Below are 113,245 nucleotides of genomic sequence, written 5' to 3' on the forward strand. Positions count from 1 at the left end.
CGAGCGAGGCGCTGGGCACTGCGGCGTGCCCCTTCTTCTCGAAGAAGTCGAGGAATCGTCTCTGGATCTCGGCGGTGCGCATGGGGGTGGGTGTCCTTCCTGGACGGGTCGTACGGAGGGGAAAGCGAAAGCCCCGGTCAGCGTACCGGAGTACGGCTGCCGGGGCTGTTCGGCTGAGCGGGTGCGGTCAGCGGGCGTAGTACTCCACGACCAGGGCGACGTCGACGGTCACGGGGACCTCGGCGCGCTTGGGGCGGGAGACCAGCTTGGCCTTGAGCTCGGGAAGCTCCACCGACAGGTAGGCCGGCGTGGACGCCAGCACGTCGGCGTTGCCGCCCTCGGCAGCGATCTGGAAGGGCTCCATGGCCTGGGACTTCGGCTTGATCTGGATGGTCTGGCCCGGCTTCACGCGGAAGGAGGGACGGTCCACCAGCTTGCCGTCGACCAGCACGTGACGGTGCACGACGGCCTGGCGGGCCTGCAGGGTGGTGCGGGCGAAGCCGGCGCGCAGCACCAGCGCGTCCAGGCGGCTCTCCAGCAGCTCCACCATCGACTCACCGGTCAGGCCCGGCTGCTTCTTGGCATCGAGGTAGGCGCGGTGCATCTGCTTCTCGCGCAGGGCGTACTGCGCGCGCAGACGCTGCTTCTCGCGGAGACGGACCGCGTAGTCCGACTCGGTGCGACGACGGGCGCGGCCGTGCTCGCCCGGGGGGTAGGGGCGCTTCTCGAAGTACTTCACGGACTTCGGGGTCAGCGGGAGCCCGAGGGCTCGAGAGAGGCGCGCCTGGCGGCGCGCACGGGTGACGTTGGTCACGAGGTATACCTCTTGTTCGCGTGGTGTGAATCCAGAAAGGCAGCCGCGGATTCAGGCTACGACTCTAATCGAGGCGGTCGCCCTGCTCAACCGGGCACGGCGTGATCCGCGTCGTGTCCCCCTGTGCCGTCCATCACCCGCGCCCTCATCCCTGGCCGCGGATGATCCGCCGCAGCGCCGGCACCCGGCGGGCGAGGTCGGCCTCCGCGCCGTGGGAGGTCGGCTCGTAGTAGTCCGTGCCGACCAGGTCGTCCGGCGGGTACTGCTGGGTCGCCACGCCGTGCGGGGCGTCGTGGGCGTACTGGTATCCCTCGCCGTGGCCGAGCTTCTTCGCCCCCGCGTAGTGCGCGTCGCGCAGCCCCGCGGGCACGGTCGTCCCGCGCCCGGCCCGGACATCGGCGATCGCGGCATCCAGCGCCGTGTAGGCGGCGTTGGACTTGGGAGCGGTGGCGATGTGGACGACCGCCTGCGCCAGCGGGATGCGCCCCTCGGGCATGCCGAGCATCTGCACGGCCTGCATGGCGGCCACGGCGACCTGCAGCGCCGTCGGATCCGCCATGCCGACCTCCTCGCTGGCGGCGATCACCACGCGCCGGGCGATGAACCGGGGGTCCTCCCCCGCCTCGATCATCCGGGCGAGGTAGTGCAGCGCGGCGTCCACGTCCGAGCCGCGCATGGACTTGATGAACGCGCTGGTGACGTCGTAGTGCTGGTCGCCGGCGCGGTCGTAGCGCAGGGCGGCGCGGTTGACGGCCTGCGAGAGCGTCGCCGCATCGATCTCCCGGGCCTCCGTCTGGAGCGCCGCCGCGGCGGCGGCCTCGAGGGACGTGAGGATCTTGCGGGCGTCCCCGCCGCCCAGGCGCAGCAGCGCCTCGCGCGCCTCCTCGGTGAGGGTGACCGCGCCGCCCAGACCGCGCTCGTCGGCCAGGGCCCGGTCCACCAGGGTGTCCAGGTCGCTGCGCTCGAGGGATTCGAGGGTGAGCACGATCGACCGGGACAGCAGCGGGGAGATCACCGAGAAGTACGGGTTCTCGGTGGTGGCGGCGATGAGGGTCACCCACCGGTTCTCGACGCTGGGCAGCAGGGCGTCCTGCTGGGACTTGGAGAAGCGGTGCACCTCGTCGACGAACAGGACCGTCTCGCGGCCCACGGTGCGCAGCCGGGAGCGGGCCTGGTCCACCACGTCACGGATGTCCTTGACCCCTGCGAGAACCGCGCTGACCTCGACGAACTCTCGGTCGCCGGACTGTGCGACGACGTAGGCGAGGGTGGTCTTGCCGGTGCCGGGCGGGCCCCAGAGGATCACGGAGCTGGGCGCGGTGCGGGAGTCGTCGGCCGCGACCAGGCGTCGCAGTGGGCTGCCGGGCTCGAGCGCGGCGCGCTGGCCGACGATCTCCTCGAGGCTGCGCGGGCGCATCCGCACCGCGAGCGGCGCGCGGTGGTCGCGGTTGCGGTCCGAGAGCGTGCGGGGCGCCGGGGCGTCGCCGGACAGCGAGAACAGGTCCTCCTCCATCCCTCCAGCCTAGGCGCCCGCGGGGACCCTCAGAGACCTCGCGCGATCCGCCCCGGCCAGCCGGGCCCCTCGTAGATGAGCGCGGTGTACCCCTGGACGAGATCGGCGCCGGCATCGAGGCGCTCGCGGACATCGGCCGCGGTAACCACGCCTCCGCAGCTGATGACGACCGCCTCGGCCGGCAGCGCCCCGCGCAGCAGGCGCAGCACGGCGAGGGAGCGCTCGGCCAGGACGGGGCCGGACAGGCCGCCGGCCCCGATCTCCTCGATGCGCGCGCGGTCCTCGCGCAGGGACTCGGGCCGGGTGATGGTGGTGTTCGTCGCGATCACCCCGGCGATGCCGACCTCCTGGCTCAGCCGGGCCACGTCGAGGATGTCCGCATCGTGCAGGTCGGGGGCGATCTTCACGAGCACCGGGATCTCGCGGCCCAGGTCCCGGCCGGCCTTCCCGGCCTCCTCGAGCACGGCCTCGAGGATCGGGCGCAGGGAGTCGGCGGACTGCAGGTCCCGCAGACCGGGCGTGTTGGGGCTGGAGACGTTGATCGCGAGGTAGCTCGCGTAGGGGGCGAGCAGCTGGGCGGAGAAGCGGTAGTCCTCGGCGGCGTCCTCGAGGGCGGTGACCTTGGACTTGCCGATGTTCACGCCGATCACGGCGCGCTGGCCGCGCTCGCTCGCGCGGGCCCGGGCGAGGTTCCGCGCCACCGCGGCGGCCCCGGGGTTGTTGAAGCCCATCCGGTTGATCAGCGCGCGGTCCTCGATCAGCCGGAAGGAGCGCGGGCGCGGGTTGCCCGGCTGCGGCTTCGCGGTGACGGTGCCGATCTCCACGTGCCCGAACCCGAGGTCCAGCAGCGCGAGCGGCGCCTCGCCCTGCTTGTCGAAGCCCGCGGCCAGGCCGAAGGGGCTGCGGTGCGGGGCTCCGAGGACGGTGCGCGCCGGGCGCCGGTCGCGCCCCGGGGCCGGGGTGCGGAAGAGGGCGCGCAGCACGGCGGGTCCGCCGGGGAGGCTGTGCGCGCGGTGCAGGGCGGTCATGGTCAGCCGATGCGCCTGCTCGGCATCCAGGCGGCGCAGGAGGTGGCGGAAGACCAGGGGATAGATCGAGGAGGACACGCTCAGACCGTACCGTCCCCGGCGCGGCGGCGAGCGGCCGTCCGGCGCCGGGCGAGGTAGGCGATCGCCACCACCGGCAGCAGCAGCGGGATGAAGGCGTAGCCGATCCCGTAGTAGGACCACACGCTCGCCTCGGGGAACAGCTGCGGGTCCAGCACGGTCAGGGTGCCGACGCAGAGCACCCCGACCAGCTCGGCGACCACGACGACCAGGGCGGCGCGGGAGTCCCCGCCGCGCCGCGCCAGCAGCACGGTCGCGACGATGTAGGTGAGCGCGGACAGCAGCGAGAACGCGTACGCGACCGGGGCCCTCTCGAAGCCGGTGAGCACCTGGTAGCCGGCGCGGGCCGAGGCCGAGAGCGCGAAGACGGCGTAGACGATCACGAGCAGGGTCGCGAAGCCGCGTCGCCGCGAGGCGGGGACGGCCGCGGGGCGGGGCTCTCCGGCGGCCGCGCCGGCATCGGCGGAGCTCCCCTCGACCGGGCGGGCGGTCCTGCTCATGCGAATCCTCCTGGCCACAGCTGCTCCACCCGGACCTGCAGCACGATCGAGGTCAGCGCCACCACGAGGATCGCCGCGCTGCCGTACCGGCTGCGCTCCCACACGCCGAGCCACAGGCCGCCCAGCGGCAGCAGCACGGCGGTCAGCAGGTATCCGTACAGCAGCACCGGGTCCCCCACCTCGCCGCCGGCGAGATCGCGGGCCCCCAGGGCGACGGATTCGCCCAGCCACACGAGCAGCAGCAGGGCGCAGGCCCCCAGCAGCACGAGATCCGCGGCGAGATCCTTGACCACGTAGTACAGCGCGAGGAGGGCGGCGACGGCGCTGATCACGTGCAGCGCGATGACCACGATCGCCATGTCCTTCTCTCCGAGCTCTCCGAGCTGCGCGCAGGTCCCGGACCTGGGATGCCGGTCTCCGGGCGGGCCCGGCAGGAGCGCCGGGCGACTCCCCTACGATAGAGGAATGCCGACAATCTCCGTCACCTCCCAGCCCGTGGGGGACGTCACTGCCGATGTGCTCGTCCTCCCCGTCCTCACCGGCGCCGAGGGCGCCGACGCCTCCGTCCCCGGCTCCGCCGAGCTGAGCGCCGCCGCCGTCAGCGTGGGGGCCACCGGAGCCCGCGAGCAGCTGCACCGCCTGCCGGCCCTCAGCGGCTTCGCCGCCGGCAGCATCCTGCTGGTGGGCATCGGTGCCGGCTCCTTCGACGATGCCTCCGCGGAGGAGCTGCGCCGCGCATACGGCGCCGCCACCCGCAGCCTCGCCGGGGTCGCCACCGCGGCGATCGCCGCCCCGGGCGCCGATGCGGCCGCTCTGGCCGCGGCGATCGAGGGCGCGGCGCTGGGCGCCTACGCCTTCGTCGCCCACAAGTCCGAGTCCTCCTCCCCCAAGCCCGCCCTGTCGGCGATCGAGGTCGTCGCCGGCGATGCCGCGCCCGAGGACGTCGAGGCGGCGATCTCCCGGGCCGATGTCCTCGCCCATGCCGTGGAGATCACCCGCGACCTGGTGAACACGCCCCCGAACCTGCTCTACCCGGAGAGCTTCGCCGCCCGGACCGCCGAGCTCGTGGCCGATCTGCCCATCGAGATCACGGTGCTGGACGAGACCCAGCTGGCCGAGGGCGGCTACGGCGGCATCGTGGGCGTCGGCCAGGGCTCCGCCCGCCCGCCGCGCCTGGTGCGGCTGGACTACGCCCCCGCCGGCGCCGCCCAGCACGTGGCGCTCGTGGGCAAGGGCATCACCTTCGACACCGGCGGCATCTCCATCAAGCCCGCCGCCGGGATGGACGAGATGACCTCGGACATGACCGGCGCCGCCACCGTGCTCTCGGCGACGGTCGCCGCCGCGCGCCTGGAGCTGCCGGTGCGCGTCACCACCTTCCTCGCGATCGCGGAGAACATGCCCGGCGGCGGCGCCCAGCGCCCCGGCGACGTGGTGACCATGCGCAACGGCATGACCGTGGAGGTGCTCAACACCGACGCCGAGGGCCGGATGGTCATGGCCGACGCGCTCGTGGACGCCGTGGCCGAGCAGCCCGACCTCGTGATGGACGTCGCCACCCTCACCGGAGCGGCCATGGTCGCCCTCGGCAAGCGCACCGCCGGGGTCCTCGGCACCGAGGGCGCCCGCGCGGCGGTCGTCGAGGCCGCCCGGCGCACGGGCGAGCCGTTCTGGCCGCTGCCCTTCCCCGAGGAGCTGCGGGCGGACCTCACCGGCCGGGTCGCGGATCTGCGCAACATCGGCGAGCGGTGGGGCGGCGCCCTCACCGCCGGGATCTTCCTGCAGGAGTTCGTGGGCGAGGCCGAGTGGGCCCATCTGGACATCGCCGGGCCCGCCTTCTCCTCCTCGCCCGCCGGGTACACCGGCAAGGGCGCCACGGGGATGAGCGTGCGCACCGTCCTGCAGGTGATCGAGGACCGCGCCGCCTGAGCCGCGCTCCCGGCTGCGACCTGCACAGGTCCCCTGAGCCCCGACCCCGCCGCCGCGCGGGGTCGGGGCTCTCACATTCCCGGCGTCGGCCCCGCGGACCTGCCCTCGCCGGGGCTCGCGGTGGCCTAGCATGGAGCGCGTAGCGTGCGCGAAGACGGCTCCACAGAGCGTCCCGCGCCTTCACCGATATTCCGAGGGAGCTCACAAGGTGGCGGATACATCCACTGACCAGTCGTACGACGTCGTGATCCTGGGAGGTGGCAGCGGTGGCTACGCCGCAGCGCTGCGCGGCGCCCAGCTCGGCCTGAAGATCGCCCTCGTGGAGAAGGACAAGCTCGGCGGCACCTGCCTGCACCGCGGCTGCGTGCCCACCAAGGCCCTGCTGCACGTCGGCGAGGTCGCCGACTCCGCCGCCGAGGGCGCGGAGATGGGCGTGAAGATGTCCCTCGAGGGCATCGACATCGCCACCACGCTCGAGTTCAAGGACAAGATCATCGGGCGGCTCTACAAGGGCCTCCAGGGCCTGGTGAAGTCCCGCAAGGTCGAGTACGTCGAGGGCTTCGGCCGCCTGACCGGCAAGAACACGGTCAGCGTCGAGACCTCCGAGGGCGTGCGCGAGCTGACCGGCAAGAACGTCGTGCTCGCCTCCGGCTCCTACTCCAAGACGCTCCCCGGCCTCGAGCTGGGCGGGCGCATCCTCGACTCCGAGGCCGCGCTGCAGCTGCCCGAGGTCCCCAAGAACCCGATCATCCTGGGCGGCGGCGTGATCGGCGTCGAGTTCGCCTCGGTGTGGAAGTCCTTCGGCGCGGAGTCCGTGACCATCGTCGAGGGCCTGCCCCACCTGGCCGCCAACGAGGACGAGTCCCTCTCCAAGGCCCTCGAGCGCTCCTTCAAGAAGCGCGGCATCAAGTTCTCCCTGGGCACCTTCTTCGAGAAGGCCGTGCAGACCGACACCGGCGTCACCGTGACCCTGGTGGACGGCACCACCTTCGAGGGCGACTACCTGCTGGTGGCCGTGGGCCGCGGCCCGGCGACGGCGGGCCTGGGCTACGAGGAGCAGGGCATCACGATGGACCGCGGCTTCGTGCTCGCGGACAAGAACACCCTCGAGACGAACGTCCCCGGCATCTACGCCGTCGGCGACATCGTCCCGGGCCTGCAGCTCGCCCACCGCGGCTTCCAGCAGGGCATCCTCGTCGCCGAGCGGATCGCCGGGCAGGACCCCGCCCCGATCGTCGAGTCCGGCATCCCGCGCGTGACCTACTGCGACCCGCAGCTCGGCTCCGTCGGCATCACCGAGAAGCAGGCCAAGGAGCAGTTCGGGGAGGACGGCGTCGAGACCTACGAGTACAACCTCGGCGGCAACGGCAAGTCCCAGATCCTCGGCACCACCGGCTTCATCAAGCTGGTCCGCGAGAAGAACGGCCCGATCGTCGGCGTGCACATGATCGGCCGCAACCTCGCCGAGCAGATCGGCGAGGCGCAGCTCATCGTGAACTGGGAGGCCTACCCCGAGGACGTCGCCTCCCTCGTCCACGCCCACCCGACGCAGAACGAGGCCATCGGCGAGGCCGCCCTCGCCCTCGCCGGCAAGCCGCTGCACGCCCACGCCTGAGACGCCCCCACAAAGGAGAACACCATGTCCGAAACCGTGAAGATGCCGGCTCTCGGCGAGTCCGTCACCGAGGGCACCGTCACGCGCTGGCTGAAGTCCGTGGGCGACACCATCGAGGTCGACGAGCCCCTGCTCGAGGTCTCCACCGACAAGGTCGACACCGAGATCCCCTCCCCGGTGGCGGGCGTCATCGAGAAGATCCTGGTCGAGGAGGACGAGGACGCCGAGGTCGGCGCCGACCTCGTCGTCATCGGCGACGGCTCGGGCTCCGACTCCGAGGGCTCCGCGGCCCCTGCCGCCGAGGCCGAGGCCGAGGAGCCCACCCCGGCGCAGGCCGCCGAGGAGACCGGCTCGGAGGAGACCGAGGAGGTCGCTCCCTCCGCCGCCTCCGACGAGGCTCCCGCTCCCGCCCCGGAGTCCGCTCCCGCCTCCGGCGGTTCGGGCACCGATGTGACCATGCCGGCTCTCGGCGAGTCCGTCACCGAGGGCACCGTCACCCGCTGGCTCAAGGCCGTCGGCGAGAGCGTCGAGGTCGACGAGCCCCTGCTCGAGGTCTCCACCGACAAGGTCGACACCGAGATCCCCTCCCCGGTCGCCGGCACCCTGCTGGAGATCAAGGTCCAGGAGGACGAGGACGCCGAGGTCGGCGCCGTCGTGGCCGTGATCGGCGACTCCTCGGGCGCGGCCGCTGAGGCCCCGGCCGATGCCCCCGCCCCCGAGAAGGAGGCTCCGGCCGAGGAGAAGGCCCCCGCCGCGGAGGAGAAGGCCCCCGCCGCCGAGGCCCCCGCCGAGGAGAAGGCTCCGGCCCCGGAGAAGGCCCCGGCCGAGGAGAAGGCCGCACCGGCCCCTGCTCCTGCCGCGCAGGCCTCCGAGGCGGTCTCGGGATCCGATTCCGGGTCGGGCTACGTGACGCCGCTGGTGCGCAAGCTCGCCGCGGACAACGGCATCGACCTGTCCTCCGTGAAGGGGACCGGACTGGGCAACCGGATCCGCAAGCAGGACGTGCAGGCCGCGATCGACGCCAAGAAGGCCGCCGAGGCGGCTCCGGCTCCTGCCGCGGCCCCTGCGGCGGCCTCCGCCGCCCCGACGAAGGTCGAGGTCTCCCCGCTGCGGGGCACCGAGGAGAAGATGTCCCGCCTGCGCAAGATCGTCGCCAGCCGCATGATCGAGTCGCTGCACACGCAGGCGCAGCTCACCACGGCCGTCGAGGTCGACATGACCGCGATCGCCAAGCTGCGCAGCAAGGCCAAGGACTCCTTCGCCCAGCGCGAGGGTGCCAAGCTGACGTTCCTGCCGTTCATCATGCAGGCGGCCGTCGAGGCGCTGAAGACCTTCCCGAAGCTCAACGCCGAGATCGCCGGCGACGTGGTCAAGTACCACGGCTCCGAGAACATCGGCATGGCGGCGGACACCGAGCGCGGCCTGGTCGTGCCGGTGATCAAGAACGCCGGCGACCTGAACCTCGCGGGACTGGCCCGTCAGATCGGCGAGCTGGGCGCCAAGGCCAAGGGCAACAAGCTGGGCCCGGACGATCTGCAGGGCGCGACGTTCACCATCACGAACACCGGCTCGGGCGGGGCCCTGTTCGACACGCCGATCGTGCCCAACCCCCAGGTGGGCATCCTCGGCTGCGGCACCATCGTCAAGCGCCCGGCGGTCATCACGACCCCGGACGGGGACGAGGTCATCGCGATCCGGTCGATGATGTACCTGTTCCTCTCCTACGACCACCGCCTGGTCGACGGCGGCGACGCCGCCCGCTTCCTCACCTTCATGAAGAAGCGTCTGGAGGAGGGCAGCTTCCAGGCCGACCTCGGTCTGTGATCTGCTCCGCCGCGGCTCGGCGTCCCTGAGCCGGGAGCATCGCAGGGCCCGCACCCCCGTCCGGGGTGCGGGCCCTGCGTCCTGCCCGGCGCGTCAGAGCGGGGTGACCTCACGGATGCGCCACGCGCCGTGCACGGGCTGGAGCTCGACCCGCACGGGCACGATCCCGCTGCCGGGGACGTCCCGCCGGGCGCCGTCCGCGCCGAGCACGGTGTGGGCGCTCTCCTCGATCGTGGCCTCCAGCACGACGGTCCCGGTGTCCGGGTCCTCGCTCCGGACGCTCGCCCCGTGGATCACCGTCCTCCAGCCCTGGACGCTGGAGCCGCGATAGCCCTCGCGGACCTCCTCGTCCTCCGCTTCCGCCGGGCTCCCGGGGGCCGCCGCGGAGTCGTCCTCGACGCCCAGCACATAGTCGTGCCGCTGCTGCGCCAGCCCGGTCAGCACGCTGCGCGGGTCCTCGAGGGAGGGGACGGGGACGGCGGCCTCGGACGGCGCTGCGGCGGCCGAGGGCCCGTCGGCCTCGGACGGTGCCGCGTCCGGTGCCGGCACGTCGACCGAGGCGGCCGGCGGCTGCCCCTGCGTCCCCGGGTCCGTGCCTCCCGGCGGAGCGCCGAGCAGGACCAGCGCCGGCACGAGGAAGGCGACGAGCGCGCCCGCCCCGGCGAGGATCGCCGCGACACGACGCCGCCCGCCGCGACCCCGCCCGCCGCGGCGGCGCACGCCGTTACGAGCGCCCCGGCGCCGCCCGTCGGGCAGCGCGCTCCGCCCGTCCGCTCGCCCGCCGGGGACCGCAGCCGACGCCGGCGCCTCCGCAGCCCGCGGCCGCGCTGCGGATCGGGCCTCCTGCAGCCAGGGCGAGCTGTCCGCGGCGGGACCGCCCGGCGACTCGGGGGCGACGGCAGGGGCCGCCTCGTCGATGCGCCGTCGCAGCGTGCGTCCCTGGTCATCGAGCACGGAATCCAGCCAGCGCTGGTCGGCCAGCCGATCCGCGATCGCCGCGCTCCGGCGCAGCCCGCGGAGATCGTCCACGAGCACGCTCCCGTCGCCGCGGGCCGCGAGCCCGGCGGCTCCCTCCAGGCCCAGCACGTGACCGACCTCGTGGAGCGCCTCGAGCAGCGCGTCCATGTCCTCCCGCGCCCGTGCCCGGGCGGCGCGCTCCTCCGGCGCCGGGGCGCCGTCACGGTCGATCCTGCGGCCCGAGCCGCCGCACAGCGGCCGACCGGTCTCGCGCAGGTACCCGTCGGCCTGCACGTCGATCAGCCGCGGCGCGGCCCGCACCCGCCGCTCCGCCAGCAGGGCGAGCACCTCCGCCTCCTGCCGCAGGGTCTCGCGACCGGCCGCGCTGCGGGCGCTGACCTCGAGGCAGATCCCTGCCCCGCCGCCCGCCCGCAGCAGGGACTCGCACCGGTCCCCGTCCTCGTACCGGATGCGACGGCCGCGGGCCATCGCCGCCGCGAGCGGATCCACCACCCGCAGGCGCGCGCCCTCCGCCGCGTCCTCACCCGCGTCTCGGTCCCTGGCCTCGCCCATGCCCTCGTCCATGGGGCCAGTGAACATCACAGGCTCCGGCGTGGACTCGGTTCATCCACAACGTGCAGGTGGGAGTATCCTCGGCGGGATGTTGGACGTGATTCGGCTCGGCTTCGGCGAACCCCTCCCCGGGGGCGACGCGCATGAGGACTTCGGCCTGCCCCCCGGTCCCGTCGAGTACCGGCGCGCCTGGGAGATCCAGCGCGAGATCCATGCGGAGGTCGTCGCCGGGACCCGGCCTCCCACGCTGCTCCTCCTGGAGCACCAGCCCGTCTACACGGCGGGCAAGCTCACCGCGGAGCGGGAGCGCCCGCGCGACGGCGCCCCGGTGGTGGACATCGACCGCGGCGGGAAGATCACCTGGCACGGCCCCCAGCAGCTGGTGGGGTACCCCATCGTCCCCCTGCCCGTGCCGATCGACGTGGTGGGCTTCGTGCGCGCTCTCGAGCACGCCCTGATCGCGGTGTGCGCGAGCGCGGGCGTGCGGACCGAGCCCGTCGAGGGACGCAGCGGAGTGTGGGTCGTGCGCGAGGGGATGCCGGACCGGAAGGTCGCGGCCATCGGCATGCGCGTCTCCAAGCGCGCCACGATGCACGGCTTCGCGCTGAACTGCGACAACGATCTGTCCTGGGCCCGCAACGTGATCCCGTGCGGTATCGAGGACGCCGAGGTCACCACCCTGACCGAGCAGGCGGGCCATCGGGTGGCCGTGGCCGACGTGATCGACGCGGCGGAGGAGCACCTGCGCGAGCTCGTGGCCAACCGCACGCGGCCCCGCCCGCTGTGACACACCGGCCCTGCCGCAGGGCCGATAGACTGGCCGGCATACCCGACCGCGAGGAGGCACGAGCGTGACCATCGCTCCCGAGGGACGCCGCATGCTCCGGGTGGAGGCGCGCAACGCGCAGACCCCCATCGAACGCAAGCCCGAGTGGATCAAGACCCGCGCCGTGATGGGCCCGGAATACTCCGCGATGAAGCAGCGGGTGCACGGCCAGGGCCTGCACACGGTGTGCGAGGAGGCCGGCTGTCCGAACATCTTCGAATGCTGGGAGGACCGCGAGGCCACCTTCCTCATCGGCGGGGACACCTGCACCCGGCGCTGCGACTTCTGCGACATCGCCACCGGCAAGCCGCTGGCCATCGATCCGATGGAGCCGTTCAAGGTGGCCAGGTCCGTCCAGGAGATGGGCCTGCGCTACTCGACGATCACGGGCGTGGCCCGCGACGACCTCCCCGACGGCGCGGCGGGTCTGTTCGCGCAGACGTGCCAGCAGATCCACGCCATGAACCCCGGCACCGGCGTCGAGCTGCTGATCGATGACATCAAGGGCAGCGCCGAGGCCCTCGAGCAGGTCTTCGCCTCGCAGCCGGAGGTGTTCGCCCACAACCTCGAGACCGTCCCGCGGATCTTCAAGCAGATCCGGCCGGCGTTCCGCTACGACCGCAGCCTCGACGTGATCCGCCTCGGCAAGGACGCCGGCATGATCACCAAGTCGAACCTCATCCTGGGGATGGGCGAGACCAGCGAGGAGATCCTCGACTCGCTGCAGGCCCTGCGGGACGCGGGCTGCGACATCATCACCATCACCCAGTACCTGCGGCCCTCGAAGCTGCACCACCCGATCGACCGCTGGGTCAAGCCCCAGGAGTTCCTGGACCTGTCCACGGCCGCCGAGGAGATGGGCTTCCTGGCCGTCATGGCCGGCCCCATGGTCCGCTCCTCGTACCGCGCGGGCCGCCTGTGGGCCCAGGCGATGAAGAAGCTGGGGCGCGAGATCCCGGAGAACCTGCGCCACCTCGACCAGAACACCCCCGCCCGACAGGAGGCCGCGAGCGTCGTCGCCCGTCACGCGGCCCGTGTCGGCTGACGCCCCGAAAGCAGACGATGGCACGAAAGAAGAACGACTCGCCCGCGGCCGACGCGAAGAAGCCCAAGCAGCCCGGCCGCTTCAAGCAGATGCTCCAGGTCTTCGACATGACCCGGAAGGTCGACCGCACGCTGGTGCCGTACATGGTGCTCGCCCTGGTGGCCTCCCTCGTGGTGGCGATCCTGCTGAGCTGGTTGATCCTGAACAGCCCCTGGTACGGCATCTTCCTGGGCCTGGCGTTCGGTCTGCTCGCGGCGATGTTCATCCTCGCCCGCAAGGCGGAGGCCGCGGCCTTCAACCGCATCCGCGGCCAGCAGGGCGCCTCGCTCGCGGCCCTGCAGTCGATCCGCCGCGGCTGGAACGTGGAGGACGAGCCGGTGCAGCTGGACCCCCGCACCCAGACGATGATCTTCCGCGCCTCCGGCCGCGCCGGCATCGCCCTGATCGCGGAGAACGGCTCGAACGTCTCGCTCAAGCTCCTGGAGAAGGAGCGTCGCAGCGTGCGGCGCGTCCTCAACCACGAGAACGTGCCGGTGCACCAGATCATCGTCGGCGACGGAGAGGGAGAGGTCCCGCTGCACAAGCTGCCCTCCCACATGACGCGGATGAAGAAGGTCCTCACCCGCGACGAGTCCGCCGAGGTCTCCCGTCGCCTGGCCGCGCTCAAGCGCTCGCTGCGCCAGTCCGTGCCCAAGGGCGTGGACCCGATGCGAGCGCGCCCCAACCACAAGGCGCTGCGCGGCCGCTGACCCGGCCCACCCCCCCCTACGGGCACGCCCCGCATCGCGGACGCCCCCGGACCCGCCGATCCTTCGGCCGGTCCGGGGGCGTTCCTCTGTCCGGGGTCGCGCCCGGGGCCCTCCAGTCCACACCCGAGAACCCTGCGATCACGGCATCGTGACCTCACCGTTACATTCGTAACCTGATCGTGACATTCCGTCCCAGCGTGATCAGGACCGCACGACGGCGGTCCCGGCGATGACGTCATGCAGGGGCTGGCGGTCGCGGTTCCAGATCGCGGCCGGCAGGACGAGGAGCATCACGGCGGTGCGCAGGACCGCCCGCAGGAGCATCGGGGTGCGGCGCGCGACGGGCTGGGTGCGCAGGCCCATCAGGAGCTGTCCCGGGGTCGCGCCCCAGAGCGTCAGCATCACCAGGTTCATGGCTGCGAACAGGGACAACGTCGCCAGAGGGTCGTAGGAGAACACCAGCGCACTGACCCCCGAGCTCACAGCCCAGTCGATCAGCAGCGTCACGACGCGGCAGCCGAACGGCGCCACCGATCCGGGGCCGTCGGGCGGGAGGCCGAGGGCCGATCCGCGGACGTAGTCGGCGTCCTGCGGCGCGCCCTCCAGCCAGGAGGCGAGATCCTTGCGTTCCATCACCGGCACAGCGTAGGGCCGCGCGCTGGGAGCCGCGGCGTCCGTCCTGGCGATGTGCGCGGCGCGGCGGCCCCACCGCACCTAGACTGTCCGGCATCGAGCCCCGTCCCGACGGGCGCCCGGCGGTGCTCCGCTCGGGCTGCCGGGGGCTCGGCCCGGCCGACGGGTACACCCGACAGAGCGCCGCATCCGGCGGCGCCCAGATGGAGGATACGTGTTCAGCAATCCCAGTGAGCTCGTGAAGTACGTGCAGGAGGAGGACGTCGAGTTCGTCGACATCCGCTTCTGCGACCTTCCCGGAGTGATGCAGCACTTCAACGTCCCCGCCGCCAGCTTCGACGAGGAGGCCATCGCCACCGGTCAGCTGTTCGACGGCTCCTCGATCCGTGGATTCCAGGCGATCCACGAGTCGGACATGAAGCTGATCCCGGACCTCGAGACCGCGTACCTCGATCCCTTCCGCGAGCGGAAGACCCTGGTCATCAACTTCTCGATCGTCGATCCGTTCACCGACGAGCCGTACTCCCGCGACCCGCGCACCGTGGCCGCCAAGGCCGAGGAGTACCTGCGCTCCACCGGCATCGCCGACACCGCGAACTTCGCCGCCGAGGCCGAGTTCTACATCTTCGACGACATCCGCTACAAGACGGACATCAACGGCTCCTTCTTCCAGATCGACTCCGACGAGGCGATCTGGAACTCGGGCCGCGACGAGTCCGAGTTCGGCGGGAACCAGGGCTACAAGACGCGCGTCAAGGGCGGCTACTTCCCGACCTCCCCCAACGACCAGATGGCGGATCTGCGCGACGACATCTGCGCCGTGCTGTCCGAGGTCGGCCTCGAGGTCGAGCGTGCGCACCACGAGGTGGGCACCGCCGGCCAGCAGGAGATCAACTACCGCTTCAACACGCTGCTGCAGGCGGCGGACGACGTCATGAAGTTCAAGTACGTCGTGAAGAACGCGGTGTGGAACGCCGGCAAGACCGTGACGTTCATGCCCAAGCCCCTCTTCGGCGACAACGGCTCGGGCATGCACACCCACCAGTCCCTGTGGAAGGACGGCGAGCCGCTCTTCTACGACGAGCGCGGCTACGGCGGTCTCTCGGACATCGCCCGCTGGTACATCGGCGGCATCATCGAGCACGCCTCGGCCCTGGTGGCGTTCACCAACCCGACGGTGAACTCCTTCAAGCGCCTGGTGCCCGGCTTCGAGGCCCCCGTGAACATGGTGTACTCGGCGCGCAACCGCTCCGCCTGCATCCGCATCCCCGTCACGGGCACCTCGGCCAAGGCCAAGCGCATCGAGTTCCGCGCTCCCGACCCGTCGGCGAACCCGTACCTGTCCTTCGCCGCGCAGCTCATGGCCGGCATCGACGGCATCCGCAACCGCATCGAGCCGCCGGAGCCGATCGACAAGGACCTCTACGAGCTGCCCCCGGAGGAGCACGCGCAGATCAAGCAGCTGCCCTCCTCCCTCGAGGAGGCGCTGGACGCGCTCGAGGCGGATTACGAGTTCCTCACCGAGGGCGATGTCTTCCCCGAGGACCTGATCAGCACGTGGATCGACTACAAGCGCACCCACGAGGTGGACCCGTTCCGGTTCCGCCCGCACCCCTACGAGTTCGAGCTCTACTACGACCTGTGAGCTGACTCCCCCGGGATCCCCTGCCGCCCGATCCGTCGCAGCATCGCTGCGCACGGGTCGGGCGGTTCGGCGTCAGGGCCCGGGTCCGTCGCGGGGTCAGCGCTCCTGCCGGCGCGCCGCATCGATCCCGCCTCCGGATCGCGGACGCGGGAGCCGATGCGGGCCGTCAGAAGCGCGGCTGGAGCGCTGAGGTGTCCCGGGGTGCCGGATCGGCAGCGCGGGAGAGATCAGGGCCGGGGGCTGTCGCGGCGCCCTCGGCCGCCGGGGCCGCGCCATCGGGCGCCGCCGCGGGCTGCGCGGCGCCGGCCGGGATCTCCTGCGGCGAGAGCGGCGCCGGGCCGGAGGCGGGCTGGTCGCCGAGCGGCGCGACCTCCTCGAGCGGCGCTGCGGTCCGGTCGGGCGAGGCCGATCGTCCGCTCGGCGCTGCGAGGGATCCCAGGGCGTCCAGGCCGCCCTTGGCACGCAGCAGGCTCAGCAGCAGCTGCTGCGGGGTGGTGCTGGGGGCGCTGATGCACTCCTCGGCCTCGAACAGCCAGGCCTGCTTCAGGGCGCGGAAGACGGCGAACTCCGCGTCGCCGGTGCGCAGGGGGACGACGCTGTAGCCGCCGGCCTCGGGCAGGTGGATCACGCACGCCCCCACCAGGTCCGGCATGGGGCGCACGGTGCCGTCGTCGTCCAGCAGCTGCTCGGCGTTGACCACGGCGACGCCCTGCAGCGCGTAGTCCCCGCGGACCTTCTTGGAGGTCTTGATGTCGGCGCTGAGCAGGGAGTTGCCGATCTTCACGATCGCGTCGGTGGTGCCGGCGTAGCCGACCTCGTGGTTGACCACGGTCTGCTCGACCTCGACGAACTCCGGCTGGAAGTCCTCGAGGAAGGAGCCGAAGCCGTCCAGGCGCTGGTCGGCGCGGGCCAGCAGGTCCTCCAGGCTGCGCTCCTGGGCGAGGGCGCCGGCATCGGCGCGGAGCTGGGCGGCCTTGTCGGACATGTCCTGGCGGGAGGGCCGGGAGCCGCTGCGCTCCCAGTCCTCGCAGAGGGCATGGACGTAGGTGCCGAAGTCGGAGGCGCGGCGGGTGTAGTCCTCCGCGGCGGCGGCGATCTTCTTCTGCGTGCCCCACTTGGAGGAAGTCACGCGACGGATCTCCTCGCTCGCCCGATCGGGGTTGCGCCGCAGGTAGTCGAACATCTCCAGCGCACGCTTCGACGCCATGGTGGCGTACCAGCCCTGCAGGTGGTCCTTGGCCCGCATCCCGGCGACGGTGGTGATGGAGGGGTACAGCGGTGCACCGCCCGGCTCGAGCGCGTACATGCGGCCGCGCGGGGTGTCGATGCTCAGTCTCGGAGAGGTCATGGTGATCCCAGCCTACGCAGTGCCCGGGCCGATGCACGGCAGGGACGCGGGGGTGGGTGGCGTCTCACGGATGGGTCTCCCCGGGCAGCCGATGCATCACCTCGCCGAAGATCTCCCGTTCCGCGATCGCGCGGGCTCGGCGGGTGACGCGCAGATAGTGCTCCTCGAGGGAGCGGGCGCTGGCATCGGACCCCTCGACCAGCAGGGCCAGGGCGCGGCGGTCGGTGCGGTCGGCCGGCAGCGCATCGGTCTCGCGCCCCTTCCACAGGAACAGCGCCCGGCGCAGCCGCCAGGCCAGCAGCCAGGCCTCGGCCAGCTCCTCCGCCTCGTCGGCGGGCAGGATCCCCGCCGCCGCGAGGGCGTCCAGGGCCGGCAGCGTGCCGACGATCCGCAGGGACGGATCCGCGCCGGCGTGCGCGAGCTGGAGCTTCTGGACGACCCACTCGACATCGGTCATCGCGCCGCGCCCCAGCTTGAGGTGCCGTTCGGGGGTGACCCCGCGGGGAAGGCGCTCGGACTCGATCCGTGCCTTCATCCGGGACAGGTCCCGTTCCCGCGCCGGGGTGAGGCCCTCGGCCGGGTAGCGCAGGGCGTCCAGGCTCTCCTCGAGGCGCGCGGCGAGGTCCGCGTCGCCGGCGCAGACCCGGGCCCGCAGCAGCGCCTGCAGCTCCCAGTGCTCGGCGTGGCGGCGGTAGTACCCCTCCCAGGAGTCGGCGGACCGCGCCAGCGCCCCGGCCCGCCCCTCGGGCCGCAGATCCGCGCTGACCTTCATGTCCATCCCCGCGCTGGGGGCGTTGAGGATCTTCTGGACGGCGGTGGCGACACGGATCCCCTGGGACACGGCGTCCTCGCCGGCGCCCGCGTCCTCGACGACGAACTGCACGTCCGCATCGGAGGCGTAGCCCATCTCCCGGGCGCCGAAGCTGCCCAGGGCGATCACCGCCATGCGGATCCCCCGGGCGTTCTCCTCGGTCATGGCCAGGTCCAGGGCGGCGGCGAGCTCGGCGTCGGCGAGATCGCTCAGCGCCCCGCCCACCTCGATCGGGCCGATGCGCTCGGACAGGCGCGACAGCGCGATGCGCGTGATCTCGCGACGGCGCACGTCGCGCACGACGGTGACCGCATCGGCGACGCTGGAGGCCCGGCGCATGGAGGCGGTGAGCTCCTCCCCCAGCTCGGCGGCGCGCAGCGGCCGCAGCTCCTCGTCGCGGCTGAGCCAGCGCGTCGCGTACGGCATCGCCACCAGCTGGTCCCCGACGTACCGGGAGGAGCTGAGCACCCGGGTCAGGCGCTTGGCCGCCACGCCGCTGTCGCGCAGCATGCCGAGGAACCAGTGCGTGGACCCGGCCTCCTCGCTGAGGCGGCGGAAGGCCAGCAGCCCCATGTCCGGGTCGATGCCGTCGGCGAACCATTCCAGCAGCGCCGGCAGCAGCTGCCGCTGGATCGCCGCGGAGCGGGAGACGCCGCCGGTGAGGGCGGCGATGTGCCGGGTCGCCCTGACGGGGTCGCGGTAGCCGATGGCCGCGAGCCGCGCCTGGGCGGAGGCCGGGGTGAGGCGGACCTCCCCGTCGCTGAGCCCGGCCGCGGTCTGCAGCAGGGGGCGGTAGAAGATCTCCTCGTGCAGCTGGCGGACCCGGCGGCGCACCGAGCCGATGCGGCGGGCGAAGTCCTCCGTGCCCAGGCCGACGGTCCGTGCCAGGCGGCGTAGGTCCGCCGGCGCGTCGGGGATGACCTGGCTGCGGCGCAGACGATGCAGCTGGATGCGGTGCTCGACCACGCGCAGGAAGCGGTACGCCTCGTCCATCTCGTCGGCCTGCGCGCGCGAGACGTAGCCGCCGTCGCGCAGCAGGGAGAGCGCCTCGAGGGTGCCGCGGGTGCGCAGGGTCTCGTCGCCGCGGCCGTGGACCATCTGCAGCAGCTGGACCGTGAACTCGACGTCGCGCAGGCCGCCGGGGCCCAGCTTGACGTTGCGCTCGGTCTCCGCATGCGGGATGAGGTCCACCACCCGCCGGCGCATGGCGCGGGTGTCGTCCACGAAGCCCTCGCGGGTGGAGGCCTGCCACACCATCGGCTGGACGAGGTCCACGAACGCGGCGCCGAGGCCGGGGTCGCCGGCGACGGGGCGGGCCTTCAGCAGCGCCTGGAACTCCCATGAGTCCGCCCAGCGCTCGTAGTAGCGGCGGTAGGAGTCGATGGTCCGCACCAGCTCGCCGTCCTTGCCCTCGGGCCGGAGGTTGGCGTCGACCTGCCACAGCGAGCCCTCGGCGGTCCGCTCGGAGCACACCCGGGCCACATGCCGGGCCAGGGCCCCGCCCACGGCGGTGAGCGTCTCCCCCGAGACCTCCGCGCCCCCGGCCGGGGCGACGACGTACAGCACGTCGACGTCGGAGATGTAGTTGAGCTCCCGGGCGCCCGTCTTGCCCATCGCCAGGATGGACAGCAGCACCTGCTCATGGTCCTCGGTGAGGGCGCGGGCCAGGGCCAGGGCGCCCTCGAGGGCGGCCGCCGCGAGATCCGCGAGGGCCTGGGAGACGCGCACCTGCAGCGCGACGGGATCCGCGGCGGTGAGATCGGCCAGGGCGATCCCGGCGAGGCTCGTGAAGTAGGCGATGCGCAGCTCGTCCCCGGTGCCGGAGGCCACCGGGATCGCCGAACCGGGATCGGCGCCGACCGCCTCGAGGATCCGGGTCCGATAGGCCTCCGCGGAGGCCAGCGGCTCGTCCTGCCCGCCCAGCAGCGCGGACAGCGTCTCGGGGTGGCGGGTGAGGTGGTCGCCGAGGGCGACGCTGGCCCCGAGCACCCGCACGAGGTCCCGGCCAGACTCCCCGGCGAGGATCGCGCGGCCCTGCTCCCGCAGGCCGGCCCGATCCATCGACTCCATCAGTCGCAGCAGGCCGATGGTCGCCTCGTCCGGGTCGGCGGAGGCGGCGATGGCCTCGATCAGCTCGCGGGACATCGGCGAGAGCAGCGGATCGGCGAGGAAGCGCTCGGCCCGATCGGCGCGGGCGAAGCCGAGCCGGACGAGCTCGGCGCGGGAGGGGACGGGCACGGCTCAGATCCTGCCGAAGGTGGTCTCGAGCTCCACTCCCGTGACCTGGGAGCGGTAGGTGTGCCACTCGTCGTGCTTGTTGCGCAGGATGTGCTCGAAGACCTGCTCCCCGAGGATCTCGGCCATCAGCTCGGACTCCTCGAAGGCCTCCAGGGCGCGGTACAGGTCGGTGGGCAGCGGGTCGATGCCCAGCGCGCGGCGCTCGCGGTCGGTGAGCTGCCAGACGGTGTCCTCCGCCCCCTCGGGCAGCTCGTACTCCTCCTCGATGCCCTTCATGCCCGCGCCGAGCAGAGCGGCGAAGGCCAGGTACGGGTTGGCGGCGGAGTCCAGGCCCCGGAACTCGACGCGGGAGCTGGTGCCCTTGGTGGGCTTGTGGAAGGGCACGCGCACGAGCGCGGAGCGGTTGTTGTGGCCCCAGCAGATGAAGCTCGGCGCCTCCTGCGCGCCCCACAGCCGCTTGTACGAGTTCACGAACTGGTTGGTGAGCACCGCGTACTCGCTCGCATGGCGCAGCAGCCCGGCGATGAACTGGCGGGCGGTGCGGGAGAGCCCGAACTCCGCGCCCGGTTCATGGAAGACGTTCTTGCCGTTGCTGAACAGCGACAGGTGGGTGTGCATGCCGTTGCCGGGGCGGTCGAACATCGGCTTGGGCATGAAGGAGGCCACCTGCCCCATGGACAGGGCGACCTCCTTGACCACGGTCCGGAAGGTGAGGATGTTGTCGGCGGTGGTCAGCGCGTCCGCATAGCGCAGATCGATCTCGTTCTGCCCGGGGCCGTTCTCGTGGTGGGAGTACTCCACCTGGATGTTCATGGCCTCGAGGTAGGAGATGACCGTGCGGCGGAAGTCCTGCCCGCCGGCGTGGTGGACGTGGTCGAAGTAGCCGGCGTTGTCGATGGGCCGCAGCGGCTGCCCGTCCCGCCACTGCTCCTGGAACAGGTAGAACTCGATCTCCGGGTGCGTGAAGTACTCCAGGCCCTTCGCCTCGGCGCGGTCCATCACGTCCTTGAGCACCCGCCGCGGGTCCGAGGCGGCCGCCTCACCGTCCGGGGTGAGCACGTCGCACATCATGCGGGCGGTGCCGGAGACCTCGCCGCGCCACGGCAGCGTCTGGAAGGTGCCGGGGTCGGGCCGCAGCAGCATGTCGGACTCGTAGGCGCGGGTCAGGCCCTCGATCGTGGACCCGTCGATCCCGATGCCCTCGGTGAACGCGGTCTCGAGGTCCGCCGGGGAGATCGCCACGGATTTGAGCGTCCCGACCACGTCGCAGAACCAGAGGCGGATGAAGCGGACGTCGCGGTCCTGCACGGTGCGGATGACATCGTCGTGGTGGCGTTCCATGGGCACAGTCTGCCTCACCGCCACCTCCCGAGCCCAGGACGCAGAGCCTCCGGACACCGATGACGTGCCATGGCGTTCTCTCGCAGCCCCTGCAGGACATGCACCCCGGATCCGGCCCGAGCGTGGACCGCTCCAGCACGATGCTGAGGGACGGGACCTGTCGGGAGCGCGGGAGGTCCCCCGCCCGCTGGCCGGACCCCTCGGTGGAGATCAGATTCCGTCGTACTGGAGGAGGATCTGCACGGCGAAGATCCTCCTGTCGCCCTCGAGATCCTTCCCTCGTCCGTCGAGGACGAACCGCTCCCACTGCGCACCGTCTCCACCGAAGATCGTCCCCCAGTGCTCAGCTTCAGCACGGGAATCGAACTCCATGTACACCCCGAGATCGGTGGACCACGCTTCGACGCACCCGATCTCCGCGGCGCAGTAGGTGTCCGTGACCTCGAGGGGCGTTCCGAGATTGGGATTGTCGGAGACGAGATCGGCAAGCCGCGGCGAAGAGGTCAGACTTCCACCGGACAGCCATATCCATGCACCGAGCAGACACACCAGGGCCCCCACCGCACCCGCGATCACGAGGTGCGTCCCCCGCCTGGGGCCGATGCTGCTGTCTGCCATGCCGCCTCCTCGTGCTGCGGTGACTGCACCGCGCCGCATCCATGCGCCACGATACCGATGGGAAGAACCCTCCGAACAGAGCGACGGATGGCAGCTCATCGCTGCCATCCGTCGCGCGCGTATTCGGCTGACCCTGAGGTCAGACGGAGAAGTACCACTTGCCGTCGGAGGCCTTCGCCATGTTCACCTTCGAGCCCGACATGTCCAGGGTGATGGTCCCGTCAGGATTCCCGGTGGCGTTGATCATGTCCGTGGTGATCATGCTCGCGACCTCGGGAGTGAAGGTGTCCATCATCCCCGTGCTCTCGAGCTGCGACGTGCAGGTCTCGAGGTTCGCATCGCTCACGGGCTCACCGGTGGACGGGTCCAGCATGAACCCACAGGCCTTCGCCGCGTCCTGCTCGCCCAGGGCTCCGACGAACGCGACGAACTGCTCCTTGGCGGCAGTGAGATCCTCGTCGGTGACCTCGCCCCCGGCGGCCGGGTCCTCGGCGCCCTCCTCGGTGGTCTCCTCGGTCGCCTCCTCCGCAGCCTCCTCGGTGGTCTCCTCGGCAGCGGTGTCCTCGGTGGTCTCCTCGGCAGCGGTCTCCTCGGCGGTGGGCTCGGCCGGGTCCTCGGACCCGCCGCCGCAGGCGGCGAGCGAGAAGGCGAGGGCGACGGAGCCGACGAGCAGCGTCGAGCCGCGACCGGCCCTGCGAACGATGGAATTCATGATGATGGTCCCTTCACGATGTCTCCGGCGGAGCTGACGGTCCGACAATGCTCACATGGCACCGACGGCGGGCGCGATGGGGAGAACTCCCCATCGGGCACGGCCCCGGAACGGGACGTGCGGGTGGGCCGATGGGGCGACTGCTCGCGCCCTCGCCGGAGAGGATACGCTGGTCACCCCATCCCCGTCCTCTCGGCGCGCCCCGCGCGGAGGATCCGGGGAACGGTCCGAGAACCCTCAGGAGCACATCGTGAACAGCAGCGCCGGCGCCTCCGGCCCCGCGAAGATCCGGATCCGCCACCTCCAGGACGCCATGCGCGCAGGACGCCCGTTCTCGATGCTGACCTCCTACGACCAGTACTCCGCGCAGGCCTTCGAGCGCGCGGGCATCGAGGTCCTCCTGGTCGGCGACTCCGCAGGCACCACGGTTCTGGGCCACGACTCCACCGTGCACACCACCCACGAGGACATCCGCGTGTTCACCGCGGCCGTCGCCCGGTCCGTGACGCGCCCGCTGATCGTCGCCGACCTCGCCTTCGGCACCTATCAGGCCGGCCCCTCCGACGCGATCCGGCACGGCGTGGACCTCGTGCGCGCGGGCGCGGAGGCGGTCAAGCTCGAGGGCGGCCACGAGATCGTCCCGCAGGTCACCGCCCTGGTGCAGGCGGGGATCCCGGTGATGGGGCACCTGGGATTCACCCCGCAGTCCGTCAACGCGCTCTCGGGCCATCGGGTCCAGGGCCGCGACCACCAGGCCGCGGACCGCCTCGCCGACGATGCCCTCGCCCTGCAGGAGGCGGGCGCCTTCGCCCTCGTCCTCGAGCTGGTGCCGAGCTCGCTCGCGCAGCGCATCACCGAGGTGCTGTCGATCCCCACCATCGGCATCGGCGCCGGCCCGCACTGCGACGGCCAGGTGCTGGTGTGGCAGGACATGGCCGGGCTCTCCGGCTTCGAGGGGAAGTTCGTGCGCCGCTTCGCGCACCTGCGCGAGGAGCTCGAGCGCGCCGCCCGCGAGTACCGCGGCGCCGTCGAGGGCCGCGAGTACCCCGGGCCGGAGCACTCCTTCGACTGATCAGGAGGGCGAGTCCTCGCCCTCCCAGTCGGCGTCCTCCTCGTCCCAGGCCTTGTTGCGCTCGGCGGCGGTCTCAAGCGCCTTCCGGGCCGCCTCCGCTGTGGGGTACGGACCCATCAGCTCGGTGCCCGGGGACTGGCGCCCCTCCTCGACCTGGCCGGTGGAGACATTGTAGTAGAACTCGGACATGCTGGCCCTCCGTCGTCGCGGTGAGAGACTGGACATCATGACTGTAGAGCAGAAGCCGTGGCTGCGGCCCGAAGGCCGCGCCCCGCTGACCCCCGGAGAGATCGGCCCGGCCCGCAGCGTCCCCGACCGCATCGAGCGGCCCGAGTACGTCGGCAAGGACGAGGCGGTCTCCGACTCCGGTCCCCGCGTCCAGACCCCCGAGATCATCGACCGGGTGCGGGAGGCCTCCCGCATCGCGGCCCTGGGCCTCGCCGCCGCCGGGGAGGCGGCCCGCCCCGGCGTGACCACCGATCAGATCGACGCCGTCGTGCACGAGGTGCTGGTCTCCCACGGCGCCTATCCCTCCACGCTGGGATACCTGGGCTTCCCCAAGTCGTGCTGCACGAGCCTGAACGAGGTGGTCTGCCACGGCATCCCCGATTCCACGGTGATGCAGGAGGGCGACATCCTCAACGTGGACGTCACGGCGTTCCTCGGCGGCGTCCACGGGGACTGCAACGCCACCTTCCGCATCGGCGAGGTCGACCCGCGGGTGGACGCGCTGATCGAGCGCACCGAGGAGGCGATGATGCGCGGGATCCGCGCCGGGAAGCCGGGGCGGCAGGTCAACGTCATCGGCCGCGTGATCGAGAAGTTCGTGGGCCGCTTCGGCTACGAGTCGGTGCGGGACTTCACCGGGCACGGCGTGGCCGAGGGCTTCCACAACGGACTGGTCATCCCCCACTACGACTCCGCGCCGATGTTCGACGACGTGATCGAGCCCGGCATGACCTACACCGTCGAGCCGATGATCACCCTCGGCAGCCAGGCCTGGGAGATGTGGGACGACGGCTGGACGGTCGTCACCCGGGACCGCTCGTTCACCGCCCAGTTCGAGCACACGCTGCTCGTCACGGCCGACGGATACGAGCTCCTCACCGTGGCGTGATCTGAGAGACTGTCCCCCGTCCCCGTCCCGGCGCTCTGCCGGGCCCCTCGCCGGCGCGGGCCGGTCCCTAGGAGCGATCGATGAGCAAGACAGCATTCGGTATCGACATCGGCGGCAGCGGCATCAAGGGCGCCCCCGTGAACCTCTCCCGGGGCGAGCTCGCCGGGGACCGCCTGCGCATCCCCACCCCCCAGCCCTCGCTGCCCGAGGCCGTGGCCGACACGGTCGCGGAGCTGCTGTCGACCTTCGAGATCGAGGACGACATGCCGGTGGGCGTCACCTTCCCGGCGGTCATCCAGCACGGCGTCGCCAAGACCGCCGCCAACGTCCACGACTCGTGGATCGGCACGGACGTGGACGCGCTGCTGACCGAGCGCACCGGCCACGACGTCTTCGTGGTCAACGACGCGGACGCGGCCGGCATCGCCGAGGTCGAGTTCGGCGCGGGGCGCGACGTCCCGGGCGTCGTCCTCGTGACGACCCTGGGCACCGGCGTGGGGACCGCCATGTTCATCGACGGCGAGCTGGTGCCCAACACCGAGCTGGGCCATCTCCTCCTGCACGGGACGGACGCGGAGAAGTACATGGCCGAGTCCGTGCGCGAGCGCGAGGGCCTGGACTGGGAGACCTGGGCGGGACGCCTCCAGGAGTACTACGCGCACCTGGAGTTCCTGTTCTCCCCCGACCTGTTCATCGTCGGCGGCGGCGTGTCCAAGAAGCACAAGCAGTTCCTGCCGCTGCTGGACCTGGAGACCCCGATCGTCCCGGCGGGGCTGCGCAACGAGGCCGGGATCATCGGCGCCGCGGCCCTGGCGCGGGCGGCCGGCAAGAAGAGCGCCAAGGCCCGCAAGAAGGCGAAGAAGGCCGAGCGCGCCGCACAGGAGGCACAGCGCTGAGCCCGTCCCCGGCGGGCCCGGCCCGTGACATGCCGACGGCGGCGCAGGAGATCTCCTGCGCCGCCGTCGTGCGGGGCCAGCCGGCCTGTAAGCCGGGTTCTGTGATCGGCAGTCATCCCTCTCGGATCGCCGTTGCCGACGACCTCCAGCGGTCCACCCGGGAACTCGGGCCGGCACCCTCGGCGTTCCCTGTCTGACCTTGCTCCCGGTGGGGTTTACCATGCCGGTCCCGTCACCGGGACCGCGGTGGTCTCTTACACCACCCTTTCACCCTTACCGGCCCTCGCGGGCCGGCGGTCTGCTCTCTGTGGCACTGTCCCGCGGATCGCTCCGGGTGGGCGTTACCCACCACCGTGCCGGATGGAGCCCGGACTTTCCTCGGCGCCGCCCGAAGGCGACGACGCGACTGCCCGGCCGACTGGCCTGATAGATCCTACCCCTCTGCACCCCTGAGAAAGACCTGCCTGCATGATCATCGTCCTGCCCCCGTCCGAGACCAAGACCCGCCCCGCTGCCGGCCCCGCCCTGGATCTGGACGCGCTGTCCTCCCCGGCCCTGCACCCGCACCGGCGGACCATGGTGCGCGCGGCCCAGCGCACCGCCGCCGGGCGCGAGGGCGCCACGGCCCTGGGCGTCCCGGCCGGCTCCCCCGAGCTCGTGGATCGGATGGCGCGCCTGGTCGAGGAGCCGGCCGCCCCGGCGCTCGAGGTGTACTCCGGCGTCCTCTACGACGCGCTGGGCCCCGCCCGGCCCCGCCGCGCGGGACAGGTGCTCATCACCTCGGCGCTGCTGGGCGTGGTCGACGCGGCGACCGACCGGATCCCCGCCTACCGCCTCTCCGCCTCCTCGGCGCTGTCGCGCCTGGGCCGGGCCGGATCCTGGTGGCGCAAGCACCTCGCCTCCCACGGCGCGGCGCTGGCCGCGCAGGACGAGCTGGTGATCGACTGCCGATCCGGGGCCTACCGCACGATGATGCCGGTGCCCGGCGCGGTGCAGGTCTCCGCGGTGCGCGAGGCGGGCGGCCGGCGCACCGTCATCTCCCACGACGCGAAGCGCTACCGCGGCCTGCTGGCCGGGCTGATGCTGGAGGACGGGGCACGGGCCCGCAGCATCGAGGAGGTCGCCGGTCTGGCCCGGGAGGGGCTGCCGGGCGGGCTCGGCATCGAGATCCAGGGCGACACGCTCGTGGTCGTCGACCGCGCCTGATCCCGCGCTCCTTGTCGGCGGCGGCCGCGACGCGCCGCCGCCGTCTCCGTGCCGCCGCCGTCTCCGTCTCTGCGGGGAGCTCAGCCCGGGACGACGCCCGTCCACGGGTCGGTGCGGCGGGCGGAGATCTCCACCTGGAGCGACCATCCGTTCTCGGCGGCGATCCTCAGCAGCTCCTCGCGCAGCATCGGCAGCCACAGGGACTCGGCCGCCCAGTGCGGGATGTCGATCAGGGCCGGGACCTGCGCCGGGTCGGCGCCGGCCTCGAGATGCTCCAGAGCGGTGTGATGGCGCAGGTCGGAGGTCACGTAGACATCGGCCGGGGTGCTCCGCACCCGTTCGAGCAGCGAGTCCCCGGCGCCCGGGCACAGGGCGACGGTGCGCACCGTGCGCTCCGCATCGCCCGTGAAGCGTGCGCCCTGCACCGTCGCCGGGAGGGCACCGGCGAGGGTCCGGGCGAGCTGCGCCACGGTGGTGGGCTCGGCCAGGGAGCCGAGCAGGCCCAGGCCGATCAGCCCCTCCTCCGGCCCGGCGGGGGCGACCAGCGGCTCCGGGTCCGTCAGGTCGAGGGCGGCCGCGAGGGCCGTCGCGGTCCCGGTCGCGGAGCGGTCGACGTTGGTGTGCCCGCTCCACAGGGCGGTGCCCGAGCGCAGCAGCGTCGTGACCACGGAGCCCTTGCCGGTGCCGGCCGGCAGCAGGCTCGCCCCGCGCAGCAGCAGCGGATGGTGCGTGATCAGCAGGTCGTGCGCGGCGGCCTCCTGCGCGACGGCGACGGTCGGGTCCACGGCCAGCAGCACGCGGGAGACCTTCTCCTCCGCGACGCCGAGCACGAGACCCACCCGGTCCCAGTCCTCGGCGCGGTGCAGGGGGTAGAGGTCCTGCAGGGCCCGCACCAGCGCGCCCAGGCTCGGGGAGGCGGCGGCATCGGCCGCGCGGGAGGAGCGGCGGCGGCCGGCCCCGGCGGCGCCCGCGCGGCTCATCCGGCGCTCCCGTCGAGCGCATCGGCCTCGACGAGCGCGGCCCGATAGGCCTTCCATGCCATGAGCACGCACTTCACACGGCCCGGGAACTTCGCGGCGCCCAGCAGCGCGACCGCGTCGCCGAGGACCTCCGGGTCCCCGGCATCGCGGCCGCGGGAGGACATCGCGGCCTCGAAGGCGACGGTGATCTCCTCGGCCTCGGCGAGGCTGCGGCCGATGAGCAGCTCGCTCATCATCGAGGCGGAGGCCCGCGACATGGCGCAGCCCAACGCCTCGTAGCTGATGTCCTCGACGGCGCCGCCGGGCTGCCGCCGCAGGCGCAGGGTGATCTCGTCGCCGCAGGTCGGGTTCACGTGGTGGACCTCGGCGTGGAACGGCTCGCGCAGCCCGGCGTTCTGGGGGCGCTTGTCGTGCTCGAAGATGATGTCGGTGTAGAGGACATCCAGACCGCTGCTCACGCGAACCTCCCGAAGTAGTCGAGGGCGTAGGAGACGGAGTCGACGAGGGCGTCGACCTCCTCCGCGGTGGTATGGACGGAGAACGTGGCCCGGGTGGTGCCGGGGATCCCGTACCGGCGGTGCAGGGGCCAGGCGCAGTGGTGGCCCACCCGCACCGCGATCCCGCGGGAGTCGAGCACCTGGCCGATGTCATGCGGATGGCGGCCCTCGACGGCGAAGGACACCGCCCCGGTGCGGTCCGGTCCGGGGGCAGGCCCGATGATCCGCACCCCGGGCAGCTCGCGCAGACCCCGCAGCGCGCGGTCGGTGAGGGCGCCGCCGTGCTCGGCCACCGCCTCCATCCCCAGGGCGGAGAGATAGTCGGCGGCCGCGGCGAGGCCGATGGCCTGCGAGATCATCGGGGTGCCGGCCTCGAAGCGGGCCGGCGGCTCGGCATAGGTGGTGCGGTCCATGTGCACGACCTCGATCATCGACCCGCCGGTGAGGAACGGCGGCATCGCCGCGAGGTGCTCGTAGCGGCCCCACAGCACGCCGATCCCCGTCGGTCCGAGCATCTTGTGCCCGGACAGGGCCACGAAGTCCGCGCCGAGCTCGCGCACGTCCAGCGGCATGTGCGGGGCGGACTGGCAGGCGTCCAGCACGGTCAGCGCGCCGACCGCCCGCGCGGCCTCGACGAGCGTCCCGATCGGGTTCACGGTGCCCAGAACGTTGGACTGGTGGGCGAGCGCGAGCACGCGGGTGCGCTCGGTGAGCAGGGAGCCCAGGTCCGTGAGGTCGAGGGTGAAGTCGTCCGTGAGCGGGATCCACCGCAGTCGCGCGCCGGTGCGGCGGGCGAGCTCCTGCCAGGGCACGAGGTTGGCGTGGTGCTCCATCTCGGTCACGAGGATCTCGTCGCCCTCGCGGACCCGCAGATGATCGGGCGTGCTCGCATCGCCGTCGCCCAGGGAGCGGGCCACGAGGTTCAGCGCCTCGGTGGCGTTGCGGGTGAAGACGATCTCCTCCGGGCGCGGGGCGCCGAGGAACTCCCCCATCCGGGCACGGGCACCCTCGTAGGCGTCGGTGGCCTCCTCGGCGAGCTGGTGGGCGCCGCGCTTGACCGCGGCGTTGCTGCGCGTGAGGAAGGCGACCTCCGCGTCGATCACCGGCTGGGGCCGCTGGCTGGTCGCGCCGGCGTCGAGGTACACCAGCGGCTCGCCGCCGGCGAGGGTGCGCTGCAGGATCGGGAAGTCTGCCCGGACGCGCTGGACGTCGAACGAGGTCATGCGGGTGGGCCTCCGTCTGGCGGACGATCGGTCGCCGGCCTCGGGGCCGGCCGGACATCCCAGTATAGGAACGCCGGCCTCTCCTGCGGCTCCCAGGAGGACTGCGGACGGCGTGGGTACAGTGTCGCCGTCGAGCACGAGGAGGAAGGACACCGGAATGGACACGCTGATCCTCTCCCTGTTCGGCCTCTCCGCCGCCGTGGTGCTCGGGGTCTCCGTCGCCCGGATGCTGCGTGCGCGGGCGCAGCGCAGCGACCGCAGCGCCGCCGCGCACGGCACCGGCACCGGCCTGGATCCGCAGCCGCAGCCGCGGTCGGAGCGCGAGATCGAGCGGGACCGCCAGACGGCCCTGGTCTGGCTGTGCGCCCTCGCGGTCGTGGTCGGGATGCTCGTGCTGGCCTACCTGCTCACCCGATGAGACGGGGCTCACCGAGGGTGCTGGACCGTCTTTGCGCTCCCCGCGCCGATCTGTGACCATGTAGCGCCGGAGCGCCTCCCGGACTGTCCGGGACGCCGCGATCGGGGTCGTTAGCTCAGCTGGTAGAGCATCACGTTTACACCGTGCCGGTCGGGGGTTCGAGTCCCTCACGACCCACTGCGCGCCGCGCATGGCGAAGGCCGCCGCATCCCCTCCGGGGTGCGGCGGCCTTCTGCGTGCGCGGGCGGCCCCGCTGCGGGGACGCGCGGGCGCTCAGGCGGTGCGGGTGGCCAGCCGGGTGCCGAGCCAGTCGGTGGCGAGCGACACGGTGCTCATCACGCGCAGGCCCGCGGTGCTCGCGGCCTCGAGCACATCGGCCGGGTCGACGGCGCCGTCGCGGCCGGGCTTGGGGGTGAGCAGCCAGATGGGGCCGCCGGCGACGAGGGTGGTGAGCGCGTCGACGAGGGCGTCGGTGAGATCGCCGTCGTCCTTGCGCCACCACACGATGACGGCGTCGACGATCTCCTGGCAGTCCTCGTACTCGAGCTCGCCGTCGACGAGATCCTCGATGGCGTCGCGGAGCTCGAGGTCCACGTCGTCGTCGTACCCGAACTCCTGCACCAGCTGTCCGGTCGTGAAACCGAGCACCTCCGCAGGTGTGCGGGACGATGTGGCGTCTGCGGACGGTGACAAGAAGAGCTCCTCGAGGTGAGACGACGATGGGTGCGGGCGGGGCCTGAGGTGCTCTGCGAGCACGGACGGGATCCGGCGCGTAGGAATCGTACGACACCGGGGTTCGCTGGGTCACGTCCGGGGCGCGCGGGCTCTGCGCCGACGGTAGTCTTGACCGGGATCGACGCCCGGAGCGCACTGGTGCGACCTCGAATCGCGCTCGTGATGAGATGGCCCACGGCTCCGCTCAAGCACAGAGAGAAGGACAGCGTGACTGCACACGAGACCCCGAGTCCGATCGGCATCAATCTGCCCAGCCATGCGCAGGATCCCGATCCCGAGGAGACCCGGGAATGGCTCGACTCCCTCGACCAGCTCGTCGATGAGCGGGGCGATGAGCGGGCCACGGCGATCGTGCAGAACGTCATCCAGCGCGCGCGCGACAAGAAGCTGCACCTGCCGGACTCGCTGACCACGGACTACGTCAACACGATCGACGTCGAGTCCCAGCCCGAGTACCCCGGGGACCTCGAGCTCGAGAAGGAGATCCGCAACGCCCTGCGATGGAATGCGGCGATGGTCGTGCACCGCGCGCAGCGTCCCGGCGTGGGCGTCGGCGGCCACCTGTCCTCCTACGCCTCGATCTCCACCATGTACGAGGTGGGCTTCAACCACTTCTTCCGCGGCCGCGAGCACCCCGGCGGCGGCGACCACGTCTTCTTCCAGGGCCACGCCTCCCCCGGCATCTATGCCCGGGCCTTCATGCAGGGCCGCCTCTCCCAGGAGGACCTCGACGGCTTCCGCCAGGAGTTCTCCTCGGAGCACGGGATGCCGTCCTACCCGCACCCCCGCGCCATGCCGGACTTCTGGGAGTTCCCGACGGTGTCGATGGGCATCGGCCCGGTCAACGCCATCGAGCAGGCGTCCTTCGACAAGTACCTCCACAACCGCGGCATCAAGGACACCTCCGACCAGCACACCTGGGCGTTCCTCGGCGACGGCGAGATGGACGAGGTCGAGTCCCGCGGCGCGCTGCACATCGCGGCCAAGGAGCACCTGGACAACCTCACCTTCGTCGTCAACTGCAACCTGCAGCGCCTGGACGGGCCCGTCCGCGGCAACGGCAAGATCGTCCAGGAGCTGGAGAGCCAGTTCCGCGGCGCCGGCTGGAACGTCATCAAGGTGATCTGGGGCAGCGGCTGGGATCCGCTGTTCGCGGCCGATTCCGACGGCGCGCTCATCGATCTCATGAACGCCACCCCCGACGGCGACTTCCAGACCTACCGCACCGAGAACGGCGGGTTCATCCGCGACAACTTCTTCGGCCGCGACCCGCGCACCAAGGCCCTCGTCGAGGACATGTCCGACGACGACATCTGGTGGAAGCTCAACCGCGGCGGCCACGACACGAAGAAGATCTACGCCGCCTTCAAGGCCGCGATGGAGCACAAGGGCCAGCCCACCGTGATCCTCGCGCACACCATCAAGGGCTACCGCCTGGGCAAGAACTTCGCGGGCCGCAACGCGACCCACCAGATGAAGAAGTTCACCCCGGAGGACCTCAAGGCCCTCCGCGACACCCTGCAGATCCCGATCTCCGACGAGGTCCTCGAGTCCAGCAGCGTGTACGACGCCCCGTTCTACGTGCCGGACGCCGACTCCCCCGCGATGCGCTACTTCCATGAGCGCCGCAGCGAGCTCGGCGGCCAGGTGCCCTCGCGCTCGCGGGAGCACAAGCCCCTCAACCTCCCCGGCGAGGAGGCCTACAAGGTCGTCAAGAAGGGCTCGGGCAAGCAGGAGATCGCCACCACCATGGCGCTCGTCCGGCTGCTCAAGGACCTCATGCGCGACAAGGAGACCGGCAAGCTCTGGGTGCCGATCATCCCCGACGAGGCGCGGACCTTCGGCATGGACTCGCTGTTCCCGACGGCGAAGATCTACAACCCCGACGGCCAGAACTACATCTCCGTGGACCGCGACCTGCTGCTGGCCTACAAGGAGTCGACCTCCGGCCAGATCAAGCACATGGGCATCAACGAGATCAGCTCGACCTCGGCGTTCACCGCCGCGGGCACCTCGTACGCCACCCACGGCCAGCCGATGATCCCGCTGTACATCTTCTACTCGATGTTCGGCTTCCAGCGCACCGGCGACTTCTTCTGGGCCGCCGGGGACCAGCTGGCCAAGGGCTTCGTCATCGGCGCCACCGCCGGCAAGACGACCCTGGCCGGCGAGGGCCTCCAGCACATGGACGGCCACTCCCCGATCCTCGCGTACACCAACCCCGGGGCCGTGATCTACGACCCGGCGTACGGCTACGAGATCGGCCACATCATGCGCGACGGCCTCCAGCGCATGTACGGCGCGGACGAGAAGCGCCTGCAGGAGGTCTTCTACTACATCACGGTCTACAACGAGCCGATGGTGCAGCCGGCCGAGCCCGAGAACCTGGACGTCGAGGGCCTGCTCAAGGGCATGTACCTCCTCGCCCCCGCCCCCGAGGGCGAGGGCCCCGAGGTGCAGCTGATGGCCTCCGGCGTCGGCGTGCCGTGGGCGCTGCACGCCCAGAAGCTCCTCGCGGAGGACTGGGGCGTGCGCGGCGCGGTGTGGTCGGTGACCTCCTGGACCGAGATGCGCAAGGACGCCCTCGAGGCGGAGAAGGACGCCTTCCTGCACCCCGAGCAGGAGGCCCGCGTCCCCTTCATCTCCGAGCGCCTGCAGGGCGTGGAGGGTCCGTTCATCGCGACCAGCGACTACGACTTCCTGGTCCCGGACCTCATCCGTCCCTGGATCCCCGGGCCCTACGGCGTCCTCGGCGCGGACGGCTGGGGCTTCTCGGACACCCGCCCCGCGGCCCGTCGCCACCTGCACATCGACGCCCACTCGATGGCCGTCAAGGCGCTGCAGATGCTCGCCCGGGACGGACGCGTGGACGCCTCGCTGCCGGCCCAGGCGGTGAAGAAGTACGACCTCCTGAACCCCAACGCGGGCCAGTCCGGCTCCTTCGGAGGGGACTCCTGAGCGCCCTGCCCGTGAGCGAGCAGACCGCCCCGGCCACCGTGACGACCGCCCTGGACGGGCTCGTCGCGGTGGATCGGGGCGTCGCCTCGCCCCCCGTGCGCCAGATCCAGGTGTGCCTGTCCCGCGCCATCCAGGCCGGGACGCTGCCGCCCGGGACCCGGCTGCCCACGGTCCGCGCGCTGGCCGCGGACCTCGGCGTCGCCGTGAACACCGTCGCCAAGGCCTTCCGCCGCCTCGAGGAGGCGGGCCTGGTGATGACCCGCGGCCGCGCCGGCACGGTCGTCTCCCCGCTGGACGACGTGTCCGGCCGCATCGAGTCCGCCGCGCGCGAGTACGCTGTGCTCGCGACCGAGCTGGGCCTCTCGCACGAGGACGCCCTGGCCCAGGTCCACGCCGAGCTGCGCACGCTCTCCGCCGTCGGCGGCTGAGCCTGCACCCCCGGGCGCGGCCCCCGCCGCGCCCTCCCCCGTCCCCCATCACCCGAACCGTGGGAGGTTCCCGTGCTCGCCATCGTCTGTCCCGGCCAGGGCGCCCAGAAGCCCGGCTTCCTCGCTCCGTGGCTGGAGCTCCCGGGCGTCCGGGAATCCCTCGCCGCCTACTCCGAGGCCGCCGGCATCGACCTGATCGCCCACGGCACGCAGTCCGATGCCGACACGATCCGGGACACCGCCGTGGCCCAGCCGCTGCTGGTCGCCGCCGGCGTGATCGCCGCCGATGCCCTCGGCACGCAGTACCGGGCCGGCTCCTTCGCGAGCTCGAGCGCCCCGGCGCTGCTGGCCGGGCACAGCGTCGGCGAGGTCACCGCCAGCGCGCTGGCGGGGGTGCTCTCCCCCGAGGACGCGCTGCGCCTGGTCGCGGTGCGCTCGCGTGCCATGGCCGAGGCCGCGGCCGCGGAGCCCACCTCCATGGCCGCCGTCGTCGGCGGGGTGCGCGAGGAGGTCCTCGCCGCGATCGAGGCGCAGGGGCTGGCCCCGGCGAACCTCAACTCCTCCGGCCAGGTCGTCGCCGCCGGCGCCGCCGCAGCGATCTCCGCCCTGGCCGAGAACGCCCCGGCGCGCGCCCGCGTGATCCCGCTGCAGGTCGCCGGCGCCTTCCACACCCGGTACATGGAGCCGGCCCGCTCGACCCTCGCGGAGTTCGCCCCCTCCCTGTCCCCGGCCGACGCCCGCGAGGACCGCCCGCTGGTCTCCAACGCCGGCGGCGAGGTCCTCACCGACGGCTCCCGCTACCTCGACCTGATCGTCCAGCAGGTCGCCGCCCCCGTGGACTGGGAGGCGTGCATGCGCGTCTTCGCCGAGCGCGGCGTGACGGCGATCCTCGAGGTGAACCCCGCCGGCACGCTCACCGGTCTGGCCAAGCGCGAGCTGAAGGGCACGGCGCTGGCGAACCTCAGCACCCCGGACGACCTCGAGGCCGCCCGGGCGCTCGTCGCCGAGCATGCCGCCGCCGAGGCGTCCTCCGCATCGGACGAGGAGGCCTGAGCATGGCCCCGAGCCTGCGCCCCCGCGCCACCGTCCCCGGCTCCCGCGTCCTCGCCTACGGCGCAGCCCGCGGCGACCTCAGCGTCCCCAACGACGACCTCGTCGGCCCCATCGACTCCTCCGACGAGTGGATCCGCCAGCGCACCGGCATCGTCACCCGCACCCGGGCGAGCGCCGAGGTGGGCGTGAAGGACCTCGCCGAGCAGGCCGGCCGCGAGGCGATCGAGAAGTCCGGGATCGACATCGAGCAGCTCGATGCGATCATCGTCTCCACGATCAGCTTCCCGTACGCGACGCCGTCGCTGGCGACCCTGCTGGCCGGGAAGCTGGGCCGGCCCGACCTCATCGCCTACGACATCTCCGCCGCCTGCGCGGGGTTCTGCTACGGCATCGGCCAGGCCGATGCCCTGATCCGCTCGGGCAGCGCGCGCCACGTCCTCGTCATCGGCGCGGAGAAGCTCTCCGACTTCGTCTCCCCCACCGACCGGTCGATCTCCTTCCTGCTGGGCGACGGCGCCGGCGCCGCGGTGGTGGGCGCAAGTGACGAGCCCCTCATCGGGCCCACCGTCTGGGGCAGCGGCAGCGAGAACTGGGACACGATCCGGATGACGGGGTCCCTCATCGACTACCGCGACGGGAAGACCCCCTGGCCCACCCTCGAGCAGGACGGCCGCACCGTCTTCCGGTGGGCCGTCTGGCACACCGCCCAGAAGATCCGCGAGGCGCTCGAGCAGTCCGGCCTCACCACCGAGGACATCGACGTGTTCGTCCCCCACCAGGCGAACATGCGCATCATCGACGAGCTGGTCAAACAGCTGAAGCTGCCGGACTCGGTCGTCGTCGGCCGGGACATCGCCGAGACGGGGAACACCTCCGCGGCGTCGATCCCGCTGGCCACCCATCGCCTGCTCGAGGAGGGCTCCGCCAGAAGCGGCGACGTCCTCGTGCAGTTCGGCTTCGGAGCCGGCCTGGCCTACGCGGGCCAGGTGGTGATCCTGCCCTGACCGACAGGGCGCAGATCACCTCCCGTTCCCACGACGCGCGGCGCGGAGCCCTTCCCCGCCCGCCGTCGCGGGTACTCTTTCCTTGCCAACACAGTCCACAGAAATAAGGAGACCCCATGGCACACACGGAAGACGAGATCCTCGCCGGACTCGCTGAGATCGTCAACGAGGAGACCGGTGTCGCCACGGAGGACGTCCTCCTGGAGAAGTCCTTCACCGATGACCTCGACATCGACTCCATCTCCATGATGACCATCGTCGTCAACGCGGAGGAGAAGTTCGAGGTGCGCATCCCCGACGAAGAGGTCAAGAACCTCGCCACCGTCGGCGACGCCGTCAAGTACATCGCGGGCGCGCAGGCCTGAACCCGGCAGCGCCCGGGGCACCCCAGCGGGTGCATCCCGGGCGCTCCCTGCATTCCCCCGCTGTTCCTGCGCAGCGACCGCCCGCCCATCCCGCCACACCGTCGACCCGGAGGTCCTCGATGTCCGCTTCCACCACCCGTGTCGCCGTCACCGGCCTCGGGACCGTCAATCCGCTCGGCGCCGATGTGGCGTCGACCTGGGACGCCGCCCTCGCCGGCACGTCGACGGCCCGCACGCTCGACAACGACTGGAAGGAGCGGTACGGCCTCTCCGTCGACTTCGCCTGCTCCGTCTCCCTGGACCCCTTCGACGTGCTCTCCCGCCCCGAGGCGAAGAAGCTCGACCCCAGCGGCCAGTTCGCCATGATCGCGGCCCGGGAGGCCTGGGCCGACGCCGGCACCCCGGAGATGGACCCGACCCGCCTCGGTGTGGTCGTGGGCACCGGGATCGGCGGGGTCTGGACGATCCTGGACCAGTGGGACGTGGTCAAGGAGCGCGGCGCACGCCGCGTGAACCCCTTCACCGTGCCCATGCTGATGGCCAACTCCTCGGCCGCGCACATCGAGCTGGACCTGGGCGCGCAGGCGGGCGCGCACACCCCCGTCTCGGCCTGCGCCTCGGGCGCCGAGGCCGTCGCGGGCGCGCTGGACATGATCCGCAGCGGCCGCGCCGACGTCGTGGTCGCCGGCGGCACCGAGTCCTGCATCCATCCGCTGCCGCTGGCCGGCTTCGCGAACATCCGCGCGCTGTCCACCCGCACGGACGATCCGGAGCACGCCTCCCGGCCCTACGACAAGGACCGCGACGGCTTCGTCCTCGGCGAGGGCGCGGCGATCCTGGTCCTCGAGTCGGAGGAGCACGCCAAGGCCCGCGGTGCGCGCATCTACGGGTACGTCGCCGGCCGCGGCATGGCCTCGGACGCCCACCACATCTCCGCCCCCTCGGTGGACGGCCAGTCTCGCGCGATCCGCGAGGCGGTGCAGGACGCGGGCGTCTCCGCGATCGACGTCGCGCACGTCAACGCCCACGGCACCTCGACCCCGCTGGGGGACATCGGCGAGCTGAACGCCGTGGTCAAGGCCCTCGACGGGACGACGGACCAGGCCGTGGTGTCCTCGACCAAGTCGATGACCGGCCATCTGCTCGGCGGCGCCGGCGCGCTCGAGACCGTGTTCTCGGTGCTCGCCGCCCACCACCGGGTGGCCCCGCCCAGCATCAACATCGAGAACCTGGACCCCGATGTGCCGATGCGCATCGCGGCCAATGCGCCGCAGAACCTGCCCGCCGGGGACTTCGCCGTGCTCAACAACGCCTTCGGCTTCGGCGGCCATGACGTGGCCGTGGTGGTCACGACCGCCTGAGCGGCCCGGCCGCAGCGCCGTGCAGGACGGGGCGCCCACCGCATCGGTGGGCGCCCCGTCCTCGTCTGCTCCCGGAGACGGCCGGCATCGCCGCGGTCGTGGGCGGACCGGTCAGCTCACGCGGGTCAGCCAGCGCATCGGCACGCCCTCGCCGGCGTGGCGGTAGATCTCGAGGTCCTCGTCCCACGGCTCGCCGAGCGCGATGCCGAGCTCGCGCACCAGGGCGCGCGGATCCCCCTCGGCGCGGTCGATGCAGCCGCGCACGCGATCCTCGGTGAGCACGGTGTTGCCCGCGCGGTCGGTCGCTGCGTGATGGATGCCCAGCTCCGGGGTGCAGCTCCAGCGGGCGCCGTCGGAGACGGGGGTGGCCTCCTGGACCACCTCGAAGCGGACCTCGTCCATGCCGCGCAGGGCGCTCACCAGGCGCGCGCCGGTGTCGCCGCCGCCGCGCCAGCCGAGCTCGGCGCGCACCAGGCTGCGGCCCACCGGCTGATCCTCCCAGCGGATCTTCGCGGGCACGCCGAGAACTCCGCTGGCGGCCCATTCGATATGCGGTGCCAGGGCGCGCGGCGCGGAGTGGATGAACAGCACACCGTGAGTCATCGCGTTCCTTCCGGTTTCCGATCACGTCTTCCCCAACGGAACGGTTCCCTCGGAACGAGGCGAGCACGGTGCGTGCCCGCCCAGACTAGAGCTTCTCGCGGATATCTCGCAACGCGCGCTTGCGCACCGTGCGCTCGAGCCCGTCGATGTAGAGCTCTCCGTCCAGGTGGCCGACCTCGTGCTCGATGAGCCGGGCGACGATCCCCTCGCCCGCGATCTCGACCTCGCGGCCCTCCAGATCGGTGCCGACGCAGCGGGCGAAGGCGGCCCGGGTGCGCGGGTACCACAGCCCCGGCACGGACAGGCAGCCCTCCTCGCCGTCCTGCGTCTCCTCGGAGACCTCGACGATGCGGGGGTTGAGGATGTACCCCAGGCCGATCTCCTCGATGTTGTAGGAGAACGCCCGCAGCGACACGCCGATCTGGTTCGCGGCGAGACCGGCCCGGCCGTCCTCGTCCACGGTCTCGAGGAGGTCCGCCACGAGGGTGCGCACGCCGTCGGTGATGCGGGTGATCGGGTCGCACGCGGTGCGCAGGACGGGATCGCCGACGACTCGGATGTCGCGGTAGGTCATGCCGGGGTCTCCTCGGACGGATCGGTCTCGGTGACGGGTGCGGGCGGGGCGGGCTCCGCGCCCAGGACGGTGTGGTGGACGGCGACCCCGGGCTCCACGGTGCGCTGCACGGTGCAGCCCGCGTCGATGGCGCGGCCGATCACCGTCACCAGGCGCGCCAGGCCCGCGTCGTCCAGGCCCTCCAGGTCCAGCTGGATCTGCTCGCCGATCTCGGCGTAGCGATCCGTCTCCGGGTCCGCCACCCCGTGGGCCCACAGCCGGGCGGCGAAGTCGGGGCCCAGGCGGCGGCCGATGGCGAAGTCGGCGCTCATCCCGGCGCAGCCGATCAGGGCGAGCTTGAGCAGCTCCCCCGGGTTGATCTGGCCCTCGCCGGAGCCGATGGGGATCTCGACGCCGCGGCGATTGCGGCCGACGTAGCTGCGCTCGGCCACGCGGTCGGCCCAGACGGACCCGTCGCCGAAGGCCTCGGGCAGCTCGAACCGGTCATCCGGCATGGTGGTCACGCGGGGATCCTCCTGCGGCAGGGATCGGACGGAGCGGAGCGACGGTGGGAGCAAACAGGTCAGCCCCGGACGGATCCGGGGCTGACCTGGGGGCAATGGCTCCCGCGACTGGACTTGAACCAGTAACCGTTCGATTAACAGTCGAATGCTCTGCCGATTGAGCTACGCGGGATCAACGAGAAGAACTCTACCAGGGGCGGGGCGCCCGGCGCACATCCACAGCGCCCTGACCGGGGGTTTATGACCGATGCCACGTCGGCACCGATCAGACGATCAGCGCCCCGGCCTCGCGCAGCTCCTGGATGGTCGACTGGCCGCGGCCGGGGTCGACCGCGGCCACCTGGTCGGACAGCAGCCGCACCGAGAACCCGGCGGAGACGGCGTCCAGGGCCGTGGCCCGCACGCAGTGGTCCGTGGCGATCCCGCACACGTCCACCGCCGTGATGCCCCGCCCGTGCAGCAGCTCGGCCAGCGGGGTCCCGGAGGCGTCGTGCCCCTCGAAGCCGGAATAGGCGGCCTCGTGCTCGCCCTTGGTGATGCGCACCAGCCTCTCCGGGGGGACGGTGCGCAGGGCCGCGGAGATGATCGGGTTCAGCTCCGCCCCGGGAGATCCGGCGCGGCAGTGCACCGGCCAGGAGGCGAGGTAGTCGGGGTGCTCGGACCAGTGCGAGCCCGGATCGACGTGCCAGTCCTGCGTCGTGACGATCAGGGGGTACTCCTGGAGCAGGCGGCCCTCGCCCTGGGCCTGCGCGAGCATCTCTGCGGTGCGCCGGAATGCCGCGGTGGCCCCGTCGACGCCGAGCGCACCCCCTTCGGTGAAGTCGAGCTGCGCATCGACGATCAGAAGGGCGGTGACCATGGTTCGCTCCGTTGTCGAGGTTCCGGGGGTCGTCCCATGGTAGTCGCGCGGGCGCGGCAGGGGTGTTCTCGTGGATCGCGCACGCGTCTCCCAGCCGCGGCCCGTACCGTAGGAGGAGTTGGGGAGCCCCTCGGCGAACCCGGCGCGGTCCACGCGTCACCTCGACCCGAGGAGTCCCATGACCGCTACCGTCCTTCCCGCTCCCGCGTCCGGCGCTCCCGCGCACGCCCCCGTGGACGCGGGATCGTTCCCTCCCCAGCTGCGTGCCTTCATGGAGGTCTCGAACCTCGTGAAGGCCGAGGGCCTCCTGCGCCGTGCGCGCTGGTACTACATCCTGCTCGGGGCGGTCCTCGCGCTGGTCAGCGCCGCCTGCGTCGCGGCCTTCGTGCTGCTCGGCGACAGCTGGCTCCAGCTCATCGTGGCCGGGGTCTCCGGCCTGGTCCTCACCCAGGTCGCCTTCGTCGCCCATGAGGCCGGCCACCGCCAGGTCCTGGCCGGCGGGAAGTCCAACACGCTGCTGGCGCGGGTGCTGGCGGGGATGATCGGCCTCAGCTACAGCTGGTGGGAGACCAAGCACACCCGCCACCACGGCAACCCCAACCGCGTCGACAAGGACCCCGACATCGCCGTGGACGTGATCGCGTTCACGGCCGATGACGCCGCCGCCTCCCGCGGGCTCAGCCGGTGGATCACCAAGCGGCAGGGCTGGCTGTTCTTCCCCCTGCTGCTCCTCGAGGGCCTGAACCTCTACCTGCACAGCTTCAAGCACCTCTTCGGGGCCAGGCAGACCACCCATCGCGCCCTCGAGCTCGCCCTCGTGCTCGGGCGCTTCGCGCTGATCGCCGTCCCGGTCTTCCTCATGCTGCCGCTCGGCATGGCCTTCGCGTTCCTCGGCGTGCAGATCGCCGTGTTCGGCTTCTCGATGGGCGCCTCGTTCGCGCCGAACCACACGGGCATGCCCCTCGTCGCGCGGGACGCCCGCCTGGACTTCTTCTCCAAGCAGGTGCGCACCTCGCGCAACATCCGCGGCGGCTGGTGGGCGACCGCCATCTTCGGCGGCCTCAACTACCAGATCGAGCACCACCTGTTCCCCTCGATGCCGCGCCCCCACCTCGCGCGCGCCCGGGAGATCGTCCGCGAGCAGTGCGAGCGTCTGCACGTGCCCTACACCGAGGAGTCCGTCTACGGCTCGTACGTCTCGGTGATCCGCTACCTGAACACGGTCGGGATCGCCGCCCGCGATCCCTTCGAGTGTCCGCTGATGGCGCAGTACCGCAACCGGGCCTGACCCGCGGGCGGCACGACCGACGACGGGGCGGCCTCCGTCCCGTCGTCCCTCGTCGCCGGGCCCCCGTCGTCTTTCGGCTCCGGGCCCCCGTCGTCTTTCGGCTCCGGGGCCCGTCGTCTTTCGGCGCCGGGTCCCGTCGTCCCTCGTTCCCCGCCCCGTTGTCCGTCGTCCGTCGCCGCCGGGATCGCCGGCGCCCCGGACGCAGGAACGCCCGCCGAGCGATCGGCGGGCGTTCCTGGTGCGTACGGGGGCAGCCCCGGACGCGGGAACGCCCGCCGGAGATCCGGCGGGCGTTCCTGGGTGCTCCGAGGCTCAGATGGCCTGGATGTTCACCGCGGCCATGCCGCGGTCGGTGCGCTCGACCTCGAAGGAGACCTTCTGGTTCTCCTCCAGGTTGCGGAAACCGGAGCCGGCGATGTTGCTGAAGTGAGCGAAGACGTCGGGGGTGCCGTCATCGGGAGCGATGAAGCCGAAGCCCTTGTCGGAGTTGAACCACTTCACGGTGCCAGTAGTCATGGGGTGCTTCTTTCTACTATGTGTTCGGCCGAGGGCTCGGCCAGAGAGTGCGGTCGCGCGGGCCTCGACGAGGCATGCTTCGCAGAGGCGAAGCGTGTCGTGGTGGAGGAGTCGCGTTTCCGCTGGGGACTCTCGAGGATGGCGCGGGCTCCCGCGAGGGAATCCGCGCTTCCGTGGTTCTCGCCCATCGACCCGAAGACACAGAAGATCCCGCTGTCCGAAACGATGTGGCCAGCATATTCGCCCGAGGTCGTCGCGACGAGCACGTCATCCGCGGCGTGACGCCAGTGGAGAGGACGCGAGGGGTCGCGATGAGTGAGGGAAGCTGCCGGTGATGCCAGTGCTGAGATGAAAACCAAATCCTAGAGACGCGCACGGGAGCATGGACGCCCCGTGCATGTGCGAAGCGGCATCTCTGCCGCCAGCCGATGGCTGCCACCCAGGAGTGCTTCGCACGGACGCCCGCAGCCTGCGCCGCGGACATGTCCTACGCTACACGACTCCGGCCCCCGCGTCGCGCACACAGTGACCGGAGGCACCGCGCGTTGCCGAACCGTTGCACAGCGGATGTCCGCCGTGGTCTCCGGCGCGTCGCCGGGCAGGCGTCCGCCCGGGCCGGCGCCGCCGCCTGCGCCGGGGCGGCGCCCGAGCGCAGGTCACGGCATCGCAGGTAGGCCTGGTGGGGCTTGAACCCACGACCGACGGATTATGAGTCCGGTGCTCTGACCGACTGAGCTACAGGCCCGCGCACCCGGCGGGGCCGGGAGACCGGCCCATTCTTCCAGCTCCGCGGGCATGCCGCGAATCCGCGGCGGCCCCCGGGGTCAGTCGGCGCCGCGGATCGCCCGACGCTTCTCCTGCACGGCGCTGAGCTGGGTGAGGATCTGCTGGTAGCGCTCGGGGTCGCGACCGGGGTCCACGCGCTGCAGTCGCTGCTTGAGCACCGAGTACTCGCGCGTGACCGACAGCTCGACGAGCCGGTCCAGCAGGGAGGTCGCCAGCCGCCCCAGCGCCGCCTCGTCCCGGGCCGGCAGCGGATGGTTCGCGATCTCGACGACCAGGGGGCGGGTGGTCTCCCCCGCGATCTCGAGCACCTGGTCGATGTAGCGGCCGGGGCTCAGCGTCCCCTCGACGGCGTCCAGCAGCGTTCCGGCCGCGAGCATCACGTCCCAGACCCCCTGCAGCGCCGGGACGTGGAAGGAGTCGTCGGGCAGGGAGGCGACCTTCTCGGCGTCCAGGTGGTTCGGCGCCTGCAGCATGACGGCGAGGGACTGCAGCTCGACCTGGCCCACCGGATCGCGAGGGCTGACCACGTCGGCGATCCGCGGCGCGGCGACGATCGGCGCGGCGGCATCGGCCGCAGGCTCGGAGCCCTGCGGGGCCGTCGCGGGCGCGGCGTGGCGCCCCGGGCGCGGGGCGCTGCGCGAGGCGTCGTGCACCGCGCGCAGCACGGTGCGCTCGTCCATGCCGAGCCATCCGGACAGACGGCGCGCGTACTCCGGCCGCATGGCGTGGTCGCGGATCTGCGCGACCACGGGGGCCGCCATCCGCAGCCCGCTGACCTGGCCTTCGACGGTGTTCAGGTCCACCTGGTCGAGCACCGAGCGGATCGCGAACTCGAACATCGGCATGCGGGAGTCGATGAGGTCGCGCACGGCCTCGTCCCCCTTGGCGATCCGAAGCTCGCAGGGGTCCATGCCGCTGGGCTCGACGGCCACGAAGGTCTGCGCGACGAAGCGCTGGTCCTCCTCGAAGGCGCGCAGGGCCGCCTTCTGGCCGGCCGCGTCGCCGTCGAAGGTGAAGATGACCTCGCCTCGCATGCCGCGGCTCTCCCCGCCGAGGTTCAGCGCCGCCGTCGCCGCGGTATCCCCCATCACCCGGCGGACCATCTTCACGTGCTCGGCGCCGAAGGCGGTCCCGCAGCTGGCCACGGCGGTCGTGACCCCGGCCAGGTGGGCGGCCATCACATCGGTGTACCCCTCGACGACGACCACGCGGTGCTGGGCGGCGATCTCCTTGCGGGCGAGGTCGAGCCCGTAGAGGACCTTCGCCTTGTGGTACAGCGGCGACTCGGGGGTGTTGAGGTACTTGGGTCCCTTGTCGCTCTCCAGCAGGCGCCGGGCCCCGAAGCCGATGGTCTTCCCCGTGACGTCGCGGATCGGCCACGTCAGCCGGCCGCGGAACCGGTCGTACACGCCGCGCTGCCCCTGCGAGACGAGTCCGCTGGACTGCAGCTCGGGCTCGGTGAAGCCGCGACCGCGCAGGTGCCCCAGCAGGGAGTCCCAGCCCTCGGGGGCGAATCCCACGCCGAAGCGCTCCGCGGCCGCGCGGTCGAAGCCGCGCTCGGCGAGGAAGCGGCGGCCCACCTCGGCGGCCGGCGTCGCGAGCTGCTCGCGGAAGTACTCCTCGGCGATGGCGTGGGCGTCCAGCAGGCGCTGACGGGTCCCGAAGTCGGTGCGCTCGCCGCGACCGCCCCCGCCCGGCCCGGACTCCTCGTACCGGAGCTGGACCTGGTAGCGGCCGGCGAGCATCTCCACGGCCTCGACGAAGCTGAGGTGGTTGATCTTCTGCACGAAGGCGAACACGTCCCCGCCCTCGCCGCAGCCGAAGCAGTGCCAATGGCCCAGCTGGGGGCGGATATGGAAGGACGGCGTCTTCTCGTCGTGGAAGGGGCACAGGCCCTTCATGGAGCCGATGCCGGCGGTGCGCAGCGTGACGTGCTCGCTGACGACCTCCTCCAGGCGTGCGCGATCGCGGACCTGGTCGATGTCCTCGCGTCGGATCCTGCCCGAGCTCACCGTGTCCTCAGAGCTCCGATCCCAGACCGGGCAGCGGGGTGTCCGCCGCCGTGACGTGCGTGGTGCTCCGATCGTAGAGCGCATCGTGCAGCCGCCGCGCCGTGACATCGGTGTACGAGGCGATCTGGTCGACCACGACGCGGCGCCGCGCGTCGTCGTCGGGGGCGCTCTCCCACAGCTCGGCGAAGATCGGGCTGAGATGGGTGGTGCCGGTGTTCCACAGCAGCGCATACAGCTCGCGGATGATCTGCTCCTGCTGCGCATACACGGGCTGCTGGGTCGCGGAGGACATCACGTACGCGGCGGCCAGCCCCTTGAGGACCGCGATCTCCCGGCGCACGCTCGCGGGCACGACGAGCTCGCCGCGATAGCGGGCCAGCGGCACGTCCCCGTGCACCTCCCGCGAGGCGGCCACGACGGCGTGGGTGAAGCGCCCGATCAGCTGGCTGGTGAGGTCCTTCAGGGCCGCGGCGGCACGCAGCGAGCCGTCGAAGCCGCGCACCCAGGAGGCCTCGGCCTCGAGCCGCGACAGGGCCTCGTCGAGCTCCTCCAGGGAGTCCTCGGGGGTGTACCAGTCCTGGACGACGTACAGCGCGGCCGCCCGCTCCTGCGGGTCCGCCAGCGCTTCGAGCTCGAGAGAGCCCCCGGTGATGGCGTCCTCGACGTCGTGCACCGAATAGGCGATGTCGTCGGAGACGTCCATGACCTGCGCCTCGAAGCACTTCCGCCCCGGCACGGCGCCCTCGCGGGCCCAGGAGTAGACGTCGACGTCGTCGGCATAGGCGCCGAACTTCGGGGAGCGCGGATCCGGGCCCTGGCGGCGCGTCCACGGGTACTTGATGGCCGCGTCGACCACCGCGCGGGTGAGGTTCAGCCCGTACGGGCGGTCCTCCCCGATGACCTTCGGCTCGAGCCGCGTGAGCAGACGCAGCGTCTGGGCGTTGCCCTCGAAGCCGCCGAAGTCCGCGGCGATGTCGTCCAGGACCTTCTCGCCGTTGTGGCCGAAGGGCGGGTGGCCGAGGTCGTGGGAGAGGCAGGCGGCATCGACGACGTCCGGGTCGCAGCCCAGCTCGATGGCGAGGTCCCGCCCCACCTGGGCGACCTCGAGGGAGTGCGTGAGCCGGGTCCGGGAGAAGTCGTTCGAGCCGGCGCCGAGGACCTGCGTCTTCGCTCCCAGGCGGCGCAGCGCCGAGGAGTGCAGCACGCGCGCGCGATCGCGCTGGAAGGGGGTGCGCGTGCGGGACTTCGGCGGCTCCGGCGCCCAGCGCTCGAGATCCGCCGGATCGTAGCCCGCCGGGGCCGATGCCGGAGAGGTCATCGGCTCACCCACCGGACACGCTGAGCTCGGCCTCGTGCAGGCGCGCGGCGATGTCGGCGGTGATCTCGCGGGAGTCCATCCACCCCTGCGGGCAGACGGCCCGCTTGGGCGTGCCCGCGCGCCCGCGGGGTCCTTCGACCGCCTCTCCGGGGTAGGGCGAGTCCGCGTCGAGCTCGGCGAGCTTCGCGTCGAGGTCCTCGAGCGATTCCATGGTCGCCAGCCGGTGGCGCATCTCCCCGCCCACCGGGTACCCCTTGAAGTACCAGGCCACGTGCTTGCGCAGGTCGCGGATGCCGCGCCCCTCGTCCTCGAAGAACTCCACGAGCAGCTCCGCATGGCGGCGCAGGATCCGGGCGACCTCGCCGAGCGTGGGACGCACCCGGGCATCGCTCCCGGCGAAGCCGGCCGCGAGATCGGCGAACAGCCAGGGCCGGCCCTGGCAGCCGCGGCCGACCACGACCCCGTCGCAGCCGGTCTGCTCGACCATGCGCAGCGCGTCCTCGGCCGACCAGATGTCGCCGTTGCCCAGCACGGGGATGCCGGTGACCAGGGACTTCAGGTCCGCGATCGCGTCCCAGTTCGCCTGTCCGGAGTAGTGCTGGGTGACGGTGCGCCCGTGCAGGGCGATCGCGGCCGCCCCGACCTCCTGGGCGATGAGCCCGGCGTCGCGGTAGGTCACATGGTCCTCGTCGATCCCGATGCGGGTCTTGACCGTCACGGGGACGTCCCCGGCGGCCTCGACGGCGCCGCGCACGATCCGGGTGAACAGCTCCGTCTTCCACGGCAGGATCCCGCCGCCGCCGCGCCGGGTCACCTTCGGCACCGGGCACCCGAAGTTGAGGTCGATGTGGTCGGCGAGGTCCCGCTCCCGGATCATCTCCACGGCGCGGCGCACGGTCGCGGGGTCGACCCCGTACAGCTGCACCGAGCGGGGACGCTCCCGCTCCCCCATCGTCACCAGGCGCCAGGACTCCGCGTGGTCCTCGACCAGCGCCCGGGTGGTCACCATCTCCGAGACGAACAGGCCGCCGTCGTCCTCGCTGTGGAGCGCGCCGAACTCACGGCACAGCAGCCGGAAGGCCATGTTCGTGATCCCGGCCATCGGGGCGAGCACCACGGGGGTGTCCACCGTGTGCGGGCCGATGGTCAGGGTGCGCCGCGCGGGCGTCCCGGAGGACCGCTGCGGGGCGCTGGGGGGCGAGGTCGGGGCGTCGAGGGTGGTCATCGTGCTCGATTGTTCCACCTCGACGCACCGGTCGGGAGTGCGGGCGAGGGTGATGTGCATCGGCGGGTCATGGGGAGGACAGGCGCAGGCGCGCGGCGAGGTCCCCGATGATCAGCCGCGGATCCAGAGCGGTGCAGGTGCGGTGGTGCGAGAGGCCGTCATCCTCCGAGAACCGCACGGCGCCGTGGTGCAGCGCGGTCAGGGCCAGCGGAGCGCTGTCACCCAGCGGCCACACCGGGTCGACCTCGACACCCTCGGGCAGCGGCAGGTCCCGGTACCGCTGCCAGAGCCAGCGGCCGATGGGACCGCCCTCGGTGAGCATCAGCTCGAGCTCCGCCACGGAGACCGCCAGCAGCCGGTAGGTCTCCCGGGGGAAGCGGTCGATGCGCAGCTGCGGGTGCTCGAGGACGAACCGGGCGGCGACCGGGTCGGTGTCGCGGTTGTACTCGGCGGCCCCGTCCTCCTGCGTGCCGCCGACCCAGAGCAGGCGGATCCGCGCGGTGATGCCGGGTTCGCGGATCAGCGCGTCGGCGACGTTGGTGAGCGGGCCCCCGCACACCAGCACGCACTCCTCCTGCGCCGCCGCGACGATGGCGCGGGCGGCCTCGCTCTGCCGGGGCCGGCCGGCGAAGGCGGAATCGGCCCCGGCGTGCACGGGGACGCCCCCATGGCCGCCCACCAGATCCATGAGCTCTCGCGCCATCGCCGCCCCGCGCGCGGCGGTCCCGGTGGGATCGCCGAACAGCGGGCTCGTGAAGCTGCCGGTGACGGTGACGACGGCATCGGTCGGCGAGAGCAGGTGGTGCGCCAGGGCGACGAGCCCGTCCGGGTCCCCGGCCCAGTCGTTGTCGACGACGACCCGGGTGCGCGGCCCGATCCTCCAGGTCATGCGCCCTCCCCCGCATCCGGGTCCTGGCGGTCCGGGGCCGAGGGGAGGGGCTCGACGAGGAACTCGTCGATGACCCGGCGGATGTCCTCGGCCATGTCGACCTCGTGCCCCATCAGCCAGAGGTGCTCGAGCCCTTCGGTCATGGCGAGGGTGCGCTGGGCCGCCTGAGCCGGGTCGACGCCCTCCCGCAGGCCGCCCTCCGCGGCGACCTCGCAGAAGGCCCCCTCGACAGCAGCGGCGATCCGGCGCAGGCGGTCGCGGAAATACCGGTGGGCGGGATGCTCGGGGTCCACCGCCTCGGCGGAGAGGTGGCGGTACATCTGGACCACGCCGCGCTGGGAGGCCTGGGCCCGGGAGATCTCGACCAGGCCGGCGAGGAAGGCACGCCCGGTGCGCCGCTCCAGCACCCCTTCGGCGCGGGCGTCGCGCTGCTCGAGGACGGCCTGCAGAAGAGCCTTCTTCCCGCCGGCGAAGTGGTGCAGCACGCCGGTCTGCGTGATCCCGACCTGCCGGGCGATCTCGTTGACGGAGCTCGCGGTGTACCCGGAGCGGGAGAACACCTCGAAGGCGGCGTCGAGGATCTGCGCACGCCGCTGCGCGCTCTTGCGGTACTCGCCGCGGGGTCCAGGCATGACCGGCACGCTATCACCGAGAACGCCAAAACATTGCACCTTGCATGTTTTTGGTCTAGCGTGCTCGCCACACCCGCCGCGGACGGCCGGCCCTCAGGGACGAGGACCCCTCGCGCGGCCCGATGGCAAGGAAGCCCTCCATGACCCCTCGCACCGAGACCCCCAGCTCGCGGACGTCGGCGGCCCCGCCGGCGCCCGCCCCCACGGCCGCCGCAGCGCCTCCCGCCGCGGGCACCGGCCCGACCCTGCCCCGGCCCGGCTCCCCCGCCGCTCCCCGCCGAGGCCTGGTCGCCCTGCTGGCCTTCGCGATCATCGGCGCGGGCGCCGCGCAGATGTCGGCCGCCCTGCTCACCCTGACCCTCAAGGCGACGGCCCTGGATGCCGCATCGGCCGCCACCACGATCTCGATCTCGAGCGCGATCGCGGGCGCGCTCACCCTGGTGGCGCTGCCGACGGTGGGCGCGTTGAGCGACCGATCCCGATCGCGGCTGGGCCGCAGGCGACCGTTCCTCCTGTTCGGCGCGCTCGCCTTCGCGGCCGGGGGCACCGCCCTGGTGCTGGCCCCCGGCGTGCCCGCCCTCGTCCTGGCCCACCTGCTGCTGACCCTGGGCTTCGTCACCGCGCACGTCACCGTCACCGCGCTGATGACCGATCAGCTGCCTGCCCGTCGCCGGGGGGTCGCCACCGCCCTGATCAGCATGAGCACCGCCCTCGGTGCCCTGCTGGGCATGGCCGTGTCCGTGCCCTTCGGCGATGCGCTGGTCCCGCTGGTGGGGATCCCGACCCTGTTCGCCGTGGCGGGGATGACCACGCTCGCCCTCGCCGTGCGTGATCCGCAGCGCACGCAGGTGCCGCCCCGGCTCGATCTGCGTCGCACCCTCGGCCTGTTCTGGGTGGACCCGCGCCGGCACGCGAGCTTCACCTGGGTCTTCACCAGCCGCATGCTCGTCTTCTCCGGCGTCGCGGCGCTGAACGCCTACCAGGCGATCTTCCTGCTGCAGCGGCTGGGCATGGAGCCCGCCCGGCTGGGCGGGGCGATCCTGCTGACCGTCATCGTCAACGCCGGCATCACGCTGCTGGTCGCTCCGCTCGTGGGGCGTCTGAGCGACCGGCTGGACGTGCGAAAGCCCTTCGTCCTGGCCGCGGCGCTGATCCTCGCCCTCGGACTGGTGCTCGCCGCGAGCGCACCCAGCTTCGGGTTCTACCTCGTGGCCTGCACCGTGGTGGGCCTGGGACAGGGCGTCTACTTCTCCGTCGAACTGTCCCTGGCCACCCAGGTGCTGCCCGATCCCGAGAATCCCGGCAAGGACCTCGGCATCCTCAAGATCGCCGACAACCTGCCGGTCACCATCGTCGCCGCGGTCGCGCCCGCGCTGCTGGCCATCGGCGGCGGCCAGAACTTCGCCGCGCTGTTCCTGGCGGGAGCCCTCGCGGCCGTCGCCGGAGGCCTCGCCATCACCCTCGTGCGCGGCGCCCGCTGAGCCGGTCGCGCGCTCGCCCCTGCCCCTTCCGATCCGAACCGAGAGACTCCTGATGACCATCGACCCGACCCCCGCCTCCTTCCCCTCCGACTTCCTGTGGGGCGTGGCGACCGCCGGGCACCAGAGCGAGGGCGAGAACACCGCCTCCGACATCTGGACCCTGGAGCGCACCCGTCCCTCCCTCTTCCGGGAGCGCTCGGGCCCCGCCTGCGGCAGCTACCACCGCTTCGAGGAGGATCTCGACCTCGTCGCGGGAATGGGCCTGAACGCCTACCGCTTCTCCGTGGAGTGGGCGCGCATCGAGCCCCACCGCGGCGAGGTCGTCGTGGCCGAGCTGGACCACTACGAGCAGGTCGTCGACGCCGCTCTGGCCCGAGGTCTCGCCCCGATCGTCACGCTGAACCACTTCGCTTCCCCGCACTGGTTCGCGGCGGCGGGATCCTGGCTCGCCGCCGATGCCGCGGAGCTGTTCGCCCGGCAGTGCGACCGGGTGATGGCCCGCCTCGGCGACCGCATCGCCGCGGCGGTCACCCTGAACGAGCCGAACCTGGAGCAGCTGCTGCAGGCGGGGAGCAAGCTGCCTCCGGAGGCAGAGCAGCTCAAGGAGGACATGCTCGCTGCGGCGGCCCGCGATGCCGGCACCGCGCAGTACTTCGCCTCCAACGTCATCCCCGCCCGCGCACAGGCCGCGTTCCAGGAGGGCTTCACCCGGGCGCACCGCGCCGCCCGGGACGCCGTGAAGGATCGCCGCGGCGATCTGCCCGTGGGCGTCTCCATCGCGATCGCCGACGACGTCGCCCTGCCCGGCGGCGAGGCCCACCGCGACGCCCGGCGGGCGGCGGTCTACGACCACTGGCTCGACGTCGCTCGCGAGGACGACTTCATCGGCGTGCAGAACTACGAGCGGTTCCACTTCGACGCCGGGGGCGAGGTCTCGCCCGGAGCGGACGACGAGGTCAACGGCATGGGTTCGGTCGCGGCCGCCGGGTCGCTCGCCGGGGCGGTGCGCTACGCCCACCAGCGCTCCGGCGTCCCGGTGCTGGTCACCGAGCATGGCATGCAGACCGAGGACGACTCCCGGCGCGCCGCGTTCATCCCCGATGCCCTCGCCGAGCTCGGGCAGGAGATCGCCGCCGGCACCCCGGTGCTCGGGTACTGCCATTGGACCCTGCTGGACAACTTCGAGTGGATCTCCGGCTACGGCTCGAAGCTGGGCCTGGTCGCGGTGGACCGCGCGAGTCTGGAGCGCAGCCCCAAGCCCAGCTGCGCGGCGTACGCCGCCGCAGTGCGCGCGGCGCGGGAGGCCGCGGCCGCGCCGGCGGAGGCCGCCCTGCTCAGCCGATGAGCCGTCGCCGGGCCGCGGGGTCCACGAGGAGCGAGACGCTGTCGCTCATCTGCTCCGCGGTCCCGGCCCGCGAGCCCAGCGCCCGCAGCTCCGGATCCTCGATCGCGGCGACCAGCGCCTCGGGGATCTCCCGCACTCCCACATGGGGCCGGTCGAAGAAGGGCTCCGTCGCCGGCAGCAGCACGGGAAGGCCGGCGCCGGCCTGGGCCGCGGCCAGCAGCTCCGCGGCCTCGGCGAGAGCACCCTGGCGCTCCTGCCATCCGCGAGCCCGCAGCACCTGCATCCAGCATCCGCGCAGCTCCTGCCCGCTGGGCAGGGCCGCCGCGGAGCGGGCGAGCCACTTCCCGTAGGGCGCCCAGCGTCTGTGGATCAGGTGGGCCATATGCATCATGGTGCGCACGTGCCGGGCGGCCAGCACGGCGGAGCCGTCCTCGTCGCCGCGCAGGCCGGCGCGGCCCACGTCGGGGAACTCCTGGCGCAGCCGGTCCCATCCGGAGGCCAGGGCATGCAGGCGCACGTCGCGCGGGTACCCGGACAGCAGCTCCCGGATCGCGGTGATCTCCCCGGTCCCGTCGTGGAAGACGGGGCCGGCCACCACCTCGAGCACGGCCTGGCCCGTGAGGGTGCGCCAGTCGGAGGCGGTCATCGGCCCGGTCGGGTCCAGGCCGAGCCGGGAGACGGCGAAGTCCCGCGCGGAGGCCACCTCGCAGCGGTGGCGGACCTGCGGATCCCAGGTCGTCGCGAAGCGGACGGGCAGCCCCTGCCAGGCCTCGGGCAGGCGCGCCGCCAGCAGGTCGTCGACCTCTGCGGCCCGCCCGTCCTCGACCAGCAGGGTCAGGCGCAGACCGAAGTCGTGGTCCCGGGACTGGGCGTCGTCGAACCCCAGCACGTCGGATCCGCTGCCCAGGCGCCCGGCGGCATGCGCGAGACCGGGCAGGGCGTCCTCCAGCAGCGGGCGGACGACCTCGCCGTAGTAGGCGCGGGCGATCCCGCGACCGCTGCGATCCGGGGCGATGTCCGTCGACGTCTGCACGGCCCCAGCGTGCCATGCCCCGCCGCGAGCGGGCGCGCGGCGCCGCTCCCGGTACGCCGATGGCCCGCCCGGGCGATCGCCGAGAAGTCATTCCTCGGTGCTTGAACGGGCGTTCACGCGACGCAGAATGACTTCTGGCGCGAGAGGTCCGCCGCAGCCCGCCGGCGCGAGCCCATGGACCCCCGTCGGGGCGGACCGCCATGGCGCGGCGCCGGAACGGGGCGGGTCAGGCGCCGGGACGCGGCGGGTCAGGCGCCGGCGAGCCGCTCGGCGAGGTAGCCGCGCACCTGGCTGAGGGCCACGCGCTCCTGGGCCATCGAGTCGCGCTCGCGGATGGTGACCGCCTGGTCCTCGGCCGTGTCGAAGTCGACCGTGATGCAGAACGGCGTGCCGATCTCGTCCTGGCGGCGGTAGCGGCGGCCGATGGCCTGCGAGACATCGGTCTCCACGTTCCAGAACCCGCGCAGCTCGCGGGCGAGCTCCTCCGAGCGCGGGACCAGGTCGCCGCTCTTGGACAGCGGCAGCACGGCGGCCTTGACGGGGGCCAGGCGCGGGTCCAGCCGCAGGACGGTGCGCACGTCGACGCCGCCCTTGGCGTTGGGCGCCTCGTCCTCGCTGTACGCCTCGACGAGGAAGGCCATCATCGAGCGGGTCAGGCCGAAGGACGGCTCGATCACGTACGGCGTGTAGCGCTCGTTCGCGGCCTGGTCGAAGTACTGCATCTTCGTGCCGGAGGCCTCGGTGTGGCTGGAGAGGTCGAAGTCGGTGCGGTTGGCGATGCCCATCAGCTCGCCCCACTCGCTGCCCTGGAAGCCGAAGCGGTACTCCAGGTCGATGGTCCCGGCGCTGTAGTGGGCGCGCTCGTCCTCGGGGACGTCGAAGCGGCGCAGGTTGTCCTCGGAGATCCCGAGGTCCACGAACCAGTTCCAGCAGTCCTCGACCCAGGTGCGGAAGTGTTCCTCGGCCTCCGCCGGCGGCGTGAAGTACTCGATCTCCATCTGCTCGAACTCGCGGGTGCGGAAGATGAAGTTGCCCGGCGTGATCTCGTTGCGGAACGCCTTGCCGACCTGGCCGATGCCGAAGGGCGGCTTCTGGCGCGCGGCGGTGACCACGTTGAGGAAGTTGACGAAGATGCCCTGCGCCGTCTCCGGGCGCAGGTAGGCCAGACCGCTCTCGTTGTCGACGGCGCCCAGGTACGTCTTCATGAGGCCGGAGAACTGCTGGGGCTCGGTGAACTCGCCGCGCGTGCCGCAGTTCGGGCAGGGCACCTCGGCGAGGCCGCCCTCGGGGGCGCGGCCCTTCTTCTCCTCGAAGGCTTCCAGCAGGTGGTCCTCGCGGAACCGGCTGTGGCACTTGCGGCACTCGACCAGCGGATCGGTGAAGGTGGCGACGTGGCCGGAGGCCTCCCAGACGGCCTTGGGGAGGATGATCGAGGAGTCCAGGCCGACCATGTCGGCGCGGGACTGCACGAAGGTCCGCCACCACTGGCGCTTGATGTTCTCCTTGAGCTCCACGCCCAGGGGCCCGTAGTCCCATGCGGAACGGGTACCGCCGTAGATGTCACCTGCCGGGAAGACGAATCCGCGCTTCTTGGCGAGCGCGATGACGTTGTCCAGGGTGCTGGCGGGGGCCTTGGCCACGAGGGTCTCCTGCGGTCGACGGATGGAGGGGGAATCAGCATATCGGCGGCTCCGCGCAGGCAGGAAGCGCAGATCCTCCCGCACCCGCGCACGAGGCCGGAGGTGTGTCGAGACAGACACCGCACCGGGCCCGGTTCGGCTTGACCCGGCCCCACCGGCTCCTGAGAATGATTGTCATGTCTTCGTCCTCGCGCCCGACCGCCTCGTCCCCCCGCCCCCTGGACCTCTCCCGCCTGCTGCGGGCGCCGATGGGGCGCCGCGCGGCCCTCGGCGGCGGCGCCGCGCTCGCCGCGGCCGCCCTGGCGGCCTGCTCGGGATCCGGCGGGGCGAGCGGCGACGGCACCCGCGTGATGACGACCGCCTACGCCCTGTCCTACCTGGTCAAGACCGTGGCCGGGGACTCGGCGGAGGTGATCGACCTGGCCAAGCCCGGGGTCGACGCCCACGGCCTCGAGCTGTCCGTCTCCGAGGTCTCCCAGCTCGCCGGCGCGGATCTGGTCGTGATGATCCCCGGCTTCCAGACCGCGGTCGACGACGCCCTGGCCTCCCACGGCAGCGAGAACGCCCTGGCCGTGGACTCCGTCATCGAGATGCTCCCCTCCGACGCGGCCGCGGCCGGTCACGACGAGCACGCCGGCGAGAGCGCGGAGGAGCACGCCGAGCACGCCGAGGAGGGATCGGACGCCGGCGGCGAGGAGGAGCACGACCACGGCGACACCGACCCGCACTTCTGGCACGACCCCTCGCTGATGGCGCAGGTCGCCGTCGCGATCGGCGACCGCCTCGCGGAGATCGACCCGGACAGCGCGAGCACCTACCGCGACAACGCGCAGGCTCTGAGCGCGGAGCTCGAGGCGCTGGACAAGGAGCTCGAGGAGCTGTTCGGCGCGATCGACGGCCCCAAGCCCTTCGTCACCAGCCACACCGCCTTCGCCTACCTCGCCCACCGCTACGGGCTCGAGCAGATCGGCATCACCGGGGTGGACCCGGAGGTCGAGCCCAGCCCGCAGCGGCTGCTCGAGCTCGAGTCCGTGATCCGGGAGGAGGGCGTGACCACCGTGTTCTTCGAGACCACCGCCTCCCCCAAGGTCGCCCAGACCCTCGCGGACAAGCTCGGCATCACGGCCGCCGAGCTCGACAACCTCGAGACCCAGCTCGACGAATCGGTGGACTATCCTGCGGTGATGCGCAGCAACGCAGAAGCCCTGGCCGCGAGCTGGCGATGAGCCGGCCCGACGACTCCGCCCCGCAGAACCCCGTCGTCGACGTCCGCAAGGCGGTCGTCACGCTGGGCTCGCAGCGCGTCCTGCACTCGGTGGACCTCGAGGTGAGGCCCGGCGAGCTCGTCGCCCTGCTCGGCGCCAACGGCTCGGGCAAGTCGACCCTGCTGCGCACCGTCGTCGGCGCGCTGGGACTGGACTCGGGCAGCGCCCGCCTGTTCGGCCACGACGTGTCCCGCCACCGCGCCCACCAGCAGCTCGGCTACGTCCCCCAGCACGCGGCCGAGTCCGGCAACATCCCCGCCACCGCCCGGGAGACCGTCGCGACCGGCCTGCTGGGCCCGCGCGCCTGGTTCCCCCGGGCCCGCGACCTGCGGGTGGACGCCCTGCTGTCCGATGTGGGCCTCTCCGGGCTCGCCGACCGGCCCGTCACCGCGATGTCGGGCGGCCAGCGCCAGCGGGTGATGATCGCCCGCGCCCTGGTGCGCGGACCGTCCTTCCTGGTGCTGGACGAACCGTTCAGCGGCGTCGACATCGCCAGCCGCGAGCTGATCGCCGGCATCTTCCGCCGCCTGCACAGCCGCGGCACCACCATCCTCGTCGTGCTCCACGACCTCGGCGAGCTGGAGGACGACATCACCCGGGCGGTGGTGCTGGACGAGGGGCGCGTGATCCACGACGGTCCCCCCTCCCAGCGCCCGCGCCTGGACCCCGGCCACGACCACGAGCTGCGCCCCGTGCCCGCGCTCGGACAGGAGCTCGATTCCTGATGCTGACCCCGTGGGATCTCCTGACCTCGGACATCATGCGCTACCCGCTGATCATCGCGGTGCTCATCGGGCTCACCGCCCCGATCGTGGGGACGTACCTGGTCCAGCGCCGGCTGTCGCTGCTGGGCGACGGCCTCGGCCACGTCGCCCTCACCGGTGTCGCCATGGGCTGGCTGGTGGGCGCCTGGGTCTCCACCACCCCGCACGACGCCCTGGCCATCCCCGGGGCGCTCACCGCCTCGGTGCTCGGCGCCCTCGCCATCGAGTACGTGCGCGAGATCGGGCACACCAGCCGCGACGTCGCCCTGGCGATCCTCTTCTACGGCGGCATCGCCGGCGGTGTGGTCATCATCCAGCTGGCCGGCGGCACCTCGCAGAACCTCATGGCCTATCTCTTCGGCTCCATCTCGACGGTGACCTCCTCCGATCTGGGGATCACCGTGGTGCTCGCCGCGATCGTGCTGGCCGTCGGCATCGGCCTGCGCGGACTGCTGTTCGCCGTCACCGGCGACGAGGAGTTCGCGCGCGCCTCGGGGCTGCCCGTGCGGGCGACGAACCTGCTCATCGTCGTCATCGCGGCCCTCACCGTCACCCTCGCCATGCGGATCGTCGGCGCGCTGATGGTCAGCGCGCTGATGATCGTGCCCGTCGCCACGGCCCAGACCCTCGTGATCGGCTTCAACCGGACCATGCGATGGGCGATGATGGTGGGACTGGTGTGCAGCCTGGGCGGGCTGGTCCTCACCGCGTACGTCAACCTGCCGCCCGGCGGCGTGATCGTGCTGCTGGCCATCGGGATGTACGCGGTCGGGGTCGCCGTCCGGGCCGTCCGGGAACGGGTCCGGGCACACCGCGCACAGGAGGTCGAGGCACCGGCATGACGACGAAGCAGCGCACCACGAAGCAGCGCACGGCGATCCTCGAGGCGCTCGCCGAGCAGGAGGACTTCCGCAGCGCCCAGCAGCTCCACGACGACCTGCGCTCCGCCGGACAGGCCGTGGGCCTGGCGACCGTCTACCGCAATCTGCAGGCCCTCGCCGCGGGCGGCCAGGTCGACGTGCTCGTCACCGATGACGGCGAGTCCATCTACCGCCAGTGCGCCGAGGAGGCGCACCACCATCACCTGGTGTGCCGCGAATGCGGCAGCACCGTGGAGTTCCAGGCGCCGGAGCTGGAGGAGTGGACCCGCGCGATCGCCGCCGCCCACGGCTTCACGGACGTCCACCACACCATGGAGGTCTTCGGCCTGTGCCCCGAGCACGAGGCCGGGGAGGCTCCGTCCCGATGATGGACTGGATCCAGTCGCTGCCGCTGCTGCCGGCGGTGGGGATCCTGTACTGCGTCATCCTGCTGCGCGCCGGCGGCACCTATGCCCTGGGGCGCGGGGCGCACCGCCTGGCCGACCGCGGCCGCGTCGCCGAGGCGCTGCGCGGCCCCCGCGTCGCCCGGGCGATCGCCGTGGTCAACCGCTGGGGCGCCCCCGTCGTCGCGCTGAGCTTCCTCACCATCGGCTTCCAGACCGCCGCCAACGCCGCCGCCGGGCTGACCCGGATGCCGCTGCGACGCTATCTCCCCGCCCTCGCGATCGGCGGCCTGGCCTGGGCGGTCGTCTACGCCACGGTCGGGCTCGCGGCGATCGTGCTGTGGGCCGAGCTGTTCCTCGCGAGCCCCTGGGCCGCGGTGGCGCTGCTCCTGCTCGTCGTGGCCGTCGTGACCGGCCTCGTGCTGCGCCGCCGCGACCGCAGGGTGCTCCCCGAGCGCTCCTGATCCGGCCATGGCCGGGCGGGCGACGGCGCGCGAGCACGCCCTCGCCCCGGACCGGCTGGGACGCAGGGAGAGGCGGCGGCGGATCAGCCCTGCGCGCCGGGGGCGTCGATCGCGCCGCCGAAGCGCCGGTCCCGCCGCGCGTACTCGACGACGGCGCGCCACAGGACGATCCGGTCCACGTCGGGCCAGAGCTCGGGGACGAACACGAGCTCGGCGTAGGCGGCCTGCCACAGCAGGAAGTTCGAGGTGCGCTGCTCGCCGCTGGTGCGCAGGAACAGGTCCACGTCCGGCATGTCGGGATCGATGAGATGGCGGGCGAAGCTCGCCTCGGTGATGCCGCGACCGCTGATGCGCCCGGCGCGGGCCTCGGCCGCGACCTGGCGCACGGCGTCGACGATCTCGGCGCGGCCGCCGTAGTTCACGCACATGTACAGCGTCATGCGCGTGTTCTGCGCCGTGAGCTCCTCCGCCTCCTTGAGCTCCTTGATCACGCTGCCCCACAGCCGCTGCTCGCGACCGATCCACACGATGCGCACGCCCCAGGAGTTGAGGGTGTCGCGCTGGCGCCGCAGCACGGAGCGCGAGAATCCCATGAGGAAGCGGACCTCCTCTGGGGAGCGCTTCCAGTTCTCGGTGGAGAAGGCGTAGGCGGACAGATGCGTCACGCCGATCTGCAGGGCCCCGGCGACGACGTCGAGCAGGGCGGCCTCTCCCGCCTCGTGCCCGGCGGTGCGCGGCAGGCCGCGGGCGTTGGCCCAGCGCCCGTTGCCGTCCATCACCACGGCGATGTGGCGCGGCACGACCTGCGACGGGAGCTGCGGAGGCTGCTGCCCGCTGGGATGGGGGTACGGCGGGACGTCCTCGCGTCGCCCTGCGCTCATGGGTGCCTCCTCGAGGTGGTCCGGATGCGTCCGATGGGGCCTGTGGGGGCCGGCCGATGCCCCGCGCCGCGGGGAGCCGCCTCAGCGTTCCACATAGCCCAGGGAGCGGACGGACCGCTCCAGGTTCCAGGTCACGGCGTCCGAGACGATGCGGCTGGCCTCCAGCGCGGTCGTCTCGTCGCTGAGGACGACATTCTCCCAGTCCCCGGCCAGCAGCAGGATGAGGTGCTCGACGGCGGAGCGGCGCACGGCGACCGCCCCGGCCTTCCGGCAGGCGCTGCAGACGAGCCCTCCGGCGCTCACGTCGAAGGCGTGGTGCGGCCCGTCGGCGCCGCAGGCCGCGCAGTCGCTGAGCGAGGGGGCCCATCCCGACAGGGCCAGGCTGCGCAGCAGGAAGGAGTCCAGCACGAGCGCCGGGGGGATGCTGCCGCCGGCCATCGCGCGCATCGCGCCGACCAGGAGCAGGAACCCGCGCGCGGAGGGGTCCACGACGTCGTCGGTGAGGCGATCCACGGTCTCGAGCATGGCGCTCGCGGCGGTGTAGCGCGGGTAGTCCGCGGTGATCGCCTGGGCGAAGGTCTCGATCGTGACGACCTGCGTCACGGTGTGCAGGGTGCGGCCGCTGTGCAGCTGCACGTCCACGAGCCCGAAGGGCTCCAGCCGAGCCCCGAAGCGGCTGCCGGTGCGTCGCACGCCCTTGGCCACGGCGCGGACCTTCCCGTGATGCCGGGTCAGGAGCGTGATGATGCGATCGGCCTCGCCCAGCGGGTGGGTGCGCAGGACGATCCCGTGGTCCCGGTAGAGCTTCTGCATGGTCCCCCGAATCTACCGCGCGGGCTGGACGGACGGGCGCTGCGCCGCTCCCGCGCCCGGCCCGGGACGGCGCGCATCACAGCGCGAGCCCGCGCCGATGCGCGTCAGCGGCGTCGGGCCACGGCGAAGACGCGCCGGAAGGGCAGGACGACGCCGCGGCCATGATCGGGATAGGCCTCGCGCAGGAGCAGGCGGTACTCCTCCCGGAAGGCCTCGCGCAGGTCCGGGGGCAGCGCCTGCAGCGTGGGCCGGGCCCCGGTGCCGCTCACCCACTCCAGGACCGGGTCCTCTCCGTGCAGCACGTGCAGATAGGTGGTCTCCCAGGCGTCGACCTCGCAGTCGAGGTCCTGGAGGGCGCGCAGGTAGGTCGCCGCGTCGTGCGCGCCGGGGACGGCGACGCCCTCCAGGTGCGCGGCGTAGGGGGCGCGCCCGGCGAGCTGCCGGCGCAGGGCGTGGCTGGGCTCCTCGAAGTTCCCGGGCACCTGCAGGGCGAGCCAGCCGCCGCGGCGCAGCGCCGCGAGGAGCTCGGGCAGCAGGTCGAGGTGGCCGGGGACCCACTGCAGGGAGGCGTTCGCGACGATCACGTCCACCGGCTCCGCCGGCCGCCACGTGCGCAGGTCGGCGAGCTCGGCGCGGAGCCCGGGCACCGTGCGGGCCCGCGCGATCATCTCGGGGCTCGCGTCGACCGCGGTCACCTGCGCCCGGGGCCACCGCTGGCGCAGGAGCTGCGTGAGGGTGCCCGGGCCCGCCCCGAGGTCGACGACCTCGGCGGGATCCTCCGCGCGGATGCGAACGGTCAGCTCGAGGAAGGGGCGGGATCTCTCGTCGGCGAAGACGAGGTACTGATCGGGGTCCCAGCGATGGTCCATGCGGCGCGGCTCCTTCATTTATCTTGATGTCAAGATACCTCGAGGGGCACCTCGACCGCCACCCGGACGCGCGGCTGCACCACGGAGATCTCCGGTCCCGGGTCGCTCCACCCCGCCGCCTCCGAGGGATCATCGCTCTGGTCCAGCACGGTGAGCCCGTCCAGCGCGGAGACGTCCGCCTCGATCTCGACCGTGCGCCCCGGGCTGATCCCCGTCACGACGAGGGTCCGCGCGCCGTCGGGATCCTCGATCTCCGCCCCCTCCACCCGCACCGCACGCAGCATCCCGCCCTCGGCCCGCAGCTCGAGCGTCCGGGCCTCGCGACGGGAGGTGACCGCCAGGCGCACGCGCCCCTCCCCCGCATCCTGGACCTGCACCTCGGGACCCGCGAGCCCGCTGGTGCCGGTCCGCGACGCCAGCCGCTGCCCCCACGGCGTCACGCCGCGCACCGTCCAGCGCGTCGATCCGTCCTGCGCGGACACCTCGGCGCTCACCCGCTCCTGAACCGGATGCGGCGCATCGAGGGAGCGGGCGATCCCGGCACCCGTCAGCGCGAGGGCGGCGATCAGTGGCACGCCCACCAGCAGCGCGGGACGGGATCGGCCCGAGCCCCGGCGCGCGCCCGGCGACACCGCAGCGGGGACCCTCGGCGGCGAGGACGTCGCCGGGGAGGTCGGGTCCGGCGTCCCGGCAGGCTGCGTCGGGAGCACCGCGCCCGCGGCGAGCAGGACCAGGACGGCGGACCCGGCCAGGGCCCCCGCGGAGCTCGCGATGCCGAAGTCGGCCAGGGTGGACAGCTGCGTGCCGAGCATCCAGCCCAGTCCGGCCAGGGCCACGACCCGCATCCCGAGCGCCACGGCCCGCCGCGCGCCGGCGGCGGCGGGCGCCCTCGCCCCCTGGTCCTCCGCCCGGTGGGCCAGCGTCGACAGGATCACCGCGAGGGACATCGGCAGCACCAGCCAGCCCAGCAGCGAGGGCAGCATCAGCCCGGGGACGCCGACGAGCAGCCCGAGCAGCACGGCGGCTCCCGTCGCCGCCTCCGCCCCGGAGCCGCGGCGGCGCGCCAGCAGCCAGGCGCCCGAGACCGCCGCGGCGGCGAGGGCGATCTCGGCCGCCAGCAGGCCCCCGGGCCGGACGGGCTCCCCGACCGTGGCCGAGGTCATCGGCGCGAGCACGGACGCGATGAGCATCCAGGAGCCGATCGCCGCGGCCGATGCCGCGCAGAGGGCCAGCAGTCCGAGCAGGGCGGCCAGGGCGATGCGCCCGGTGCGCGCCGCCTCGCGGCGACGGGCGCGGACCACGGCCGCGACCGACCCGAGGATCAGCAGCGCGGCGGCGATCCGGATGACCATCTCCGGCACGGAGAGGATCCCCCAGGGCATCGTGGTCATCACGGGGCTCTGCGACGCCGCCGCCGAGAGCTCGCCCAGGTCCCGGTCGAGCAGGTCCTGCGAGAGGGCGAGGGACATGTCGCCGTAGTGCTGGAGCGCGGAGGGGTCGAGGTTCTCCGCCGTGTCCTGGGGGCTGTGGTATGCCCACGACCCGCCGATCAGCGCCATGTCCGCTCCCCACCAGCCGCCGTCGCGGTACTCGGTGAAGTCGGTGTCGTTCGGGACGATCTCGAACAGCGCGTCGGACAGCGACTCCGCCTCCGGTCGCGGCATCGCCGGCAGGACCTCGTGCAGGGGCCCGGCGGTGCGGGTGACGATGGGCCGCCCCGAGGTGCCGCGGGCCTCGTGGTTGAGGACCACGACCGGGGCCCTCAGCTCCTGCGACCCGTCGTCCATGAACGCCGCCGCCCCCAGCAGACCGTCCTCCTCGCCGTCGACCAGCAGCACGACCAGGTCGTTGCGCCGCCCCTCGTCGCCGAGGGCCCGCACCGATTCGAGGATCACCGCCAGGCCGACGCCGGCATCGGCCGCACCCGGTGCGCCCACGACGGAGTCGATATGGGTGGCGAGCACCACCGTCCCGGTCGGGTCCGTGCCGGGGCGGGTGGCCACCAGGGAGTGCGTGTACCCCGCCACGGCCCAGTCGTCCACGGCCCGGGTGCCGAGCCCCTCGTGCTCCTCCACCGTGAATCCCCGGGCCTCGAGCCGCTCGGCCAGCACCGCGCGCGCCTCGGCGTTCGCGGCGCTGCCGACGGGACGCGGGACGGCGACCACGGGAGCGACGGCCTCGGCGGCGCGCTCGGCGCTGAAGACCGTGCTCGGCGCGGAGGCGTCGCGGGGCGCCGCGGTCCCCCGCGAGAGCAGGCCGCCGGCGCTCGCGAGCACGAGCACCAGCATGAGCAGGGACGGGACGATTCCGGGGCGGATGCGCATGCTCCCCTTCTACCGGGCCCGGGAGCAGCAGGTCATCCGTCGAACGGAGGAGATCCGCCGCCCGATGCCCGCCGGGCCGCGCTCATGCGCCCAGCTGGGCGAGGTCCTCCAGCCCCTCGACCAGCCCGGCGGCCTCGAGCAGCGCCTCGCGGAACGCCCGCAGCGCGGGGTGGTCCCCGGCGCCGGCCCGGGCCGCCGTGTACAGGCGCCGCTCCGGGGAGCCGGGAAGGCGCATCACGCGCGTGCCGCCGAGGTGCTCGGCGGCGATCAGCCCGGGGACGAAGGCGGCGGCGTGCCCGGAGCGCACCAGGTGGACCTGGAGCAGCGGGTCGGGCGTGTCGAAGCGGACCCAGGGCTCGACGCCGTGGGCTCGCAGGAAGCTGCGCTCCCACGCCCCGGTGCGGGTCGGCTCGGGATCCAGCGCCCAGGGGACCTCGGCGAGATCGGCGAGGGTGCGGGGATGGGACCACGGGGCATCGGCCGGGAGCACGAGGAGCAGCGGGTCGGTCAGCAGGCCCTCGCGGTCGGTGCCGCGGCGCACCACCTGGGCGCCGCCGGGGTAGTCCTCGCCCAGGATCACCGCGAACTGGTGGGCGAGCAGCCCGTCGTAGGCGTCGTCGACCTCGCGCTGGCCGATCTCGATGCGCAGCCGGGGGTGGCGCTGCTCGAGGACGCTCACCGCCACCGGGGCGAGCACGATGAGCGGGGTCTGGAAGGAGGCCACCCGCAGGGTGCCGGCGACCTCGCCGCCGGGGGCGGCGAGCTCGGCCTGGGCCGTCTCCAGCAGGCCCAGCACCTCCTCGGAGCGTCGGGCCAGGCGCTCGCCCGCATCGGTGAGGACGACGCCCCGCCCGGCGCTCTCCAGCAGCGTGGCGCGCGTCTCCCGTTCGAGCAGGGCGAGCTGCTGGGACACGGCCGAGGGCGACATGGAATGCGTGCGGGCGACCGCGGCCATGGTGCCCAGGCGCTGCAGCTCGTGCAGGAGGAACAGGCGGTGGAGGTTCAGCATCGGCAGCTCCCGTCGACTGTGAAGTCCTGCTTCACACTATAGGATGGAAAGTCCCGCTGGACTGGATGTTCGTGGGTGCGGCACGCTGGATCCGTGACCACCTCCCTCCGCTCCACGAGCACCCCCGTCCTGATGATCCTCGGGTCCTGCACCTCGCTCCAGTTCGGGGCGGCGCTGGCGACCCTCCTCTTCGAGGACCTGGGCTCCTGGGGCACGACGGTGCTGCGGCTGGGCATCGCGGGGCTGCTCCTGCTGGCGCTGTCCCGTCCGGCCGCGCATCGCCTCGACCGGCGGCAATGGCTCGCGGTGATCGCCCTGGGCCTGGTCATGGGGGCCATGAACGGCACCTTCTACGCCGCGATCGCCCGGATCCCGCTGGGGACGGCGGTGGCGCTGGAGTTCCTGGGCCCTCTGGCCGTGGCCGCGATCCTGTCCACCCGCCGCAGCGACCTGCTGTGGGTGCTGCTCGCCCTGGTCGGCGTGAGCATGTTCGGCCTCGAATCGCTTCAGGGCACCCCGCTGGATGCGATCGGGGTGGCCTTCGCGCTGGTCGCCGCCGTCTTCTGGGGGCTCTACGTGATCGCCAGCGCGAAGGTCGGGAGCCTGGTCCCGGGCCAGGGCGGGCTGGCCCTGTCGATCCTCGTCGGCGCGCTGGTCGTGCTGCCGCTGGGAGCGCCCGGCGCCCTGCACGGGCTGACGGCCCCGGGGCTCCTGCTCATCGCGACCGGCACCGCCGTGCTCGCCACGCTGCTGCCGTACACCCTCGAGCTCTCCGCGCTGCGCCGCCTGCCGCGCCACGTCTTCGGGATCCTGCTGAGCCTGGAGCCGGTGGTCGCCCTGCTGGCCGGGATGATCCTGCTGGGCCAGGGCTCCAGCCCGCTGCGCGTCCTCGCCGCGGTGCTGGTGGTCGGGGCGAGCATCGGCGTGACGGCCTCGGCGCGCCGGGCGCCCGATGCCGGCGCCGCGCCCGCCGAGGAGGAGGTGCTGGTCCCGGCGCACACCACCGTCACCGGCGAGATGCCCGTGCTGGACCTCGGGACGGCGGCCCCGAGGACGGACGCTCTCAGCTCCCAGGCGGCGCCGTCGTGAACAGGCCCCGGTGGAGGACCGCCCGCACCGCCTGCTCGGTCGCGGCCCCCTCGTCCTGAGGCCGCGGGGTCCGCTCGGCGGCCGCCGAGGCCGCCATCGCCATCGGCAGCACCAGGAGCATCTCCCGCGCGCCGACGCCGGGGTGGGTGAGCCCGTGCTGCTGCGCCTCGGCGGCCAGCGGCTCCAGCGCGGCGAGGACGCGCTCGGACATCCCCGCCGCCTCGGCGTCGCCGACCACCGCGGCCAGCCAGGGGGCGCGGACCAGGTCGTCGAGCATCTCGTGGACCAGAACGACCGCGCCGAGCGGGTCCTCGTCCAGCTCCGCGGCGCGGGCCTCGATCCGCCGGACGTTCTCCTCGAGCACGCTCGCCACGAGTGCGGAGCGATCGGCGAAGTGCCGGTGCAGGGTGGTCCGACTGACCCCGGCGGCGCGGGCGACGACCTCGAGCGGGGCGTCGGCGCCGCGGTCGGAGAAGACCTCCCGCGCGGCGTCGATGAGGAGCTCGCGGTTGCGTGCGGCGTCCTTGCGGGGAGCGGCCATCATCGCAGCGTACCGCCCCCGACGCCGGGACGCCGGTGACCCGGGAGGGTCACTGCACCGACCAGCCGCCGTCCGAGGGGAGGATCACGCCCGAGACGTTCGCGCTGTCGTCGCTGAGCAGCCAGGTGATGGACGCGGCCATCGTCTCCGCGGTCGCGACCGGCGGGATCATCCGCAGGAACGGCCCCAGCCGCTGCGCCCCCATCTCCGAGCGCATCGATCCCTCGATCCCGGTGGCCGTGGGGCCGGGGGCGACGGCGTTGACCCGGATCCCGTCGGGCCCGTACAGGAACGCGGCGCTGCGGGTCAGCCCGACCACGGCGTGCTTGGAGACCGTGTACGCGGTGCCGGCCGCGTTCCCGCGCAGCGACGCCTCCGAGGCGACGTTGACGATCGCCCCGGCCCCCGCCGCGCGCATCAGCGGGATCACCGCGCGGGTCAGGCGGAACACGGCATCGAGGTTGACGCCGAGGACCCGGTCCCACAGCGCGTCCTCGGTCTCGTGCAGCGGCACCATCCCGTCCATGATCCCCGCGATGTTCGCGAGCGCATCGATCCGGCCGTCCGCGGCCTCGAGCACACGGTCCCGATCCTCGGAGCGGGTGAGGTCCCCCGCCACTGGGACGATCGGGCCGCTCTGCTCGCCGTGCTCGGCGGCCAGGGCGTCCAGGCCCTCGGCGGCGAGGTCGACCGCGATCACGCGCCCGCCCTCCCGCGCGACGCGCACGGCGGTGGCGCGGCCGATGCCGGAGGCCGCGCCGGTGACGATCACGGTGCGCCCGGCGAAGCGGGCGGAGCCCGGCGCGGCCGCCGGCGTCTCCTCCTGGACGAGCACGCCGTCGTTCGCCGCGCGCACCAGGTCGTCGACCGCCCCCTGCGGCATGCGCCCTGCGCTGAGGGCGACCAGCTGGCCCAGCGGCAGGTGCGCGACCGGGGCGAGGGCCTGCGGGGTCTGGCCCGATCCGGCGAGGAGCTCGCGCAGCAGCGGCCCTCCGGTCGGGCTGTCCAGCCACCGGTCGATGGTGCTGGCGGCGGTGAGCGGGGCGTCGTGCATGGGGATCCCTCCGGTCGGGCGACCGCGAGGGCCGCGAGGTAAACGTACATCCATGTACGTTTCGCTCCCATCATGCGCCCGGAGCCTGGGGACTCCATGGGGCACGGCCCCGACCCCGGGGACGACCCGCACCGTCTCTCCGGTCCGCAGGCCCGCGCACAGGAACGGCCCCGGAGCGCTCCGGGGCCGTTCCTCCTCGCCGTGCCGGCGCCGCGGCGCCTCAGCGCTGCTGCGCGCGCTCGGCCCGGTTCAGCGCGGAGACGATCGCCGCGAGCGAGGCGCGGGTGATCGAGCCGTCGATGCCGACGCCCCAGAAGATCCGGTCCCCGATCTCGCACTCGACGTACGCCGCGGCCAGGGAGTCGTCGCCCTCGGTGAGGGCGTGCTCGGCGTAGTCGAGGATGCGCAGGGACACGTGCTTGCTGGCCAGGGCCTTCACGAAGCCGTCGATCGGGCCGTTGCCGATGCCCGTGATCTGCTGCTCCTCGCCGTCGACGAGGAGGTCCACGGTGATCTGGTCGGCGCCCTCTCCGGCGGACTCCTGGCGCACGCCCCGGAAGCCGAAGCGGCCCCAGCGGCGGCCGTGGTCGTCCGCAGGCAGGTACTCGTCCACGAACGCCTCCCACAGCGAGGTCGGCGAGATCTCCCCGCCCTCGGAGTCGGTGATCCGCTGGACGATCGAGGAGAACTCGATCTGCAGGCGGCGCGGCAGGTCCAGGCCGTGCTCGGTGCGCAGCAGGTAGGCCATGCCGCCCTTGCCGGACTGCGAGTTCACGCGGATCACGGCCTCGTAGGAGCGGCCCAGGTCCTTGGGGTCCACCGGCAGGTAGGGGACGCGCCAGACGAGGTCGTCCACGGTGCTCCCCGCGGCCTCGGCGTCCTTCTCCATCCGCTCCAGCCCCTTCTTGATGGCGTCCTGGTGCGAGCCGGAGAAGGCCGTGAACACGAGATCGCCGCCGTACGGGGAGCGCTCGGGCACGCGCATCTGGTTGCAGTGCTCGACGGTGCGGCGCACGTCGTCGAGGTCGGAGAAGTCGATCTGGGGATCGATGCCCTGGCTGAACAGGTTCAGCCCCAGCGTCACCAGGTCGACGTTGCCGGTGCGCTCGCCGTTGCCGAACAGGCAGCCCTCGATGCGGTCCGCCCCGGCGAGGTAGCCGAGCTCCGCCGCGGCCACGCCGGTGCCGCGGTCGTTGTGGGGGTGCAGGGACAGCACCACGGAATCCCGGCGGTCCAGGTGGCGGTCCATCCACTCGATGGAGTCGGCGTACACGTTCGGGGTGGCCATCTCCACCGTCGCCGGCAGGTTGATGATCATCTTGTCCTCGGGCGTGGGCTTGACGACGTCGATGACGGCGTTGCACACGCGCACGGCGTACTCGAGCTCGGTGCCGGTGTAGGACTCCGGGGAGTACTGGTAGGTGATCGCCGTCTCCGGGATCGTCTCCTCGTACTTCTTGCACAGCAGGGCGCCCTGCACGGCGATGTCCAGCACCGCGTCCTCATCGGCCCGGAAGACGACGTCGCGCTGCAGCACGGAGGTCGAGTTGTACAGGTGGACCACGGCGCGGTGCGCCCCGGCGACGGCCTGGAAGGTGCGCTCGATCAGGTGCTCGCGGGACTGGGTGAGGACCTGGATCATCACGTCCTCGGGGATGCGGTCCTCCTCGATGAGGGTCCGCACGAAGTCGAAGTCGGTCTGGCTGGCCGCCGGGAAGCCGACCTCGATCTCCTTGTAGCCCATGCGCACCAGCAGGTCGAACATGCGCAGCTTGCGCTCGGTGTTCATGGGGTCGATGAGCGCCTGGTTGCCGTCGCGCAGGTCGACCGCGCACCAGCGGGGGGCGCGGGTGATCCGGCGCGCCGGCCAGGTGCGGTCCGGGAGGTCGACGGTGATCTGCTCGTGGAAGGGCAGGTACTTGTGGATCGGCATGCCGGAGGCGAGCTGGGGGGCGTCTCCGCGGGGGCCGACGACGGGGACCGAGGGATCCTCGGTCGCGGGGACGCGGTCGGCGGCGGCCGATGCCGCAGCGGTGGGGTTCGCAGTCACGGGAAGTCCTTCATGGATCGGTGGGGTCGCCGGGGGCATGGGGCATCGGCCGCGGCGAGGTCCCAGCGATCAGGCCTCGACGCGGCGGATAAGCAGAAGGAGCGAACCACGCATGGCGTCACCGTAGCACTGCCGGCGCCGGCCGCGCGCGGAGGGTCAGAACCCGAGCCGGCCCAGCTGCTTGGGGTCGCGCTGCCAGTCCTTGGCGACCTTGACCCGCAGGTCCAGGTGGACCTTGCGCCCCAGCAGGCGGTTGATCTCGGCGCGGGCGGCGCTGCCGACCTCCTTCAGCCGGGAGCCGCCACGGCCGATGATGATGCCCTTCTGGCTGTCGCGCTCGACGAACAGGCTGGCCCGCACGACCAGCCGGCCCTCGCCCGGGGCGACCTCGGCGAAGGGATCCTCCGGGTCGGTCTCCACGACCTCCTCCACGACCACGGCGATGGAGTGCGGCAGCTCGTCCCGCACTCCCTCGAGGGCCGCCTCGCGGATCAGCTCGGCGATGCGGTCGTCGCGCGACTCCTCGGTGAGCTGGTCGTCGGGGTACAGCTGCGGGCTGACGGGCAGCTGCTCGGCGATGACCTGCATCAGCACGTCGACCTGCTCGCCGGTCACGGCGCTGATCGGGACGATCGCGTCGACGGACAGGAGCTGGTCCACGGCGATCAGGTGCTCGGTGAGCCGTTCGCGGTCCACCAGGTCCACCTTGGTGACCACGGCGACCACGCGCGGCCGCGACCGGCTGCCGCGCAGCTCGGCGAGGTCCTCGGCGATGAACCGGTCGCCGGGGCCGATGCGCTGGTCCGCGGGCAGGCAGAAGCCGACCACGTCGACCTCGGCGAGGGTCTCGCGGACCAGGTCGTTCAGCCGCTCCCCCAGCAGGGTGCGGGGGCGGTGCACGCCGGGGGTGTCCACGAGGATGATCTGGGCGTCCTCGCGGGTCACGATGCCGCGGATCGCGCGGCGGGTGGTCTGCGGCTTGGAGGAGGTGATCGCGACCTTCTCGCCCACCAGCGCGTTGGTGAGGGTGGACTTGCCGACGTTGGGCCGGCCCACGAGGGCGACGAAGCCGGCGCGATGCTCGCGCTCCGGCATGGGGGCGGGGTCAGTCATCGTGCTCCTCGGAGGCGTGGTCTGCGGGGGCCTCGACGGAGTCGGGCTCCTCCTCGCGCGCGGCGCGCGAGACGATCAGGGTGGACAGGCGCTTTCGGCGCCCGCTGGTGCGCTCGGCCTCCAGGTGCAGGCCCAGCACATCGGCATGGGAGCCGATGATCGGCACCCGGCCCAGGGCCTTGCCGAGCAGTCCGCCGATGGAGTCGACGTCGTCGTCATCGATCTCGAGGCCGAACAGCTCTCCGGTCCCGGAGACGCTCTCGCGGGCGGGGACGCGGAAGCGCCCCTCGCCGAGCTCCTCGATCTCCGGCTCGCGCCGGTCGTGCTCGTCGGCGATGTCGCCGACGATCTCCTCGAGGACGTCCTCGATGGTGACGATCCCGGACACGCCGCCGTACTCGTCGACCACGATGGCCACGTGCACGCTGCTGGCCTGCATCTGGCGCAGCAGGTCATCGGCCGCGACGAACTCGGGGATGAACTGGGCCGGGCGCATGAGCTCGCGCACCGGACGGTCGGCCCGGGGATCCCACGGCGAGTGGACGGCGCGGATCACGTCCTTGATGTACAGCACGCCCAGCAGGTCGTCGACGTTCTCCCCGATCACCGGGACGCGGGAGAAGCCGGAGCGCACGAAGAGCCGCACCGCCTTCTCGGCGCTGGTGTCGTCGGTGATGACGACCATGTCGGTGCGCGGCACCATGATCTCGCGGACGGTCGTGCCGCCCAGGTCGAACACGCCCTGGATCATGTCGCGCTCGTCGTGCTCGAGCTGCTCGTTCTCCAGCGCCCGGTCCACGCTGTGGCGCAGCTCCGCCTCGGTGGCGTACGGACCCCCGGAGACGGCGCCGCCGGGGGTGAAGGCCGAGCCGATGTGGATCAGCAGCCGCGCCGGCGGGCCCAGCACGGTGCGGGTGATGGAGATCAGCAGCGAGAGCCCGATGGCGACCGCCTCGGGGCGCCGGCGCCCCAGGGTGCGCGGCGAGACCGACACGGCGAGGAAGGAGCCGACGCCCGCGATGAGGATCGACAGCAGGGTGGGCAGCACCCAGCCGTCGAGGGTCTCGAAGACGATCGCGGTGATGGCCACGGCCATCACCGCATCGGCCATCACGCGGCCCAGGCCGATCGCCGCCAGCGTGGGCGGGGCGTCGTCGTGCTGGTGCAGGACTCGCCGGCGCAGGCGCTCGGGCTTGTCCTCGAGGGCGCGCTCGAGGGCGACGCGGGAGATGGCGAGCAGCGCGGCATCGGCCGCGGTGAGCGAGGCGCCCACCACGACGCCGAGGACGGCCAGGGGGATGAGGACGAGGAGCAGAGCAGTCATGGGGCGGGAGCCGTCACGACTCCTGGTCGCGCGTGGCGAGGAAGGTCAGCAGCAGCTTGCGCTGCAGGTCGAACATGACCCGCCGCTCCTCCGCCTCGGCGTGGTCGTAGCCCAGCAGGTGGAGGATGCCGTGGGTGGTCAGCAGCAGCATCTCCTCCGCGGCGCTGTGCCCGGACTCCGCCGCCTGGCGCGCGGCCACGCTCGGGCACACCACGATGTCCCCCAGCAGGCCCTCGGGGGACGGGTCGAGCTCGGTGCCGGGGGTCAGCTCGTCCATCGGGAAGCTGAGCACATCGGTGGGGCCGGGCTCGTCCATCCAGCGGATGTGCAGCTGCTCCATCTCCGTCTCGTCGATGAACCGCAGCGACAGCTCGGTGGCGGGGTGCAGGTGCATCGCCTCGAAGACGAAGCGGGCCAGCGCCACGAACTCGAGCTCGTCGATGCGGACGGTGGTCTCGTTGCGCACTTCGATCATGGGGTCATGCTCCTCGGGGTCCGGACGGGGACGGGCCGCCGCGGCGGCGGGACTCGCGGTTGCCGCCCGGCCCGACCTCCCAGCGGCCGTAGGCCTCGACGATGTCGCTGACCAGGCGGTGGCGCACGACGTCGCGCGAGGACAGGCGGCAGAAGGCGATGTCCTCGACGCCGGAGAGGACCTGCTCGACCACCCGCAGGCCGCTGCGCTGGCCGCCGGGGAGGTCGACCTGCGTGACATCGCCGGTGACGACCATGGTCGAGTTGAAGCCCAGGCGGGTCAGGAACATCTTCATCTGCTCGGGCGTGGTGTTCTGCGCCTCGTCCAGGATGATGAACGCATCGTTCAGGGTGCGCCCGCGCATGTACGCCAGCGGCGCGACCTCGATGGTGCCGGCGCCCATCAGCCGCGGGATCGACTCCGGGTCGAGCATGTCGTGCAGCGCGTCGTACAGCGGCCGCAGGTACGGGTCGATCTTCTCGTTGAGGGTGCCGGGCAGGAAGCCCAGCCGCTCCCCCGCCTCGACGGCGGGCCGGGTGAGGATGATCCGGTTGATGCGCTTGGCCAGCAGGTGCTGGACGGCCACGGCCACGGCGAGGTACGTCTTGCCGGTGCCGGCAGGGCCGATCCCGAACGTGATCGTGTTCTCCTCGATCGCGTCGATGTAGGTCTTCTGGCCCAGCGTCTTGGGGCGGATGGTGCGCCCGCGCGAGGACAGCACGGCCTGCGAGAGCACCTTCTCGATGCGCTCGCCGCCCAGCCGGTCGTCGCCGTAGAGCGCGGCGGCGCGCTGCACCGCCTCCGCCGTGACGCCCTGCCCCTTGGCGGCCATCTCGATCAGCGAGCGGATGATGTGCTCGCTGCGCCGCAGGGCCTCCTCGGTGCCGCGCAGGGTGACCTGGTGGCCGCGCACGTGCACGTCCGTGTCGGGGACCACGTCCTCGAGCGCGGCCAGCGCCTGGTCGTTCTCGCCCAGCACCTGGAAGGGGCTGAGGTGGTCCGGGATCGCCAGCCGGCGCTCGCGTACCTCGGGTGCGCGGCCGGGGACGGATTCGAGATCGGTCACATCTCTCCTTCTGCGAGCTCTCCGCTCGCCAGGACGTGGGCGTGCACGTGGAAGACGGTCTGCCCGGCGCTCGCGCCGGTGTTGAAGATCAGGCGGAACTCCCCGTCGGCCAGCTCCGCGGCGACGTCTCGGGCGACCTCGACGACGTGGGCGAGCAGCTCGGGCCGGGAGGTGAGGTCGCGGACGTCCCGGTGGTGCTCGCGCGGGACGACGAGGACGTGGACCGGGGCCTTGGGGGCGAGATCGCGGAAGGCGATGACGGCATCGTCCTCGTGCACCCGATCCGAGGGGATCTCCCCCGCGACGATCCGGCAGAAGACGCACGCGTCGTCGCGCAGGGCGGGAGCGGCGGATTCCATGGGGGGAAGTCTACGCGTGCGCGCGCCGCGCCCCGGAGCTCCCGCGTCGTGGCCGTCCGGGCCCGGCCCCTCCGGCAGCGGCGGGCGCCCTCCGGGATCGTTGAATGTTGAAGGGATCACAGCGGAATCGGGAAGATCCGCTGGCCCGCGAGGGTTGGACCCGTCATGGCTACCCTTGGAATCATCGTCTCCAGCACCCGCCCGAACCGCATCGGCGGGCACGTCGCCCAGTGGATCACCGAGCACGTGGACGGCTGGGACACGGACCTGATCGACCTGCGCGAGGTGCAGCTGCCCTCCTTCGACGAGCACAGCGCTCCGAAGGCCGGCCTGGAGCGCGCGACCGACCATGCGAAGGCCTGGGCCGAGCGCATCGGCGCCCTGGACGCCGCGATCATCGTCACCCCGCAGTACAACGGCAGCTACCCCGGTGCGCTGAAGAACGCGATCGACTACCTCTACGAGGAGTGGAACGGCCTGCCCACGCTGCTGGTCGGCTACGGCTGGGGCGACGGCGCCGAGGTGCTCGAGCTGCTGGAGCGCCTCATGCGGCGCTTCGAGACCGACCTCGTCGGCGAGCTGGGCCTGGGCTTCGGCGCGGACCTGTCCCCCGAGGGCGCGATGGGCGTGCGCCCCGAGAAGCAGCAGGCCCTGGTCGAGGCGCTCGCGGCCCTGCGCGAGAAGGCCGACCAGCGCTCCGGCGCCGTCGTCGCCTGACCCTCCCCTCCTCCTCCCTCTCCCCCGATCACGACAGGGCGGGCGCCGCACGGCGCCCGCCCTGTCCGCATCTCCGCAGCCCGGCGGCGGGCCGCATCGGCCTCGATGCGCCTGCTCCGCGCGTCCGGCCCCGGCGAGAGGGCCCGGCGAGAGGGCCCGGCGACAGGCTCAGCCCCAGCGGCCGATGAGGGCGCTGATCGCGGCGATCGCCGCCGGTCCCGCCGTCGAGGAGCGCAGCACCTCCGGCCCCAGCAGCACGCTGCGGGCCCCGGCCTCGCGCAGCGCCGCGATCTCCTCCTCGGCGATACCGCCCTCCGGGCCCACCACCAGCACCACGGCAGCCCCCTCGCGGCCCTGCAGCGCGCGCAGCGGCGCGGCGAGATCGACCAGCGCCGCGCTCTCCTGCTCGTGCAGCACGAGCACCATCGAGCCCTGCTCGGCCCATTCCCGGGTGCGGCGCACGAGCACGGCGGTGTCCACCGCCTCCTCGACGACGGGCACGCTCGGGCGCCGGGACTGCTTGACCGCGGCGCGCACGGTCGCCTCCCACTTGGCGCGGCCCTTGCGCAGCTTCTCGCCGCGCCACACCGACACGCTGCGCCGCGCGATCCACGGGACGAGGACATCGGTCCCGAGCTCGGTGGCCGCCTCGACCGCCTGCTCGTCCCGACCCCCGGTGGCGAGGGCCTGGACCAGCACGAGGGCGGGGCGGCGCGGGACCGCCGGGACCGGGTCCTCCAGCAGGCGCAGCTCCAGGGACTCCTTGGCCGCCGCCACCACCTCGGCGACCGCCTGGGCACCCGCCGGGTCGGTGAGCAGGACCCGCTCCCCGGGGCCGATGCGCGCGACCTTCGCCGCGTGGCGCCCCTCCTCCCCGGTCAGCGCCAGCCCCTCCCCGCGGCGCGCCGGCGACAGCGCGCCGTGCGGCACGAGGAACGCCGCGGGAGTGGCCGGCATGTCAGAGATCCCGGAAGCGATCGCGGATCTTGTCGAAGACTCCGCCGTGGCGTCGCCCGCCGGTGCGCGGGGTCTCCTCCCCGCGCAGGGCGGAGAACTGCTCGAGGAGATCCTTCTGCTCGTCGGTCAGCCCCGTGGGGACCTCCACGTCGATCTCGACGCGGATGTCCCCGCGACGCTCCCGCCGCAGCGGCGTCACGCCGAGGCCCTTGAGGGTGATCTCCTCGCCGGGCTGGCTGCCGGGACGGATCTGCAGCTCCTGGACGCCGTCGAAGGTCTCCAGGGGGACCGTCGCGCCGAGGGCCGCGGAGGTCATGGGCACCGAGACGTGGGCGACGAGGTCCTCCCCGTCGCGGGTGTAGATCTCGTGCTCCTGGACCGCGAGCTCGACGAAGAGGTCGCCGGCCGGGCCGCCCGCCTCGCCGATCTCGCCCTCGCCGCGCAGCTGGATGCGGGTGCCGTTCTCGACGCCGGAGGGGATCTTCACGGTGAGCGTCTTCTCGCTCTGCACGCGCCCGTGGCCGGCGCAGCTGGGGCACTTCGACTCGATGATGTCGCCATGGCCCTCGCAGGCGGTGCAGGGCGCCATGGTGACCATCTGGCCCAGCAGGGACTGCACCACGCGCTGGACGTGGCCGGTGCCGTTGCAGGCGCTGCACCGGGTGGGCGAGGTGCCCTCCGCGCAGCAGGAGCCGTGGCAGGCCTCGCACAGCACGGCCGTGCGGAAGGTGACCTTCTGCTCGGTGCCGAAGACGACGTCGCGCAGATCGATGGTGGTGCGGCGCAGGATGTCCCCGCCGCGGCGCTGGCGCGGCACCGGCCCCTGCCCGCGGCCGCGCATGCCCGAGGCGCCCGCGAACATGTCGAAGATGTCGGAGAAGTCGAATCCGGCGCCCCCGCCCCCGGGGAAGCCGCCGCCCATGCCAGGCCCGCCGCCCATGTCGTACTGGCGGCGCTTGTCGGGGTTCTTGAGCGTCTCGTAGGCCTGGGAGACCTTCTTGTACTTCTCCGCCGCGTCCGGATCGGGGTTCACGTCCGGATGCAGGGTGCGGGCCGCCTTCTGATAGGCCTTCTTGATCTGGTCCGTGGTGGCGTCGCGCGGCACGCCGAGCAGGTCGTAGTAGTCCTCGTTCACGAAGCGGTGTCCTTGGTCGATGGGTGGTGTGCGGAGGGGCGGCGGGCGCGGCCGCTCACTCCAGGAAGCGATGGATGTAGCGGGCCAGGGCCTGCACGGTGGAGATGCCGGTGACGTAGTCCATGCGGGTGGGGCCCAGGATCGCCAGATGCGACCCGGCACGGTACCCCGCCCCGACGAGAGACGCCTGGGTGAGGGATCGGTTGCGGTTCTCCTCGCCGATGCGCACCTGCACCGTCCCCGGCTCGGCGCCCATCTCCGAGAGCAGGCGCAGCAGCACCAGCTGCTCCTCCAGGAGGTCCAGCAGCGGCTCCATGTCGCGGGCGAAATCAGCGGCGGAGCGCGCCAGGTTCCCCGTGCCGGCCATGACGATCCGATCCTCGGTGCGGGAGGCGGCGAGGGCGGCGACCACGTCGGTGACCTCGCGCACGGCGTCCTGATCGGCGGGCGCCGTGGCGGCGACCAGCCGGGCCAGGCCCCGCTCGACGTCGTTGACCTCGCGTCCGCTGACGGCCCGCAGCAGTCCATCGCGCAGGCCCTCGTAGAACTCGGCGTCCCGCGGCTGGGCCAGGGCGATCGTGCGCTGGTCCACGCGGCCCGCCTCGGTGATCAGCACCACCAGCAGGAGCGAGTCGGCGACCTTGACCAGCTCGACGTGGCGCACCCGCGCCTGCTGCGGCGCGGGGTACTGCACCATCGCGACCTGGTGGGTGAGCTGCGAGAGCAGGCGCACCGTGCGGAAGAGGAGCTCGTCCACGTCCCCGGCGTCCTCGAGGAACGTGCTGATGGCGCGCCGCTCCCCGGTGGAGAGCGGCTTGATCGTCGCCACGTGGTCGACGAAGGCGCGGTAGCCCTTGTCGGTGGGGACGCGGCCCGCGGAGGTGTGGGGCTGGGTGATCAGCCCTTCCTCCTCGAGGACGGACATGTCGTTGCGGACGGTGGCGGCGGACACCCCGAGGTCGTGCCGATCCAGCAGCGACTTCGAGCCGACCGGTTCGCGGGTCGAGACGAAGTCCTCGACGATCGCACCGAGGATCTGGAGCTTGCGCGGGTCCATGCCGTCCGCCTCCCGTCTGCGTGGCTGGGGCCGGGTCCGATCGTCACAGTTGGCACCCGGCGGTTCCGAGTGCCAATGCTACGCGCTCCGGGCGGGTCTCCGCGGGAGGCGTTCGCCACCGGGGTACCGTGACGGCGTGTCACCGAACGCCTTCCCCGATCGCTATGGCTCCGATGTGCTGAGCTCCCCCGCGGCCCACCATCGGCGCCGCCCCGTCGCCCGCGACGTCCCCGTCTCCCGGGGTCTCGTCGTCGAGGAGGCCTCGACCGGCTTCACCGGCGCGGTCACCCGGCTCGAGAAGATCGCCGGCGAGATCGTGGTCGAGCTCGAGGACGGCCGCGGCGTGCTGCGCTCCTTCCCGCTGGGCCCCGGGTTCATGATCGACGGCAGCCCGGTGCGCCTGGTGCGCCCCGTGCGCTCGGGCCCGGCGGCCCCGAAGCGCTCCGCGAGCGGCTCCGTCTACGTCGAGGGCGCCAAGGCCCGCACCGCCCGCGCCTCCCGCATCTGGGTCGAGGGCAAGCACGACGCCGAGCTCGTGCAGAAGGTGTGGGGCCACGACCTGCGGATCGAGGGCATCGTCGTGGAGATGCTCGACGGCGCGGACAACCTCGCCGAGCGCGTCGAGGACTTCGCCCCGAACCCGCAGCGGCGCCTGGGCATCCTCGTGGACCACCTCGTGCCGGGCTCGAAGGAGACCCGCATCGCCCAGCAGGTGATGAGGATGCGCGGCGCCCAGGGCAACGTGCTGATCCTCGGCCACCCGTACGTCGACGTGTGGCAGGCCGTGCGCCCGGCCCGCGTGGGGCTGACGGCATGGCCGCACATCCCCAAGGGCACCGACATCAAGCACGGCACCCTCGCCGCGCTCGGCTGGCCGCACGAGGACCAGGCCGATGTGGCCCGGGGGTGGCAGCGCATCCTGTCCACCGTGCGCTCCTACGCCGATGTGGAGCCGACGCTCTCGGGCCGCATCGAGGAGCTCATCGACTGGGTGACCGTCCCGCAGGAGTGACCCTCGCGCATGGGTGACCGTCCCGCAGGAGTGACCCTCGCGCATGGGTGAGCCGTCCTGCAGGACGCGCAGGCTCGCCGTCGGGTCCAGGGCGCCGTCGGGTCCAGGGCGCCGTCGGGTCCAGGGCGCCGTCGGGTCCAGGGCGCCGTCTGGTCCAGGGCGCCGTCTGGTCCGGGGCGTCGCCGCGCCCGGCCAGTGGCCCCGGCTCCGCGGAGTGCGCGGTCCGCCCCCGCCCCGTTCCGGCGCTCCCCCAGGATCCTGGGGGTTCTCCCCCATGACCGGGCCGGGCGGCACCCGATACGCTCAAGGGGACCAACGACCACCTCGTCAGGGAGACGCCATGAGCACCCCGAGTCATGACCACGGCCAGGACACCTCCGGGACGCCCTGGGGCACCCCGCCCGCGCAGTCGGGCGCCGAGCAGCCCGCCGCCGAGCAGGCAGGGGCCGAGAACGCGGCGCCCGCCCCGGCGCAGGACCCCTACGCCACCCCGGCGGCGCCCGTCGCCGGCGGGGATCCCTACGGCGCCTCGCACGGCTCGGCCGACGGCGCCGCCGCCCCGGCCGCGCAGCCCGACTGGACCCAGCCCGGGGAGCCGGCTGCGGCCGCGCCGCCGGTCGGCGGCACCCCGGGCGGGACCCAGCCCGGGGAGCCGGCTGCCGCCGCGCCGGCGGTCGGCGGCACCCCGGGCGGGACCCTCCCCGGCGCCTCCCAGCCGGACCCCTACGCCGCATCGGCCGCCTATGCGGCGCAGCAGCAGGGCCAGAGCGCGGGACAGGATCCCTCCGGGGCTCCGCAGAGCCCCTACGGCGCGCAGCAGAGCCCGTACGGTGCACCGCAGCAGAGCCCGTACGGAGCCCAGGAGAGCCCGTACGGCGCTCCCGGCGCGCCGTCGGCCCAGGCCGGACAGCAGGGCTATCCCGGCGTCGGCCAGCCGGGAGCCGGCCCGAACCCGGCCGGCCAGGGCCAGCCCTTCGCTGGCCAGGCCCAGGGCCAGCCGGGCGGGACCCAGTTCTCCGAGACCCCGCCGCCCGGGACCAAGGGCGCCTACGCCGGCGCGCTCAGCGGCCAGCCCACCTCCCCGGCCGATGCCCGCACCTGGGCGATGCTCGCGCAGCTGTCCGTCGTGATCGGGCACGTGGTGAGCATCGGCTTCCTGGGCTGGGTGGGGCCGCTCATCGTGTTCCTCATGTACAAGGACCGCAGCCGCTTCGTGCGGTTCCACGCCGCGGAAGCGCTCAACGGAGCCATCGCCGTGCTCATCAGCTCCGTGGTGCTGTCCATCGCGATCGGGATCTTCGCGATCGTCACGCTGGGCATCGGAAGCATCGCATTCCCCCTGATCGGCCTGCCCGCGCTCATCCAGCTGATCTTCGCGATCATCGGCGCGGTCAAGGCGAACCAGGGCGAGTGGTGGAACTACCCGGCGAACATCCGCCTGTTCTCCTGATCCGGGGCTCGATCCGCGAGCACCGGCGTCCCCTCCGCAGCGCCGTCGCCCCCTCGGGGCGGCGGCGCTGCCGTGCTCAGGGCCGCCCATCCCGCCGCGGGAGGTCATTCTCCGTCGCTTGAACGAGCGTTCAAGCGACGGAGAATGACATCCCGAGGGACGCGGCGGAACCGGGCTCGGCGAGGCGGAGCTCGGCGGGGGTAGGACGCGGTGCAGTGCAGAGGTATCGGGGGCCGGCGCCGGGTCAGTCGGTGAGGTCGCGGATCACCGCGTCGGCCAGCAGCCGGCCGGGACGGGTGAGGACCAGGCGGCCGCGGGCGGCCGCATCGGCCTCGAGGTGGCCGCGGCGCACATGCACGTCGATCATGTCGCGCCGATGCGGGGCGATCTGGTCGGCATCGAGACCGTCACGGATGCGCAGCTCGAGCATGATCCGCTCGAGCGCCCTCTCCTCCGGGGAGGTCCGTTCGGACTCCTGGCGCGGCAGGACGCCCTCGCCGAGCATCCGGGCGTAGCGGCTGGGATGCTTGACGTTCCAGGCCCGCAGCCCGTCGCGGTGCCGGTGCGCCCCGGGGCCGATGCCCCACCAGTCGCGGCCGCGCCAGTAGGCGAGGTTGTGCTGGGAGCGGTGCGCGGGAGTGCGCGAGAAGTTGGAGACCTCGTACCAGCTGAGCCCCGCCGCCTCGAGCAGGTCGTCGATCGCCTCGTACTTGTCGGCCATGTCGTCGCCGTCGGGCTCGGGCAGCTCGCCGCGGCGCACCTGCCGGGCCATGGCCGTGTTCCCCTCGATGATCAGCGAGTAGGCCGAGATGTGGTCGACCTCGCAGGCCAGAGCGGACCGGACGGAGGTGACGACGTCCTCGAGCCGCTCCCCCGGCGTGCCGTAGATGAGGTCGAGGCTGACGTCGAGACCGGCCTCCTTCGCCCACTGCACCGCCAGCGGCACCCGTTCCGGGTCGTGGGTGCGCCCCAGGGTCGCGAGCACCGCCGGCACCGCCGACTGCATCCCGAAGGACACCCGGGTGATGCCGCCCTCGGCCAGGCGCCGCAGGGACTGCGGAGTGACCGAGTCGGGGTTCGCCTCGGTGGTGACCTCCGCGCCGGGTGCCAGGGGGATCAGGGACCGCAGGTGGGCGAGGAGGGCGACGAGATCGTCCGCGGGCAGCAGCGTGGGCGTGCCCCCGCCGAAGAACACAGTCCCGACCTGCTCGTAGACGTGCCCTGCCGCGGCGTCGTCGGCCAGGGTCAGGTCCATCTCCCGCATCGCATGAGAGGCATACTCGGCCTGGCTGCCGCCCCCGCCCAGCTCGGTGGCGGTGTACGTGTTGAAGTCGCAGTACCCGCAGCGCACCGCACAGAACGGCACATGGATGTAGACCGACAGATCCCGGGGTCCGGGCACGTGCACCGCGGGAGCATCGGCCGACGGGGTCGGCGCGCTCACAGGCCCATCCCGAGGCCCAGGCCGCGCCCCGTCGAGCGCAGGCGCTGCGGGAACTGCCGCGGGGATCCGGCGCGATCCAGAGCGACCAGCGCGGAGCGGACCAGGGATTCGTACAGCACCGTGCCCGTCGCCTCGGCCCAGTCCAGCAGCCGTGCCGCCGGCTCCGGCGCGAGCCCGCGGTAGACCTGGCCGATGCTCACCTCGTGCTCGGGCCGGGCGAGGACCTCGATCCGGTCCCCGGCGCGGACCTCGCCCTCGGTGAGCACGCGGAAGTAGGCGCCGCAGCGACCGGCGTCCCGGAAGCGGCGCGGCCAGGAGCGGTCCTGCATGCGCGCGGCGAAGGTCTTGCAGGGCTCGCGGGGGCAGGTCGCCTCGATCACGGCCTCGCCGATCTGCCAACGCTCGCCGACGAGCGCCTCGTCGGTGTCCTGGCCGGTGGTCACGAGGTTCTCGCCGAAGAAGCCGTCGGGCAGGTCCTCGCCGCGCTCGCGGGCGAAGGCCTCGCGCATCTCCCGGGAGACGGCGTAGACGGCCTTGAAGATGCCTCCGTGATGCTCGCGGTCGCCCTGGACGTCGCCCAGCACGCCGTGCGCGAGCAGCCGCACGGGACCGTCCACGGGGCGCTTGTCGATGCCGCTCATGAGCCGCCGTTCGGGGACGGCGAACAGCTCGGCGACGGTGCAGACCGCGGCGATCCGCCCGCCGGCGGCGGGATCGATGCTCACCTCCAGCGCACCGGCGGGGGCGGTCACTTCTTCTTGCCCTCCTTGGCGGCGCCCTCGCCGTCGGAGGACAGGGCTGCGATGAACGCCTCCTGCGGCACCTCGACGGAGCCGATGTTCTTCATGCGCTTCTTGCCCTCCTTCTGCTTCTCCAGCAGCTTCCGCTTGCGCGAGATGTCGCCGCCGTAGCACTTGGACAGCACGTCCTTGCGCAGGGCACGGATGTTCTCGCGGGCGATGATCCGCGAGCCGATCGCCGCCTGGATGGGCACCTCGAACTGCTGGCGCGGGATGAGGTTCTTGAGCTTGCCGGCCATCTCGACGCCGTAGTGGTACGCCTTGTCGCGGTGGACGATGGCGCTGAAGGCGTCGACCGGCTCGCCCTGCAGCAGCATGTCGACCTTGACCAGATCGGCCGCCTGCTCGCCGCTGACGTCGTAGTCCAGGGAGGCGTAGCCCTTGGTGCGGGACTTCAGCTGGTCGAAGAAGTCGAAGACGATCTCCGCCAGGGGAAGCTGGTAGCGCAGCTCGACCCGCTCCTCGGAGAGGTAGTCCATGCCCTGCAGGCTGCCGCGCTTGGTCTGGCACAGCTCCATCACGGTGCCCACGAACTCGCTGGGGACGATGATGGTGCCGCGCGAGACGGGCTCGCGGATCTCGCGCACCTTGCCGGTCGGGAAGTCCGAGGGGTTCATGACCTCGACCTCGGTGCCGTCCTCCATGGTGACCTGGTAGACCACCGACGGCGCCGTGGAGATGAGGTCGAGGTTGAACTCGCGCTCCAGGCGCTCGCGGACGATCTCCAGGTGCAGCAGGCCCAGGAAGCCGACGCGGAAGCCGAAGCCGAGGGCCGTGGACGTCTCCGGCTCGTAGTTCAGGGCGGCGTCGTTGAGCTTGAGCTTGTCCAGCGCGTCGCGCAGGATCGGGTAGTCCGAGCCGTCGATCGGGAACAGCCCCGAGTAGACCATCGGCTTGGGATCGGCGTAGCCGGCCAGCGCCTCGGTGGCCCCGCGGACCGCTGCGGTGACGGTGTCGCCGACCTTGGACTGGCGCACGTCCTTCACGCCGGTGATGAGGTAGCCGACCTCGCCCGGGCCCAGGCCCTTGGTGGGGATCGGCTCCGGGGAGATCACGCCGATCTCCAGCAGCTCGTGCTGGGCGCCGGTGGACATCATCACGATCTTCTCGCGCGGGGTCATCCGGCCGTCGATCACGCGGACGTAGGTGACCACGCCGCGGTAGGTGTCGTAGACCGAGTCGAAGATCATCGCGCGGCAGGGGGCGTCGATCTCGCCGACCGGCTCGGGCAGGGTGCGCACCACGTGGTCCAGCAGCTCCTCGACGCCGGCGCCCGTCTTGCCGGAGACGCGCAGCACCTCGGAGGGATCCACGCCCACCAGCTGGGCGAGCTCGGCCGCGTACTTCTCCGGGTCCGCGGCCGGGAGGTCGATCTTGTTGAGGACCGGGATGATGGGGAGGTCGTTCTCCATCGCCAGGTACAGGTTCGCGAGGGTCTGCGCCTCGATGCCCTGGGCGGCGTCGACCAGCAGGATCGCGCCCTCGCAGGCGGCCAGCGAGCGGGAGACCTCATAGGTGAAGTCCACGTGGCCGGGGGTGTCGATCATGTTCAGCGCGTAGTTCACGCCGTCGACCTGCCAGGGCATGCGCACGGCCTGGCTCTTCACGGTGATGCCGCGCTCGCGCTCGATGTCCATCCGGTCGAGGTACTGGGCGCGCATGGCCCGGGCGTCCACGACGCCGGTCAGCTGCAGCATGCGATCCGCGAGCGTCGACTTGCCGTGGTCGATGTGCGCGATGATGCAGAAGTTGCGGATCCGCTCCATCGGCGTGGAGGCGGGCACGATGTCCCGGGCGTCCTCGGTGGCGATCCTCGGGGTCACCGGCATCCGTCCTCTCGTCCAGCGTTCGTCATGCGGGTGCGCCGGAGCCTGCCCGGCGGCCGGGACATCGTCTCACGATGCGCCGGGTCCGGTCGCGCTGCGCCGGCCCGCATGTGGCGGGCGGCGCATCGGCCGCGCCGGCGGGGCCGATGCCCGGCCCGGAGCTCAGGCCATCGGGCGGAAATATGCCGTGTCCAGCGCCCGGGTGAGGGCGCCGGTGACCATCTGGATGTGCTCCATCTCCTCGTCGAAGTCCGCGGTGATGTCCTCGAGGGTCCGGTAGCGCAGGCTCGCCAGGGCCCGCCCGGCCAGGCGCCGCGCCGGGTCCTGCGTCCCGAAGCGGTCGAAGGCGTGCCCGTGGACCTTCGCCAGCGCGTCCAGGGCCTGGTCGAGCTGGGCCAGGCAGTGCGCGATGGAGCGCGGGAAGAAGGTGTCCAGCAGCAGGAAGCTGATGGCATCGGCCGCATCGACCTGGCCCCGGTAGGAGCGGATGTACGCCTCGTGGGCGCTGCAGGTGCGCAGCAGCATCACGGTGTTGGCGTCGGAGGTGTCCTCGAGGTCGTGGGACTGCAGGATGCGGGAGATCATGTCGATCCGCTCGATGGTGCTGCCCAGCTGCCAGAACAGCCACGCCTCGTCGCGGGTCATGGAGGCGTCCACGAGGCCGTTGACCACCGCGCAGCGGTCCTTGGCCCATTGGAAGTAGCCGTGCATGCGCGAGGGGCGCAGGGCCCGCGGCACGCCGTGGCTGGTCGTGTTCAGCGACTCCCACACCTCGGTGGAGAGCACCTCGCGGGCGCCGCGGGCGTTCTCGCGGGCCGTCTGCAGGGCGCCGGCGACGGCGGAGGGGTTGCCGCGGTCCACGGCCAGCAGGTCCAGCAGGCGCTGCACGCCCGGCTCCTCCCCCTCCTCCGCCTCGATGCCGAAGATCCCCAGCACCTGCCGGCAGCGACCGGTGACCAGGGACGCCGGCTCCTGCGTGACGGCCTGCAGGTTGACGTCGAGGATGCGGGCGGTCTGATCGGCCCGCTCGACGTAGCGGCCGATCCAGAACATGGCGTCGGCGATCCTACTGAGCATCGCGCTCCTCCTCGGCGGGGTCCTCGGCGCCCAGCAGCTGCTCCTGGGTCTGCAGCTCCTCCGCGTCGATGATCGGGATGGCGGTGGTGACGGGATCGGGTTCGACCGGGGGCGCATCGGCCGGCACGGAGAGGTCCTCGAGCGGCTCGTCCTCTCCGGAGGCCTCGACCACGCGGATGTAGCCGGTCGAGGTCGGCACCTCCACCCGGGTCGGGGTCGAGGAGGCCATCACCCAGGTGTCCTTGGAGCCGCCGCCGCGGGAGGAGTTCACGATGATCTCGCCCTCCGGCAGGGCGACGCGGGTCAGGCCGCCGGGAAGCACCCACACGTCCTCGCCCGTGTTCAGGGCGAAGGGGCGCAGGTCCACGTGCCGGGGCCGGGGCCCGTCGGCCACCAGGGTGGGGATGGTGGACAGCTGGACCATCGGCTGGGCGATCCAGCCGCGCGGATCCTCCAGCAGCCGCGAGCGCAGCGCGTCGAGCTCGTCCCGGCTCGCCGTCGGGCCGACCACGATGCCCTTGCCGCCGGAGCCGTCCACGGGCTTGACCACGAGCTCGTCGATGCGGTCCAGGACCTCCTCGCGGGAGGACGGGTCCTCCAGGCGCCAGGTGTCCACGTTGCGCAGGATCGGCTCCTCCTGCAGGTAGTACCGGATGAGATCGGGGATGTAGGTGTACGTGAGCTTGTCGTCGCCGATGCCGTTGCCGATGGCGTTGGCGACCACCACGTGCCCGGCGAGGATCGCGCGCACCAGGCCCGGCACGCCGAGCACCGAGTCGGGACGGAACACCTCCGGGTCCAGGAAGGCGTCGTCGGTGCGCTTGTAGATGACGTCCACGCGGCGCAGCCCGGCGGTGGTCTTCATGTAGACGCGGTCGGAGGAGACGACCAGGTCGCTGCCCTCGACGAGCTCGACGCCCATGGTGCGCGCCAGCAGCGAGTGCTCGAAGTACGCGCTGTTGTAGCGGCCGGGGGTGAGCACCACGACGGTGGGCTGCTCGCCGGCGGTGTCCGGGGCGGCGGCCTCGAGGGCGCGCAGCAGGCGCCCGGGGTACTCGTCGACGCTGCGCACCGGCGCGGAGGCGAACAGCTCCGGGAAGGTGTGCGCCATGGCGCGACGGTTGGAGAGCACGTAGGACACGCCGCTGGGCGTGCGCACGTTGTCCTCCAGCACGCGGAATCCGCCCTCGCCGTCGCGCACCAGGTCGATCCCGGAGATGTGGATGCGCACGCCGTTGGGGGGCCGGTAGCCGCGCATCGCCTCGACCACGGCGTCGGAGGAGGCGATCAGGCTCTCCGGGATCACCCCGTCGGCCACCGCGGCGCGGTCGGAGTACAGGTCATCGAGGAACGCCTCGATGGCATGGACCCGCTGGGCGATGCCGATGGAGACCTCCGCCCATTCCTCGGCGGCGATGATCCGGGGGATCGCGTCGATGGGGAATGGCCGCTCCTCCCCCGCGTAGTCGAAGGTGACGCCCTGGTCGAGATAGGTGCGGGCGAGCGACTCGGATCGGGAGCGGAACTCCTCCTCCCCGAGGCTGGACAGGGCGTCGTGGAGGAGCTCGTAGGTGGGGCGGACCGCGCCGTCCGCAGCGAACATCTCGTCGCCGGCGGGTTCGGCTCCGTATCCCTCGAAGAGTGATGCGCCTGACATGCCTCCATCTAACACCGTCCGCGGCCCGGCCTTTCACCGTTCCGTCCACCGCGACCTCGCCGTGACCGACTCCGCGCGGATGGGTACGCTCGCTGTCATGTCGCTCGCCTCCCGGTTCTCCTCCGTCCTGCGCTCCGTCCTGCGCTCCCCGGCAGCCCGCCGCGCCGCCCGCGACATCGGCAGGTCCGTGGTCGATGCGGTGCAGGATCGTCGCGACGGGACCTCCGGCGGGACGGCGGGCCGGTCCGGCGCCGACCTCGCGCAGGAGGCCCGCTCCCGGCAGGGCGCACCGGGCTCCGGGCCCGAGGCGGCCGACGGCGCCCTGGCCGACCGCCCGAGCAGCCCGCCGCTGGCGCTGGACTACTCCCCGCGCGATGACGAGGACGCCGACCCGGGCGAGATCGCCTGGGCGTGGGTGCCCTTCGAGGAGGACATCACCCGGGGCAAGGACCGGCCGGTCCTCGTGCTGGCCCGCGAGAGGGACGAGCACGGCGAGGTGCTGGTGGCCCTGATGCTCACCTCCCGTGACCGCGGCGACGCGGTCCATGTCGACGAGCACGGGGCCACCTGGGTCGACATCGGCACCGGCGCCTGGGACTCCCGCGGCCGCGACTCCGAGGTCCGCGCCGACCGCCTGCTGCGGCTGCGCCCCGCCTCCGTGCGCCGGGAGGGCGCGAAGCTGTCCCGGGAGCGCTACGACCAGGTCGCGCGCGTGGTGCGCGAGGTGCACGGCTGGAGCCTCTGACCGGTCGCGCGCCCTCTGAGGTGCACGAATGGGATGCGTGACACGCTGCGCAGGTGCTGAACGGCGGACACCGTTCTGGTAACCTCGACCCTTGTATGTGTGACATACCGTCCGGTGCGCGCACGCCGTGGTCCCTCCCGTGTCTCGGGTGAAGCGGCCGTGCGATCCGGATGTGTGACCGCGACAGCGACTCGGTCCCGACGTCTCCAGGCGATCCCCACCGCCCGTCCCCGTCAGGACCGCACCTCAGCTGGTGCGGGCGTTCCACCACCCACAGCACAAGAGAGAAGTCCTCGTGGCAAACATCAAGTCCCAGAAGAAGCGGATCCTCACCAACGAGAAGTCGCGTCTGCGCAACAAGGCCGTCAAGAGCGAGCTGAAGACGCACGTCCGCAAGGTCCGCACCGCCGTGGCCGCCGGCGACGCCGCTGCTGCCGGCACCGCGCTGCAGACCGCCGCGCGCAAGCTGGACAAGGCCGTCTCCAAGGGCGTCATCCACAAGAACCAGGCCGCGAACCGCAAGTCCGGTCTCGCCAAGCTGGTCGCCGGCGTCGCCAAGTGACCTCGCAGCTCAGCTGCTGCCCCGTCTGACGGGGTGGACGACGGGCCCGGTGCGGAACACTCCGCACCGGGCCCGTCGTCATGTCCGGACGTCTATCGAACCTCCGCGCCCCCGCGCGGCAGCGTCCGCGGCTCGCCGGCATCGCGGCGTCCACCGCATCGGCGGAACGCCCGTCCCCAGCGCACGCGCGGCACCGGCCGCGCGGCGTCCGGCCACGGGGCGTCGGCCGCGGGACCTCAGCGCTGGCGGCGCGCCCCGCAGATGCGGATGATCAGGTGCTGCACCGACCAGGCGGGGTCGCGCCCGGCGCCCTTGACCTCGTGATCGGCCTGGGCGACGGCCTCGATCGCCAGGGCCAGGGACCGGTCGTTCCAGGCGCGCACCTCGCGGGAGAGGTTGCGGATCATCCAGTCCGGCATCCCGAGGGTGCGGGCGGAGGCGCCCGGTGCGGAGACCTTCGCCAGGGAGCGGATCTTCGAGGCGATCGCGGCGACCATGGGCACGGGCTCGGCGCCCACGAGCTGCGCCTGGGCCAGCAGCTGCAGGGCCTCCGCCTCGCGACCGGCGATCGCGGCATCGGCGACGGCGAAGGCCGTGGTCTCCACGCGCCCCGCGGTGAGGGCATGGACGTCCTCGACGGCGATGGTCGGGGCAGGAGCGCCGGGCTCCGGCGTGGTGTCCTCGATGATCTGCCGGCAGATCGCGGCGAGCTCGGACAGATCGGCGCCGAAGGCGTCCACCAGCGCGCCGACGGCCTCGGGCTGGATGCGGCGGCCCGCCCGGCTGAACTCGGAGGCGGCGAAGGTCTGCTTGTCCGCCGCGCGCTTGATCGGATCGGCGGCCACCCGCGGCACCCCGGCCTTCTTCACGGCGTCCAGGAGCTTCTTGCCCCGGTTGCCGCCGCGGTGGACGAGGACGAGGGTGACGTCCTGCTCGGGCGCCGCGAGGTACGACTGGACGTCGGCGATCATCTGCTCCGAGGCGGACTGCAGCTCGGGGATCACCACGAAGCGCGCCTCGCCGAAGAGGGACGGGCTGGTGACCTGGCTGAGGGCGCCGGCGCCGGAGTCCCCGCCCAGGTCGTGGAAGGCGACGTCGGGGTCGTGCTCGCGGGCCTGGGTCCGCAGCCGCTCCAGGGCGCGGGAGGCGATCAGCGGCTCGGTGCCGTGGATCAGGATCACCGGCGCGAGGTCCACGCTGTGCCAGGCCACATCGCTCACGTGCGGGTCCTTCCTGCTGAGGCGGCCGTGGTCGGTCCGACGGCGCCGGTCGATCCTATCGGGCCGCACCGACGGCCCGCAGAGCGGTGATGTCCCCGGGAGGGACGAGGACGGTCCCGTGGACGTCGGTGCGGCCCACATGCGGCGTCTGCCCTCGGGCGATCTCGAGCGCTCTGCGCGTGGGATGCCCGAAGGAGTTCTCCTGCCCTGCGGTGACCAGCACCACCTGTGGCGAGAGCTGCTCGTACAGCGGGGCGTGCTGGCGGGCGGAGCCGTGGTGGGCGATCTTGACGATGTCGGCCCGGGCCGGCGCGAGCGCCGCGAACATCCGCTGCGCGACCGGTTCGAGGTCCCCCAGGCCGAGGTACCGCGTGCCGTCGGCCCATGTCGCGGCGATCACGACCGAGCAGTCGTTGGCCGCGTCCCCCTCGCCGCCGCCGTCCTCCCGCGCCGCGGCGGAGCGGGCGGTGGCGGCGTCCGGCGGCCACAGGACCTCGACGTCCAGGCCCGGCCCCGACCATGCGGCGCCGATGGTCACGGGCTCGGCCGCGACGGCGTCCGTGATACCGATGCTCGCCTCCTCCAGCGGGCAGGTCCATTGGCGCGCCGGGGTGCGGGTCCCGGTCAGCGCCGCGGTGCCGCCCACGTGGTCGGCATGCGGATGCGTCAGCACCAGCAGGTCGATGCGTCGCACCCCCAGCAGGTCCAGGCAGGCGGCGAGGGCGCGGGGGTCCGGGCCGGTGTCGATGAGGATCGTCGTGGCCGCGTCGGCGGGCCGCAGCAGCACGGCGTCCCCCTGCCCCACGGCGCAGGCGGCGACGATCCAGACCTGGTCGCGGCCGCCGGGGAGCCGCGTCGCGAGGGGCGGGGCGAGGGCGGCGACCAGCACGGCCACGAGCGCGAAACGGACCAGCCGGCGGCGGCGCGCGGCCAGGGCCGCCGCCCCCAGGGTCATCAGGACGACCGCGCCGAGGGCTCCGGCCGCGCCCTCCGGGACGGGGATCCGCGCGCCGGGCAGCGCGTCCGCGGTCAGGGCCGTGAGCAGCACCAGATGCGCGCCTCCGGCGGCGATGTCGTAGACGGGCGCCGCCAGCGCCGGGGAGATCACGGCGAGCAGCAGGGCCACCATGCCCAGGACCGTGCTGGGCGCGACGATCGGCGCGACGGCCATGTTCACCGCCACCGCCCAGACGGAGACCTCCGGGGTCAGCAGCACCAGCACCGGGGTGCAGGCCGCCTGGGCCACCAGCGGCACGGCGAGGACCAGTGCGGCCCTCTCCCCCACCCGGCCCCGGCTCATCGATGCCAGGGCCCGGGCCAGCGGCGGTGCGAGGATCAGGATCGCGGCGGTGGCCAGGGCCGAGAGCACGAAGCCGGCCGAGGACGCCGTCACCGGGTCCAGGCTCGCCCACAGCGCCACGGTCAGGGCGAGCGCGGCGACCGGTGACGCTCGCACCCCGACGAAACGGGCCAGCAGCAGCGGGGCGGCCATGGTCGCCGCGCGCAGCACGCTCGGCTCCGGCCCGACCAGCAGGACGTACCCTCCGCAGACCGCGGCCGCCAGCACGATCCGCACCCGCCGCCCGATCCCGAGCAGGAGCAGCGGCACCAGCACGGCGGCCAGGACGAGCGCGATGTTGGCGCCGGACACGGCGACCAGATGGGAGATCCCGGCGCGGCGCATGGCGTCCTCGGCGCGCGGGCTGAGCCCCTGCGTGTCCCCGGTCGTCATCCCGCGGATCAGGGCCGCCTCGTCCACGGGCAGGTGCGCCGTCGCCTCCCGGGCGCGATCGCGCGGCACGATCCGCCAGTCCTGGTCGGTCTCTGCTGCCGTCAGCCGCGACGGGAGGAGGACCACGAGGTCTCCGGCGGCGCGCACGGTCCCCCGCAGCCGCACCCGGTCGCCGATCCGCAGCCCGGCGACCTCCTCCGCGACGGGGCCCTCGGCCCGGATCAGCACGCGGAGCTCTCCCACGGACGCTGCCGTCCGGCCGATCCGTGCCGGACCGGGCACGGTGCGCCCCAGCACCTGGCTGCCGCCGCGCGCCCAGGCGGGACCGGAATCGGGCACCTCGGGGTCGCCGAGGATCTCGACGTCGACCTCGAGGACGAGGCCCTGCGCCGCGGCGTCCTGGAGGGTGGTCACAGCCGTCTCGTGGCGGAGCGCCGCGGGCACCAGCAGCACGCTTCCGATCAGCACCAGGCCGAGATGGGCGCCGAGCGTCCGCGCCATCCCGCCTCCTCCGGTGAGGATGCCGACCAGCAGCACGATCGAGACGGCGGCCGCGAGGACGGCGAGCAGCATCGGCCCGCCGCCGTGGACCCCGACGCCCGCGAGGGCCCACAGCGCCGCGGCCGCCGGCGCCAGGCGCAGGTCGGAGCGGGCGAGCATCTCAGACCGTCGCCATCGGGGCGATCTTCGCGAGGGTGGCGGGGCCGATCCCCGGGACCTCCTCGAGCTGGGCGACGTCGGCGAAGGGACCGTTGGCCTCGCGGTGCTGGATGATCCGCTCGGCCAGGGCGGGGCCGACCCCGGGCAGCTCCTGCAGCGCGGCGGCGTCGGCCGTGTTGAGATCGATCAGGGCACCGCCGGCCGGGTCGGCCGCGCCGCCCGGTGCGGGGGCCGGCGGCGCATCGGCCGGCGCGGCGGAGGCGGGCGGGGCCTCCCCCGGCGCGGGGACGTGGATCTGCTCGCCGTCGACGAGGGGCCGGGCCAGGTTCACCGCCGCGAGGTCGGCGTCCTCCCCGGGCCCTCCCGCCGCCTCGATCGCGTCGTCGATCCGGGACCCGGCGGGCAGCTCCACCACCCCGGGGCGGACCACCTGCCCCGAGACGTGCACGACCACCGTCCCCTGGCTCGAGGAGCCGGAGCCCTCCTCCGCGCCGGCGGTCTCCCGCGTGCCGTCGGCCTCCCCCGCGCCCGCCGTCCTCGCCGGACCGGTGGGCTCCGCGGCGACGCCCGTGCCGGAGGGGGCCTCCTGCGCGGCCGCGGAATCCTGGCCGTCCGTGCCGTGGCCGTCCGCCGGGATCGCCGCACCGCGCGTGGAGAGATGGATGGCGCCGGCCGCGATGAGGACGAGCACCAGCAGCCCCAGCAGGGCGGTGGCGCTGGGCCGCGGCAGATCGGCCAGGCGCACCTTCGGGCCCGCGCGGTTCTCGCGCACGGCGACGAGCTGCTCGCCGCGGCGGCGGTGCCGCCCGGGCCGGGCTTCCGGGACGGGATCGTGGTCCATGCCCCGACGCTAGGCACCCGGCGACGGTCCCGCCTCCGATGCCGCAGGGCTGTGGACAGGCGCGCCCTGGGGAGGAGAAGCGGCCCCGGCGATCGCCGGTTCCCGAGCCGGGAGGTGGGCTTTCCCGGCTCGTCAGCCGGCACTCGCCGTCGGGAGGCCGCTGCCCCTGGGCCGCGGCCCACCCCGGTCAGCCCGGCCCCACCCCGGTCAGCCCCGGCCCACCCCGGTCAGCCGGGCCCACCCCGGTCAGCCCGGCCCCACCCCGGTCAGCCCCGGCTCACGGGGGTTCAGCCCAGGCCCACCATGTACAGCCACTGCCGCCAGAACCCGGCGAGGATCGCGAGGACCACCAGGGCGTACCAGGCGATCGACAGCACCACCCAGTGCCGCAGCACCGCCGCGAGGGGCGCCGGCGCCCGCCAGGTGCCGGACTCGATCGTGCGGGCGAGGACGGCGAAGAACATCGGCGCGGTCATCAGCCACACGAGCATGCACCAGGGGCACAGGGCCTTGATCACGAAGATCGCGGAGATCGCCAGGAACTGGATGAAGCCGAAGGCGAAGGTCATCCCGCCCAGGGTCGCCCAGGAGAACCACCGCGGCAGCTGCGCCCCGCTCAGCAGCAGGGAGCCGATGCACGCCATGATCGCGTATCCGGCCAGGCCGATGGCCATGTTGGGGATCCCGAACGTCGCCGCCTGCCAGGTCGACATGACGTCCCCGCAGGAGATGAAGGGGTTGATGTCGCAGCCCAGCTGCGCCCCGGGGTTCTCCAGCAGGAACAGCTTGTCGATCATCAGCACCAGGGCCGCCACCCAGGAGACGGCGCCGCCCAGCAGCAGCACGGCGCCAGTGACGCGCTCGGGGGCGCGCCGCCGGACGGCGGCCTCCGCGGCGAGCTCCGCGTCGATCTCGGCGAGCAGCTCCTCGTCGGTGGGCTCGGGGTCGTGGGACCGGTCGGTGGTCATCGCGGGACTCCCAGGGGTGCGAGGGCGAGGAGGGGACGGGTCAGCGGGCGGGGACGGGGTTCTGCGCGAACCAGTCGGCGAGGCGGGCGAACCCCTCGTCGAGGCTCACCCGCGGGCTCCATCCGAGGCGCTCGCGGGTGCGGCGCTGGTCGAACCAGTGGGCGGTGGAGAGCTGCTCGGCGAGGAACTCGGTCATCGGCGGCTCGTCGTGGCCGGGGCGGTGCTCCCAGATCCGCTCGACGACGCGGCCGGCGAAGCGTCCCACGGCGCCGGGCACCTGCCGGTGCGGGCGGGCCACGCCCGCGGCGTCGCAGAAGCCGCCCAGCACGTCGCGCACGGTGCGGGGCTCGCCGTTGGTGACCACGAAGCTCTCGCCGTGGACGTCCTCGATGCGGTCCAGCGCCGCCACGATCGCATCGGAGGCGTTGGTGATGTACGTGGTGTCGATCAGCGCCATGCCCTCGTCCAGCAGGGGCAGCCGGCCGCGGGAGGCGCGGTCGACGATGCGCCCCACCAGCTGGGTGTCCCCCGGTCCCCACACGATGTGGGGGCGCACGGAGGTGACCATCAGCTGCCCGGCGGCGTCGGCGGCCATGGCCAGCTGCTCGGCGGCGGCCTTGGTGCGGGCGTAGGGGCCGCGGGCGCGACGCGGATCCGCCGGGGTCGCGTCCAGGCCGACGATGGACGTGCCCAGATGGGCGACCGACGGGGAGGAGATGTTCACCAGCCGCGCGACGCCCTCCCCGCGCATGGCGTCCAGCACGGCCTGGGTGCCGCCGACGTTGACCTCGCGGAACTCGGACTCGGGGCCGGAGATGGACACCTTCGCGGCGACGTGGACGACGGCGTCCATCCCCGCCACCGCGCGGCGCACGTCCTCCGCGGCGGTGAGGGACCCCAGGGTCTCCTCCACGCCGTCGATTCCGGCGCTGCGGCGCTGGAGCACGCGCACGCTGTCCCCGCGGTCGCGCAGGGTCGTCGCCACATGCCGCCCGAGCATCCCGGAGGCGCCGGTGACCAGGACCTTCTGCGCGCTCACAGGGGACGCCCCGGCTCTCCGCGCAGGGTCGCATCGGCCCATGCGGACAGTCTCGCCCGGTCGATCTTGGAGTTGTGGCGGATGTCGGTGGGCAGGCACCGGGTGGTGAACACGGCGGTCACGGGGACGCCGGCGCGCTGCTGGACGGCGCGGCGCACCGCCTCCTGCAGCGCCGGGTCCGCGGGGCGGGGCCGGGTGGCCCTGCCGGGCCGGTGGTCCGCCTCCGTCTCGAGGATCACGACGACCTGCTGCGTCCCGGCGGGGCCGACGGCGGCGGCCCCGGCGCGGCGCACAGTGGGGACCGACTCGGCCGCCTCCTCGATGCGCACGGGCGTGACCAGCCCTTCGGCGGTCGCCAGGACGTGCGCGGCGCGGCCCTCCACCCACAGGCGGCCCGCCGCGTCCAGCTGGCCGACGTCCCCGGTGGCGTGCCAGCCCTCGAAGCGGCTGGCCGTGTCGGTGGTGCCCCAGAGCATCAGGTAGCGGTCGCGCACGTGGGGGGCGCGGACGAGGATCTCTCCGGTGATCCCGGCCTCGGTGGTGATCTCCCCGGTGGTCTCCCCCAGCGCGTCCATCGCGGCGATCGCGATCTCGACCCGCGGCACGGGCGTGCCCACGCACACCCCGGCGCCGGGCCCGGCGGCCTCGATGCCCTCGAGGTCGATCGCCGTGATGGCCAGGCACTCGGTCATGCCGTAGGGGGTCAGGGCGCGCGCGGCGGGCATGAGGACGCGCAGCTCCTGCAGGAGCGGCGCGGGGATCGGGGCGCCGGCGCTGAAGAAGCTGGGCACGCGCGCGAGCGCGGCCCGTTCGGCGCCGTCCAGCACGCCGGAGGTGTCCAGGATGTTGCGCAGGGCGGCGGGGGCGGTGAACACGGCGGGGGCGCCGAGCGCGTCGACCGCGTGGGCGAGCGCCTGCGCCGTGAGCTCGCCCGGCCGGGTGACGTCCATGTCGGGGACGACGGACGGGGCGCCGAGGGCGGGGCCCAGCAGGGCGAAGGGCGCGAACCCGGCGACCAGGCCGCGCTGCGGGTCCAGCTGCAGGGTGTCCCCGACGGCCGTGAACATCGCGCTCATCTGCCGGTGCGTGTAGACCGCGCCCTTGGCGGGACCGGTCGAGCCGGAGGTGAACAGCACCGCCGCATCGGCCTCGGGATCGGGCCAGGGGGCGTCCAGCGGGGCGCCGAGCTCCTGCATCTGCCGGCCGGCGTCGGCCAGCTCGGAGACGGAGGTGTCGATGCCCAGCGCCGCCCGGTCCAGGGTCGGCTTCCGGGCCACGGAGATGCGCCGTCCCGGCCAGCCCAGGGCGCGCGCCCCGGCCAGGGCCTTGTCGATGCCGATGATCCAGTCCGGGTGGGATCCGACCACCGCGCGGGTGAGGCCGTCCACGCCCAGGCCGGCGTCCGCGATCACGGCGACGGCGCCGATGCGCAGGCAGGCGTACAGCACCGCGGTGAGGTCCGCGCCGGGGGTGATGAGCACGCACACCCGGTCCCCCGGGGCGATGCCGTGGGCGAGCATGCCGGCGGCGATGTCCTCGACCCGGGAATGCAGCAGCTGCCAGCTGATCCGGCGGGGCTCCCTGCCGTCCTCGCCCATCTCGACGACGGCGTCCGCATGGCGGTGGGCGGGATCGGCGGCCAGGCGCGCGATCGGCGCGCCGACGTGCCCCTCCGGGGCCTGCTGCGCGAAGGTCGACACGGCGCGCGCGGGCCGGGACGATGCGCCGAAGGTGCGCTCGAGCCAGCGGGCCACGAGGCCCGCCACATCGGCGTCCTCCCACACGAGGTGGCTGGCGCCCTCGAAGCGGTGCACGTCCGCATGCGGGACCCGGGCGACGAGGTCGCGCAGATAGCGGTCCGAGAAGGTGACGTCCTTGGGTCCCCACGCCATGAGCGTCGGGACCTCCACCTCGCAGATGCCCTCGGCCAGGCGCTCGAGGGTGGGCCTGCTGGGGTGGTCGGCGTGCGCGGGGATGTCCGCGACGAAGGCCTCGATGCCGCGGCGGCGGGCGCGGCCGCGGTACGGGGCGAGGTAGGCGCGGGCGACATCGGCCGGCAGCGGCGGATTCGAGATCGCGATGGTGGTGCGGATGAAGGCGTCGGTGATCGAGGTGGTCGCCGGCAGCACCGCCGGGGTCGTGGCGAGCTGCAGCGCCCGCGGCAGCGACTCCCCGAGCTCCTGGTGGATGCCGGTGTTGGTGAGGATCATCCCGGCCAGGTCGTGGCGGTTGTCCAGCGCCCAGCCGACCGAGACGATGCCGCCCCAGTCGTGGCCGACGGTCACCACGGGGCCCCGGAGGGACAGGGCGTCCGTCAGCAGGGACAGGTCGGTGATGCGGTCCTGCAGGTGCCGGGTGACGCCGGTGCGCTCGGACCAGCCCATCTCCAGCTGGTCCACGGCGATCACGCGCCAGGGGATGTCCTCCCGGATCAGGGAGCGGAACAGGAAGGAGTAGGTGGGGTTGCCGTGGACGGCCAGCAGGGTGCCGCGCGGGGTGATGCCGCGCTCGGCGAGGAACGGCGCGGAGTCCAGCAGGTGCCAGCGGCGCAGCTCTCCGGTGTGGTCGCGGACCTCGAGGGTGCGGGAGTGGACCGGGTCCACGCCCGGCAGGACGGGGATGCCGGGGCCCGGCGCCGGCTCGGCGCGGCGACGTCCTGCGGTGCGGGTGCTCACCAGGTGACCTCCATGAATGCGGTGTTCAGACCGGAGCCGACGCCGAGCATGAGCACGCGCTCGCCCCGGGCGATGTTCTCCTGGTGATGGGCGAGGGTCATCGGCACGGCCTCGGCGGCGACGTTGCCCCAGTCGGGGAAGGTCACGGGGATCCGCTCCATGCCCACGCCGGTGATCTTCGAGAAGTTGCGGGTGTAGACCATGGAGACCTGGTGCGGGATGACGTGCTCGATGCTCTTGAAGTCGAGTCCCCGGGAGCTCGCGTCCTTCCAGGTGTCCACGATCAGCTCGACGCCGTTCTCCAGCAGGCCGGTCGAGTCGGTGCGCATGTCGTCCATGTCCCCGATGCACAGCTCGTGATGCTCGGTGCCGGCGCGCCCCTCGGTGAGGTTGATGCGGTGGCCCTCGGGGTGGGCGTCGGCCCGTCCGAGGACCGCCGCGGCCGCGCCCGAGCCCAGCGTCAGCGCCGCGAACTGGTTGTTGAAGTCGGCGCGGGTGGCGTGCTTGGAGTTCAGGCGGTCGATGGTGCCGCGCTGGACCTCCTCGACGTCCTCCGCGCCGACGATCAGCGCGTACTCGATCTGGCCGGAGTCGATCATGCCGGCGGCCATCGTCATCGAGTTCACGAATCCCAGGCAGGCGTTGGTGATGTCGAAGTTCATGCAGCTGCGCGGCATGCCGAGCGCATGGTGCACGGTCGCGGAGACGGCGGGCTCGAGGTGCTGGCGGCACACGGAGGCGTTGATGAGCAGCCCCACCTGGTCGCGGGTGATGCCGGCCTTGGCCATGGCACGCTCGGCGGCGAGCACGATGCCCTGCTTCCAGCCGTTCTCCCGGTCACGCCACCAGCGTCGCTCGTACACCCCGGCGACGCGCTGCAGGACGCCCTTGGGAAGCCGCAGGCGGCGCCGCGCCGGCGCGAGCATGTCGTCGATCTCGTCCGAGGTGACGGGCACCTGGGCGACGCTCGCCTCCACCGAGAGCAGTGCCACGTTGCGGTGGACGAATGACGTGTTCCCCATGTGCCGTTTCAACCTCAGTCCTCGTGCGTCCGGGCGCCCCGATCACAGGAGCGCACCGGACGCATTCTTCCACCCGGCGCCTGCGAGTGCGCTCCGCGTGTCCGATGCCACGCCGGACGGCGCGGCGCCGGCTACGAGTCCAGCCCGTGGCCCAGGTGGTGGCGGGCGAAGGCCAGGGACTGGCGCAGGACGCGCTCGCGATGCTCGGGCCCGCCGCCGCTGGTGCTCACCTCCAGCAGCACCGAGCCGCGCCAGCCGCGGTTGGACAGCCGCCGCAGCACCTCGGCGCAGGGCTGGTTGCCCTCCCCTGGCGGGAGGTGCTCGTCCTTGGTGGTGCGCCCCGTGCCGTCGGCCAGGTGCAGGTGGGCGAGGCGGTCGCCCAGGCGGTCGATCATGGCCAGCGCGTCGTCCCCCGCGGTCGCCGCATGGGAGAGGTCCACGGTGACGTGCTGGTAGTCCTCGTCGGTGGGGTCGTGGTCGGGCAGGTAGATCATGGCCTCGCGCACCCCCAGGCGCCACGGGTACATGTTCTCCACCGCGATCTCCACGCCGTACTTCTCCTGCAGGCGGGCGACGCCCTCCACGAAGCCGCGCGCATAGGAGCCCTGCCAGCGGAACGGCGGGTGGGCCACGATGGTGGGCACGTCGAGGTCGACCGCCATCTGCGCGGTCCTCTCGATCTTCACCCACGGGTCCAGCCCCCACACGTGCTGGAGCAGGAACAGCGTCGGGGCGTGCAGGGAGAGGATCGGCTGGCGGTAGGCGCGCGAGAGCGCGGCGAGCTCCTGCACGGACCGGGTGACCTTCGAGGTCGAGACCATCACCTCGACGCCGTCGTAGCCGATCTCGGCGGCCAGCCGGAAGCACTCCTCGACGCTCGCGGGGAACACCGAGGAGGTGCTCACGCCCACCGGGATGCGCCGTGCGGGGCTCTGCGCGCTCAGCGGGTCGCCGGCGCTGAGACGCCGGGACAGGGCCTCCCGTCCCGTGACGTGCGCCTGGCTGCGCCGCGTGATGGGCGGGCGGGGCCGGGCGGGCCCGCGGTCCTGCGCTGATCCGTTCCTGGGCACCATGTCCTCCTCGTGGCACGGCCGATGCACCGGTTGGCGGCCCCGACAGTATCTCCCACCCGATGCCCGTGCCGAGCCGGGACGCGGACCGCGCCCCCACTAGACTCCGATCATGCGCGTGCGCGATCTCGGCCCCGACGACCTCGTCCCCTTCCAGCAGCTGTGCTCCCTCGCCTTCGGCGGGAGCGTGAGCGCCACCGGCCCGGCGCCCTTCCGTCCCGGGCAGTCGCCGCTGGGCATCGACGCCCCGGGCGGGGAGGGCCTCGCCGCCGCCCTCACGGTGCGCCACGACCGCATCGCCGTCGGCGGGGGCATCGCCCCCTGCGGCGGCATCGGCGGGGTGTCGGTGCATCCGGCCCACCGCGGCGGCGGCATGTTCGCGCGCCTGATGACGGCAGCGATCGCCCGCAGCACGCAGCTCGGGCACGCCTTCTCGATGCTCTACCCCTCCAATCCGGGCATCTACCGCGCCCTCGGCTACCAGAAGGTCTCGCAGGTCGACCGCCTGGTCGTGCCGCTCGCGGACCTGCGCGGCATCCCCGCGCCCGCGGGGCTGCACCTGTCCCCCGTGACCGCCGCCGCGATGCCCGAGGTGCGCGCCCTGTACCGCGAGGTCGTCGACGCCGGGAACGGACTGCTGCTGCGCGAGGGCCCGCTGTTCGGGGAGGAGATGCCCGCCGCGCCCTGGACGGCCGTGCTGGTGCGCGACGCGGAGGGGACGGCGCAGGGCTACCTCTCCTTCGCCCGCACCCCCGACGGTCCCGCGGGCACCGGGCTGGAGGTCTTCGACCTGCTGGGGCGGCGCCGCGAGCACGTGGCCGCGCTGCTGCGCTCGCTGGCCTCGTGGTCCACGGTCACCGATGCCGCTCTGGTGCGCACCCGGCAGGACGACCCGCTGCTCGACGTGATCCCCGGCGGGCGGGTGCGCCCCGATCCGGAGGTGATCCCCCTGGTGATGATGCGGGTGATCGACACCGCGGCCGCGCTGGAGGCCCGCCCCGCACCCCACGGGCTGCACGGCAGCATCCGGCTCCGGGTCACCGATGCGACAGGTCCGGGGCCCGTCGCCGCGGCGGCCGGGGATTTCCTGGTCGGCGCGTCGGAGGGGACGGTGCACGTGCATCGCCTCGCCGATCGGGCCGAGGACGCCCCGGGCTCCCACGAGGATCCGACCCCGCCGGACGTGCGCCGCGACGAGGATCCGGGCGCCGGCGCGCCGGGCGCCCGGCTGGACATCCACGCCGCCTCGCTCCTGCTGGCGGGCGGGCGCAGCCTGGCCGATGCCCGCCGCCTGGGGCTGGCCGCGGACGCGGACCCCGCCGCGGAGGCGTTCCTCGATACCCTGCTGGCCGGCCCGCGACCCAGCGTGCTCGACTTCTTCTGACATCCCTCCCGAGACGCCCACGGAGCTCCCCCGCGCATGGCCAAGCTGCACTTCAAGTACGGAGCGATGAACTCCGGGAAGTCCGACACCCTGATCAAGACCGCCTTCAACTACGAGGAGCGGGGCCTGGCGACCCTCACCGTGAAGGCGGCGGTGGACACCAAGGGCGAGGACTGGGTGGTCGCCCGCGGCGGGGCCCGGCGCCGGGTGGACGTGCTCGTCGAGCACGGCGAGGACCTCCGCGCCCGCATCCGCGCCACCGCCGATGCGCAGGGGCTGCGCCCGCTGCACTGCGTCCTCGTGGACGAGTCGCAGTTCCTGGACCGGGAGCAGATCGACCAGCTCTACCTGGTCGCCAAGCGCGACGGGATCTCGGTGATCTGCTACGGGCTGCGCACGGACTTCCTCACCGCCGTGTTCCCGGGCTCGCAGCGCCTCTTCGAGCTCGCGGACAACTTCGAGAAGCTGCCGACGATGTGCCGCTGCGGGGCGCAGGCCGAGTTCAACTGCCGCCTGGTCGACGGCGTGCACGTCTTCCACGGCGACCAGGTCGCCATCGACGGCGCCGACGTCTCCTACGAGTCGCTGTGCGGCACGTGCTTCATGCAGGAGCAGGAACGGGCCGGGCAGCACGTGATCGGCGGCGCCTGACCGGCGGCGTGTCCGGGAGGCCCGACAGCGGGGGCGGCCCCTGCCCGGCGGCGCGACGCGGCCCCCTGCCAGGCGGCGCGACGCGGCCCCTGTCCGTGCTGGACAGGGGCCGCGTCCTGCGGGGCGCTCAGGAGCTGAGCGGCTTGTCGTCCCCGACCTCGGCGTCGCCGCCTGCCACGCCCTCGGCGTCGGCGCCGGGGGCGGCGGCCTCGCCCGACCCGAGATCGGCGGATTCCAGCCCGACGGCGGCTGCCGAGTCGTCCGGCTCCGGGGACTCGGCATCGGATGCCTCGTCGGGATCCGCGGGGCTCGCGGCGCGGCGTCCGCTGGCCTCGGAGACCTTCTCGCTGACCTTCTCCCGGACCGCAGCGGCGGCCTCGGGCGCCTTCTTCTTCGCGGTCTCGGCCGTGTCGTGCGCGGCCCGCACGACGGTCTCGCGGGCGCGCTCGGCGCTCTCGCGCACGTGCGGGTCCTCGGCCACGCGCCGCGCCCCGCGCTCGAGGGACTCGTAGGGTCCGCGTCCGAGACGGGATCCGATCACGACGCCGATGGCGATGCCGAGGATGAAGATGACCTTCTTCATGGCTGCTCCTGGGGTGCTGGGGTGGTGCTGGCCTGGCTTCTGGTTCCGACGATGCCATCGTGGCACAGGCCACAGGGAGCGGCCAGCCGCGCCTGACCGGATGGTCAGCGGAGCCCAGGATGCGGACATACGATGACGGGACCGCCTCGTCGGTGTAATCGACCCCGTCGCCCTCAGGAGCTGCCCCGTGACCGGCATCCGCCCCGACCGCCCCCGTGCCGACGTCTCCGCCGAGGCGGTGACCGAGCAGGTCCGCGCCTGGGTGCGCGCGGCTGCGCAGCATGATGTCCCTGCCCCCGCGCGGCTGCTCGCGCAGCTGCTCAAGGACCCCCGCGGGCTGGAGTTCACGGTGGCCTTCGTGGACCGGGTGATCCGGCCCGAGGATCCGCGGGCCGCGGCCCAGGAGCTCGAGCGCCTGGCCGCGGAGCCGCCGGCCTTCCTGCCCGCCCCGCTGCGCCGCATCCTCTCGCTCGGCGGGGGCGCCGCTCCGCTGCTGCCGCAGGTGGTGGTGCCCGTCGCGCAGCGCGTCTTCCGCCAGATGGTCTCCCACCTGATCCTCGACGCCCGCGATGCCCCGCTGGGCCGCTCCATCGCCCGGATGCGCGCGGACGGCACCCGGCTGAACATCAACCTCCTCGGGGAGGCCGTCCTCGGAGCCCGCGAGGCGGGGCGCCGCCTGGCCGGAGTGCGCGATCTCGTGGCGCGGCCCGACGTCGACTACGTCTCCATCAAGGTCTCCTCCATCGTCGACCACCTGTCGCTGTGGGGCGCGCAGGACACCGTCCGCCACATCGTGGAGACCCTCCTGCCGCTGTACCTGGACGCGGCCCGCGCCGAGGAGCCCACCTTCCTGAACATGGACATGGAGGAGTTCCGGGATCTCGAGCTGACCCTCCAGGTCTTCGAGCGTCTGCTGGACCGGCCCGAGCTGCTGCATCTGCGCGCCGGCATCGTCCTGCAGGCCTACCTGCCCGATGCCCTCGGGGCGATGGAGCGCCTGCGCGCCTTCGCCCGCCGGCGGGTCGCCCAGGGCGGCGCGCCGATCAAGGTGCGGGTCGTCAAGGGCGCGAACCTGGCGCTGGAGAAGGTGGACGCGTCCCTCCACGGATTCGAGCAGGCGCCGTTCCACACCAAGGAGGAGACGGACGCGCAGTACAAGCGCGTGCTGCTGGACTCCCTGCGCCCCGAGCACCTGGAGGCCGTGCACCTGGGCGTCGCGGGCCACAACCTCTTCGACGCCGCCTTCGCGCACCTGCTCATGCAGCGCCGCGGCATCGCCTCCGGGGTCGAGGGCGGGGTCGAGTTCGAGATGCTCGCCGGCATGGCGCCGGGCCAGCAGGCCGCGGTGCGCGAGAGCGTCGGCTCGATGCGCCTGTACGTCCCCATCGTCGCCCCGCAGCAGTTCGACGTCGCCGTGTCCTACCTGGTGCGCCGCCTCGAGGAGAACGCCTCCTCGGACAACTTCATGTCCGCCGTCTTCGAGCTGGACCGCTCCGAGGAGCTCTTCGCCCGCGAGGAGGAGCGCTTCCGCCGGTCCCTGGACCGTGCCCTGCGCGAGGACCCGCGTCCCACCCACCGCGACCAGGACCGGGCCCGGGAGGCGATCTCGGATCCGCCCGAGCTGGGCGGCAGCGTGCTCCCGGCCCGCCCCGGCGCCTTCGTCAACACGCCGGACACCGACATGTCCACCCCGGTGAACCAGGAGTGGGCCGAGACCATCACCCATCGGATCCGCGGCTCGCGGCTCGGGGTGGCGGAGGCCGAGGCCGCCCGCATCGGCTCCCTCGAGGACGTCGACCGGATCTGCCGCGAGGCGCTGGAGGCCCAGACCGCCTGGGCGGCACGTCCCGCCGCGGAGCGCGCCGCCGTGCTGCGGCGCGCCGCCCAGGTGCTGTCGCAGCATCGGGCGGAGCTGCTCGAGGTGGCCGCCTCCGAGACCGGCAAGACCCTCGAGCAGGGCGATCCGGAGGTCAGCGAGGCCATCGACTTCGCCCTGTACTACGCCGACCAGGCGGAGGCCCTCGCCGCGCAGTCGGAGATCGTCGCGATCCCCCGCCGCCTGACCCTGGTCACGCCTCCCTGGAACTTCCCGCTGGCGATCCCCACCGGCTCGGTGCTGGCGCCGCTGGTGACGGGCAGCGCCGTCGTCATGAAGCCGGCCCCGCAGGCCCGGCGCTGCGGCGCGGGGATCGGCCGCCTGCTGCGGGAGGCCGGGGTGCCCGAGGGCGTGCTGACCATCGTCGACGCCCCCGAGAACGAGGTGGGCCGGGCGCTGGTCTCGGACCCGCGGGTGGACCAGCTGATCCTCACCGGCGCCTACGACACCGCCGCCCTGTTCGCCTCCTGGCGTCCCGAGCTGCGGATCAAGGCGGAGACCTCCGGCAAGAACTCCATCATCGTGACCCCGCACGCCGACCTCGACCTCGCGGCGAAGGACGTGGCCGCCAGCGCCTTCGGGCACGCCGGCCAGAAGTGCTCCGCGGCGAGCCTGGTGATCACCGTCGGCTCGGTCTCCCGGTCCCGCCGCTTCGACGCCCAGCTGGCCGATGCGGTGCTCAGCCTCCACGTGGGCCTGCCCTCGGACCCGACGGCCCAGGTGGGCCCCGTCATCGAGCCCCCGGGCGAGAAGCTCGCCAAGGGCCTCGGCGAGCTCGGCCCGGGCGAGCGGTGGATCGCCGAGCCCGAGCAGCTGGACGCCGAGGGGCTGCTGTGGACGCCCGGCGTGCGCGACGGCGTGCGAGAGGGCTCGGAGTTCCACCTCACCGAGTACTTCGGCCCGGTGCTCGGCATCATCCACGCCGACACCCTCGAGGACGCCGTGCGCATCCAGAACGGCACCGCCTACGGCCTCACGGCCGGGCTGCACTCCCTGGACCCGGACGAGGTCGCCTGGTGGACCGATCACGTCGAGGCCGGGAACCTGTACATCAACCGCGGCATCACCGGGGCGATCGTGGAGCGCCAGGCCTTCGGCGGCTGGAAGCGCTCGGCCATCGGCCAGACCACCAAGGCCGGCGGCCCGAACTACCTGCTGCAGCTGGTCGACGTGGCCGATGCGCATCCGCGCCCGGACCGGGAGGCCTGGCTCGAGGAGGCCCGCGCCTCGGACCGCCGCCATCTCGCCGGCACCTTCCTGCCCCGGGACCGCCAGGACCTGCACGGCGAGGTCAACATCCTGCGCTACGTACCGGTGCCGACGGTGATCCGCGCGGCCGACGGCGCCGAGGCGACGGGGCTCGCCCGCGTGCTGCATGCCGCCGCGGCCGCCGGTGCCGATGTCGAGGTGTCCCTGGCCGATGCGGCGCTGCGCGAGACGGTCGCGTCCTCCGACCTGGCCGGGGTCGAGGTCCGGGTGGAGACCGCCGAGGAGTTCGCCGCCCGGGTGCCGCAGCTGCGGCGGATGCGGATCCGGCTGCTCGGCGAGGCCGATGCCGCACTCCACGCCGCGATCGCCGACCGGGTGGAGGTCGCCCTGTACCCCGCACCGCCCACCGTGAGCGGTCGCCTGGAGCTGCTGGCCTTCCTGCATGAGCAGGCGATCAGCGCCACAGATCACCGCTACGGCAACCCGCTGCTGCAGGAATACGACCTCACGGGCGGCGTCGGGTACTCCCGCGGACGGGCTTGAGCGCTTAAGGTGGTTCGGGCCGCACCGACGCGGCCCGAACCGCTCTCTCCCGAGGAGATCGCATGCCCCACCCGTCCCGTCCCCGTCCCCTGTCCCGCCGCGCAGCCCTGGGAGGACTCGGCGCCGCCGGGGCCCTCGCCGCCGGCGCCGGCCTGACCCCCGCTGCGGCCGCCCCGGAGCCGGAGGCCCCGGGCCTCCAGGAGGCCCGTGACCGCGCCCTGGCGGCGGTCGCCGCGCTCGAGTCCCGCTTCGCCGCGGGCGACGGCACCGACCTGCTGCACGAACACCACCCGGTGCGGGAGAACGACCCGCCCTACTCCTACGAATGGCCGCTCTCGCAGGCCCGCGCCGCGAGCAGCGAGCTCGCCCATGCCCCGGGCGCCCCGGCCTCGCTCGCGGAGCAGCTCGCCTCCCGCGACCGGGCGCAGGAGCGCTACTGGCACGCCGCCGGCGGCGACACCGGCCTGCCCGGCTACGCCTCGGCGACGGATCCCGAGCAGGGCGCGCACGGCGACTACTTCTACGACGACAACGCCTGGGTCGGGATGCTCGAGGTCGAGGAGCACCTGATCACCGACGGGGCGCGCGGCGACGTCGAGCGCGCCCTCGAGGTGTACGCCCTGCTGCGCTCGGGATGGGACGACGATCCCAGCCATCCCGCGCCCGGCGGCGTGTGGTGGGCCCAGACCGACTGGAACGACGACCGCAACACGGTCTCGAACATGCCGACCGCGAAGCTGGGGATCCGGCTGTTCCAGATCACGGGCGAGCAGGAGCACCTCGACTTCGCCCTGCGCTGCGTGGACTGGACGCGCGAGCACCTGCTCGCCCCCAACGGGCTGTTCTGGGACAACGTCAAGCTCGACGGCTCCATCGACCGCACCCAGTGGACCTACAACCAGGGCGTCCCGCTGGGCGTGGAGGCGCTGCTGTTCGAGGTCACCGGCGATGCTGCGCACCGCGACCGCTGCCTGGAGATCGTCGACGCCGTGATCGACCACTATCGGGTCTGGGAGGCCGGCGGTCCGCTGGATGCGCAGCCGGTCGCCTTCAACGCGATCCTCTGCGCGAACCTGCTGATGGCCGAGGCGATCCTCGGGTCCGACGTGCCCGGCCGGAAGATCACCGCCGCCTGCGCCGACCGCCAGTGGACCCGCCTGCGGGATCCGGAGACCGATCTGTTCCGCCGCGATCCCTCCCAGGACGGGCTGGAGCTGCTGGACCAGGCCGGTTTCGCCCGCACGCAGGCCCTCGCGGCCCTCCCCCGCCCGGTCTGGCGCCACCTGACCTGACCGGCCGCGCCGGCGCGGGCCGGCTCCTGCCGTACGGGCCGGCTGCTGCCGTGCGGGAACGCGCCGCCCGCGCGGGCCGGCCCGGGGACGGCCCGCGCGGCGGGGTCAGCCGCCGATCACGGTCCCGGCGGGGATCTCCGCCGGGTCGTCGGCGGTGACGCGCGCATCGCCCGTGGCGACGACGCCCGCGCCGAAGCGGTGATCGCCCTCGACGGTGAGGGACGCGGCCTCGCGCAGCGAGGGGACGCCCTCGGCGAAGCGCTCCTCGAAGTCGCCCACCAGCTTGTAGTGCTCGGCGTCGAGGGAGACTCCCGGGACCGTCTCGACCTGCTGGACCAGCGCCATCCGCTCGTCGAGCTCGTAGGCGTCCGAGCGCACCAGCAGCAGGTCGCTGGTGGCCTTGACCGGGAGGAAGCGCGAGCGGTCCACGACGATCGCGGTGGCGCCGTCGAAGACCTCGATCGCCGCGCCCATGGCGGATTCGATCTGGTAGACCTTCGTGCTGGTCTTGTCGGCCGGGTCGACGGTCTTCTCGTTGCGGATCAGCGGCAGGCCCATCACCCCGTCGCGCTCGGCGAGGATCGCCGCGACCTGCTCGAGGTCGAACCACAGGTTGTTGGTGTGGAAGAACGGGTGGCGGTGCTCGTCGGTGAAGAAGTGCATCTGGTCCTCGGGCGTCTGCGCGGTGTCGCGCAGGATCAGCCGGCCGTCGGACTTCCGGACCGCCAGGTGGCCGCCCTTGCGGTCCGCGGCGGTGCGGCGGCACAGCTCTGCCGCATAGGGCGCGCCGGTGCCCGCGAACCATGCGGCGATCACGGGGTTGGGGACGGTGCCGAGGTTGTCGGAGTTGGAGACCGAGGCGTAGCGGAATCCGGCGTCCAGCAGCTGCTGCAGCAGTCCCGAGGTCTGCAGGGCCGTGTAGATGTCGCCGTGGCCGGGCGGGCACCACTCGAGGTCGGGATCGGCGGGGTGCTCGACGGGCGTGAGGTCGTCGGCGCGGAGCTTGGGCTCCTTGTTCTGCAGGAAGTCCAGCGGCAGGTCGCCCACGGGCAGGTCCGGGTACCGCGAGAGGACCTCGAGGGTGTCCTCCCGGGTGCGGAAGGAGTTCATGAACACCAGCGGCAGGCGCGCACCGGTCGCGCGACGCGCGGCGAGCACCTGCTCGACGATGATCTCCAGGAAGCTCTTCCCGTCGCGGACAGGGAGCAGCGACTTGGCCCGGTCCATGCCCATGGAGGTGCCTAGGCCTCCGTTGAGGTTGATGATCGCGAGCTTGTCGAACACCTCCTTGGCGGCGAAGGGATCGATGGTCACGTCGTCGAGCTTCGGCGGGTCGAGGTAGGGCTCGATGGTCTCCTCGGGGATCGAGCCGGTGGTGCCGTCCTCGAGCTGGGCGTAGTAGTGGGAGAAGACGTCGATGGCGGTCTGCGGAACGCCGGCGTCGGTCATCTTCTGCTGTGCTGCGGCGAGGCCTTCGGTGCTCATGGGGCCAGGGTATCGGGGCTGTCGGGGGCGCGCGTCGTCGTCCCTCCCGTGCCCGGGATGCGGACCGCCCTCGCGCGCCCGCACCGCCGCCCCTCGCGCCCGCACCGCCGCCCCTCGCGCGCCTGCGCCGCGCCGCGACGGCTCACAGGCGGTCCCAGGCCGAGCCCTGCGGCGGATCGGTGACGGCGATCAGCGTCGCGTCCCCGTACGGTGCGGCGGGGTCCAGCGGCGCCTCCGCCGGCAGGACCAGGGCCCAGGCTCCGGCCTCGAGGCCGGCCCCGCGCGCCAGGTAGCCGCCGGCCGCCTGCGGTCCGAACAGCTCGGCCGATGTCAGCACCGAGCGGGCCACCTCGCCCGGCCCGGCCTCGAAGGCGCGATGGGCCCCCTCGGCCCTCGCGTAGGACGCCAGCGCCTGGCGGATGCGGGCGGCGCGCTGCGGGTCCAGGTCCGTCTCCAGGAGGATCTGCGGGCCCTCGAACCCGGAGCCCGCCGGGCGGGACGCCCCGGGATCCAGCACCTCGCACAGCACCCCGTCGCGCAGCGCCCGCTCGCTCGCGGCGCGCAGACGGGACTCGAACAGGGCCCGTCCCACCAGCCAGCACACCGGCGCGGCGAGCACCAGGCCGAGGCACAGGACCCAGGCCGCGACCGCCGTCGGCCCCTGGGCCATGAGCGCGTCCATCCGCCCGGGCCGGACCACGAGCACCAGTCCGAGGACGAGGCCGGGCAGCAGGAGCACGAGGGCGCGCAGGTGGTATCCGGTGATCCGGGGGCTCAGGTGCGCCGCGACCTCCTCGAGGGTGTCCAGGCGCGGAGGGCACGGCCGGGCGGCGCGCCCCGCCGTGAGCTCGGGGCCGTCCGCGACGGCGGCGGCCGCCCAGGCCGCCGCGGGATCGCCGGGCCAGCTGCGGGGAGTGCGCGGTGCGCGATGCGCTCCGCCGTGGGGTGCCCGGGCGGGTTCGACCACGGCCGGCACCGGAGCGCGGTGGCGCCGGCGCGCCGGGGCGGCGTCGTGGTCGACGGCGCCCTCCTCGACCTCCGCCCCGCCGCGCACGGCCGCCTGGGCATCGGAGGTCCGAGGATCGGGCGCCTGAGCATCGGAAGACCGAGCACCGGAGGCCTGAGCATCGGAGGCCCGAGCATCTGAGGCCTGGGATTCGGGCGTCCGACCATCGAACTCCCGGGCATCGGGCGCGAGGGGGCCGATGCCCGGGATCTCGGGCGTGCGGGGATCGGCCGCCGGCTGATCGGACACCGGCTGATCGCCCCTCGGGCGCGCGGCGGCCCGAGGGGCGGCCGGGGTCGGGTCGGCGCGGTCGGCAGCGGCCTCGGCGATGAGATCCCGCGGCCGCGAGGTCCGGTAGCGGGCGGTCACCGCCGGCTGCCGCCGCGCGGCCCGCCGGCCGCGCCCGGCGCTGCGACCGTGCTCGTCCATCGGCGATCACCCCTGATCGGATCGGTGCCTTCGTGCCGACCAGTATGGTCCGCGCGCGGCCCCGCCGCCGGGGAATCGGGGCTCAGTCCCCGAAGGCCTCCGGCCAGTCGAGCTGCCCGGCCTCGACCCATTCGACGATCCCGCTGGGTCGTTCGGGATCGGAGGCGAAGTCCTCGACCACCCGGAACGCCTTGTGCCCGGGGATGCAGGTGCCCAGCGGCACGTGCGCCTGGTTCTCCTTCTGCTGGAAGACCTGCAGCATCTCCTGGCGGCCGACGCTCAGCAGGAGGGGGCGGGCCACGCCGTCCTTCTCCGGTCGCTGCCAGGACAGAGAGAAGCCGCGCCGCGGGATGTGCTCGTAGCTCAGGCTCGCCCCGTGCGGGCGCAGCGGGAGCGGACGGATCACGTCGCTGTCCTTGGGCGTGGCCGACATGAGCACGCTGTCGTCCTCGAGCGCGTCCTCGCCGCCGAAGAAGGCGCGCAGCTCGGCGACGTCGTACTCGTGGCGGCCGGGCGCCGAGGCGGCTCCCGGGAGGTAGATCTGGCTGGTGTGCACGCGGGGCATGGATTTCCTCGGGGATCGGGCGGGGACGGCGCGGGACGGACGTCGGTGGCGGAAGTCTGTCATCCGCGCGGCCCGGGAGGGCTGCTCGTCTGCCCGAGTTCCCCTTCTGTGACCTGGCGGCGCGGCCACGTGGACAGGACCTCCAGCAGATGCCGATCGTGCGTGGCGAGCACCACCGCGGCGGGGTGGTCGGCGAGGGCCGCGACCAGGTCGTCGACGCCGGCCGGCCCCAGGTGGTTGGTGGGCTCGTCCAGCAGCAGCACGTCGGGGCGCTCGGCGAACAGGCGGGCGAGCTCCCGGCGCCGCCGCTCCCCCGGGCTGCCCGGCGCGTCCTGCGCCGCCGCCTCCGGGCCGCGGTGCGCCGCCGCCTCCGGGCCGCGGTGCGCCGCCGCCTCCGGGCCGTGCTCCTGCCGCAGCTCGCCGATGCGGGCACCGCCGAGCACGCGCACCTCCCCCTCGTCCGGGGCGATGCGGCCCGAGAGCAGGCCGAGGGCGGTCGACTTCCCGGCCCCGTTGGGGCCGACCAGCAGGAGCCGGTCCCCGCCCGCCAGGCGCAGGTCCAGCCCCTGCAGCCGCGGCCGCGGTCCGTCTCCCCGCACGCCCGCTCCGTCCGCGCGCAGCAGCGGGGCCCCTGCCCGCGTCCCCGAGGGCGCGAGGACCAGCCGGGCCGGCGGCGGAGGGACGTCGAGCCGATGCTCCTCGAGGCGGGCGATGCGCTCGTTCATCGCCCGCACGACCCCGGGGGCGCGGGAGGCGCGCTGATGCCGGCCGGTGCCCTTCTCGGGCCTCCACCCGGTGGTCAGCCGGTCCCGGGCACGCTGCGCCTGCTCGGCAAGGCGCCGCTGCTCGTCCTGCTGACGGGCGTAGGCGTCCTCCCAGGCGGCCCGGGCTCGGCGGCGCTCGGCACGCCACGTCCCGATGCCGCCGCCCACCTGCAGCGGGATGCCGCCGGCGGTGGGGTCCAGGTCCAGGAACGCGGTGGCGACCTCGGCCAGCAGGGTGCGGTCGTGGGAGACGAGGACGGCCGCCCCCTCGTGCTCGTGCAGGGCCCGGGCCAGGTGATCGAGGCCGCGGTCGTCCAGATGGTTGCCGGGCTCGTCCAGCAGCAGCAGATCCTCGCGGGCCGCGAGCACCCCGGCCAGGCGGATGCGGTACCGCTGGCCCACGGAGAGCTCGCCGAGCCGTCGCTGCGGCGGGTGGACGGCCCCGAGCTCCTCGAGGGCGACCTCCAGGCGCCGCGGCGCGTCCCAGGCATCGAGCCGGGTCGCCTCGGCGAGGGCGTCGTCGTACCGGGCGGCGGCCGCGGCCGAGGCGTCCTCGACGAGGGCGAGGGCCGCGGCGTCGAGCTCGTCGAGGGCGGCTCGGGGCCGGGACAGCAGCTGCGCCGTGAGATCGCCGACGGTGCGCCGGCGCGCATCGGCCGTGAGGGCCGGGAGCGTCTGGCGCACCAGGGCGAGGCTCCCGTGGCGCTCGATGGTGCCCGCGTCGGGATCGCGCAGCCCGGCGAGGGTCTCGAGCAGGGTCGTCTTGCCGCGGCCGTTCTCGCCGACGACGGCGAGGCGCCGTCCCGCGGGGACCGTGCAGGTCAGCCCCTCGAGCAGGACGCGGCCGTCGCGGACGAGCCGCAGGTCATCGGCCCGAAGGTGGGCGGAGCGGTGCGAGGGCAGAGAGGAACGGAGGGTGGTGGACATGGGGGTGCCTTCCCGGGCGCCGGAGCGATGGACGGAGCGGGAGGCGGCAGGACGATCTGGGGGTGCGGCCGCCTCAGCGGCGCACGCGGGGCCGCGCGAGGGCGGAGATCACGGATCTGGTCGTCATGGCCGCGACGCTATCCGGCCGCCGCGCCCGGGTGCATCCGATTTTCCTCGGCGGCGCGGCCGGAGCCGTGCGCGAGGCCCCGCCGCGAGTCCGTAGACTGGTCCACCATGAGCACAGTCCTGTCCGCGGTCGCCTGGCCGTACGCCAACGGTCCCCGCCACATCGGCCATGTCGCCGGGTTCGGCGTCCCCTCCGACGTCTTCTCGCGGTACATGCGCATGGCGGGCCACGACGTGCTCATGGTCTCGGGCACCGACGAGCACGGGACCCCGATCCTCGTCGCCGCGGACTCCGAGGGCATCTCGGCCCGCGAGCTGGCCGATCGCAACAACCGCGTGATCGTCGAGGACCTCGTCCAGCTGGGACTGTCCTACGACCTGTTCACCCGCACCACCACCCGCAACCACTACGCCGTGGTGCAGGAGATGTTCGTGGCGGTGCACGAGAACGGCTACATGATCGAGAGGACGACCAAGGGCGCGATCTCGCCGTCCACGGGCCGCACCCTTCCGGACCGCTACATCGAGGGCACCTGCCCGATCTGCGGGGCCGGCGGCGCCCGCGGCGACCAGTGCGACACCTGCGGCAACCAGCTCGACCCCACCGACCTCATCGATCCCGTCTCCCGCATCAACGGGGAGACGCCGGAGTTCGTCGAGACGACGCACTACTTCCTGGACCTGCCGGCGCTGGCCGGCGAGCTGGGCCGCTGGCTCGACGAGCGCGAGGCCACCGGCCTGTGGCGCCCCAACGTGATCCGCTTCAGCCAGAACATCCTCGAGGACATCCGCCCCCGCGCGATGACCCGGGACATCGACTGGGGCATCCCGGTGCCGGGCTGGGAGGACCAGCCCACCAAGCGCCTGTACGTGTGGTTCGACGCGGTGATCGGCTACCTCTCCGCCTCGGTGGAGTGGGCGCGCCGCCAGGGCGATCCGGACCTGTGGCGCAAGTGGTGGAACGACCCGGAGGCCCTGTCCTACTACTTCATGGGCAAGGACAACATCGTCTTCCACTCGCAGATCTGGCCGGCGGAGATGCTCGCCCAGAACGGCAAGGGCGACAAGGGCGGGGAGCCGGGCGCCTTCGGCGAGCTGAACCTGCCCACCGAGGTGGTCTCCAGCGAGTTCCTCACCATGGAGGGCAAGAAGTTCTCCAGCTCCAAGGGCGTGGTCATCTACGTCCGCGACGTCCTGTCGC

At 73.1% G+C, this 113,245-nt stretch carries 101 protein-coding genes, 3 tRNA genes and 1 other RNA gene (2 of these 105 only partly in view); 38 read left to right on the forward strand and 67 right to left on the reverse strand.

Going from position 1 to position 113,245, the window contains the following annotated elements; genetic code table 11:
* The 6 genes from alaS to ABD234_RS01565 all read right to left on the reverse strand — a co-directional run.
* On the reverse strand, positions 1-82 hold the start of the coding sequence (gene alaS / locus ABD234_RS01540; RefSeq protein WP_038370159.1) for an alanine--tRNA ligase. 2,627 nt of this gene lie to the left of the window's left edge; 82 of the gene's 2,709 nt are visible here — the first part of the coding sequence; it begins with the start codon at positions 80-82; its stop codon lies beyond the left edge, outside the window.
* A gap of 105 nt (positions 83-187) precedes the next feature.
* Positions 188-814, reverse strand: coding sequence for a 30S ribosomal protein S4 (rpsD, locus tag ABD234_RS01545; protein WP_038370157.1), 627 nt, complete (start codon positions 812-814; stop codon positions 188-190).
* Positions 815-959: 145 nt separating this feature from the next.
* Positions 960-2,327 (reverse strand): replication-associated recombination protein A, encoded by a 1,368-nt coding sequence (locus ABD234_RS01550; protein ID WP_038370156.1) that lies wholly within the window; start codon positions 2,325-2,327, stop codon positions 960-962.
* Between the two features lie 29 nt (positions 2,328-2,356).
* Positions 2,357-3,433, reverse strand: a complete 1,077-nt coding sequence (locus ABD234_RS01555) for a quinone-dependent dihydroorotate dehydrogenase (RefSeq protein ID WP_232226146.1) — start codon at positions 3,431-3,433, stop codon at positions 2,357-2,359.
* A 2-nt stretch (positions 3,434-3,435) separates the two neighbouring features.
* Positions 3,436-3,933 (reverse strand): hypothetical protein, encoded by a 498-nt coding sequence (locus tag ABD234_RS01560; RefSeq protein ID WP_232226145.1) that lies wholly within the window; start codon positions 3,931-3,933, stop codon positions 3,436-3,438.
* A complete protein-coding gene (locus ABD234_RS01565; RefSeq protein WP_038370155.1) occupies positions 3,930-4,292 on the reverse strand; it encodes a hypothetical protein in 363 nt (120 codons plus the stop codon). Before ABD234_RS01565 ends, ABD234_RS01560 begins: the two co-directional genes overlap by 4 nt.
* Before the next feature lie 106 nt (positions 4,293-4,398).
* Here ABD234_RS01565 and ABD234_RS01570 point away from each other — a divergent pair, with 106 nt between their 5' ends.
* The 3 genes from ABD234_RS01570 to sucB all read left to right on the forward strand — a co-directional run bounded on the left by ABD234_RS01570 (position 4,399) and on the right by sucB (position 9,301).
* Complete coding sequence (locus ABD234_RS01570; protein WP_038370154.1) at positions 4,399-5,862, forward strand: leucyl aminopeptidase; 1,464 nt, start codon at positions 4,399-4,401, stop codon at positions 5,860-5,862.
* Between the two features lie 208 nt (positions 5,863-6,070).
* Positions 6,071-7,477, forward strand: coding sequence for a dihydrolipoyl dehydrogenase (lpdA, locus tag ABD234_RS01575; protein WP_038370153.1), 1,407 nt, complete (start codon positions 6,071-6,073; stop codon positions 7,475-7,477).
* A gap of 24 nt (positions 7,478-7,501) precedes the next feature.
* Positions 7,502-9,301: a 2-oxoglutarate dehydrogenase, E2 component, dihydrolipoamide succinyltransferase gene (gene sucB, locus ABD234_RS01580; RefSeq protein ID WP_038370152.1), complete on the forward strand. Its 1,800-nt coding sequence runs from the start codon at positions 7,502-7,504 to the stop codon at positions 9,299-9,301.
* 93 nt (positions 9,302-9,394) lie between these two features.
* Here the strand turns inward: sucB and ABD234_RS01585 are convergent, their stop codons facing one another.
* Positions 9,395-10,858: a hypothetical protein gene (locus ABD234_RS01585; protein ID WP_156954006.1), complete on the reverse strand. Its 1,464-nt coding sequence runs from the start codon at positions 10,856-10,858 to the stop codon at positions 9,395-9,397.
* Positions 10,859-10,919: 61 nt separating this feature from the next.
* Between ABD234_RS01585 and lipB the strand changes: the two genes are divergently transcribed.
* From lipB to ABD234_RS01600, 3 genes are all read left to right on the forward strand, one after another.
* Positions 10,920-11,618 carry a lipoyl(octanoyl) transferase LipB gene (lipB, locus tag ABD234_RS01590; protein ID WP_038370150.1) on the forward strand — a complete coding sequence of 233 codons (699 nt, stop codon included), beginning with the start codon at positions 10,920-10,922 and terminating at the stop codon, positions 11,616-11,618.
* A 64-nt stretch (positions 11,619-11,682) separates the two neighbouring features.
* Positions 11,683-12,702, forward strand: a complete 1,020-nt coding sequence (lipA, locus tag ABD234_RS01595) for a lipoyl synthase (RefSeq protein WP_038370149.1) — start codon at positions 11,683-11,685, stop codon at positions 12,700-12,702.
* Positions 12,703-12,719: 17 nt separating this feature from the next.
* Positions 12,720-13,451 (forward strand): DUF4191 domain-containing protein, encoded by a 732-nt coding sequence (locus ABD234_RS01600; RefSeq protein WP_038370148.1) that lies wholly within the window; start codon positions 12,720-12,722, stop codon positions 13,449-13,451.
* A 201-nt stretch (positions 13,452-13,652) separates the two neighbouring features.
* Here the strand turns inward: ABD234_RS01600 and ABD234_RS01605 are convergent, their stop codons facing one another.
* Entirely contained in the window at positions 13,653-14,084 is a 432-nt protein-coding gene (locus ABD234_RS01605; protein WP_232226169.1) for an RDD family protein, read from the reverse strand.
* Between the two features lie 214 nt (positions 14,085-14,298).
* Here ABD234_RS01605 and glnA point away from each other — a divergent pair, with 214 nt between their 5' ends.
* Positions 14,299-15,729, forward strand: a complete 1,431-nt coding sequence (gene glnA / locus ABD234_RS01610; protein ID WP_344353571.1) for a type I glutamate--ammonia ligase — start codon at positions 14,299-14,301, stop codon at positions 15,727-15,729.
* 166 nt (positions 15,730-15,895) lie between these two features.
* Here glnA and ABD234_RS01615 read toward each other — a convergent pair whose 3' ends face one another.
* From ABD234_RS01615 to ABD234_RS01635, 5 genes are all read right to left on the reverse strand, one after another.
* The gene (locus ABD234_RS01615) at positions 15,896-17,077 is read right to left on the reverse strand and encodes a hypothetical protein (protein ID WP_232226144.1); all 1,182 of its coding nucleotides are present in this window, start codon (positions 17,075-17,077) and stop codon (positions 15,896-15,898) included.
* A 64-nt stretch (positions 17,078-17,141) separates the two neighbouring features.
* Positions 17,142-20,126 (reverse strand): bifunctional [glutamine synthetase] adenylyltransferase/[glutamine synthetase]-adenylyl-L-tyrosine phosphorylase, encoded by a 2,985-nt coding sequence (locus ABD234_RS01620; protein ID WP_344353573.1) that lies wholly within the window; start codon positions 20,124-20,126, stop codon positions 17,142-17,144.
* A gap of 3 nt (positions 20,127-20,129) precedes the next feature.
* Positions 20,130-21,467, reverse strand: a complete 1,338-nt coding sequence (locus tag ABD234_RS01625; RefSeq protein ID WP_038370145.1) for a glutamine synthetase family protein — start codon at positions 21,465-21,467, stop codon at positions 20,130-20,132.
* Positions 21,468-21,677: 210 nt separating this feature from the next.
* A complete protein-coding gene (locus ABD234_RS01630; RefSeq protein WP_038370144.1) occupies positions 21,678-22,085 on the reverse strand; it encodes a hypothetical protein in 408 nt (135 codons plus the stop codon).
* Between the two features lie 139 nt (positions 22,086-22,224).
* Entirely contained in the window at positions 22,225-22,797 is a 573-nt protein-coding gene (locus ABD234_RS01635; protein ID WP_344353576.1) for a hypothetical protein, read from the reverse strand.
* Positions 22,798-23,047: 250 nt separating this feature from the next.
* Here ABD234_RS01635 and panB point away from each other — a divergent pair, with 250 nt between their 5' ends.
* The gene (panB, locus tag ABD234_RS01640) at positions 23,048-23,869 is read left to right on the forward strand and encodes a 3-methyl-2-oxobutanoate hydroxymethyltransferase (protein ID WP_269518480.1); all 822 of its coding nucleotides are present in this window, start codon (positions 23,048-23,050) and stop codon (positions 23,867-23,869) included.
* On the opposite strand, the gene ABD234_RS01645 is transcribed toward panB, so the two are convergent.
* Positions 23,870-24,058, reverse strand: coding sequence for a hypothetical protein (locus tag ABD234_RS01645; RefSeq protein WP_038370142.1), 189 nt, complete (start codon positions 24,056-24,058; stop codon positions 23,870-23,872).
* A gap of 37 nt (positions 24,059-24,095) precedes the next feature.
* Here ABD234_RS01645 and map point away from each other — a divergent pair, with 37 nt between their 5' ends.
* Together map and ppgK are read left to right on the forward strand one after the other, a co-directional pair.
* A complete protein-coding gene (map, locus tag ABD234_RS01650; RefSeq protein ID WP_051486387.1) occupies positions 24,096-24,986 on the forward strand; it encodes a type I methionyl aminopeptidase in 891 nt (296 codons plus the stop codon).
* A gap of 80 nt (positions 24,987-25,066) precedes the next feature.
* Positions 25,067-25,882 (forward strand): polyphosphate--glucose phosphotransferase, encoded by an 816-nt coding sequence (gene ppgK / locus ABD234_RS01655; protein WP_038370141.1) that lies wholly within the window; start codon positions 25,067-25,069, stop codon positions 25,880-25,882.
* 72 nt (positions 25,883-25,954) lie between these two features.
* On the opposite strand, the gene rnpB is transcribed toward ppgK, so the two are convergent.
* An RNA gene (gene rnpB, locus ABD234_RS01660) (RNase P RNA component class A) lies at positions 25,955-26,304 on the reverse strand.
* Positions 26,305-26,350: 46 nt separating this feature from the next.
* Here rnpB and ABD234_RS01665 point away from each other — a divergent pair.
* The gene (locus ABD234_RS01665) at positions 26,351-27,088 is read left to right on the forward strand and encodes a YaaA family protein (RefSeq protein ID WP_038370140.1); all 738 of its coding nucleotides are present in this window, start codon (positions 26,351-26,353) and stop codon (positions 27,086-27,088) included.
* Positions 27,089-27,168: 80 nt separating this feature from the next.
* Here ABD234_RS01665 and ABD234_RS01670 read toward each other — a convergent pair whose 3' ends face one another.
* Genes ABD234_RS01670 through ABD234_RS01680 form a run of 3 tightly spaced genes read right to left on the reverse strand, consistent with a single transcriptional unit; the run spans position 27,169 to position 29,788 of the window.
* Positions 27,169-28,068 carry a Nif3-like dinuclear metal center hexameric protein gene (locus tag ABD234_RS01670; protein ID WP_344353584.1) on the reverse strand — a complete coding sequence of 300 codons (900 nt, stop codon included), beginning with the start codon at positions 28,066-28,068 and terminating at the stop codon, positions 27,169-27,171.
* Entirely contained in the window at positions 28,065-28,526 is a 462-nt protein-coding gene (gene sufU / locus ABD234_RS01675) for a Fe-S cluster assembly sulfur transfer protein SufU (protein ID WP_051486386.1), read from the reverse strand. The genes ABD234_RS01670 and sufU overlap by 4 nt, the downstream gene beginning before the upstream one ends.
* Positions 28,523-29,788 (reverse strand): aminotransferase class V-fold PLP-dependent enzyme, encoded by a 1,266-nt coding sequence (locus ABD234_RS01680; RefSeq protein ID WP_038370139.1) that lies wholly within the window; start codon positions 29,786-29,788, stop codon positions 28,523-28,525. The genes sufU and ABD234_RS01680 overlap by 4 nt, the downstream gene beginning before the upstream one ends.
* 157 nt (positions 29,789-29,945) lie before the next feature.
* Here ABD234_RS01680 and ABD234_RS01685 point away from each other — a divergent pair, with 157 nt between their 5' ends.
* The gene (locus tag ABD234_RS01685; protein ID WP_038370138.1) at positions 29,946-30,206 is read left to right on the forward strand and encodes a hypothetical protein; all 261 of its coding nucleotides are present in this window, start codon (positions 29,946-29,948) and stop codon (positions 30,204-30,206) included.
* 104 nt (positions 30,207-30,310) lie between these two features.
* Positions 30,311-30,383, forward strand: a tRNA-Val gene (locus ABD234_RS01690).
* 96 nt (positions 30,384-30,479) lie between these two features.
* On the opposite strand, the gene ABD234_RS01695 is transcribed toward ABD234_RS01690, so the two are convergent.
* Positions 30,480-30,899 carry a DUF3052 domain-containing protein gene (locus ABD234_RS01695; RefSeq protein ID WP_038370137.1) on the reverse strand — a complete coding sequence of 140 codons (420 nt, stop codon included), beginning with the start codon at positions 30,897-30,899 and terminating at the stop codon, positions 30,480-30,482.
* A 249-nt stretch (positions 30,900-31,148) separates the two neighbouring features.
* Here ABD234_RS01695 and aceE point away from each other — a divergent pair, with 249 nt between their 5' ends.
* The 6 genes from aceE to ABD234_RS01725 all read left to right on the forward strand — a co-directional run bounded on the left by aceE (position 31,149) and on the right by ABD234_RS01725 (position 38,110).
* Complete coding sequence (gene aceE, locus ABD234_RS01700; protein ID WP_038370136.1) at positions 31,149-33,899, forward strand: pyruvate dehydrogenase (acetyl-transferring), homodimeric type; 2,751 nt, start codon at positions 31,149-31,151, stop codon at positions 33,897-33,899.
* 11 nt (positions 33,900-33,910) lie between these two features.
* Positions 33,911-34,327: a GntR family transcriptional regulator gene (locus ABD234_RS01705; RefSeq protein ID WP_232226143.1), complete on the forward strand. Its 417-nt coding sequence runs from the start codon at positions 33,911-33,913 to the stop codon at positions 34,325-34,327.
* 72 nt (positions 34,328-34,399) lie between these two features.
* A complete protein-coding gene (locus ABD234_RS01710; RefSeq protein ID WP_038370135.1) occupies positions 34,400-35,380 on the forward strand; it encodes an ACP S-malonyltransferase in 981 nt (326 codons plus the stop codon).
* A gap of 2 nt (positions 35,381-35,382) precedes the next feature.
* Positions 35,383-36,384 carry a beta-ketoacyl-ACP synthase III gene (locus ABD234_RS01715; RefSeq protein WP_051486385.1) on the forward strand — a complete coding sequence of 334 codons (1,002 nt, stop codon included), beginning with the start codon at positions 35,383-35,385 and terminating at the stop codon, positions 36,382-36,384.
* Positions 36,385-36,500: 116 nt separating this feature from the next.
* Positions 36,501-36,749, forward strand: coding sequence for an acyl carrier protein (locus ABD234_RS01720; protein WP_038370134.1), 249 nt, complete (start codon positions 36,501-36,503; stop codon positions 36,747-36,749).
* A 119-nt stretch (positions 36,750-36,868) separates the two neighbouring features.
* Positions 36,869-38,110: a beta-ketoacyl-[acyl-carrier-protein] synthase family protein gene (locus tag ABD234_RS01725; protein ID WP_038370132.1), complete on the forward strand. Its 1,242-nt coding sequence runs from the start codon at positions 36,869-36,871 to the stop codon at positions 38,108-38,110.
* A gap of 111 nt (positions 38,111-38,221) precedes the next feature.
* Here the strand turns inward: ABD234_RS01725 and ABD234_RS01730 are convergent, their stop codons facing one another.
* From ABD234_RS01730 to ABD234_RS01750, 5 genes are all read right to left on the reverse strand, one after another.
* Positions 38,222-38,713 (reverse strand): DUF3145 domain-containing protein, encoded by a 492-nt coding sequence (locus tag ABD234_RS01730; protein ID WP_038370131.1) that lies wholly within the window; start codon positions 38,711-38,713, stop codon positions 38,222-38,224.
* An 85-nt stretch (positions 38,714-38,798) separates the two neighbouring features.
* Positions 38,799-39,287, reverse strand: a complete 489-nt coding sequence (locus tag ABD234_RS01735) for a peptide deformylase (protein WP_038370129.1) — start codon at positions 39,285-39,287, stop codon at positions 38,799-38,801.
* Positions 39,284-39,781 carry an OsmC family protein gene (locus ABD234_RS01740; protein WP_232226167.1) on the reverse strand — a complete coding sequence of 166 codons (498 nt, stop codon included), beginning with the start codon at positions 39,779-39,781 and terminating at the stop codon, positions 39,284-39,286. The genes ABD234_RS01735 and ABD234_RS01740 overlap by 4 nt, the downstream gene beginning before the upstream one ends.
* Before the next feature lie 105 nt (positions 39,782-39,886).
* Positions 39,887-39,962: transfer RNA gene (locus ABD234_RS01745), tRNA-Asn, on the reverse strand.
* A 93-nt stretch (positions 39,963-40,055) separates the two neighbouring features.
* Positions 40,056-40,649 carry an isochorismatase family protein gene (locus ABD234_RS01750; RefSeq protein WP_038370127.1) on the reverse strand — a complete coding sequence of 198 codons (594 nt, stop codon included), beginning with the start codon at positions 40,647-40,649 and terminating at the stop codon, positions 40,056-40,058.
* A gap of 178 nt (positions 40,650-40,827) precedes the next feature.
* On the opposite strand from ABD234_RS01750, the gene ABD234_RS01755 reads away from it, so the two are divergent.
* Entirely contained in the window at positions 40,828-41,937 is a 1,110-nt protein-coding gene (locus tag ABD234_RS01755) for a fatty acid desaturase family protein (RefSeq protein WP_051486383.1), read from the forward strand.
* Between the two features lie 312 nt (positions 41,938-42,249).
* Here the strand turns inward: ABD234_RS01755 and ABD234_RS01760 are convergent, their stop codons facing one another.
* The 7 genes from ABD234_RS01760 to ABD234_RS01790 all read right to left on the reverse strand — a co-directional run bounded on the left by ABD234_RS01760 (position 42,250) and on the right by ABD234_RS01790 (position 49,315).
* A complete protein-coding gene (locus tag ABD234_RS01760; RefSeq protein ID WP_038370126.1) occupies positions 42,250-42,453 on the reverse strand; it encodes a cold-shock protein in 204 nt (67 codons plus the stop codon).
* 671 nt (positions 42,454-43,124) lie between these two features.
* Positions 43,125-43,198 (reverse strand) — tRNA-Ile (locus ABD234_RS01765).
* Positions 43,199-43,277: 79 nt separating this feature from the next.
* On the reverse strand, positions 43,278-45,251 hold the full coding sequence (dnaG, locus tag ABD234_RS01770) for a DNA primase (protein WP_038370124.1): 1,974 nt from the start codon (positions 45,249-45,251) through the stop codon (positions 43,278-43,280).
* A gap of 7 nt (positions 45,252-45,258) precedes the next feature.
* On the reverse strand, positions 45,259-46,569 hold the full coding sequence (locus ABD234_RS01775; RefSeq protein WP_038370123.1) for a deoxyguanosinetriphosphate triphosphohydrolase: 1,311 nt from the start codon (positions 46,567-46,569) through the stop codon (positions 45,259-45,261).
* Positions 46,570-46,573: 4 nt separating this feature from the next.
* Positions 46,574-47,794, reverse strand: coding sequence for a tRNA dihydrouridine synthase DusB (gene dusB / locus ABD234_RS01780; RefSeq protein ID WP_038370493.1), 1,221 nt, complete (start codon positions 47,792-47,794; stop codon positions 46,574-46,576).
* A 67-nt stretch (positions 47,795-47,861) separates the two neighbouring features.
* Entirely contained in the window at positions 47,862-48,683 is an 822-nt protein-coding gene (locus tag ABD234_RS01785; protein ID WP_038370121.1) for a nucleoside hydrolase, read from the reverse strand.
* Positions 48,680-49,315, reverse strand: a complete 636-nt coding sequence (locus tag ABD234_RS01790) for a TetR/AcrR family transcriptional regulator (protein ID WP_038370492.1) — start codon at positions 49,313-49,315, stop codon at positions 48,680-48,682. The genes ABD234_RS01785 and ABD234_RS01790 overlap by 4 nt, the downstream gene beginning before the upstream one ends.
* A gap of 140 nt (positions 49,316-49,455) precedes the next feature.
* On the opposite strand from ABD234_RS01790, the gene ABD234_RS01795 reads away from it, so the two are divergent.
* The gene (locus ABD234_RS01795; RefSeq protein WP_038370119.1) at positions 49,456-50,796 is read left to right on the forward strand and encodes an MFS transporter; all 1,341 of its coding nucleotides are present in this window, start codon (positions 49,456-49,458) and stop codon (positions 50,794-50,796) included.
* Positions 50,797-50,848: 52 nt separating this feature from the next.
* Complete coding sequence (locus tag ABD234_RS01800) at positions 50,849-52,141, forward strand: family 1 glycosylhydrolase (protein ID WP_051486381.1); 1,293 nt, start codon at positions 50,849-50,851, stop codon at positions 52,139-52,141.
* Here ABD234_RS01800 and ABD234_RS01805 read toward each other — a convergent pair.
* Together ABD234_RS01805 and ABD234_RS01810 are read right to left on the reverse strand one after the other, a co-directional pair.
* Positions 52,131-53,174: a DUF4037 domain-containing protein gene (locus ABD234_RS01805; protein ID WP_232226142.1), complete on the reverse strand. Its 1,044-nt coding sequence runs from the start codon at positions 53,172-53,174 to the stop codon at positions 52,131-52,133. The genes ABD234_RS01800 and ABD234_RS01805 overlap by 11 nt on opposite strands.
* 248 nt (positions 53,175-53,422) lie before the next feature.
* Positions 53,423-54,814 (reverse strand): glycine--tRNA ligase, encoded by a 1,392-nt coding sequence (locus ABD234_RS01810; RefSeq protein WP_038370117.1) that lies wholly within the window; start codon positions 54,812-54,814, stop codon positions 53,423-53,425.
* Between the two features lie 176 nt (positions 54,815-54,990).
* Here ABD234_RS01810 and ABD234_RS01815 point away from each other — a divergent pair, with 176 nt between their 5' ends.
* From ABD234_RS01815 to ABD234_RS01835, 5 genes are read left to right on the forward strand one after another with little or no spacing between them, the layout of a single operon-like run.
* The gene (locus ABD234_RS01815; RefSeq protein WP_232226141.1) at positions 54,991-56,040 is read left to right on the forward strand and encodes a metal ABC transporter substrate-binding protein; all 1,050 of its coding nucleotides are present in this window, start codon (positions 54,991-54,993) and stop codon (positions 56,038-56,040) included.
* A complete protein-coding gene (locus tag ABD234_RS01820; RefSeq protein WP_038370115.1) occupies positions 56,037-56,804 on the forward strand; it encodes a metal ABC transporter ATP-binding protein in 768 nt (255 codons plus the stop codon). The genes ABD234_RS01815 and ABD234_RS01820 overlap by 4 nt, the downstream gene beginning before the upstream one ends.
* On the forward strand, positions 56,804-57,685 hold the full coding sequence (locus ABD234_RS01825) for a metal ABC transporter permease (RefSeq protein WP_051486379.1): 882 nt from the start codon (positions 56,804-56,806) through the stop codon (positions 57,683-57,685). Before ABD234_RS01820 ends, ABD234_RS01825 begins: the two co-directional genes overlap by 1 nt.
* Positions 57,682-58,092, forward strand: a complete 411-nt coding sequence (locus ABD234_RS01830; protein WP_038370113.1) for a Fur family transcriptional regulator — start codon at positions 57,682-57,684, stop codon at positions 58,090-58,092. Before ABD234_RS01825 ends, ABD234_RS01830 begins: the two co-directional genes overlap by 4 nt.
* Positions 58,089-58,571: a DedA family protein gene (locus ABD234_RS01835; RefSeq protein ID WP_084148166.1), complete on the forward strand. Its 483-nt coding sequence runs from the start codon at positions 58,089-58,091 to the stop codon at positions 58,569-58,571. Before ABD234_RS01830 ends, ABD234_RS01835 begins: the two co-directional genes overlap by 4 nt.
* A gap of 83 nt (positions 58,572-58,654) precedes the next feature.
* Here ABD234_RS01835 and ABD234_RS01840 read toward each other — a convergent pair whose 3' ends face one another.
* The 5 genes from ABD234_RS01840 to ABD234_RS01860 form a co-directional block, all read right to left on the reverse strand.
* Positions 58,655-59,452 carry an isoprenyl transferase gene (locus tag ABD234_RS01840; RefSeq protein WP_038370111.1) on the reverse strand — a complete coding sequence of 266 codons (798 nt, stop codon included), beginning with the start codon at positions 59,450-59,452 and terminating at the stop codon, positions 58,655-58,657.
* An 81-nt stretch (positions 59,453-59,533) separates the two neighbouring features.
* Positions 59,534-60,265 carry a DNA repair protein RecO gene (gene recO / locus ABD234_RS01845; RefSeq protein WP_038370109.1) on the reverse strand — a complete coding sequence of 244 codons (732 nt, stop codon included), beginning with the start codon at positions 60,263-60,265 and terminating at the stop codon, positions 59,534-59,536.
* Positions 60,266-60,369: 104 nt separating this feature from the next.
* Positions 60,370-61,134: a trans-aconitate 2-methyltransferase gene (locus ABD234_RS01850; protein ID WP_038370107.1), complete on the reverse strand. Its 765-nt coding sequence runs from the start codon at positions 61,132-61,134 to the stop codon at positions 60,370-60,372.
* 29 nt (positions 61,135-61,163) lie between these two features.
* Positions 61,164-63,458: a M28 family peptidase gene (locus tag ABD234_RS01855; RefSeq protein WP_051486378.1), complete on the reverse strand. Its 2,295-nt coding sequence runs from the start codon at positions 63,456-63,458 to the stop codon at positions 61,164-61,166.
* A gap of 82 nt (positions 63,459-63,540) precedes the next feature.
* Entirely contained in the window at positions 63,541-64,467 is a 927-nt protein-coding gene (locus tag ABD234_RS01860; RefSeq protein WP_038370106.1) for a LysR family transcriptional regulator, read from the reverse strand.
* Positions 64,468-64,560: 93 nt separating this feature from the next.
* On the opposite strand from ABD234_RS01860, the gene ABD234_RS01865 reads away from it, so the two are divergent.
* Positions 64,561-65,556 (forward strand): EamA family transporter, encoded by a 996-nt coding sequence (locus tag ABD234_RS01865; RefSeq protein WP_232226140.1) that lies wholly within the window; start codon positions 64,561-64,563, stop codon positions 65,554-65,556.
* On the opposite strand, the gene ABD234_RS01870 is transcribed toward ABD234_RS01865, so the two are convergent.
* The 8 genes from ABD234_RS01870 to ABD234_RS01905 form a co-directional block, all read right to left on the reverse strand.
* The gene (locus ABD234_RS01870) at positions 65,531-66,097 is read right to left on the reverse strand and encodes a TetR/AcrR family transcriptional regulator (RefSeq protein ID WP_198025318.1); all 567 of its coding nucleotides are present in this window, start codon (positions 66,095-66,097) and stop codon (positions 65,531-65,533) included. The two genes, ABD234_RS01865 and ABD234_RS01870, sit on opposite strands and share 26 nt — an antisense overlap.
* A gap of 49 nt (positions 66,098-66,146) precedes the next feature.
* Entirely contained in the window at positions 66,147-67,151 is a 1,005-nt protein-coding gene (locus ABD234_RS01875) for an SDR family NAD(P)-dependent oxidoreductase (protein WP_038370105.1), read from the reverse strand.
* 220 nt (positions 67,152-67,371) lie between these two features.
* A complete protein-coding gene (gene leuA, locus ABD234_RS01880) occupies positions 67,372-69,084 on the reverse strand; it encodes a 2-isopropylmalate synthase (protein ID WP_232226165.1) in 1,713 nt (570 codons plus the stop codon).
* A gap of 273 nt (positions 69,085-69,357) precedes the next feature.
* Positions 69,358-70,314 (reverse strand): GTPase Era, encoded by a 957-nt coding sequence (gene era, locus ABD234_RS01885; protein ID WP_038370102.1) that lies wholly within the window; start codon positions 70,312-70,314, stop codon positions 69,358-69,360.
* A complete protein-coding gene (locus tag ABD234_RS01890) occupies positions 70,307-71,638 on the reverse strand; it encodes a hemolysin family protein (RefSeq protein ID WP_038370101.1) in 1,332 nt (443 codons plus the stop codon). The genes era and ABD234_RS01890 overlap by 8 nt, the downstream gene beginning before the upstream one ends.
* Positions 71,639-71,651: 13 nt before the next feature.
* Positions 71,652-72,113, reverse strand: a complete 462-nt coding sequence (gene ybeY / locus ABD234_RS01895; protein WP_038370100.1) for an rRNA maturation RNase YbeY — start codon at positions 72,111-72,113, stop codon at positions 71,652-71,654.
* Between the two features lie 4 nt (positions 72,114-72,117).
* Positions 72,118-73,179, reverse strand: coding sequence for a PhoH family protein (locus tag ABD234_RS01900; protein WP_038370098.1), 1,062 nt, complete (start codon positions 73,177-73,179; stop codon positions 72,118-72,120).
* Complete coding sequence (locus ABD234_RS01905) at positions 73,176-73,538, reverse strand: histidine triad nucleotide-binding protein (protein WP_038370097.1); 363 nt, start codon at positions 73,536-73,538, stop codon at positions 73,176-73,178. The genes ABD234_RS01900 and ABD234_RS01905 overlap by 4 nt, the downstream gene beginning before the upstream one ends.
* 165 nt (positions 73,539-73,703) lie before the next feature.
* On the opposite strand from ABD234_RS01905, the gene ABD234_RS01910 reads away from it, so the two are divergent.
* Positions 73,704-74,255 (forward strand): NADPH-dependent FMN reductase, encoded by a 552-nt coding sequence (locus tag ABD234_RS01910; protein WP_038370096.1) that lies wholly within the window; start codon positions 73,704-73,706, stop codon positions 74,253-74,255.
* A 168-nt stretch (positions 74,256-74,423) separates the two neighbouring features.
* On the opposite strand, the gene ABD234_RS01915 is transcribed toward ABD234_RS01910, so the two are convergent.
* The 3 genes from ABD234_RS01915 to hrcA are packed head-to-tail and all read right to left on the reverse strand — an operon-like array spanning position 74,424 to position 77,404.
* Positions 74,424-75,212: a 16S rRNA (uracil(1498)-N(3))-methyltransferase gene (locus tag ABD234_RS01915; RefSeq protein ID WP_344353635.1), complete on the reverse strand. Its 789-nt coding sequence runs from the start codon at positions 75,210-75,212 to the stop codon at positions 74,424-74,426.
* Between the two features lies 1 nt (position 75,213).
* Complete coding sequence (gene dnaJ / locus ABD234_RS01920; RefSeq protein ID WP_038370094.1) at positions 75,214-76,347, reverse strand: molecular chaperone DnaJ; 1,134 nt, start codon at positions 76,345-76,347, stop codon at positions 75,214-75,216.
* Positions 76,348-76,402: 55 nt separating this feature from the next.
* On the reverse strand, positions 76,403-77,404 hold the full coding sequence (hrcA, locus tag ABD234_RS01925; protein ID WP_038370093.1) for a heat-inducible transcriptional repressor HrcA: 1,002 nt from the start codon (positions 77,402-77,404) through the stop codon (positions 76,403-76,405).
* 136 nt (positions 77,405-77,540) lie between these two features.
* Between hrcA and ABD234_RS01930 the strand changes: the two genes are divergently transcribed.
* Together ABD234_RS01930 and ABD234_RS01935 are read left to right on the forward strand one after the other, a co-directional pair.
* Positions 77,541-78,416 carry a DUF3097 domain-containing protein gene (locus tag ABD234_RS01930; RefSeq protein ID WP_038370092.1) on the forward strand — a complete coding sequence of 292 codons (876 nt, stop codon included), beginning with the start codon at positions 77,541-77,543 and terminating at the stop codon, positions 78,414-78,416.
* A gap of 340 nt (positions 78,417-78,756) precedes the next feature.
* On the forward strand, positions 78,757-79,866 hold the full coding sequence (locus ABD234_RS01935) for a DUF4870 domain-containing protein (protein WP_051486375.1): 1,110 nt from the start codon (positions 78,757-78,759) through the stop codon (positions 79,864-79,866).
* 244 nt (positions 79,867-80,110) lie between these two features.
* Here ABD234_RS01935 and hemW read toward each other — a convergent pair whose 3' ends face one another.
* The 5 genes from hemW to ABD234_RS01960 form a co-directional block, all read right to left on the reverse strand.
* Positions 80,111-81,310 (reverse strand): radical SAM family heme chaperone HemW, encoded by a 1,200-nt coding sequence (gene hemW / locus ABD234_RS01940; protein WP_084148163.1) that lies wholly within the window; start codon positions 81,308-81,310, stop codon positions 80,111-80,113.
* The gene (locus ABD234_RS01945; protein WP_051486374.1) at positions 81,307-82,062 is read right to left on the reverse strand and encodes an MOSC domain-containing protein; all 756 of its coding nucleotides are present in this window, start codon (positions 82,060-82,062) and stop codon (positions 81,307-81,309) included. The genes hemW and ABD234_RS01945 overlap by 4 nt, the downstream gene beginning before the upstream one ends.
* Positions 82,059-83,939: a translation elongation factor 4 gene (gene lepA / locus ABD234_RS01950; RefSeq protein ID WP_038370091.1), complete on the reverse strand. Its 1,881-nt coding sequence runs from the start codon at positions 83,937-83,939 to the stop codon at positions 82,059-82,061. Before lepA ends, ABD234_RS01945 begins: the two co-directional genes overlap by 4 nt.
* A gap of 159 nt (positions 83,940-84,098) precedes the next feature.
* Complete coding sequence (locus ABD234_RS01955; RefSeq protein ID WP_038370090.1) at positions 84,099-85,013, reverse strand: alpha-E domain-containing protein; 915 nt, start codon at positions 85,011-85,013, stop codon at positions 84,099-84,101.
* Complete coding sequence (locus ABD234_RS01960; protein ID WP_051486373.1) at positions 85,003-86,670, reverse strand: circularly permuted type 2 ATP-grasp protein; 1,668 nt, start codon at positions 86,668-86,670, stop codon at positions 85,003-85,005. Before ABD234_RS01960 ends, ABD234_RS01955 begins: the two co-directional genes overlap by 11 nt.
* Before the next feature lie 97 nt (positions 86,671-86,767).
* Between ABD234_RS01960 and ABD234_RS01965 the strand changes: the two genes are divergently transcribed.
* Together ABD234_RS01965 and rpsT are read left to right on the forward strand one after the other, a co-directional pair.
* Positions 86,768-87,415 (forward strand): type II toxin-antitoxin system PemK/MazF family toxin, encoded by a 648-nt coding sequence (locus ABD234_RS01965; RefSeq protein WP_038370089.1) that lies wholly within the window; start codon positions 86,768-86,770, stop codon positions 87,413-87,415.
* Positions 87,416-87,710: 295 nt separating this feature from the next.
* The gene (gene rpsT / locus ABD234_RS01970; RefSeq protein ID WP_038370088.1) at positions 87,711-87,977 is read left to right on the forward strand and encodes a 30S ribosomal protein S20; all 267 of its coding nucleotides are present in this window, start codon (positions 87,711-87,713) and stop codon (positions 87,975-87,977) included.
* A gap of 236 nt (positions 87,978-88,213) precedes the next feature.
* Here the strand turns inward: rpsT and holA are convergent, their stop codons facing one another.
* From holA to ABD234_RS02010, 8 genes are all read right to left on the reverse strand, one after another.
* The gene (gene holA, locus ABD234_RS01975; RefSeq protein ID WP_038370087.1) at positions 88,214-89,197 is read right to left on the reverse strand and encodes a DNA polymerase III subunit delta; all 984 of its coding nucleotides are present in this window, start codon (positions 89,195-89,197) and stop codon (positions 88,214-88,216) included.
* Positions 89,198-89,252: 55 nt separating this feature from the next.
* Complete coding sequence (locus tag ABD234_RS01980) at positions 89,253-91,589, reverse strand: ComEC/Rec2 family competence protein (protein ID WP_038370085.1); 2,337 nt, start codon at positions 91,587-91,589, stop codon at positions 89,253-89,255.
* Between the two features lies 1 nt (position 91,590).
* Entirely contained in the window at positions 91,591-92,430 is an 840-nt protein-coding gene (locus tag ABD234_RS01985; protein ID WP_084148162.1) for a ComEA family DNA-binding protein, read from the reverse strand.
* Between the two features lie 287 nt (positions 92,431-92,717).
* The gene (locus ABD234_RS01990; protein WP_051486372.1) at positions 92,718-93,398 is read right to left on the reverse strand and encodes a vitamin K epoxide reductase family protein; all 681 of its coding nucleotides are present in this window, start codon (positions 93,396-93,398) and stop codon (positions 92,718-92,720) included.
* 40 nt (positions 93,399-93,438) lie between these two features.
* On the reverse strand, positions 93,439-94,437 hold the full coding sequence (locus tag ABD234_RS01995) for an NAD-dependent epimerase/dehydratase family protein (protein WP_038370084.1): 999 nt from the start codon (positions 94,435-94,437) through the stop codon (positions 93,439-93,441).
* Positions 94,434-97,115 carry an alpha/beta fold hydrolase gene (locus tag ABD234_RS02000; protein ID WP_038370475.1) on the reverse strand — a complete coding sequence of 894 codons (2,682 nt, stop codon included), beginning with the start codon at positions 97,113-97,115 and terminating at the stop codon, positions 94,434-94,436. Before ABD234_RS02000 ends, ABD234_RS01995 begins: the two co-directional genes overlap by 4 nt.
* Positions 97,109-98,134, reverse strand: coding sequence for a 3-oxoacyl-ACP synthase III (locus ABD234_RS02005; protein WP_038370083.1), 1,026 nt, complete (start codon positions 98,132-98,134; stop codon positions 97,109-97,111). Before ABD234_RS02005 ends, ABD234_RS02000 begins: the two co-directional genes overlap by 7 nt.
* A gap of 131 nt (positions 98,135-98,265) precedes the next feature.
* Positions 98,266-99,207 (reverse strand): sugar phosphate isomerase/epimerase family protein, encoded by a 942-nt coding sequence (locus ABD234_RS02010; RefSeq protein WP_051486371.1) that lies wholly within the window; start codon positions 99,205-99,207, stop codon positions 98,266-98,268.
* Between the two features lie 109 nt (positions 99,208-99,316).
* On the opposite strand from ABD234_RS02010, the gene ABD234_RS02015 reads away from it, so the two are divergent.
* Positions 99,317-100,588: a GNAT family N-acetyltransferase gene (locus tag ABD234_RS02015; protein WP_038370082.1), complete on the forward strand. Its 1,272-nt coding sequence runs from the start codon at positions 99,317-99,319 to the stop codon at positions 100,586-100,588.
* A gap of 36 nt (positions 100,589-100,624) precedes the next feature.
* Positions 100,625-101,239, forward strand: a complete 615-nt coding sequence (locus ABD234_RS02020) for a thymidine kinase (protein WP_038370081.1) — start codon at positions 100,625-100,627, stop codon at positions 101,237-101,239.
* A gap of 127 nt (positions 101,240-101,366) precedes the next feature.
* Here ABD234_RS02020 and ABD234_RS02025 read toward each other — a convergent pair whose 3' ends face one another.
* Positions 101,367-101,822 (reverse strand): prolipoprotein diacylglyceryl transferase, encoded by a 456-nt coding sequence (locus ABD234_RS02025; protein ID WP_038370079.1) that lies wholly within the window; start codon positions 101,820-101,822, stop codon positions 101,367-101,369.
* Between the two features lie 187 nt (positions 101,823-102,009).
* Between ABD234_RS02025 and ABD234_RS02030 the strand changes: the two genes are divergently transcribed.
* Both ABD234_RS02030 and ABD234_RS02035 read left to right on the forward strand, forming a co-directional pair.
* A complete protein-coding gene (locus ABD234_RS02030; protein WP_344353662.1) occupies positions 102,010-105,450 on the forward strand; it encodes a bifunctional proline dehydrogenase/L-glutamate gamma-semialdehyde dehydrogenase in 3,441 nt (1,146 codons plus the stop codon).
* A 62-nt stretch (positions 105,451-105,512) separates the two neighbouring features.
* The gene (locus tag ABD234_RS02035) at positions 105,513-106,742 is read left to right on the forward strand and encodes a glycoside hydrolase family 76 protein (RefSeq protein ID WP_038370078.1); all 1,230 of its coding nucleotides are present in this window, start codon (positions 105,513-105,515) and stop codon (positions 106,740-106,742) included.
* Positions 106,743-106,847: 105 nt separating this feature from the next.
* Here the strand turns inward: ABD234_RS02035 and ABD234_RS02040 are convergent, their stop codons facing one another.
* From ABD234_RS02040 to ABD234_RS02055, 4 genes are all read right to left on the reverse strand, one after another.
* Positions 106,848-108,227 (reverse strand): UTP--glucose-1-phosphate uridylyltransferase, encoded by a 1,380-nt coding sequence (locus tag ABD234_RS02040; protein WP_038370077.1) that lies wholly within the window; start codon positions 108,225-108,227, stop codon positions 106,848-106,850.
* Positions 108,228-108,369: 142 nt separating this feature from the next.
* Positions 108,370-109,482, reverse strand: a complete 1,113-nt coding sequence (locus ABD234_RS02045; protein WP_156954005.1) for a hypothetical protein — start codon at positions 109,480-109,482, stop codon at positions 108,370-108,372.
* A gap of 262 nt (positions 109,483-109,744) precedes the next feature.
* Complete coding sequence (locus ABD234_RS02050; RefSeq protein WP_038370074.1) at positions 109,745-110,227, reverse strand: hypothetical protein; 483 nt, start codon at positions 110,225-110,227, stop codon at positions 109,745-109,747.
* Between the two features lie 59 nt (positions 110,228-110,286).
* The gene (locus ABD234_RS02055) at positions 110,287-111,918 is read right to left on the reverse strand and encodes an ATP-binding cassette domain-containing protein (RefSeq protein ID WP_051486369.1); all 1,632 of its coding nucleotides are present in this window, start codon (positions 111,916-111,918) and stop codon (positions 110,287-110,289) included.
* Between the two features lie 234 nt (positions 111,919-112,152).
* On the opposite strand from ABD234_RS02055, the gene metG reads away from it, so the two are divergent.
* A protein-coding gene (metG, locus tag ABD234_RS02060; protein WP_038370073.1) for a methionine--tRNA ligase crosses the window boundary here: on the forward strand, positions 112,153-113,245 show its 5' portion. 731 nt of this gene lie beyond the right edge of the window; the window shows 1,093 of its 1,824 coding nt (coding positions 1-1,093); the start codon lies at positions 112,153-112,155; the stop codon falls past the right edge of the window.

Origin of the sequence: Brachybacterium phenoliresistens (assembly GCF_039530785.1) — a bacterium.
Classification (GTDB): domain Bacteria; phylum Actinomycetota; class Actinomycetes; order Actinomycetales; family Dermabacteraceae; genus Brachybacterium; species Brachybacterium phenoliresistens.

Excerpts from the sequence above, each read along its gene's own strand:
- map (WP_051486387.1), top strand. The coding sequence starts at position 24,096 with ATGACTGTAGAGCAGAAGCCGTGGCTGCGGCCCGAAGGCCGCGCCCCG.
- ABD234_RS01615 (WP_232226144.1), bottom strand. The coding sequence starts at position 17,077 with ATGACCTCTCCGAGACTGAGCATCGACACCCCGCGCGGCCGCATGTAC.
- ABD234_RS01965 (WP_038370089.1), top strand. The coding sequence starts at position 86,768 with ATGTCGCTCGCCTCCCGGTTCTCCTCCGTCCTGCGCTCCGTCCTGCGC.
- ABD234_RS01915 (WP_344353635.1), bottom strand. The coding sequence starts at position 75,212 with ATGCCGGCCACTCCCGCGGCGTTCCTCGTGCCGCACGGCGCGCTGTCG.
- ABD234_RS01870 (WP_198025318.1), bottom strand. The coding sequence starts at position 66,097 with ATGGCCGCTCCCCGCAAGGACGCCGCACGCAACCGCGAGCTCCTCATC.
- recO (WP_038370109.1), bottom strand. The coding sequence starts at position 60,265 with ATGCAGAAGCTCTACCGGGACCACGGGATCGTCCTGCGCACCCACCCG.
- ABD234_RS02020 (WP_038370081.1), top strand. The coding sequence starts at position 100,625 with ATGGCCAAGCTGCACTTCAAGTACGGAGCGATGAACTCCGGGAAGTCC.
- ABD234_RS02050 (WP_038370074.1), bottom strand. The coding sequence starts at position 110,227 with ATGCCCCGCGTGCACACCAGCCAGATCTACCTCCCGGGAGCCGCCTCG.
- lepA (WP_038370091.1), bottom strand. The coding sequence starts at position 83,939 with ATGCCGGTGACCCCGAGGATCGCCACCGAGGACGCCCGGGACATCGTG.
- ABD234_RS01855 (WP_051486378.1), bottom strand. The coding sequence starts at position 63,458 with ATGCGCATCCGCCCCGGAATCGTCCCGTCCCTGCTCATGCTGGTGCTC.
- ABD234_RS02025 (WP_038370079.1), bottom strand. The coding sequence starts at position 101,822 with ATGAAGAAGGTCATCTTCATCCTCGGCATCGCCATCGGCGTCGTGATC.
- ABD234_RS01725 (WP_038370132.1), top strand. The coding sequence starts at position 36,869 with ATGTCCGCTTCCACCACCCGTGTCGCCGTCACCGGCCTCGGGACCGTC.
- ABD234_RS01670 (WP_344353584.1), bottom strand. The coding sequence starts at position 28,068 with ATGAGCCGCGCGGGCGCCGCCGGGGCCGGCCGCCGCCGCTCCTCCCGC.
- ABD234_RS01715 (WP_051486385.1), top strand. The coding sequence starts at position 35,383 with ATGGCCCCGAGCCTGCGCCCCCGCGCCACCGTCCCCGGCTCCCGCGTC.
- ABD234_RS01890 (WP_038370101.1), bottom strand. The coding sequence starts at position 71,638 with ATGACTGCTCTGCTCCTCGTCCTCATCCCCCTGGCCGTCCTCGGCGTC.
- sucB (WP_038370152.1), top strand. The coding sequence starts at position 7,502 with ATGTCCGAAACCGTGAAGATGCCGGCTCTCGGCGAGTCCGTCACCGAG.
- lipB (WP_038370150.1), top strand. The coding sequence starts at position 10,920 with ATGTTGGACGTGATTCGGCTCGGCTTCGGCGAACCCCTCCCCGGGGGC.
- ybeY (WP_038370100.1), bottom strand. The coding sequence starts at position 72,113 with ATGATCGAAGTGCGCAACGAGACCACCGTCCGCATCGACGAGCTCGAG.
- ABD234_RS02035 (WP_038370078.1), top strand. The coding sequence starts at position 105,513 with ATGCCCCACCCGTCCCGTCCCCGTCCCCTGTCCCGCCGCGCAGCCCTG.
- ABD234_RS02015 (WP_038370082.1), top strand. The coding sequence starts at position 99,317 with ATGCGCGTGCGCGATCTCGGCCCCGACGACCTCGTCCCCTTCCAGCAG.
- ABD234_RS01815 (WP_232226141.1), top strand. The coding sequence starts at position 54,991 with ATGTCTTCGTCCTCGCGCCCGACCGCCTCGTCCCCCCGCCCCCTGGAC.
- ABD234_RS01665 (WP_038370140.1), top strand. The coding sequence starts at position 26,351 with ATGATCATCGTCCTGCCCCCGTCCGAGACCAAGACCCGCCCCGCTGCC.
- ABD234_RS01755 (WP_051486383.1), top strand. The coding sequence starts at position 40,828 with ATGACCGCTACCGTCCTTCCCGCTCCCGCGTCCGGCGCTCCCGCGCAC.
- ABD234_RS01795 (WP_038370119.1), top strand. The coding sequence starts at position 49,456 with ATGACCCCTCGCACCGAGACCCCCAGCTCGCGGACGTCGGCGGCCCCG.
- ABD234_RS01790 (WP_038370492.1), bottom strand. The coding sequence starts at position 49,315 with ATGCCTGGACCCCGCGGCGAGTACCGCAAGAGCGCGCAGCGGCGTGCG.
- ABD234_RS01800 (WP_051486381.1), top strand. The coding sequence starts at position 50,849 with ATGACCATCGACCCGACCCCCGCCTCCTTCCCCTCCGACTTCCTGTGG.
- ABD234_RS01760 (WP_038370126.1), bottom strand. The coding sequence starts at position 42,453 with ATGACTACTGGCACCGTGAAGTGGTTCAACTCCGACAAGGGCTTCGGC.
- ABD234_RS01560 (WP_232226145.1), bottom strand. The coding sequence starts at position 3,933 with ATGAGCAGGACCGCCCGCCCGGTCGAGGGGAGCTCCGCCGATGCCGGC.
- ABD234_RS01735 (WP_038370129.1), bottom strand. The coding sequence starts at position 39,287 with ATGACCTACCGCGACATCCGAGTCGTCGGCGATCCCGTCCTGCGCACC.
- dusB (WP_038370493.1), bottom strand. The coding sequence starts at position 47,794 with ATGACCACCCTCGACGCCCCGACCTCGCCCCCCAGCGCCCCGCAGCGG.
- ABD234_RS01875 (WP_038370105.1), bottom strand. The coding sequence starts at position 67,151 with ATGCACGACGCCCCGCTCACCGCCGCCAGCACCATCGACCGGTGGCTG.
- ppgK (WP_038370141.1), top strand. The coding sequence starts at position 25,067 with ATGAGCAAGACAGCATTCGGTATCGACATCGGCGGCAGCGGCATCAAG.
- ABD234_RS01645 (WP_038370142.1), bottom strand. The coding sequence starts at position 24,058 with ATGTCCGAGTTCTACTACAATGTCTCCACCGGCCAGGTCGAGGAGGGG.
- ABD234_RS01775 (WP_038370123.1), bottom strand. The coding sequence starts at position 46,569 with ATGACCTCTCCGGCATCGGCCCCGGCGGGCTACGATCCGGCGGATCTC.
- ABD234_RS01740 (WP_232226167.1), bottom strand. The coding sequence starts at position 39,781 with ATGCCGGATGACCGGTTCGAGCTGCCCGAGGCCTTCGGCGACGGGTCC.
- ABD234_RS01935 (WP_051486375.1), top strand. The coding sequence starts at position 78,757 with ATGAGCACCCCGAGTCATGACCACGGCCAGGACACCTCCGGGACGCCC.
- era (WP_038370102.1), bottom strand. The coding sequence starts at position 70,314 with ATGACTGACCCCGCCCCCATGCCGGAGCGCGAGCATCGCGCCGGCTTC.
- ABD234_RS02055 (WP_051486369.1), bottom strand. The coding sequence starts at position 111,918 with ATGTCCACCACCCTCCGTTCCTCTCTGCCCTCGCACCGCTCCGCCCAC.
- ABD234_RS01850 (WP_038370107.1), bottom strand. The coding sequence starts at position 61,134 with ATGGACCATCGCTGGGACCCCGATCAGTACCTCGTCTTCGCCGACGAG.
- ABD234_RS01585 (WP_156954006.1), bottom strand. The coding sequence starts at position 10,858 with ATGTTCACTGGCCCCATGGACGAGGGCATGGGCGAGGCCAGGGACCGA.
- ABD234_RS01830 (WP_038370113.1), top strand. The coding sequence starts at position 57,682 with ATGACGACGAAGCAGCGCACCACGAAGCAGCGCACGGCGATCCTCGAG.
- ABD234_RS01550 (WP_038370156.1), bottom strand. The coding sequence starts at position 2,327 with ATGGAGGAGGACCTGTTCTCGCTGTCCGGCGACGCCCCGGCGCCCCGC.
- ABD234_RS01730 (WP_038370131.1), bottom strand. The coding sequence starts at position 38,713 with ATGACTCACGGTGTGCTGTTCATCCACTCCGCGCCGCGCGCCCTGGCA.
- ABD234_RS01835 (WP_084148166.1), top strand. The coding sequence starts at position 58,089 with ATGATGGACTGGATCCAGTCGCTGCCGCTGCTGCCGGCGGTGGGGATC.
- ABD234_RS01570 (WP_038370154.1), top strand. The coding sequence starts at position 4,399 with ATGCCGACAATCTCCGTCACCTCCCAGCCCGTGGGGGACGTCACTGCC.
- ABD234_RS01625 (WP_038370145.1), bottom strand. The coding sequence starts at position 21,467 with ATGGAACGCCACCACGACGATGTCATCCGCACCGTGCAGGACCGCGAC.
- ABD234_RS01825 (WP_051486379.1), top strand. The coding sequence starts at position 56,804 with ATGCTGACCCCGTGGGATCTCCTGACCTCGGACATCATGCGCTACCCG.
- ABD234_RS02010 (WP_051486371.1), bottom strand. The coding sequence starts at position 99,207 with ATGGTGCCCAGGAACGGATCAGCGCAGGACCGCGGGCCCGCCCGGCCC.
- ABD234_RS01785 (WP_038370121.1), bottom strand. The coding sequence starts at position 48,683 with ATGACCTGGAGGATCGGGCCGCGCACCCGGGTCGTCGTCGACAACGAC.
- ABD234_RS01685 (WP_038370138.1), top strand. The coding sequence starts at position 29,946 with ATGGACACGCTGATCCTCTCCCTGTTCGGCCTCTCCGCCGCCGTGGTG.
- ABD234_RS01600 (WP_038370148.1), top strand. The coding sequence starts at position 12,720 with ATGGCACGAAAGAAGAACGACTCGCCCGCGGCCGACGCGAAGAAGCCC.
- hrcA (WP_038370093.1), bottom strand. The coding sequence starts at position 77,404 with ATGGACCCGCGCAAGCTCCAGATCCTCGGTGCGATCGTCGAGGACTTC.
- ABD234_RS01840 (WP_038370111.1), bottom strand. The coding sequence starts at position 59,452 with ATGAGCGCAGGGCGACGCGAGGACGTCCCGCCGTACCCCCATCCCAGC.
- ABD234_RS01860 (WP_038370106.1), bottom strand. The coding sequence starts at position 64,467 with ATGCTGAACCTCCACCGCCTGTTCCTCCTGCACGAGCTGCAGCGCCTG.
- ABD234_RS01955 (WP_038370090.1), bottom strand. The coding sequence starts at position 85,013 with ATGCTCAGTAGGATCGCCGACGCCATGTTCTGGATCGGCCGCTACGTC.
- ABD234_RS01990 (WP_051486372.1), bottom strand. The coding sequence starts at position 93,398 with ATGACCACCGACCGGTCCCACGACCCCGAGCCCACCGACGAGGAGCTG.
- ABD234_RS02005 (WP_038370083.1), bottom strand. The coding sequence starts at position 98,134 with ATGGGGAACACGTCATTCGTCCACCGCAACGTGGCACTGCTCTCGGTG.
- ABD234_RS01960 (WP_051486373.1), bottom strand. The coding sequence starts at position 86,670 with ATGTCAGGCGCATCACTCTTCGAGGGATACGGAGCCGAACCCGCCGGC.
- ABD234_RS01720 (WP_038370134.1), top strand. The coding sequence starts at position 36,501 with ATGGCACACACGGAAGACGAGATCCTCGCCGGACTCGCTGAGATCGTC.
- ABD234_RS01565 (WP_038370155.1), bottom strand. The coding sequence starts at position 4,292 with ATGGCGATCGTGGTCATCGCGCTGCACGTGATCAGCGCCGTCGCCGCC.
- ABD234_RS02040 (WP_038370077.1), bottom strand. The coding sequence starts at position 108,227 with ATGAGCACCGAAGGCCTCGCCGCAGCACAGCAGAAGATGACCGACGCC.
- ABD234_RS01750 (WP_038370127.1), bottom strand. The coding sequence starts at position 40,649 with ATGGTCACCGCCCTTCTGATCGTCGATGCGCAGCTCGACTTCACCGAA.
- ABD234_RS01985 (WP_084148162.1), bottom strand. The coding sequence starts at position 92,430 with ATGGACCACGATCCCGTCCCGGAAGCCCGGCCCGGGCGGCACCGCCGC.
- ABD234_RS01910 (WP_038370096.1), top strand. The coding sequence starts at position 73,704 with ATGGCTACCCTTGGAATCATCGTCTCCAGCACCCGCCCGAACCGCATC.
- ABD234_RS01605 (WP_232226169.1), bottom strand. The coding sequence starts at position 14,084 with ATGGAACGCAAGGATCTCGCCTCCTGGCTGGAGGGCGCGCCGCAGGAC.
- ABD234_RS01980 (WP_038370085.1), bottom strand. The coding sequence starts at position 91,589 with ATGCTCGCCCGCTCCGACCTGCGCCTGGCGCCGGCGGCCGCGGCGCTG.
- ABD234_RS01680 (WP_038370139.1), bottom strand. The coding sequence starts at position 29,788 with ATGACCTCGTTCGACGTCCAGCGCGTCCGGGCAGACTTCCCGATCCTG.
- ABD234_RS01820 (WP_038370115.1), top strand. The coding sequence starts at position 56,037 with ATGAGCCGGCCCGACGACTCCGCCCCGCAGAACCCCGTCGTCGACGTC.
- ABD234_RS01630 (WP_038370144.1), bottom strand. The coding sequence starts at position 22,085 with ATGGCAGACAGCAGCATCGGCCCCAGGCGGGGGACGCACCTCGTGATC.
- leuA (WP_232226165.1), bottom strand. The coding sequence starts at position 69,084 with ATGCCGATCCACAAGTACCTGCCCTTCCACGAGCAGATCACCGTCGAC.
- ABD234_RS01635 (WP_344353576.1), bottom strand. The coding sequence starts at position 22,797 with ATGAATTCCATCGTTCGCAGGGCCGGTCGCGGCTCGACGCTGCTCGTC.
- ABD234_RS01905 (WP_038370097.1), bottom strand. The coding sequence starts at position 73,538 with ATGGAATCCGCCGCTCCCGCCCTGCGCGACGACGCGTGCGTCTTCTGC.